General features: G+C 43.1%; 83 protein-coding genes, 1 tRNA gene, 1 other RNA gene and 1 pseudogene. 46 read left to right on the forward strand and 40 right to left on the reverse strand.

The annotated features are described in order from the left end of the window. The first annotated feature begins 381 nt into the window (after positions 1-381). A complete protein-coding gene (locus tag IP485_RS11420; protein ID WP_198327319.1) occupies positions 382-2,010 on the forward strand; it encodes an aminotransferase class I/II-fold pyridoxal phosphate-dependent enzyme in 1,629 nt (542 codons plus the stop codon). Positions 2,011-2,104: 94 nt separating this feature from the next. Here IP485_RS11420 and IP485_RS11425 read toward each other — a convergent pair whose 3' ends face one another. Together IP485_RS11425 and IP485_RS11430 are read right to left on the reverse strand one after the other, a co-directional pair. Continuing rightward, a complete protein-coding gene (locus tag IP485_RS11425; protein ID WP_194363911.1) occupies positions 2,105-3,712 on the reverse strand; it encodes an inorganic phosphate transporter in 1,608 nt (535 codons plus the stop codon). Between the two features lie 540 nt (positions 3,713-4,252). Then, on the reverse strand, positions 4,253-5,986 hold the full coding sequence (locus IP485_RS11430; RefSeq protein WP_198327320.1) for an ATPase: 1,734 nt from the start codon (positions 5,984-5,986) through the stop codon (positions 4,253-4,255). 277 nt (positions 5,987-6,263) lie between these two features. Here IP485_RS11430 and IP485_RS11435 point away from each other — a divergent pair, with 277 nt between their 5' ends. The 4 genes from IP485_RS11435 (at position 6,264) to IP485_RS11450 (ending at position 10,755) form a co-directional block, all read left to right on the forward strand. Beyond that, positions 6,264-6,977, forward strand: coding sequence for an FFLEELY motif protein (locus tag IP485_RS11435; protein ID WP_197177352.1), 714 nt, complete (start codon positions 6,264-6,266; stop codon positions 6,975-6,977). A 96-nt stretch (positions 6,978-7,073) separates the two neighbouring features. Then, positions 7,074-8,168: a bifunctional demethylmenaquinone methyltransferase/2-methoxy-6-polyprenyl-1,4-benzoquinol methylase UbiE gene (gene ubiE, locus IP485_RS11440; RefSeq protein ID WP_227686528.1), complete on the forward strand. Its 1,095-nt coding sequence runs from the start codon at positions 7,074-7,076 to the stop codon at positions 8,166-8,168. Positions 8,169-8,270: 102 nt separating this feature from the next. Then, positions 8,271-8,975: an SCP2 domain-containing protein gene (locus tag IP485_RS11445; RefSeq protein WP_198327321.1), complete on the forward strand. Its 705-nt coding sequence runs from the start codon at positions 8,271-8,273 to the stop codon at positions 8,973-8,975. A 118-nt stretch (positions 8,976-9,093) separates the two neighbouring features. Further along, complete coding sequence (locus IP485_RS11450; protein WP_198327322.1) at positions 9,094-10,755, forward strand: ABC1 kinase family protein; 1,662 nt, start codon at positions 9,094-9,096, stop codon at positions 10,753-10,755. A 207-nt stretch (positions 10,756-10,962) separates the two neighbouring features. Here the strand turns inward: IP485_RS11450 and ruvB are convergent, their stop codons facing one another. The 5 genes from ruvB to IP485_RS11475 form a co-directional block, all read right to left on the reverse strand. Further along, positions 10,963-11,943: a Holliday junction branch migration DNA helicase RuvB gene (gene ruvB / locus IP485_RS11455; RefSeq protein ID WP_194364158.1), complete on the reverse strand. Its 981-nt coding sequence runs from the start codon at positions 11,941-11,943 to the stop codon at positions 10,963-10,965. 175 nt (positions 11,944-12,118) lie between these two features. Next, positions 12,119-12,742 carry a Holliday junction branch migration protein RuvA gene (ruvA, locus tag IP485_RS11460; protein WP_198327323.1) on the reverse strand — a complete coding sequence of 208 codons (624 nt, stop codon included), beginning with the start codon at positions 12,740-12,742 and terminating at the stop codon, positions 12,119-12,121. 117 nt (positions 12,743-12,859) lie between these two features. Further along, positions 12,860-13,894: a class II fructose-bisphosphate aldolase gene (gene fba / locus IP485_RS11465; protein ID WP_194363904.1), complete on the reverse strand. Its 1,035-nt coding sequence runs from the start codon at positions 13,892-13,894 to the stop codon at positions 12,860-12,862. Positions 13,895-14,322: 428 nt separating this feature from the next. After that, positions 14,323-14,709, reverse strand: coding sequence for a hypothetical protein (locus IP485_RS11470; protein ID WP_198327324.1), 387 nt, complete (start codon positions 14,707-14,709; stop codon positions 14,323-14,325). Between the two features lie 253 nt (positions 14,710-14,962). Next, positions 14,963-16,177: a phosphoglycerate kinase gene (locus IP485_RS11475; protein ID WP_198327325.1), complete on the reverse strand. Its 1,215-nt coding sequence runs from the start codon at positions 16,175-16,177 to the stop codon at positions 14,963-14,965. A 421-nt stretch (positions 16,178-16,598) separates the two neighbouring features. Here IP485_RS11475 and IP485_RS11480 point away from each other — a divergent pair, with 421 nt between their 5' ends. Then, positions 16,599-16,928: a TraR/DksA family transcriptional regulator gene (locus tag IP485_RS11480; protein WP_198327326.1), complete on the forward strand. Its 330-nt coding sequence runs from the start codon at positions 16,599-16,601 to the stop codon at positions 16,926-16,928. 27 nt (positions 16,929-16,955) lie between these two features. Here IP485_RS11480 and IP485_RS11485 read toward each other — a convergent pair whose 3' ends face one another. The 3 genes and pseudogenes from IP485_RS11485 to IP485_RS11495 form a co-directional block, all read right to left on the reverse strand. Next, entirely contained in the window at positions 16,956-17,624 is a 669-nt protein-coding gene (locus IP485_RS11485) for a thiamine phosphate synthase (protein WP_198327327.1), read from the reverse strand. 24 nt (positions 17,625-17,648) lie between these two features. Then, positions 17,649-18,768 (reverse strand): annotated as a pseudogene (locus IP485_RS11490) (RNA-guided endonuclease InsQ/TnpB family protein). Between the two features lie 189 nt (positions 18,769-18,957). Then, positions 18,958-20,040, reverse strand: a complete 1,083-nt coding sequence (locus IP485_RS11495) for a serine hydrolase (protein WP_198327328.1) — start codon at positions 20,038-20,040, stop codon at positions 18,958-18,960. Between the two features lie 469 nt (positions 20,041-20,509). Between IP485_RS11495 and IP485_RS11500 the strand changes: the two genes are divergently transcribed. The 3 genes from IP485_RS11500 to IP485_RS11510 all read left to right on the forward strand — a co-directional run bounded on the left by IP485_RS11500 (position 20,510) and on the right by IP485_RS11510 (position 24,791). Beyond that, positions 20,510-21,145, forward strand: a complete 636-nt coding sequence (locus IP485_RS11500; RefSeq protein WP_194363898.1) for a response regulator — start codon at positions 20,510-20,512, stop codon at positions 21,143-21,145. Between the two features lie 37 nt (positions 21,146-21,182). Continuing rightward, positions 21,183-22,949 carry a sensor histidine kinase gene (locus IP485_RS11505; RefSeq protein ID WP_198327329.1) on the forward strand — a complete coding sequence of 589 codons (1,767 nt, stop codon included), beginning with the start codon at positions 21,183-21,185 and terminating at the stop codon, positions 22,947-22,949. Positions 22,950-23,081: 132 nt separating this feature from the next. Beyond that, positions 23,082-24,791, forward strand: a complete 1,710-nt coding sequence (locus IP485_RS11510; protein ID WP_198327330.1) for a sigma-54-dependent transcriptional regulator — start codon at positions 23,082-23,084, stop codon at positions 24,789-24,791. A gap of 103 nt (positions 24,792-24,894) precedes the next feature. Here IP485_RS11510 and IP485_RS11515 read toward each other — a convergent pair whose 3' ends face one another. Together IP485_RS11515 and gpmI are read right to left on the reverse strand one after the other, a co-directional pair. Further along, a complete protein-coding gene (locus IP485_RS11515; RefSeq protein WP_198327331.1) occupies positions 24,895-26,340 on the reverse strand; it encodes a S41 family peptidase in 1,446 nt (481 codons plus the stop codon). 474 nt (positions 26,341-26,814) lie between these two features. Then, on the reverse strand, positions 26,815-28,494 hold the full coding sequence (gene gpmI, locus IP485_RS11520; protein WP_198327332.1) for a 2,3-bisphosphoglycerate-independent phosphoglycerate mutase: 1,680 nt from the start codon (positions 28,492-28,494) through the stop codon (positions 26,815-26,817). 247 nt (positions 28,495-28,741) lie between these two features. Here gpmI and ssrS point away from each other — a divergent pair. After that, positions 28,742-28,937, forward strand: a non-coding RNA gene (gene ssrS, locus IP485_RS11525) — 6S RNA. 110 nt (positions 28,938-29,047) lie between these two features. Here the strand turns inward: ssrS and IP485_RS11530 are convergent. Beyond that, positions 29,048-29,668, reverse strand: coding sequence for an FxsA family protein (locus tag IP485_RS11530; RefSeq protein ID WP_198327333.1), 621 nt, complete (start codon positions 29,666-29,668; stop codon positions 29,048-29,050). A 153-nt stretch (positions 29,669-29,821) separates the two neighbouring features. Between IP485_RS11530 and ruvC the strand changes: the two genes are divergently transcribed. Continuing rightward, positions 29,822-30,406 (forward strand): crossover junction endodeoxyribonuclease RuvC, encoded by a 585-nt coding sequence (ruvC, locus tag IP485_RS11535; RefSeq protein ID WP_068034835.1) that lies wholly within the window; start codon positions 29,822-29,824, stop codon positions 30,404-30,406. 105 nt (positions 30,407-30,511) lie between these two features. Here the strand turns inward: ruvC and IP485_RS11540 are convergent, their stop codons facing one another. The 5 genes from IP485_RS11540 to IP485_RS11560 all read right to left on the reverse strand — a co-directional run bounded on the left by IP485_RS11540 (position 30,512) and on the right by IP485_RS11560 (position 36,211). Further along, on the reverse strand, positions 30,512-31,465 hold the full coding sequence (locus IP485_RS11540) for an META domain-containing protein (RefSeq protein WP_227686529.1): 954 nt from the start codon (positions 31,463-31,465) through the stop codon (positions 30,512-30,514). Positions 31,466-31,784: 319 nt separating this feature from the next. Then, on the reverse strand, positions 31,785-32,447 hold the full coding sequence (locus IP485_RS11545) for a glutathione S-transferase family protein (protein ID WP_198327334.1): 663 nt from the start codon (positions 32,445-32,447) through the stop codon (positions 31,785-31,787). Positions 32,448-32,677: 230 nt separating this feature from the next. Continuing rightward, positions 32,678-33,316, reverse strand: coding sequence for a peroxiredoxin (locus IP485_RS11550; protein ID WP_198327335.1), 639 nt, complete (start codon positions 33,314-33,316; stop codon positions 32,678-32,680). A gap of 243 nt (positions 33,317-33,559) precedes the next feature. Beyond that, the gene (locus tag IP485_RS11555) at positions 33,560-34,312 is read right to left on the reverse strand and encodes a phospholipase D family protein (protein WP_198327336.1); all 753 of its coding nucleotides are present in this window, start codon (positions 34,310-34,312) and stop codon (positions 33,560-33,562) included. Between the two features lie 159 nt (positions 34,313-34,471). Then, positions 34,472-36,211 carry a glutamine--tRNA ligase/YqeY domain fusion protein gene (locus tag IP485_RS11560; RefSeq protein ID WP_198327337.1) on the reverse strand — a complete coding sequence of 580 codons (1,740 nt, stop codon included), beginning with the start codon at positions 36,209-36,211 and terminating at the stop codon, positions 34,472-34,474. Between the two features lie 306 nt (positions 36,212-36,517). On the opposite strand from IP485_RS11560, the gene IP485_RS11565 reads away from it, so the two are divergent. Together IP485_RS11565 and IP485_RS11570 are read left to right on the forward strand one after the other, a co-directional pair. Continuing rightward, entirely contained in the window at positions 36,518-37,033 is a 516-nt protein-coding gene (locus IP485_RS11565) for a peptidylprolyl isomerase (protein ID WP_198327338.1), read from the forward strand. Between the two features lie 83 nt (positions 37,034-37,116). Continuing rightward, entirely contained in the window at positions 37,117-37,992 is an 876-nt protein-coding gene (locus IP485_RS11570; RefSeq protein ID WP_198327339.1) for a UDP-2,3-diacylglucosamine diphosphatase, read from the forward strand. A gap of 168 nt (positions 37,993-38,160) precedes the next feature. Here the strand turns inward: IP485_RS11570 and orn are convergent, their stop codons facing one another. After that, a complete protein-coding gene (orn, locus tag IP485_RS11575) occupies positions 38,161-38,748 on the reverse strand; it encodes an oligoribonuclease (protein WP_194363886.1) in 588 nt (195 codons plus the stop codon). A gap of 218 nt (positions 38,749-38,966) precedes the next feature. On the opposite strand from orn, the gene rsgA reads away from it, so the two are divergent. From rsgA to secB, 4 genes are all read left to right on the forward strand, one after another. Next, the gene (rsgA, locus tag IP485_RS11580) at positions 38,967-40,070 is read left to right on the forward strand and encodes a ribosome small subunit-dependent GTPase A (protein ID WP_198327340.1); all 1,104 of its coding nucleotides are present in this window, start codon (positions 38,967-38,969) and stop codon (positions 40,068-40,070) included. A gap of 208 nt (positions 40,071-40,278) precedes the next feature. After that, the gene (locus tag IP485_RS11585) at positions 40,279-40,734 is read left to right on the forward strand and encodes a rhodanese-like domain-containing protein (protein ID WP_194363884.1); all 456 of its coding nucleotides are present in this window, start codon (positions 40,279-40,281) and stop codon (positions 40,732-40,734) included. A 310-nt stretch (positions 40,735-41,044) separates the two neighbouring features. Continuing rightward, entirely contained in the window at positions 41,045-41,308 is a 264-nt protein-coding gene (gene grxC, locus IP485_RS11590) for a glutaredoxin 3 (protein ID WP_194363883.1), read from the forward strand. Between the two features lie 188 nt (positions 41,309-41,496). Next, complete coding sequence (secB, locus tag IP485_RS11595; RefSeq protein WP_194364156.1) at positions 41,497-41,952, forward strand: protein-export chaperone SecB; 456 nt, start codon at positions 41,497-41,499, stop codon at positions 41,950-41,952. Positions 41,953-42,190: 238 nt separating this feature from the next. On the opposite strand, the gene adk is transcribed toward secB, so the two are convergent. The 6 genes from adk to IP485_RS11625 form a co-directional block, all read right to left on the reverse strand. Next, a complete protein-coding gene (adk, locus tag IP485_RS11600; RefSeq protein ID WP_194363882.1) occupies positions 42,191-42,847 on the reverse strand; it encodes an adenylate kinase in 657 nt (218 codons plus the stop codon). A 391-nt stretch (positions 42,848-43,238) separates the two neighbouring features. After that, complete coding sequence (ccmI, locus tag IP485_RS11605; RefSeq protein ID WP_198327341.1) at positions 43,239-44,519, reverse strand: c-type cytochrome biogenesis protein CcmI; 1,281 nt, start codon at positions 44,517-44,519, stop codon at positions 43,239-43,241. Beyond that, a complete protein-coding gene (locus IP485_RS11610) occupies positions 44,516-45,049 on the reverse strand; it encodes a cytochrome c-type biogenesis protein (RefSeq protein ID WP_227686530.1) in 534 nt (177 codons plus the stop codon). The genes ccmI and IP485_RS11610 overlap by 4 nt, the downstream gene beginning before the upstream one ends. 23 nt (positions 45,050-45,072) lie before the next feature. Next, complete coding sequence (locus IP485_RS11615; RefSeq protein WP_198327343.1) at positions 45,073-45,720, reverse strand: DsbE family thiol:disulfide interchange protein; 648 nt, start codon at positions 45,718-45,720, stop codon at positions 45,073-45,075. A 1-nt stretch (position 45,721) separates the two neighbouring features. Then, positions 45,722-47,752 (reverse strand): heme lyase CcmF/NrfE family subunit, encoded by a 2,031-nt coding sequence (locus IP485_RS11620; protein WP_198327344.1) that lies wholly within the window; start codon positions 47,750-47,752, stop codon positions 45,722-45,724. Between the two features lie 345 nt (positions 47,753-48,097). Then, on the reverse strand, positions 48,098-49,432 hold the full coding sequence (locus IP485_RS11625) for a hypothetical protein (protein WP_197177377.1): 1,335 nt from the start codon (positions 49,430-49,432) through the stop codon (positions 48,098-48,100). 513 nt (positions 49,433-49,945) lie between these two features. Between IP485_RS11625 and mrdA the strand changes: the two genes are divergently transcribed. The 8 genes from mrdA (at position 49,946) to scpB (ending at position 58,080) form a co-directional block, all read left to right on the forward strand. Continuing rightward, positions 49,946-51,940: a penicillin-binding protein 2 gene (gene mrdA / locus IP485_RS11630; RefSeq protein ID WP_198327345.1), complete on the forward strand. Its 1,995-nt coding sequence runs from the start codon at positions 49,946-49,948 to the stop codon at positions 51,938-51,940. A 191-nt stretch (positions 51,941-52,131) separates the two neighbouring features. Further along, a complete protein-coding gene (rsmD, locus tag IP485_RS11635; protein WP_198327379.1) occupies positions 52,132-52,818 on the forward strand; it encodes a 16S rRNA (guanine(966)-N(2))-methyltransferase RsmD in 687 nt (228 codons plus the stop codon). A gap of 210 nt (positions 52,819-53,028) precedes the next feature. After that, positions 53,029-53,457 (forward strand): 50S ribosomal protein L13, encoded by a 429-nt coding sequence (rplM, locus tag IP485_RS11640; RefSeq protein ID WP_194363875.1) that lies wholly within the window; start codon positions 53,029-53,031, stop codon positions 53,455-53,457. Positions 53,458-53,467: 10 nt separating this feature from the next. Beyond that, complete coding sequence (rpsI, locus tag IP485_RS11645; protein ID WP_194363874.1) at positions 53,468-53,854, forward strand: 30S ribosomal protein S9; 387 nt, start codon at positions 53,468-53,470, stop codon at positions 53,852-53,854. Between the two features lie 334 nt (positions 53,855-54,188). Further along, positions 54,189-55,283 (forward strand): lipid A biosynthesis acyltransferase, encoded by a 1,095-nt coding sequence (locus IP485_RS11650; protein ID WP_198327346.1) that lies wholly within the window; start codon positions 54,189-54,191, stop codon positions 55,281-55,283. Positions 55,284-55,406: 123 nt separating this feature from the next. After that, positions 55,407-56,492 (forward strand): tryptophan--tRNA ligase, encoded by a 1,086-nt coding sequence (locus IP485_RS11655; protein WP_227686531.1) that lies wholly within the window; start codon positions 55,407-55,409, stop codon positions 56,490-56,492. A 28-nt stretch (positions 56,493-56,520) separates the two neighbouring features. Beyond that, positions 56,521-57,390, forward strand: coding sequence for a segregation and condensation protein A (locus IP485_RS11660; RefSeq protein ID WP_198327347.1), 870 nt, complete (start codon positions 56,521-56,523; stop codon positions 57,388-57,390). Between the two features lie 75 nt (positions 57,391-57,465). Next, entirely contained in the window at positions 57,466-58,080 is a 615-nt protein-coding gene (gene scpB, locus IP485_RS11665) for an SMC-Scp complex subunit ScpB (protein WP_198327348.1), read from the forward strand. A gap of 125 nt (positions 58,081-58,205) precedes the next feature. Here scpB and lolA read toward each other — a convergent pair whose 3' ends face one another. The 3 genes from lolA to rplU all read right to left on the reverse strand — a co-directional run bounded on the left by lolA (position 58,206) and on the right by rplU (position 59,973). Beyond that, positions 58,206-58,892, reverse strand: coding sequence for an outer membrane lipoprotein chaperone LolA (gene lolA, locus IP485_RS11670; protein ID WP_413786999.1), 687 nt, complete (start codon positions 58,890-58,892; stop codon positions 58,206-58,208). A gap of 421 nt (positions 58,893-59,313) precedes the next feature. After that, on the reverse strand, positions 59,314-59,571 hold the full coding sequence (rpmA, locus tag IP485_RS11675; RefSeq protein ID WP_021813611.1) for a 50S ribosomal protein L27: 258 nt from the start codon (positions 59,569-59,571) through the stop codon (positions 59,314-59,316). A 90-nt stretch (positions 59,572-59,661) separates the two neighbouring features. After that, positions 59,662-59,973: a 50S ribosomal protein L21 gene (gene rplU, locus IP485_RS11680; RefSeq protein WP_194363869.1), complete on the reverse strand. Its 312-nt coding sequence runs from the start codon at positions 59,971-59,973 to the stop codon at positions 59,662-59,664. Positions 59,974-60,519: 546 nt separating this feature from the next. On the opposite strand from rplU, the gene IP485_RS11685 reads away from it, so the two are divergent. The 5 genes from IP485_RS11685 (at position 60,520) to hemB (ending at position 70,202) form a co-directional block, all read left to right on the forward strand. Beyond that, positions 60,520-61,545 (forward strand): polyprenyl synthetase family protein, encoded by a 1,026-nt coding sequence (locus tag IP485_RS11685; protein WP_198327349.1) that lies wholly within the window; start codon positions 60,520-60,522, stop codon positions 61,543-61,545. Between the two features lie 810 nt (positions 61,546-62,355). Further along, positions 62,356-63,756, forward strand: coding sequence for an efflux RND transporter periplasmic adaptor subunit (locus tag IP485_RS11690; protein WP_198327350.1), 1,401 nt, complete (start codon positions 62,356-62,358; stop codon positions 63,754-63,756). A gap of 35 nt (positions 63,757-63,791) precedes the next feature. Next, on the forward strand, positions 63,792-67,016 hold the full coding sequence (locus IP485_RS11695) for an efflux RND transporter permease subunit (protein WP_198327351.1): 3,225 nt from the start codon (positions 63,792-63,794) through the stop codon (positions 67,014-67,016). Further along, positions 67,013-68,827 carry an efflux transporter outer membrane subunit gene (locus tag IP485_RS11700; RefSeq protein WP_198327352.1) on the forward strand — a complete coding sequence of 605 codons (1,815 nt, stop codon included), beginning with the start codon at positions 67,013-67,015 and terminating at the stop codon, positions 68,825-68,827. The genes IP485_RS11695 and IP485_RS11700 overlap by 4 nt, the downstream gene beginning before the upstream one ends. A 367-nt stretch (positions 68,828-69,194) precedes the next feature. Beyond that, a complete protein-coding gene (hemB, locus tag IP485_RS11705) occupies positions 69,195-70,202 on the forward strand; it encodes a porphobilinogen synthase (protein WP_198327353.1) in 1,008 nt (335 codons plus the stop codon). Between the two features lie 120 nt (positions 70,203-70,322). Here hemB and IP485_RS11710 read toward each other — a convergent pair whose 3' ends face one another. Then, positions 70,323-71,300 (reverse strand): glutathione S-transferase family protein, encoded by a 978-nt coding sequence (locus IP485_RS11710; RefSeq protein ID WP_198327354.1) that lies wholly within the window; start codon positions 71,298-71,300, stop codon positions 70,323-70,325. A gap of 311 nt (positions 71,301-71,611) precedes the next feature. Here IP485_RS11710 and IP485_RS11715 point away from each other — a divergent pair. After that, positions 71,612-71,688, forward strand: a tRNA-Val gene (locus tag IP485_RS11715). Between the two features lie 238 nt (positions 71,689-71,926). On the opposite strand, the gene IP485_RS11720 is transcribed toward IP485_RS11715, so the two are convergent. Continuing rightward, a complete protein-coding gene (locus tag IP485_RS11720) occupies positions 71,927-72,151 on the reverse strand; it encodes a helix-turn-helix domain-containing protein (protein WP_020443849.1) in 225 nt (74 codons plus the stop codon). Positions 72,152-72,301: 150 nt separating this feature from the next. Between IP485_RS11720 and IP485_RS11725 the strand changes: the two genes are divergently transcribed. The 4 genes from IP485_RS11725 to IP485_RS11740 are packed head-to-tail and all read left to right on the forward strand — an operon-like array spanning position 72,302 to position 74,349. Then, entirely contained in the window at positions 72,302-72,517 is a 216-nt protein-coding gene (locus tag IP485_RS11725; protein WP_045447035.1) for a hypothetical protein, read from the forward strand. A gap of 11 nt (positions 72,518-72,528) precedes the next feature. Continuing rightward, positions 72,529-73,731 (forward strand): site-specific integrase, encoded by a 1,203-nt coding sequence (locus IP485_RS11730; protein WP_194197174.1) that lies wholly within the window; start codon positions 72,529-72,531, stop codon positions 73,729-73,731. Then, a complete protein-coding gene (locus IP485_RS11735) occupies positions 73,728-74,018 on the forward strand; it encodes a hypothetical protein (protein ID WP_198327355.1) in 291 nt (96 codons plus the stop codon). Before IP485_RS11730 ends, IP485_RS11735 begins: the two co-directional genes overlap by 4 nt. A gap of 10 nt (positions 74,019-74,028) precedes the next feature. Then, on the forward strand, positions 74,029-74,349 hold the full coding sequence (locus IP485_RS11740) for a hypothetical protein (protein ID WP_198327356.1): 321 nt from the start codon (positions 74,029-74,031) through the stop codon (positions 74,347-74,349). 125 nt (positions 74,350-74,474) lie between these two features. On the opposite strand, the gene IP485_RS11745 is transcribed toward IP485_RS11740, so the two are convergent. Next, complete coding sequence (locus tag IP485_RS11745; protein WP_198327357.1) at positions 74,475-75,521, reverse strand: TRAP transporter substrate-binding protein; 1,047 nt, start codon at positions 75,519-75,521, stop codon at positions 74,475-74,477. A gap of 504 nt (positions 75,522-76,025) precedes the next feature. On the opposite strand from IP485_RS11745, the gene IP485_RS11750 reads away from it, so the two are divergent. Together IP485_RS11750 and IP485_RS11755 are read left to right on the forward strand one after the other, a co-directional pair. Further along, the gene (locus IP485_RS11750) at positions 76,026-77,189 is read left to right on the forward strand and encodes an iron-containing alcohol dehydrogenase (RefSeq protein ID WP_198327358.1); all 1,164 of its coding nucleotides are present in this window, start codon (positions 76,026-76,028) and stop codon (positions 77,187-77,189) included. A 49-nt stretch (positions 77,190-77,238) separates the two neighbouring features. Further along, positions 77,239-78,138, forward strand: coding sequence for an SMP-30/gluconolactonase/LRE family protein (locus tag IP485_RS11755; protein ID WP_198327359.1), 900 nt, complete (start codon positions 77,239-77,241; stop codon positions 78,136-78,138). 118 nt (positions 78,139-78,256) lie between these two features. On the opposite strand, the gene IP485_RS11760 is transcribed toward IP485_RS11755, so the two are convergent. The 8 genes from IP485_RS11760 to IP485_RS11795 all read right to left on the reverse strand — a co-directional run bounded on the left by IP485_RS11760 (position 78,257) and on the right by IP485_RS11795 (position 90,608). Then, positions 78,257-79,081 carry a M48 family metallopeptidase gene (locus IP485_RS11760; RefSeq protein ID WP_198327360.1) on the reverse strand — a complete coding sequence of 275 codons (825 nt, stop codon included), beginning with the start codon at positions 79,079-79,081 and terminating at the stop codon, positions 78,257-78,259. 28 nt (positions 79,082-79,109) lie between these two features. After that, entirely contained in the window at positions 79,110-82,445 is a 3,336-nt protein-coding gene (locus IP485_RS11765) for a type I restriction endonuclease subunit R (RefSeq protein WP_198327361.1), read from the reverse strand. Positions 82,446-82,613: 168 nt separating this feature from the next. Continuing rightward, positions 82,614-83,573, reverse strand: coding sequence for an SEL1-like repeat protein (locus tag IP485_RS11770; protein WP_198327362.1), 960 nt, complete (start codon positions 83,571-83,573; stop codon positions 82,614-82,616). A gap of 101 nt (positions 83,574-83,674) precedes the next feature. Further along, entirely contained in the window at positions 83,675-84,931 is a 1,257-nt protein-coding gene (locus IP485_RS11775) for a restriction endonuclease subunit S (protein WP_198327363.1), read from the reverse strand. Beyond that, positions 84,921-86,456: a type I restriction-modification system subunit M gene (locus IP485_RS11780; RefSeq protein ID WP_198327364.1), complete on the reverse strand. Its 1,536-nt coding sequence runs from the start codon at positions 86,454-86,456 to the stop codon at positions 84,921-84,923. Before IP485_RS11780 ends, IP485_RS11775 begins: the two co-directional genes overlap by 11 nt. A 444-nt stretch (positions 86,457-86,900) precedes the next feature. Continuing rightward, on the reverse strand, positions 86,901-87,866 hold the full coding sequence (locus IP485_RS11785) for a CobW family GTP-binding protein (protein WP_198327365.1): 966 nt from the start codon (positions 87,864-87,866) through the stop codon (positions 86,901-86,903). A gap of 372 nt (positions 87,867-88,238) precedes the next feature. Further along, the gene (locus IP485_RS11790; RefSeq protein WP_194197159.1) at positions 88,239-89,144 is read right to left on the reverse strand and encodes a polysaccharide deacetylase family protein; all 906 of its coding nucleotides are present in this window, start codon (positions 89,142-89,144) and stop codon (positions 88,239-88,241) included. Between the two features lie 90 nt (positions 89,145-89,234). Next, on the reverse strand, positions 89,235-90,608 hold the full coding sequence (locus tag IP485_RS11795) for an amidase family protein (protein ID WP_198327366.1): 1,374 nt from the start codon (positions 90,606-90,608) through the stop codon (positions 89,235-89,237). 511 nt (positions 90,609-91,119) lie between these two features. On the opposite strand from IP485_RS11795, the gene IP485_RS11800 reads away from it, so the two are divergent. The 8 genes from IP485_RS11800 (at position 91,120) to IP485_RS11835 (ending at position 99,996) form a co-directional block, all read left to right on the forward strand. After that, positions 91,120-91,788, forward strand: a complete 669-nt coding sequence (locus IP485_RS11800) for a hypothetical protein (protein WP_198327367.1) — start codon at positions 91,120-91,122, stop codon at positions 91,786-91,788. A 209-nt stretch (positions 91,789-91,997) separates the two neighbouring features. Then, entirely contained in the window at positions 91,998-92,507 is a 510-nt protein-coding gene (locus tag IP485_RS11805; protein WP_198327368.1) for a hypothetical protein, read from the forward strand. Further along, positions 92,504-95,011, forward strand: a complete 2,508-nt coding sequence (locus IP485_RS11810) for a hypothetical protein (protein ID WP_198327369.1) — start codon at positions 92,504-92,506, stop codon at positions 95,009-95,011. Before IP485_RS11805 ends, IP485_RS11810 begins: the two co-directional genes overlap by 4 nt. Then, positions 94,998-97,997: a tyrosine-type recombinase/integrase gene (locus tag IP485_RS11815; protein ID WP_198327370.1), complete on the forward strand. Its 3,000-nt coding sequence runs from the start codon at positions 94,998-95,000 to the stop codon at positions 97,995-97,997. The genes IP485_RS11810 and IP485_RS11815 overlap by 14 nt, the downstream gene beginning before the upstream one ends. 75 nt (positions 97,998-98,072) lie before the next feature. After that, on the forward strand, positions 98,073-98,342 hold the full coding sequence (locus tag IP485_RS11820) for a hypothetical protein (RefSeq protein WP_198327371.1): 270 nt from the start codon (positions 98,073-98,075) through the stop codon (positions 98,340-98,342). 73 nt (positions 98,343-98,415) lie between these two features. Beyond that, positions 98,416-98,637 carry a mobilization protein MobS gene (locus IP485_RS11825; RefSeq protein ID WP_198327372.1) on the forward strand — a complete coding sequence of 74 codons (222 nt, stop codon included), beginning with the start codon at positions 98,416-98,418 and terminating at the stop codon, positions 98,635-98,637. Next, complete coding sequence (locus IP485_RS11830) at positions 98,634-99,194, forward strand: hypothetical protein (protein WP_198327373.1); 561 nt, start codon at positions 98,634-98,636, stop codon at positions 99,192-99,194. Before IP485_RS11825 ends, IP485_RS11830 begins: the two co-directional genes overlap by 4 nt. 352 nt (positions 99,195-99,546) lie before the next feature. Continuing rightward, positions 99,547-99,996 carry a hypothetical protein gene (locus tag IP485_RS11835; RefSeq protein WP_198327374.1) on the forward strand — a complete coding sequence of 150 codons (450 nt, stop codon included), beginning with the start codon at positions 99,547-99,549 and terminating at the stop codon, positions 99,994-99,996. 91 nt (positions 99,997-100,087) lie between these two features. On the opposite strand, the gene IP485_RS11840 is transcribed toward IP485_RS11835, so the two are convergent. After that, positions 100,088-100,720, reverse strand: coding sequence for a recombinase family protein (locus IP485_RS11840; protein ID WP_198327375.1), 633 nt, complete (start codon positions 100,718-100,720; stop codon positions 100,088-100,090). A 458-nt stretch (positions 100,721-101,178) separates the two neighbouring features. On the opposite strand from IP485_RS11840, the gene IP485_RS11845 reads away from it, so the two are divergent. Beyond that, positions 101,179-101,574, forward strand: a complete 396-nt coding sequence (locus IP485_RS11845) for a hypothetical protein (RefSeq protein ID WP_198327376.1) — start codon at positions 101,179-101,181, stop codon at positions 101,572-101,574. Positions 101,575-102,567: the final 993 nt, after the last annotated feature.

The following is a 102,567-nucleotide window of genomic DNA, read 5'->3' on the forward strand; positions in this document are numbered from 1 at the left end:
ATAACCTCAAATATATCATCTTGCTTCGGCTATCACCCCTCCTTCAATTCCTCAGCATACTTTTTGATACACCACCAGAATTTTATCTCACTAAAATATATCAAATTATTCCAAAACTAGAATGAGTAAAGATGTAATTTTGGTAGGTAAACATGTATTTAGATAACAATTATCATCACGAAAACCAAATATAGAAAAAGCATTGGGTAAAACTAACAACAATTGCAAGTTATTCTTGCTTTTATAAGTATAAATAATTTTATACCCACTTGTAATCATACTAATAATGCAATAATATCTTGCATTACCATTTAGTAAAAACAGTATTAGTTTGTATTATCTCTTTCACAAATCCAATTTTTAACAAAGGCTTGAACAATCATGGCTGATGACAGCAGCACTCAAGCAGAACGGCTGGTACAGTTACGCCGTAAAAAAGGACTGACTGCTGAGCAGTTAGCACAAGCAATGACCGCAGCAGGTGCAAAGGTCAGCCGCGGTGCAATCTCGAACTGGGAGCGTGGTACCAATGGTATTGTCTCATCTAAATTACCAACGCTTGCTCGTATTTTGGGCTGTAGCGAAGGCTATTTGCTGCGGGGTGAGCTACAGAATGAAAACTCTGATGACACATTATCTAAGCATAACTTTTTATCTCAAGATAAAGAGCATCAAGGTGCTACATTCACAACCGTAGCCGAACAATCAGAAAGTCAGTCCAAAATACCATCAATAAGCCTCAACAATACCCAACATAATCCGATAAGTAGTGACACTATGAAGACCATAAAAAAATCTGACAAGTTGCAAAACGTCTGCTATGACATTCGTGGCCCCCTATTGCAGACTGCCAATAAGATGGAAGCAGAGGGCAAACGCATATTGAAGTTGAACGTAGGCAATCCAGCGCCTTTTGGTTTAGAAGCCCCGCATGAGATCTTGCGTGATGTGGCTATGAACCTATCTGAAGCGACTGGGTATTCGGACTCGCAGGGGATTTTTTCAGCGCGCAAAGCCATTTTGCAGTATTACCAATCAAAGGGGTTGCTGTCGGCTGTTGATGTGCGTGACGTATATTTGGGAAATGGTGTCTCTGAGCTGATTGTCATGACCATGCAGGCACTGATGAATGATGGCGATGAAGTGCTGATTCCGATGCCAGACTATCCGCTTTGGACAGCTGCGGCCAACCTCGCGGGCGGTACTGCTGTGCATTATCGCTGCAATGAAGAAGACAACTGGCACCCTGATATCGAAGACATCAAATCTAAAATTACGAGCAAAACAAAAGGCATCGTGGTTATCAATCCCAATAACCCGACAGGCTCGCTTTATAGTGATGAATTACTAAACCAAATCATTGAAGTCGCGAAAGAGCACGACTTAATCATTATGGCTGATGAAATTTACGATCGTATTCTCTATGATGATAATGTACATACACCGATGAGTACCTTGACTGATGAGGTGCTGGTACTCTCTTACAATGGCTTGTCAAAGTCACACCGTATCGCAGGGTTTCGCTCAGGTTGGATGATGGTATCGGGTCGCAAACAGCATGCCGCTGACTTTATTGAAGGCTTGGATATGCTCGCCTCTATGCGTCTTTGCTCTAACGTGCAAGGACAGTATGCTATCCAAACAGCGATGGGTGGGCATCAGAGTATGCAAGACTTAACCTCCGAAACAGGTCGTCTATATAAGCAGCGAGAAATGGCAGTCTCACGCCTTAATGCTATCAAAGGTATATCTTGTACCATGCCTCAAGGCGCGTTTTATTGCTTCCCAAAGATGGATCCAGCAGTTTATCCTATCACCGATGATATGGACTTTATGATGGATTTACTGATTGATGAAAACGTGTTGATGGTACAAGGTACAGGGTTTAACTGGGACAAACCCGATCATTTTCGTTTGGTATTTTTGCCCAATTTGCTTGACTTAGAAAATGCGATGGATAGATTGGATCGCTTTTTTGCGAAAAAACGTAAGCAGTTTGGTACCGAATAAATCGTCATACGTCATTAAAAAAACGCTTATCCGCATGATGCTGATAAGCGTTTTTTATGATGCTAAGATAAGCTTTATTAATGGACTCTATAGCTTAAAAAATATTTACCAATATCAGATAGCTAATTGCAGACATTGAGGCTGCCGCAGGAAGGGTAATAACCCATGCTAGACCAATAGGCTTCATAAGCTTCCAGTTAGTATCTCTATTGACGATACCAATGCCCAGTACTGCACCGACCAAAGTATGCGTGCTCGATACAGGCAGACCCATCGTTGACGCACCCATCACGACAGCCGCAGCAGCCAGCTCAGCCGAGAATCCAGAAGCTGGATGCATCTTCGCCAGATTGGTACCAACCGTCTGAATCACTTCTTTACCGATGAACCAAAGACCCACAATCAATGCGACGCCAAAGGTCAACATGACCGCAGGTGGTACTGCTGCTTCGGTCGAGATGCTATTGGTACGGATAACATCCATAATTGCGGCAAAAGGACCAACCGCATTGGCAATATCGTTCGAGCCATGACTAAAAGCAAATGCTGAGGCCGTAAAGACCTGCATCCAACTAAACATAATAAACGTGGCTTTGGTCAAGTCTTCTTTATGCTTACCACGGATGCTCTTAGTATAAATATAGGTTGCCAGCCATACTAGCGCTGCAATCATCCCCATGATTAAGAAGCCTTGCAGCGTCGTCATACCATTATTGACGTTTTTCAGACCTTTAAAGACAACCAGAGAGGCCATGACTGCACCGCCCATAGCCGCAATCATAGGCACCCATTGCTTCAGTGCTTTTAGAGTATCGAGATTGCTGCGTTCGTTCTCAATCTCATACAGCTCTTTGTAATAGTCAGTCTCTAAATCTTCAACAACACAATCATCATCTTTGTAGATTTCTTGGTCACGTAACATCGCTGATGTATAAGACAACTGCTCAGACTCAGTTAGAGCGTCTAAATACTCTTTATGCGAGTGTTTTAGCGTCTTTTTATTGTCTTTTAGCGTGGCAATGTGCGCCTCTGTTTTATCATTATACTCAATGATATTTTTCTTGATCTGTCCATATAGCAAATAGGACAAGACGCCGCCTAGTAGCGGTGATAGAACCCAAGAGATGGCGATAGTGCCAATTTTACCCCAATTCACAGTTGATAACGCCATTTCAGTACCACCTAAGGTGATGCCTAATACAATGGAGCTACCAACCACGCCACCGATAATCGCGTGTGTGGTCGAAACTGGCAGACCTTTTTTGGTGGCAAATAACAGCCAAAATGCAGCAGCAATGAGTGCTGAGAGCATGACATAAATAAACTGGTTGGGCTCGACTGAAAGGCCATCTAGATCGACAATGCCGCTTCTGATAGTGTCAGTTACTTCACCACCTGCCAGCACAGCACCTGACACTTCAAATATCGCGGCGATACCCAAGGCTTGCGGAATAGTCAACGTTCCTGCACCCACTGACGTACCAAAGGAGTTGGCGACATCGTTCCCACCGATATTGAATGCCATAAAGACACCAAAAGCGGTCGCTACAATAAACAGCGTCGTTTGCTGACGCATGGTGTAATCTAGACCCCACCACAAAAAGTAGCTGGTCATAGCAATCAATAAAATGGCAAAAAATAGATTTATTCTCATAGAGCCGACTGATTTGGTTGGCTCTGTAGAACTGCTGCTAATACCCATACGTTGATACGTCCTGCGTAAGCTGATTGAAATTATAGGCGATTGATGACATTGCGCAGTTATCAATGTAGATGTTGACATCTTACATTGAAATAACACTATATAAATGCGCAACATGCTTCTTAAACAATGGAGCTTTTAATGTTTGTTTGCTATCGTATCCACAGTCAAGCGTCACTATTTGACGTTTGATTTAAGCTGTCGATATATACTCTTTACTAAAATACGTCATTTCACATATCACAAAGCCGCAAGTCATATTGCCAAATCATCTGATTACAGCATCTTGCGGCTTCACGACTTTATGGTGTTACGATTATTTCAGGTTGCTAATATTACTCTATTGGTCTACGCAGCAATATTTTTATATACTTCTGCATCAAACAATACAACCGCTACCTGTTAAGATAATCGGTTGCGTCATAAAGACCACGATGGATGCGCCTATTATATTAAATATAAGCGCACAATGCATGATGATATTACAAAATTTGTAACCGCGCGTTTATGTTGCTTATCCTGTCCGTTTGATGAAGCAGATCAAATCGTTTTAGACAACAACGCTAGCTGCTCAATAGCATGATCCAAAACATCCAAACGTGCTTGATATTTTTCGTTGGTCGCGATTATACACCATGGTGCTGTCTTTGTGTCTGTACGTGCGAGCATGTCAGCGGCAGATTGCACATAGTCCGACCATTTGTCACGGTTACGCCAATCATCATCCGTCAGTTTAAATTGTTTGTGCGGTGTTGCTTGCCGAGATTTGAAGCGTTTGAGTTGTTCTTTTTTATCAATAGCCAGCCAGTATTTTATGACGACTGTCCCTGCATCAGCCAAGTCTGCTTCAAAACGATTGATCTCAGCATAAGCGCGTTGCCATTCATCATCAGTTGCAAACCCTTCAACACGCTCAACCAGCACTCGCCCATACCACGTACGATCAAAAATAGCGATACGGCTGATATGATTCGTTTGCTCATCAGGCAACTTTGTCCAAAAGCGCCATAGATAAGGATGCTGCGTCTCATATAACATGGGGGCACCAATATTGTAAATCTGATACTCGCGTGGATCGAGCGGCGCTACCAACCTTTTGATTGCACCACCTTTGCCAGCGGCATCCATGCCCTCAAAAGCAAAGACCACATGATGGCCGTCACGTGCACGTAACAGCTCAGCGAGGTGCGCTTGTTTCTCTGCTAGCGCTTTGCGATAGTCGGACTTACTTATTTTAGCGTCATCAATAGAGGTTAGTTGCTTAGGTATCGGTACAGGCTCAAACACGTCTTTTTGTGATTGTGATTCAGACTTTTCAGCTTTGAACTTATCCTTACGCTTGATCTTATTCTTAATCTTGTTTTTAGACTTAGCATGATTTTTTGTAGTGTCATGAGCTGCTATTTCACTGCTTGCCAATGCTGTTTGCATTGCATATAAAACCTCGTGACAAAAGTTATCCGCTGCCGTTGACTTATCGTCGCCATCAATGATAACCCAATCATCCTGCGTCTGTAGTAGTGTTGCAGCCACTTCGTTAAAGGTTTCAATCACTTGCTTGTTGTTCCAGTCAATTTGATACAAAAACTGTGGGTCTGCTTCAGTGTCTTTTAGACGGCGGCACAACATCTCTATATCGACATGGAACCAGCATTTTAGTAGTTTTGTTTGATTGGCTGCAAGGTCTTTCTCAAACGCTTTTAGCTCATTTAATTGCTGATGCAGATAGTCCTGCCATTTGACACTAGGCAATGCGGACGCATCAACCTGTTTGTTATTTTTTGGCTGATTCTTGGCTTTTTTATTATCCGACGTTGCTAGTCGCATGACGTTGTATAGCAAGTCTGCATACCAATTGCCAAAGTACACCATTACCTCACCGTGACGCGGCAACTCGCTGGTATGGGTTTGCCAAATAGGCTGATAACTTAGCGTTGAATGGCCAATGGTTGCCTCAACTTTAAGCAGTCTCGGATCGACCCATTCCCTCAGCTGCTTAACCGCCATACCCTTACCCGCCTGCTCCATACCATTGACGAGCACGAGCAGCCCTGTTGGCTTGTTTAATGTCTTTGGCGTGGCTGTTGGGGTTTGTTGGCGAGTGGCTCGAAGGGCATACTGTGCGGTGACCAGTGCCAGTCTTAGGGCGTTCTCATCCATCGAAAACTGACTGAGCGGATTGGGCACTAAACGCCGCTCAACGACTTGCTCACTAAATTGTGCACTCACCCCTTGTGGTACCTTTGGTTCAGTAGTATCATTTTTTTGAGACATAATTGCACTCACCATAGTAATTGTTGTTGAGTTAACAGCGGTTATGGAGCTGTTTGGCTATCGTTTAATCATAGCACTGAGCCAATCGAGTAAATAATAGTGCTATGTAACAGTTTGGCATTTGTATTCTTATTTATTTTCTTTTATGGTGAACACCATTTTGCACACTTATTAGGATAGATAATCAAAAATCTATTACACTGTCCAGTACATCAAGTGACTTTAGCCAATTAATCTTCAATTCAAAAAATTATCTACTTCTATAGGATTTACTGCCATGACTGCTTTAGCTGATTTACAACAGCATTTGACTCGTTTTTGGGCCTTGCCACATCATCAAGATGACGAGCTAAACACCAAGCTCAAAGACGTACAATCATGGCAACAAGCACGACTTAAAAAAACGCATCGTGCCTTATTTGAACAACCAAAAAATCAGCTGATGGCAGAATATTTTCTCACACAATTATATGGTGGTGAAGAGTTCAAACTGTTGGCCGAGCAATTGGCACGTATTCTCCCAAAAGCCAAAAAGCTAGAACGTCTTGCCAAAGAGTCTGCGTTAGAGGCGGGAAGCATGGGTATACAAGCAGCGATTTATGCGATTGAGTTGGATCTGCATTTGGCGCAGTGGCTACTTGACCAAAACTTGCCAGTAGATGAAGACAACATGCTAGCTGCCTACCGTGCGGTCAATGAAGAAAAAGAGCGCCGAGTACAAATTGCCAATCTAAAGGATGTCTGTTATCGCACGGACAAACACTTAAATTCGTTTATGCTCAAAAAAGCCTTTGCATTAGCGAAGAGCACGGCCTACCGTCATGGCTATCAGCCACTTTATGATTTTATGGATGCAGGCTTTAAGGCCATGAAGCCGCTCAAAAGTGTCAGCGATTTCATCGAACCGTTTTGTGAGCGTGAGCTGATGATTATTGACCAAGTTCATGATACGGATAATGGCAGTAAGCCAGTAGTGTTTGATGTATCATAGGGTCAATACCTTATACTATGGTTTGCTCGGCTGATAAAACAGCTTGCACACCACCTGATACAGACAATCATAAAAAACAAATTCTAGGACTATGCAATGACCGACACTTCAAGTAACAACACTGCTAACTCTGAACATTCAGTGATGACCAATGGCCATCTGCAAGACAAGTTAGTCAAAGACAGTATCGCCCACAATCAGCAAATCAGTGCGCAAATATTACGTGCCCAGACAGCGGCATCTCATACAGATGATAGTCAATCTACTAGCAACAACGACTTTACCAAAGTTCAAGACCTACCAACCGGAACGCCGCAAGGCCAACAGACCACTATGCCAAACAGCAGTGAAAACAATACTTCTACTAATAGTGCTGCGCAAAGCATCAAACAAGCGCTATTTAACCAGCGTGATGACATCAATAATCCGCATACGCTAGAAACTGACGGTGCCGAAGAAACGCATTTTGGCTATAAAACAGTTAATAAAGCCGAAAAACAAGCCCGCGTGGCCGATGTCTTTACCTCTGTTGCTAAGAAATACGACATCATGAACGACTTGATGTCATTTGGTATTCATCGTCTGTGGAAACGCTATGCCATTAGCCTGTCAGGCGTGCGTGCTGGACAGCATGTACTCGATATCGCTGGTGGTACAGGTGATTTGGCCAAAGTGTTTAGCCGCGAAGTCGGTAGAAATGGTCATGTAGTATTATCCGATATCAATGCAGCCATGCTAGAAGTGGGCCGTGAGCGCCTGATCAATGCAGGCTGCAACAACGTCGATTTTGTGTTGGCGAATGCTGAAACATTGGCACCATTTGATGATAACAGCTTTGATTTGGTCACCATTAGCTTTGGTCTGCGTAATGTCACGGACAAAGATGCGGCGCTCAAATCCATGTACCGCGTCCTAAAGCCAGGTGGTCGTCTATTGATTTTAGAATTCTCAAAGCCAATATTTGAGCCACTATCTAAAGCCTATGACTTGTATTCGTTTACCGCATTGCCAGTGATGGGTAAACTGATTGCCAATGATTCTGAAAGTTATCAATACTTGGCAGAGTCAATTCGTATGCATCCTGATCAACAGACGCTCAAACAAATGATGCAACAAGCAGGTTTTGAGAACTGTGATTATCATAATTTAACTGCTGGCATCGTCGCTGTACATCGTGGCTTTAAAGCATAATGCATCATTAGCAAGGCCATATTAGACCTAACCTTAATACCTCATAACCCATGCGCTGATGCTGCTAATGCAGAGGCGCTCATTTTACGATGCGAGAGCTTTATGCTGACTGTCTTACTATTGGCTAGTGCCGAAAAGCTGATTAACATTGCCATTGCTAGTGATGAGATTACCAAAGTGGGCCTCGCACCGCTGGCAGGTAAAGTGTTGCGTCTCAATATGGGATTGCCTGATATTCATTTAGATGTACTATTCACTCACGAGCGTTTACGCTTTGAACCCGTTACAACGGAGAGCGTGTTTGAGCCAAGTGGCCAGATGAATGAACGCCAAAAAGCCAGTATGGAGCGCGCCCGTTTGGGTCATAGCCGTCCGGACTGTACCATCACCGTAGACAATCCCGCTCAACTGCTCAACCTGATGCGCGGCGCGGAGGGTAATTTGCCTATCGAGGGTGATTACAAAGTACTGATGCAGCTAAAACAGCTGGTGGCAGGCTTTGACCCTGATGTGGCAGGTCAACTTGAGCCTTTTATTGGCAAACCAATGGCCAGCCAGTTGCACCTACTCATCTCTCATCTCAAAGGCAGTTGGCGTCATAGTGCTAAGCGCGCTTTTGATGATGTCAGTGACTGGGCCAATGATGTGGCAGGTAACAGCACACCTGATCCTACTGAAGTCGCTGAAGTAAATGACCTCAAACAGCAACTCCTAAAATTGCGTGCTGATGTCGAACGTGAAGAAGCCAAGCTTGCTGCTATCAAAGAAGAGCAAGCACGTTTTCTCAACAACGCGTTTCATCAGTAATCTGCTTTATTAGTAGCGTATTTGATTAATCGTAGGCAAACGCTATTACTGATAGTGTTGTCTATCGTTAAAAACAGCGTCTACCCTATTTTCGTTTTTGTCCAGAGTACCTAACCTCATGCTACTATCCCACCGTGCCCGTCTACTTGAACTTTGGCGTATTGCCGCGACGTATCGTATTGATACCCATTTTTCTGTCGAAGAAGCACCGCAGCTACAACCTTTAGCGCGCTTGATTCGGTCGCATCCTGCAGCATGGAGTAAGAAGCACCAACCAAATGCCATCAAGTACGCACTTGAGGATATGGGCACGCTGTTTCTAAAATTAGGCCAACTCCTCTCAACACGTCGCGACTTGGTACCGCCTGATATTATCGCTCAGTTGGTTCAATTACAAGACAAAGTTAAGCCTTTTGACGCTGATATCGCTGTTGCTCAAATCCAGCACCCTAAACATGGTCTCGGTCAGTCTATCGACACATTGTTCGCTCGATTCGATATCAAGCCGCTAGCAGCCGCGTCTATTGCACAGGTACATACCGCAGCCTTGCATGATGGACGTGAAGTGGTCGTAAAAGTGGTTCGTCCTGATATCCGTACTGTGATTGTTTCTGATTTTGAGCTGCTACGAGAATTGGCAAGCTGGGCATCCGCGCGTATTGAAGCGGCGCGTGCTGTGCATATTATCGATATTATCGAAGACTATCGCCAAGTCATGCTTAATGAGCTAGATTTGACGCTCGAAGCTGACAACACGACGCAGATGCGCAATAATTTCTTAGGTTCGGCATTGATGTATGTGCCTGAAGTCTATGATGCGGCCAAAAATGTGATGGTGATGGAGCGTATCCAAGGTGTGCCTATCTCGCAAGTTGAGATGTTCGATCAGTTAGGTTATGACCGTGCAGCACTCGCAAAAAAAGGCTTAACGATATTTTTTACCCAAGTCTTTCGTGATAATTTCTTTCATGCTGACATGCATCCGGGTAACGTGTTCGTAGAGACACCACCTGTGCAAACATTGCATGCAGGTATGGCAGCGGTTGATTTGGGTCATGAACCACGCTATATCGGACTTGATTGTGCCATCATGGGCACACTATCAAAAGACGATCAGCTCATCGTGGCGCGGATGCTGCTGGCAGTAATGAATAATAACTTTACTGCAGTGGTCGATATCGTGAGCCGTGCAGGCTGGATACCACCCAATGCCGATAAGCATGCTCTGATGCGTGATATGAAACGCACCGTTGGCCCTATGCTACAAAAATCAATTAATGACATTGATTTTGCAGGCGTGCTCATGCAAATTTTGGACATTGCTCGTAGGCATCATATGAGTATCCCGCCGCAGCTAATGCTTTTGCTCAAAACTTTGGTCCATGTTGAAGGACTCGGCCGCGATTTATATCCTGATCTGGATATCTGGTCACTGGCCAAACCGATTTTGAGTAGCTGGATCAAAGAGCAGCTTGATCCTATGCGTAACCTGCAGCAGCTACGCCAGCAATTGCCTGAAATGCTATTGTCTACCACTGATATCCCCAAGCTACTGGACCAAGGGCTACAAAGCCTTGCTTCACAAGGGTCACGTCAGGACAGTCAACTTCGCGAAATACAGCAAATACGCGCCGATATGCTAAATGACCGTCGTCGCGATTGGCTAGCATTAGCAGGATTTGCCATCTTCATCGCTATCGCGACGCAAGTCGTCGGTTGGCTATCACCTATCTTGTATATATTGGCTATCTTGGTAGTGGTTTGGCGAATTTTGGCTTAAAGGTGTTAGCTTAAACGCCTAGCAGTCGCCTGTATTAAAGGCTTATCAACATGCTTGAGCACATTTCCATTGTCGTTCACAATTGAAGCTTTAACGGCTTCCTTATCATACGATAGCAACCAGTGTCCGAAAATAAAATTAAAGCTATAGAGTCAAAAAGAAGCCCCTGCTTTTAATCAAAAGCAGGGGCTTTTTTTATACTGAACACTATAACATCTGATCAATCGCCATCTGTGTCAGTACGCGACCGCGAGCAGTACGCAGTACATAGCCTTGCTGAATCAGATACGGCTCGATCACATCTTCGAGCGTGCCTCGATCTTCGGCCATAGCTGCGGCTACAGCCTCAACGCCAGCAGGACCACCATCAAAGCGCTCTTGTAATATTTCGATATAACGTCTGTCTAAGTGATCAAGCCCTCGTCTATCGACTGCCAACATATCTAGCGCACTACCCGCAATCGCACCATTGATGCTGCCGTCGCCTCTGACTTCAGCATAGTCACGCACACGGCGTAACAAGCGGTTGGCAATCCTTGGTGTACCACGTGCACGGCGGGCAATCTCAATCGCACCATCTTCACTCATGGGCACGCGCATCAAGCGTGCTGCCCGACTGACAATCGTTGTTAGATCAGCAATATTATAAAACTCGAGGCGCTGCACGATACCGAATCTATCACGTAAGGGTGAGGTCAACAGCCCTGCTCTGGTCGTTGCTGCCACCAAAGTAAATGGCGGCAAATCAAGCTTGATCGAACGCGCAGAAGGACCTTCACCAATCATGATATCCAATTGGAAATCCTCCATCGCTGGATAAAGAATCTCTTCAATAACTGAGCTCAAACGATGAATTTCATCGATAAAAAGTACATCGCCCTCTTCTAAGTTCGTCAGCATGGCTGCCAGATCACCTGGACGCTCAAGCACAGGCCCGGAAGTCGAGCGCAGATTGCCGCCCATTTCACGAGCGATGATATTCGCCAGTGTGGTTTTCCCCAGTCCTGGTGGACCAAATATCAGCGTGTGATCCAGCGGTTCATTTCGGCCTCTAGCAGCCCCAATAAACACCTCCATCTGCTCACGTACGACCGGCTGACCAATATATTCAGCCAACAATGCTGGACGAATATTGGCATCAGGCGCATCACTTGCGCCTTCTAGCGGGTTAATTAAGCGATCTTGCATCATAGAATTTATCATTATATTAAAAGTTTAGGTAACAAATAGCATAACCAAACGCTGCGCATAAGTCATGCAAAACCTCATCAAGCAGGTGCTAAAACGAAAATAAGCGACACTTAATGTCGCTTATTTATTCGATATGTATTAATGCAATCGTTGATAGCAACAGTAGCCAAAACTACTTAAACGTTGATAACTGCTGTAACGTGGCTTTTAATAAGCCTTGAGTATCAGCGAAAGTATCGCCTTTACTCTTGGCCGCTTTAATCGCTAGCTGCGCTTCTTTTTCTTTGTAGCCCAGACTGATAAGCGCGCCCTCTACTTCAGCAATGATACTGCCTTCATGAGAAACCGTTACCATCTGAGGCATCAGCTCAAGCGAGCTATTATCAACCTCGATGTTTTTTAGCTTATCTTTTAGCTCAATCAGCAAACGCTGCGCTGTTTTTTTGCCGATACCTGGTATTCGCGTCAATGCCGCTTCTGAGTCTTGCTCGACGTGCATTTTCAGCTCAGCCGCTGACATTGCAGACAACATGGCCAATGCCATTTTTGCCCCAACACCATTGATCTTGATCAATTGGCGAAAGACATCGCGCTCTTTACGATCGATAAAGCCATAGAGCAATTGTGCATCTTCACGTACATGAAAGTGCGTCCAGATACTTGCCTGCTCGTTCAGCTGTAGTTGGCAAAATGACGGCAATGGTAGCTCGATATCATACCCTACGCCAGAGGTGGTCATGATACAGGCCGTCGGTGCCATCAAGTACTGCACCTGCCCAGTAATCAATCCAATCATCGCTTGCTACCTCTTATAGGGATTATTATAAAAATGACACTCGCTACCATTACACGACATATAACTGAACCATATCAGCATAGCTTCACTATCAATATCGCTTAAATTAGCGGCGAGCTAGTAAAAGTTCACCATGCCTTCTAGGCTAATTGGGCGAATTTTGTGCGCCTGACCTGCCGAACCGAATGCTTCAAAACGATTGGTACAAATATCTGACATCGCGACCATAGATGCTTTAAAGTATTTACGTGGGTCAAATTCGCTCGGATTTTCTGCAAGAAACTTACGAATAGCGCCTGTCGATGCTAGACGTAAATCTGTATCGATATTGACTTTACGAACACCGTGCTTGATTGCTTCTACAATCTGCTCAACTGGCACACCATAGGTCTCGCCGATATTGCCGCCATTTTCATTAATGACTTTTAGCCACTCTTGCGGTACTGATGACGAACCATGCATCACCAAATGGGTGTTAGGAATGCGTGCATGGATCTCTTTTACACGCTCAATAGACAAAATATCGCCTGTCGGTGGACGCGTAAACTTATAAGCACCATGACTGGTACCAATCGCAATCGCAAGTGCATCGACATTGGTGTCTTTTACAAACTGCTCAGCTTCATCAGCGCTGGTCAATAGTTGCTCGTGGTCTAGTACGCCTTCAGCGCCAGAGCCATCTTCTTCGCCTGCCATGCCTGTCTCAAGACTACCCAAACAGCCAATCTCACCTTCGACAGACACGCCGCACGCATGAGCCATCTTGACCACTTCGCGAGTGACATTTGCATTGTAATCATAATCCATTGGTGTTTTGCCATCTTCACCAAGTGAGCCATCCATCATCACTGATGAAAAACCGAGCTGGATTGAGCGTTGGCAAATAGCGGCTGACATACCATGATCTTGATGCATCACCACTGGGATATGTGGCCATTCTTCGATAGCAGCAATAATCAAATGACGCAAAAATGCTGACCCTGCATAACTACGCGCTCCTGCACTGGCTTGAACGATAACAGGTGAGTCACAAGCATCCGCCGCCATCATGATTGCACGCATTTGCTCTAAGTTATTGACGTTATAAGCAGGAACACCGTAGCTGTGTTCAGCGGCATGATCTAGAAGTTGACGTAATGATATTAAGGCCATAAAACGCTCTCTGATTGGATTTTGAATGGTATTTAAAAAATACTTAAAAGGCATACATGATAATAATCACGTCAACATCTACCCAGCCATACTGATGGTATATAGGTTCGTGATGGCTGAATTGATTTGGTTGTGATTATTATGCGCCAATTATAGCAAATATTATGTGCTCTTCGTAGCAGTTGCCTGACTATTTGTCAGTCTAGACAGTCTTATCGCTCAAATTCAGTCTATATATTAGTCTTTATCGAACAGACTATCTAATTGGTTTTACCAAACCATATAACGCAAAAAGCCTCGGCAATCACCAAGGCTTTTTTAGTATTTTGAGGCTTATAAAGCAATAACAATGACTACTCCTAAAGATACTCTATCGATCGATAGCGTCCCAATAGGTCAGCCATTATAGTGCTTAGTCATTGTACAGCTTAGTACTGTTGCTCTGCATCAACTGCAACATCATTTGCGCCATCAGCAACAGCAGTAGCGCCTTCAGCAACGGCTGAAGCAGTGCCTTCAACTGCAGTGTTAGTGCCTTCAGCAATAGCATCACCAGTGTTTGCTAGAGCGTCTGTTGCAGCAGCACCAGCAGTGTCAGCGCCTTCAGCGATTTCAGCACCAGCGTCTTGAGCAGCAGCTTCAGCTTCAGCAGCAGCGGCGTCTGTTTCAGCAGCAGCAGCATCAGCGTTAGCAGCGGCATCGTCGCCCGCAGACTCAACAGCAGCTTCAGTGTTTTCTTCTGTTTGTTGGCTACATGCAGTGATTGCAAAAGTACCAGCAAGTACACTAGCAAATAATAAATGACGTTTTAACATAATAAACCTCTCGTAAAGAATGCATGTCAAAATACATGGTCGCGCTATTTTATAGAGTGCGAATAGGACATGCAATAATAATTTTCAGTATATAAACAAATAATTAACGCTTAATAATCAATGACCACCACTTTTTGCTCACCAAATAAATTCAGCAAAATGACAGTCAAAACATTACTTCCACAGACTACCTGAGATACCAAAGGTTAGTTGTACGTCTAATGTTACCAAAATCTTGAATATTGTTAGATGTTTAGGCATTGGTTTGCAGAGCTGCCACTGCAGGAAGTACTTTACCTTCAACAAACTCTAAAAACGCACCGCCGCCTGTTGACATATAACTAACGCCATCCGCAACTTGATATTTATCAATAGCCGCCAACGTATCACCACCGCCCGCGATCGAAAACCCGTCGCTATTTTTGACCGCAGTTGCCAGTATTTGTGTGCCTTGACCAAAAGCATCGACCTCAAAAACACCCACTGGACCATTCCATAAGATGGTTTTTGCATTGATAATTGCATCAGCAAGCTGTGTTGCGCTTTCTGGTGCAATATCCAATATCATGTCATTGTCACCAATCGCATCAACAGACTTGATCGTAGCCACAGCCTTTTGCAAAGAACCCGTAAAATCAGCAAAATCGATATCATTCTTATCAGCAACGACGACATACTCAGGCAATAAAATTTCCGTCTTGGTCATGATATCACGCGCCGTATCAAGCAAATCTGCTTCATATAATGAGGCACCAACGCTATGCCCTTGCGCTGCTAAGAAAGTATTGGCAATACCGCCACCAACGATAATCTGCGTGCAGACTTCAGCCAAGCTATGTAACACTTCTAACTTGGTAGACACTTTCGATCCACCAACGATGGCAATCATTGGCTGTGCAGGTGTTTCAAGTGCAAGGCTCAAAGCATCAAGCTCAGCGGCCAATAATGGGCCTGCACAAACCGTCTTATCTGCTTGTCGCATTGCTTGGGTGACACCTTCTGTCGAAGCCTGCGCACGGTGAGCCGTTCCAAAAGCATCCATCACAAAGACATCGCACAAGTCAGCATATTTTTTCGCTAAAGTTGCATCGTTTTTCTTTTCACCGTCATTAAAGCGTACGTTTTCTAGCAGTACCACTTCGCCAGATTTTACAGCAGCCCCTTGCGTCAGATAGTCAGTATTAAGACGTACAGGTGTTGACAATTGCGAGCCTAATTTGTCCGTCAAATAATCAGCGACTGGTGCCAATGAGTATATGGCTTCAGGATTACCTTCTGTTGGACGTCCTAGATGTGAGCAAACAATGACAGCAGCACCTTTTTCCAGTGCCATTTTGATCGTAGGTAGACTGGCTTGCAAGCGAGCATCACTCGTAACCTTGCCGTTTTTGATAGGTACGTTTAAGTCTTCTCTGATTAATACCACTTTATCGGTTAAGCTCAGCTCACTCATACGCAAAAAATTCATTACCTGCTCCTATGCATCACTATATCTGTTAATTGACGATTGCTATTATGATTGATATGACCTAACGATCATCTACCATATATATTTTGACAATTGGGCTTATTACGCTTCACTTTTACTATTTTTATCACTGTGCTCTCATACTAATGATCCACGCATGTTATTAGATCAAATAAGTAAGTAGAAATCAGCGGCGGTGTATTCTATCAGCTTTCTATCACAGGCTCATAAGCAACCTGCCAAAATTTTAGCAAGAATGCTGCATTGAGCCGATATTTTTAGACCCTGATTTCAATGAAACGATTATAGTTAAAAGCGTTAGGATGATTCAATAAACAGTAACATTTCGTGGTGGTACTCAGCAGTCAGGCTCTTTATGATAGATGCGTTGACAATAAAAATAATCCTTTAGGAGAACACAATGAGTATCAATTTAGACACTGCTAAGCAAAACCTATTAACACTCAAAGATGAATATGAGTCACGCATTGACAAAATTGAAGATCATATCCAAAACCCACAAGATGATCTCAATGAGCACTGGGAAGATCAAGCCATATCTTATCGTCAAAATGACATGCGCAAAAACTTAATGGCCGAGGCACGCCAGAGTCTAATTTATGTCGAGAATGCTTTGAGTCGTCTTGAAAATGGTACCTACGGTGAATGTGAAGTATGCGGCAAGCAAATCGAAGAGCAACGCCTAGAAGCATTGCCCTATGCTACCTTATGTATGGAACATGCCGAATAAAGCGTCATCCTCTTTTAAAAGCATGTCTTAAGTAGGCGTATTCCATTTGGACAACGCCTGCTGCCATTCATCACAGCGCTGAGCTATTTTCTCAACTGGCAAATCCATAATATCTCCCACGACGGCTATCAGCGCAATTGGTAAGCCTGCCAGCTCTACGACGTTTTCTGCGCTCAAGCCTCCTATCACACATATTGGTATGCCTTGTTGACATCCTTCGATCAGCTGCTGGCGTGAGATCGTATCGGCATTTGGCTTGGTGGTAGAGGCAAATATAGCGCCCATCGCAGCATAGCTTGCACCATCGTTTTTTGCGGCTTTTATTAGCCCAACATCTTCATGACAAGTACGACCAATGATTTGATGCGGCGCAAGCACTTGCAACGCATCATTTATCTGTCCGTCCGTCTGACCTAAATGCACACCAACGCCAAGCTTAGCCGCAAGCTCAATATCATCATTGATGACCACTGGCACATTATACATTTTGGCCAATTTAGTAATTTCCTCTGCTTCCTCAAAAAGCGTCGATACACCATTTGGCAGACTCAGCGTTTTTTTACGCCGAATTTGCAAGAGCGCAATCAGTCCAGTTGCTAGCGCTGTATCCAGTTTTTGATACAAAACAGCAAAATCGTCATCGTTGGTTAGCAGATAGAGCTTCGGTGCAGTAAATGCGATTGGTGACTGAGTCATAATGTATGTCCTGATTTATTAAGTTCAACACATTGACTTCCTCCCCTCCCTAAAAGTGAAGGGGATTCCTACTAAAGACGGTCAAGCCCGACCGCGAGTATATTTTTGGCTCCATTAACGTCGCGTTGATGGGCAATTTGACAAGAACTGCAAAACCATACTCTGACACCAAGCGATGCTCTACCTTTCGGACTGTCTTGGCGAGAGCCGCAACACGAGCAGGTTTGGGTTGTGTACGCTTCATTTACTTCAATATAGTGGCAACCTGCGTCCGCGCATTTGTAATCCAGTTGCCGCTTAATTTCAAACCAGCGTCATAGACGGATTTGGCTAGATTTGTTGAAGTGAATGATTTTGATTTTATCTTTCCAACAACGATTAAGTTATTGGCTTTAACTAATGTATTGGTAAATTTATGAATCAGGTCTTGGCGGGTGTTTTTAATTTTGGCGTGGATCGCCTTTACTCGCTTTTTATGCTTAGCGCGTTGGGCGATTGCTAGTTTTTCAGCGTACTTATGAGTCAGCTTAGTGGTCAAAACATCACCATCACTGGTGACTGCTGAATCTTTACAGCCTAAATCAATACCAACTTGACCAGTACCACAAGCGGTTTTTGGAAACTCTTTAACAGTGATACAGGCGTACCAGTTGCCGCGAGAATCTTGCACCAGCTCACACGTATTGATGCTGTAGAGCGAGAGGTTATAGCTGTCCCACAAATCAATGATCAGCTTTTGACCTTTAGCTAAGCTGAATTGCAGGGTGGTTTTCAAGCTTTTCTTAACTGATTGACGGGTTGCTAAGTGTTTGATAGCCGTCTTTTTAAAAGGAATCCAACCAAGTGACTTGCGTTTGGCTTTTGGGTTATTGGTGCGCCAATTGAGTTTGGCTTTTTTAAACTGTTTACGAGACTTAGCGTGGGTTTCAGTTATAGCTTGCAAGGTTTGGCTGTGCAGGTTTAGGTATTCACCTGTGCCTTTGGTATAAGCGGCTAGATCATAAGCTGAAAAGAAATGAGATGTGCGCTTAAGGTGTTTGAAACTCAACTCATTGACGTAATTCCAGACAAAATTAACCGCACCAGCCAATATATTTAGCTGATTGGCGTGTTTGTCTTTGACGCGTAGTTTGAGTGTTTTCATGAGTCAAGTATGGTTGTGTGTTATATCAAAATCAATAGCCATTAACAGCTATGCGACAACTGCTGACGCCTGATATCCACGCCCTAGAAGTGACGTGGTTTTACGGCGCTATTTGATAATAAAAAAGCCGTTATATAATATAACGGCTTCTCATATATTCGAAATAGCAAGATATTTAAAGCATCAAACTTATACCGTACGGCGGGTTGCTAAGCTATTTAGAATGTTTTTGGCATCGCCCCATCGTGTCGCTGAGCTGTTTGCGCCTAAAATCACAATAATTGCTGGACGGTTATTCACACGGGTCTCCATCACCACGCAACGTCCTGCTTCATTGATAAAACCAGTCTTTGAGATACCAATTGGGTAACTGCCATCACGAACCAATGTGCTGGTATTGTTGGCTTTGTAAGTACGGTTACCACTTGAGTAGTTTGAGACAAAGAAGTCATAGCTCTTGGTCGTCGAGAAACGACGAATTACATCATAGTTACCAGCAGCACGTACCATTTTTACCAAGTCATTTGATGAGGCAACATTACGCTTATCTAAGCCTGTCGGATCACCAAAAAATGCCGTATTCATGCCCAAGTCTCGTGCTTTGCGGTTCATGGCACGCATAAAGGCATCATAACCACCTGGATAGTTACGCGCTAGGCTCTTTGCAGCTGGATTTTCAGACTTCATCAACGCCATCAATAAAATTTCAGCGCGGTTCATGCGATCGCCAGATTTTAGGTTAGAGCTGGCACGCTTAGGACCGACAAAATCTTCTGGATCCAAAGTAATCTCTTCGCGCATATCAAGACCGGCATCAAGCACGACCATGGCAGTCATTACTTTAGTAATACTGGCCATGGGACGCGCGATATCAGCGTCTTTTTCATAGATCGATTCACCAGTTTCCGCATCAATCACAGCGACACTACGAGAGTCTGTGCTGATAGGAATCATATCGCTGCTACCAAAAGCACCACGATAGGTCGTGTTGTAACGATTACTGTTGCTGTTGTTACTGCTACCAAAGCTGGTAGTATTTGTAATATTGGTCGTACCAAAGCCATTATCGACTTTCTTTATAGCAGAGCCGCTGGACGTATACATGATGTTGCGAGCTTCAGATAAGCTATCAGCACCGCCCCAACTCATACGGGCGCTAGAGCCTGTATCAGAGCTACCATTAATAGTAAGTGCCGCTTGTGCAACACTGCCCAAACTCAATGAAATCATAGCAGCGATTAATTGCTGTTTGGTTAATGGTAGTTGCTTCATAATGTCTCCTGCTGTCGCTATTACGCCAGTTACAGTGACTGACGCCAAGAACGTACGTAGCGTTTATAGGTGTGTTTGTAAGTACTCACATAGAGTTTTTGTATTTTTAGTGTATCATGGTTTACATTTAAGTTTAATCTATCAAACTGATTTAACGGTTTTTTTTAGTGTCGTTCAAATTTTGCTACAACCACTTGATGTTATAGAAACATTGATTTACATCGTAGCAATATAAATTAACGTTGAACAGTATGCTTGTTGGTATGTTATGAACACTGGTCGCACGTAATTGTAAGTGTATTACCGACTCTGTTTCGCACTGAATATGCATAGTTTGTAAGCAATGTATATAGATATACTGACCATTAATGCTTAGTATCTTAGTTTTGCGATGGCTTAAACATTTCTTATATTTCATTGAATATTTATAAAACATTCATTCTGACAAACAATAATAAAGAGTATGGTTATGATTAAAGTATTGGTGGTTGACGATCATGATTTGGTGCGAATGGGCATCAGCCGTATGCTGTCAGACAGTGCTGATATCGAAGTAGTTGGCGAGGCTGATAGTGGCGATATGGCGATCAAGATGGCCAAACAACTGCGTCCTGATGTGGTATTACTTGACGTCAACATGCCTAATATTGGCGGGCTTGAAGCCACTAAACGTTTGATTCAACTTGATATGGGTATTAAGATCTTGGCGGTCAGTAGCATGTCTGCACAACCTTACCCTTCAATGCTGATTAAGGCAGGGGTGAATGGTTATATCACTAAGGGCACGCCGCTCGATGAGATGATACGCGCGGTCAACAAGATTTATCAAGGAGGGCGTTATTTTAGTCAAGATGTCGCAGAACAACTGGCCGATGTCTTACTCTCTGATAATGCTAATTCTCCTTTTGACTTATTAAGCGATAGAGAAAAACAAGTGGCCATGATGGTTGTCAACTGTCAAAGCCCTCAACAAATCGCCGATCAGCTGTTCGTTAGTGTGAAAACCATCAATACTTATCGCTACCGTATCTACGAAAAAGTCGGGGTTGATAGTGATGTCAAACTAACACATCTGGCCATTCGTCATGGCTTGATTCAGCCATAAATCGGCTTGGTCATCACCCTATTATTATGGTCAATCTATGAAGCCTGCTAGCAGCCTTGTCTCTGCCATTATTCGTTATGCACATCATGATGACACTCTATCGCTGCCGCAATTACGCAAGCTAGGTATCATCTATAGCAGTTATCGATTCGTCGTTAGCCTGTTTTCGATGCTCATGCTATACATCGCAGCACGTGCTGATAATAGCGCATCTTTACCGAGTTTTTTGCAGCAGACGACGCTGAGCTTTTATGTACTCTTAAGCTTGATTTTGCTCGGTTTGTTTTATGTGGTTAGAACTCAGATGCGGCGTCAGCTAGCAGTTGGACTGGTCTTAGACGTCATCATATTAAGTTTGTTACTCTATACAGCAGGTGCGCCCGACTTACAGCTGACTATGCTATATATGGTGGTGGTTGCCGCAAGCTTTATGTTATTGCATAGCTCACAAGCGCTGGTCATTACTTTGCTGGCGATCATTTTTGTGATCTATCAGCAGTTTTTTTATGCCATTGCCAATAGCATGAGCTTAAACAACTTGGGTGATGCCTTATTAATGTCAGCCAGTTTTTTGGCTGTTGGTGGCTTGAGCTGGTCTATCTCACAACGCTTAGTACAGCTAGAAAAAGTCGCGGCCAACCATGCTAAAGAAGTTGAACGACTGAATGTCATTAATCAAGAAGTCATTACTCAGATGGTAAATGGGGTCATTGTCATTGATCGACATCATATCGTCTTAGCAAATCTGGCCGCTCACCAATTACTCAGTATTTCACTCAGTCCACTGCGAGCCACTCGCAGTACGTCTAATAATGAAGATGAGATTCTAGACAACGCACAAAGCACACTTTTATCTCACTTTGAACAGCAGCTTACCCAGCAACATTCGCAGCTGTTCAAAGCCTGTTTGTCTGTTGCGACAGGACAGTCGCGTACCTTCACCTACGATGTGCCTGCGATAGCCAACGCTTCTATATTTGGTAAATTACGCGTACAGATTATTCCGCTAAAGGACGATAGCAAGTTAATCCTATTAGAAGATTTGCGCCGTGAACAAGCCAGCGCTCAACAACTGAAACTGGCCTCTTTGGGACAGTTAACGGCCAGTATCGCTCATGAAATTAGAAACCCCCTAGCAGCCATCTCTCAAGCCAGTCAGCTGTTGATGGAAGATATCGTACAAGTCGATGTAGAAAGTACAACAGATGACGGTGTATTAGCAAGCAGCATGCCTGTTGACTTGGCTGGCAATCATGAGCTTTATGAGATGATATTCTCACAGACAAAACGGGTAAACCGCATTATTGAAGACATTTTGAAACTGTCGCGCCAGCAAACCGCCACTCAGCAGTCCATTGTTTTGGCGCAGTGGCTACCAGAGTTTTTGGACAATCATTTCCAAGGTCATGATATTTTTCTACGCGTCAAGACCCAGCCAACTATATCATTTGACACGCATCAACTAGAACAGATATTAATCAATCTCATCAATAATGGACTGCGTTACAGCAGCTATGCCCATCCTCATGCCTACGTAGAGATGGACATTTACTGTGCAGACAACGATGTTATAATCGATGTATTGGATAATGGTCATGGTGTGAGCGAGGCTGACCTGCCCTATTTATTTGACCCATTTTTTACCACAGACAAAGCGGGTACAGGGCTAGGACTGTATTTGTCACAGGCATTTTGTGAGGCCAATCAAGCACGCTTACTCTATATCCCTGAACATCCAAAATCCTGCTTTCGTTTAGTAGTACCTGCCGTCAACTCTAAAAACAACGCTCAAATATCAGAGTGAGTTTTTAATTAATATATAGCTATTTTTAAAAACTCAGGATGGGGTTTTATTATGTGCTGCTATAGTAAATGGATGACAGGCCCTACCCTGAGTACCAATATTTTGTAACCATCGAACATAATGAGATGATGTATGACAACACGTGCGCTAGTCGTCGACGATGAAGTAGATCTGTGCAGATTGATGCAAATCACGTTGACCAAAATGGGCATCAAGAGTGATGTGGCCTATACTTTGTCACAGGCAAGATCATACTGGCAGGATAATGAGTATGATTTCTGTCTGACCGATCTAAATCTGCCTGATGGCTCAGGTCTGGAATTGGTCAAAGAGGTTAGCAGCAGCTCTAACACACCAATCGCTGTCATTACGGCCCATGGTAGTATGGATCTGGCCATAGAAGCTCTAAAAATTGGGGCTTTTGACTTTGTCAATAAACCGCTTGAGCTACCACGCTTACGTCAGTTAGTCGAAAATGCTCTAAAGGTGATGCATCAAGACAACAATGAAGAAGCCACGCCCGAATGCTCTCCCGAGCAAAAAATGTTAGACACTAGGCTGATTGGCAACTCCGCTGTGATGCACCCACTCAAACACACTATCTTAAAACTGGCACGGTCACAGGCACCTGTTTTTTTATCGGGCGCCTCCGGTACGGGTAAGGAAGTTGTTGCCAGACTGATTCATGATCTGAGCCCGCGACGAGATGGTAGCTTTGTACCTGTTAATTGTGGCGCGATCCCCTCTGAGCTGGTAGAGTCTGAGTTTTTTGGTCACAAAAAAGGCAGTTTTACAGGCGCCGTTACTGACAAACAAGGGCTGTTTCAGCAAGCCAATGGTGGTACGTTATTTTTAGATGAGGTAGCAGACTTGCCATTGGCGATGCAAGTCAAACTATTGCGTGCTATCCAAGAAAAAACCGTTCGAGCCATTGGTGACACCAAAGAAATACCCGTCGACATTCGTATCTTGTCCGCCACTCACAAAGATTTGAATAAACTGGTACAAGATGCTGCATTTAGACAAGACTTGTACTATCGCATCAATGTCATTGAGCTAAAACTGCCTACTCTGAATGCACGCCGTGATGACATACCTGTTTTAGCAGAACATTTTTTGACAATGATTGCTGCTGAGTGGCAACTTGAAGCAACGCCTTCGTTGACGCATGAAGCATGTGAGCGTCTACAGCGTCATGACTTTGCTGGTAATGTGCGTGAGCTTCGAAACTTGCTTGAACGTGCAGTGACCCTTGCTGAGACTTCTCAGATTGATGTCAGTCAGTTAGGGCTTGCTGATATTGAGCAACCACTCGAAAACCCGCAACCTCAAAACGAAGTCACGCCTATTTATCAGACGCAATTGGCTGACCCTAGTATAGAAAACCTAAACCATCAGAGCAGCTCTCAATCAACACATCCTCTCAGTGGTCAATCTGCCAGCGATGCAATGAGCGCGCATACGAACCAAAGCACCAACAACTTACATCCTTATCGTACCAATACCAATCATTACCCTTCAATGATGCAGCGCTCATCCTCTACGCACGCTAATGTTTCAGAAGCATCAACCAATCCAATCGCGATTGATGAAAAAGAGCCAACCGTTGAAACTGCTCAATTCGCAGTCGATGATACCCTCAATCTACAAGAGCTGTCAGATGGTCAACTGCCACCCAAAGGGTTAGAACATTATCTACAAGAGCAAGAAAAACAACTGATCATCACTGCCCTTAAGCAGACTGGTTGGAACAAAACCCAAGCAGCTGAATTGCTAGGAACCACTTTTCGCTCTCTGCGCTACCGTATGAAAAAACTAGACATTGATGAAGATCAAAATTGATGGTCATCTTTTGATTGAAAATTTGAATAATAAAAAAGAGCCTGATTACTAGCGCCTGATTATCAGGGATAGTATTCAGGCTCTTTTGATAGAGAGACATGATCTATTTAACAGTCGGATCAATAGTCGTGGCCTTACGAATAAATCGAATACCTGAATCAAGGGCACGCGCTTTTAACAAGTCTAACGCCTGCTGCTCCCACGTGCTCTCACTACCTGATAAGGTCACATCAGGCGTGACACCGATACCATCAATCTGTTTGCCTGTCGCTGTCACATAGTTGGCAACCGTCAGTTTGACCGCTTGCTCATCATTTAGTGGTATCACTGACTGCACCGACCCTTTACCGTAACTGACTTCACCGACGATTATTGCGCGTTTTTGTGCCTGTAAACTACTAGATAATACCTCTGCTGCTGATGCTGAATAGCGGTTCTGTAACACCACCACGGGTAGCGGTTTGAGTATCGCAGTGCCTTGGGTGGATAGCACGCGCGCTTTACTCTGACGTGCTTGTACTTGCACCACATCCGTATCGCTCATAAACAAACTGGCGACACTCACCGCTGAAGTCAGTACGCCACCTGGGTTATCGCGCATGTCTAATAAGATACCTGACACAGGCGCATCAAGATTAATCAGACCCTCTAGCACCCTTTCACGACTATTGTTTTGAAAGGCGGGCAGTTTAATAATCGCAATGCCGTCTACAATTTTGGTCTCAACAAGCTGAGGATGACTGTTATTTCGCTGTAATGTGGTCGTATGCTTACGTCGGCCAGCTTTAGAGGTCACGATGTCGACTTGTGTCCCAGCAATACCTGTCAACAGCTGCTCGACATCGTTGACCTGTCGTTCCTCATCAAGCTTGAACTCATCAACTTGATGTAAGTAATCACCAACAGCGATGCCTTTTTTGTCCGCAGGTGAATCATCGATAACGTCTGTAATGATCCAATACCCATCCCTTGGCTGATAAGCAACCTTGATACCGATATCGCCTACGTCACCCTCTGTAAAAGCGCGCAAATTCTCATAAGCCTCTGCATCCAAAAACTCAGCATGGCTATCAAGCTTGGTCAACATACCGCTCATCGCATTGTTGAACAGCTCTTCATCATTGACCGCATCTACATACTGACGGCGTACCAAATCCACCACTGCCACAAAAGTTTTGAGCGTTTCAGGAGAAATCGCATTCAATGACACTTGTGCCACTTCTGCTGGAATACCGGTGTCAATCTCATTAGCATCATCGGTTAACGCGCTTTCATCGGCGATGCTGTCTATCGAATCATCAGGCTCATCAGCGACATCCAGCATATCTGCGATGTCTGATAAGCTGTCGTCATTCTCTTCTGCAGCGATCTCATCGGCATTCAAGCTAATAAGCTGTAAGCCATCTGTAAGGCTAGCGGCCTCTGTAGAAGTCGCTGCGTGGGCATGCATCGCAATCGCACTGATGCCAAGTATGCTGATGAATAAAGCAGGCTGACAGAGTGTCGTCACTATAGAGACCGTTGAGCGCTTGACGCAGATAAAAAACATAAAAAACTCATTTAAATAATAAGAAATATGAAGTAATGGTTATTGTATAGTCAAAGAAATCTAAAATGGGTACAAGGCAGCCGACTGCAGATTGTACAAATAGTACATCTAGGGAGAGTAACGCTGTAGCCGTTTAGTAGTTCTCTGACTATAGTTGATTCAGCTTAAAAGAGAGTCAAGGCAACTGAGCGCAGAGGTAACTGTGATACCTTAAGTGAGGCTAACGCTGTCACTATTTTATAGAGAATTAACTGTATTATAATTATATATTGCCGCTTCAATATACGTAACATGTAAAGCGACCGAGTGGCCATGCCTCATTGCCTCATTGCCTCATTATAATGCCCGTCGGCATATCTGATAAGCCCAATGAGGAAACAGCGATATAAAATGTACCACAAAAAAGGAAGCGATAATTCATATCGCTTCCTTTTTATTTTTCATTCCAACCTACTCTGACCATCAACAGCCAAATTATGACATTGGAAGCAATAGCGTCTTTCCAGTCATCTCAGCAGGCGCATCGATATTCATGAGCGCTAAAATGGTTGGCGCAATATCACTCAGCTTACCACCTTGACGCACGTGCAGTTTTTGCTCACCCACATAAATCAGCGGCACATGCTCGGTTGTATGCTGAGTATGTACTTGACCGCTTTCATAGTCTTGCATCTGCTCACAGTTGCCATGATCTGCGGTAATCAGCATATCGCCACCGGCGGCTCTCACCGCTGATTCTATGCGGCCCACACACACATCTAGCGCTTCTACTGCTTTTACCGCAGCATCAAAAATACCGGTATGTCCGACCATATCACCGTTTGCGTAATTCACCACGAGCACATCGTATTTACCAGACTCAATCGCTTCCACTAGTTTATCAGTCACTTCCGGCGCGCTCATTTCAGGCTGCAGATCATAAGTAGCAACATCAGGAGAAGCTACTAAGATGCGTGTCTCGCCTTTGTACTCTTCCTCACGGCCGCCGCTAAAGAAAAACGTCACATGTGCATATTTTTCAGTCTCGGCGATACGTAGCTGTGTTTTGCCTTGATCCTGTAGGTACTCTCCCAATGTATTGGTCAAAGACGTCGGATAATAAGCAATGCTGGTTTTTGCATTATCTGCCAAGACATCTGAATACTTAGTCAGCATCACAAATGCCGCAAGTTTCGGTTGTTTTTGGCGGGCAAACCCAGAAAACTCATGGTCTGGTAAAACAAAAGCTTGAGCCAGCTCACGAGCACGGTCAGCACGAAAGTTCATAAATATCAGCGCGTCATTGTCTTCAACAGTATATGGCACTTCATCACGACCAATCACGGTCGTTGGACTGATAAATTCATCCGTCTCACGGGCTTTATACGCGGCTTGAACCGCACCATCTGCTCGAGTTGACAAGCGATCAGCTTTGCCCTCAGTGATCAACTCATAGGCTTTTTGTACTCGATCCCAGCGGTTGTCTCGATCCATCGCATAATAGCGACCAATAATACTGGCAATCTGTACGCGGCCACCTTCATAGTGTGCATTGAGCTTGTTGATGTGCTCACGCAAACGATTGATATATTTATCAGCAGATTTAGGCGGTGTGTCACGACCATCTAAAAAGCAATGGATAAAAACGTTCTTGGCACCATGGACGAGCGCTGAATGGCACATCGCTTCGATATGATCTTGGTGCGAGTGCACACCGCCATCAGAGAGCAGACCCATAATATGCACATTACCACCCAACTTATTGGCGGCTTTTACGGCATTGACCAGTGCCTCATTTTTATAAAACTCACGATTGACAACCTCGCTTGAGATACGAGTAGAGTCTTGATAAAGGACACGACCAGCGCCCAAGTTCATGTGGCCGACTTCTGAATTACCAAACTGACCATCTGGTAGACCCACGTCTTCCCCTGAGGCAGAAATCAATCCATGAGGATACTGCTGATAAATCTTGTCTAAATTTGGCATGTTTGCCGCCGCAATGGCATTGTCTTTATCTTCTTCACGATGACCAAAGCCGTCCAAAATCATTAAGACGTGCGGTGTTTTCTTGTTCTGTGCGCTATTGTTATCGTTACTAGCACTGTTACTGCTAGTGCTGTGCTGCGCTTGAGTATCATTAATAGATTCTGATGCTTGCTTGGTACTGGTCATATATTACCGCTCCTCACGTGAATGAACGCCTATCGTGCTGTATTGGGATATCGAAAGCCCTCTATATTAACACAAATCTCAAAATAGCTGAAAAACTGACAATCTTTCACTTATACAAGAATAATTCAATAGAGCAGCAATACCATGATAGCTATAATCAGCGCATTACTAACACTGCTGATAAGTGACGGTACGTATTAATCTGTAAATCATACTTGCAATCACTCATTTCATTGGTTAAGATAATTATATTCTGAAGTGTTGGCTAGTAGATGTTTATTCCCTGAGCCGATAATGCTTTACCAGGATGTGGTACCTATTGTCTCATTGTGTATGCCTGCACCGCTTGCGGTGTATCAGGAAACCTGCAGAGGTAATGACGCATCCGCCCTGAACTTCACGGTTCATGGGTCACCATCTTACAGCGGCACTTCGGTTGTTTCATTCGGTTTGTAATTATATTGCCTATAATCAATATGTTCACTGCCACTAAAAAGCCCCTTCCGTCATTGACGGAAGGGGCTTTTTTTATGTCTACTATTTGAGTTATTGACTACTCATCATTGGCAGACTTCGTGATTTTCTTGACATCTTTAGGAATATTTTTGGCAGTGCCATCAACCGTGGTATGTTGTTTGATCACATCACCAAATGGGTTTTGCTGCTGTTGACCAAACGGATTTTGACTATTCATACCATTTGCGCCGCCAAATGGGTTTTGTCCACCCATGCCACCAAATGGATTTTGACCGCCCATTTTTCCGCCCATCTGCTTTGCCATCATTTCCATCATTTTTTGTTGATTGTTCATGACGTAATTATTAGCAAAATCTTTTAACTTCTTTTGTACTGGTGGCAATATCACCAATAGTGCGAGCAGATCACTGAGCACACCAGGGATCAGTAATAAAATACCAGCGGCAGCCATCGCGATGCTCTTAATCATGGTAGTCTCTGGCGGACGCATCGCAGGATTCATCATGCCACCCGCTTTCATCTGTTGGGCCATTGGATTGAGCGATGCCATGCCCTTACGTATGAGTGAGATACCAATGACGGCAGCGATAATAAACCACATGAACACCCACCAGCCACTCATAAATTGAGCAAGCAAATACCACAGTAGCATCTCGATAATAAACCAAACGATGGCTATACCAACTATCTGACCCATAAAGTGTCGTCCTATAAAATAAAAACCAATAAATTGAGCGCCATGCAAATTAAAATGGCTAACATATGATGTATATGGGGATTGGTTGCTATACTATCAAACTTAAGGCTAATTTTTAAGCCATAAAACAAAATGTAAGCAAGATGGAATACTATGGCAATTATTATCGGGATTGACCCAGGATCACGCATGACGGGTTATGGCATCGTGCAGCAGACGGGAGATAAGCTCACCTACATCGATGCTGGGACGATTCGCACAGATACCAAAGAAATGCCTGAACGTCTCAAGCGTATTTTCAATGGCTTAACGCGCATCACACAGCACCATTTAAAATATGCTGACGAACCCATTTATACGGCAATTGAGCAAGTATTTATGGCAGAAAATCCTGATTCTGCGCTTAAGCTTGGGCAAGCACGGGGTGCTGCCATTGCAGCCATGGTGGCATTGGATTTAGAAGTATCAGAATATACGGCTCGTCAGATTAAGCAAGCGGTATGCGGCTATGGTGCGGCGGCTAAAGAGCAAGTACAGGAGATGGTCTGCCGGATACTCTCACTAGACGTTGTACCCCAACAGGATGCGGCCGACGGTCTGGCCTGTGCCATTTGTCACGCACACTCAAGCCATTCCATGAATAAACTACTACTCAACAGTTCTATGCGAGGACGCGGTGGTTCTAAGAAAAAAGGACGCTGGCGTTTGACTGAGGAAGATTTGGGTAACCTACGCTAAAATTGGAATAGATAGGCAATAAAAAACACGCGCTATTGAACGCGTGTTTTTTTGTGAGAACAATCATGGTAGTTTTCAATCTTTAAAGTGCTAAATGATAGCAAATCACTCTGCGACTTCGCTTTCAATAACAGCGTCTAATACATAAGCATACTGTTTATCATCGGTATCATCTACTGATGACTCATCGATGGCTAATAAATTGCCATTATCTAGCTGATAGCGCTGCACGCGTAACACTTCTTCATGCCTATTATCATGCTGATAGCCGTCAATTTCACCAGCAAACAGTCGCCATTCTCCTTCATGAATTTTGATGCCTTGATCGTTATAGGTGACGGGTCTAATTTGCAAGCACTGCTGGTCGCCATGCTCTACACAAGCTAATTTTTTTGGGCTGACTGCTAAAAACACCGTCTCGCCCTTGCTATTGTATTTTGCTTGAGAGGTCAGTCTACCATTCCAAACCAAAGTGACATTGTCACTGGTAAGCTGCGTCAATACTGGATGCTCACCTTGCTCAACTTTTATTTCACTGCTGCCTACCATCAACGTATTCAGAGTGTTTTCGGCTTTATCAAGATCGCCACAAGACATTTTGGTACTCATGCCATCCTCAATAGTCAAAGTCTGACCTTGTAGCTGATAGGCTGCACTAATCAAGTTACAACCTACGCTAAAACTTAGCGTGTCTTGCCCTTGATATTGGTTAAATGCAAGCGTTACCTGACCGTTAATCTTTGCAAACTCAGCCATAGGGTTATGGCTTGCATCCATCGCACTCGTCAATGTCCAGCGATGTTGAGACAAAGTCGTTATCAATTTTCTTTCAGGCGTGATTTCGGTCGAATCAATTGAACTCGTTGTAGGACTCACATTAGATGCTAAGCTTTCGCTAGCCACCGCATCATTAGGTTCAGTGACACCTGATGCATCGTCTTCCCTAGATAATGATTCAGGTACCGTCTCTTTTTGACAAGCGCTTAGCATCAAACTTGCTGCCAATACGCTTGGCAATAAAAACAGGGGCATTGCTGATTGTTTGGCTCTACCTACCATATGATGTACCTCTTAGTAAGCGTGTATCACTTTTCTCTGTTGCTTTTCTCTCATACTTGCTTTGCTTTCGTCTCTCAAATGACTGTTTTGTATTATCATTAGTGTAATGGAGATAGACTAACCACTATAACCTTGACGCTATTACCTTATGTAATAAAATGTTGATTTTTATTATAGTTCAAAATGTATTTATCTATTGGTTAGCTATGTTATGTCATAAATAAAAAAGGAGAACCAACATAAAGTATTAGCTCTCCTTGATATCGTCTGCGACAAGTCATCCTCTAAAGAGTGTCCATCTTGCCAGCTGTTTGTCTATTTATTCATTGGCGACTGCAGGTTTGGCTTTGGCCATATTCTTAATACTGAAACGCTCATTCATCATTCGATAAAAACGGGCTAAATTTTCACCTTGCTCGTTCGGATTGACTTTCAATACTTTGCCAAAATCCAAGCCCAAATACAATACGATATCAGCAAAACTTAATTGCTCACCAACTAAGTACTCACGACCTTCTAATATGTTTTCAAAATACGCGAGTGTTTTGACTCCCCGTGCGATAGAGGGTGCGACAAACTCTGGCACTTGCTCAACACGTTGGGCTTTAGCCGGGTTGCTGTGTTGAAATGCCAACATGAAGTTATACAACACTTCAAACTCTGCAATGCGGCGCATAGAACAAACTTGTGCACGTTGTATGACATCATTACCCATCACCGAGCGCTCGCCATAAACGCGGTCGAGGTATTCGCAAACGGCCTGTGAATCATTGAGTACAGTACCATCAGACAATTTTAAAACGGGCACAGTACGCATTGGGTTCATTGCAGTGAACTCATCTGAATTTTGCTCATTAGCGGCGAAATCAATATCAATGACATCAATGTCGTCCATATCATCAACATCGATTCCTTTTGATGCTAATAAAATTAGTGCTTTGCGTGGGTTCGGTGCCGTACGAGTGACGTATAATTTTTTCATGGCAAACTCCTTGTAAGATGATTAAGCATTGACTCAGTGCAGTTGGTTTTTATAGCGGTTCGTTTTTATGGCTATTTTCTTATAATAAATAATGCTTATCGAAAATATATCATTCAAAAACGATATTACCTAAATATAATTGATGACTTTTTACCTTCATAGCAAAAAACCCCATAACGTCACGTTACAGGGCTTTTATTTTTAGCTAAAGGACAATAAGATCACTCAGCTTACTTGTTTGGTGCAGGTGTGGTACGTAGATAAGGCTTCACCTCGGTATAACCTTTAGGATACTTCGCGGCGATATCTTCGTTTTTCACGCTCGGTGGAATGATGACATCATCACCGTCCTTCCAATCTACTGGCGTCGCGATGTTGTACTCATCTGACAATTGCAAGGCATCAATAACGCGGATAATTTCATCAAAGTTACGGCCACAGCTAGCAGGGTACGTGAGCGTTAGGCGAACTTTCTTATTTGGATCAATGATAAAGACACTGCGTACGGTGTGCGTGCTATCAGCATTAGGATGCATCATGTCATATAATTCAGCGACTTCTTTATTCGGGTCAGCAATGATTGGAAAGTTCATGTCTGTCCCTTGGGTCTCACCGATATCACTCGCCCATGCTTTGTGGTCTTCTAAGCTATCGACAGAGATACAAATTGGCTTGACGTTGCGCTTTTGGAATTCGCCATTAAGGGCGGCTGCGCGACCAAGCTCAGTGGTACATACTGGGGTAAAGTCTGCTGGATGCGAAAAAAATACTACCCAGTGATCGCCTGCCCATTCATGGAAATTGATATCACCTTCTGTGGTTGCCGCGTCAAAATTCGGTGCGGTATCACCTAAACGTAAATGTGCCATGCTTTATTCCTTAGCTATGTTGATGAACGCTTGTATCGACCTGTGGCCTCGCGCTCTATTATTATCATCGACGTGCTCACCATAAAAAAGCAAAGCACATCCGTAAAAACTGACTTTATCTTATCAAACTGGTTATGAATGTCTTGTGACGGATTGTAATGCGGTTATTCCATTTACCTCTAAGTAGATGAACAGATACTTTGATAAAAGCTGCTTTGGGAAACCAGTAGTTTTAATCAATAACTATACCACCATCCCTGCATCCCATAGACAAAACTCACCGAACTTACCCTTTTTGCTAGTACCACCAGCGGTACGTCCAGCATCAGTTAATACTAGCTCACCATCTTGCGCTTCTAAATAACCTGCTGCAAGTAACTTATCATTTAACTCTTGAGTTTTAAAGCCCAACTCTTTAGCAAGCTTGGCTGTGGTTAGCTTAGAATAGTTAGGTGCGGCTTCTGTCGTAGGCGCAGTCGACGTCACTGTCGAATGAGCTGCAATGTTTGCTGCTTTAACATTATGTTCAGGCTTACTCTCAGTTTCGGTCACTTTCTCAAGGGACATCCTGACTTCATCACTGATACGAATAATGCGTTGCGCTTCTTCATAAGTGTCGGCATAAAGTTTGGCATCGTCATTACGATAAATGAGTACGCCCATCTCGTTGTTATTGACTTGGCTAAACTCGTAAAGGTTCAAACTGGTGATAATGCATTCATTTTCATTGAGGTAGCATTTTGCGTGCAGATTTTTACAAAAGCTGGTGCGAATAAAGGTTAGATTTTTGAGCCAATTTATCTCTTCAGGGTGTAGGTCATTTTTGCCATAGACAATTCTAATATCAATTTTCAGACGGTTACGGTCTTCTAGTAGCTCTTTAATACGTTCATTAAGCTTTAAATACGGACTAATAATGATTAGCCTATCAGAAGCATTTTTAATCAACTCTTCTAAATGATAGGTCGTGCCACTGCTGTTTAGAAATTTTGCCATTGTCATTTCCTCAAATATCACTACCAACCACTTTAGAGTTGCACAAAAAAGCCCATCCCTAGCGTACTAGAAATGGGCTTATTTGCAAACTACTATTGTTCAGTATTATGTCAAAACATCTGTTTGAACAATGATATTTCTATATTGAACCAATACAAATTAAGCTGGCTTATAGCTATCACGCAAGCTAACGATTTGGTTAAATACAGGTTTGTCAGTGCTATGATCTTCGCTGTCAGAGATGAAGTAGCCTTCACGCTCGAACTGAAAGCGCGTGCCCGCATCCGCATTGACTAGCGACGGCTCAACCACGGCATTTAGTTCAGTCAATGAGTTTGGATTTAACGCTTGATGGACGTCAGCGACGCTACTTGGGTCTTCAACACTGAATAGCTGCTCATACATGCGCACGGTCGCTGGAACGCCTTGACTGACCGATACCCAGTGAATCACACCTTTCACCTTGCGACCTTCGGGATTTTGACCCAAAGTAGTCGGGTCAATCGTTGCTTTTAGCTCAATGACATTACCAGCGTCGTCAGTAACATGCTCAGTCACTGCAAGCACATAAGTATTGCGCAGGCGGATTTCTGGCTTTTCTGGTGACAAGCGCTTATATCCTGCTGGCGGCTCAATCTCGTAATCGCCTTGGTCGATATAGATGGTCTCAGTGAATGGAATTTCACGCTCGCCCATATCGACGTTAGGATGATTCGGCTGAGTCAACCAAAGCGTCTGCGTCGCATCATCAAAGCGCGCAATGACGCTGTCCGCTTTTTCAGATTCCCAGCTGCTGACCGCTTCTACAAAGTTCGTAATGGTCACTTTTAGTGGCTTTAGAACTGCCATGCCGCGACCCGTTGTCGTCTCTAAAGACTGACGAACGCTAAATTCCAATAAGCGAAAATCAACCACGCTATCGGCTTTGGTCACACCCACACGCTCACAAAAATCACGCAAACCCTCTGGCGTATAACCACGGCGGCGCATACCAGCAACGGTCGGCATACGTGGATCATCCCAACCGCTCACGATATTTTCATCGACCAATTGCTTGAGCTTACGCTTACTGGTCAAGGTATGATCAACGTTCAAGCGGCTAAACTCGTACTGATGCGGCGGCACATCAAAGCCTATTTTTGCAATGACCCAGTCATAGAATGGACGATGATCTTCAAACTCAAGCGTACACAGCGAGTGGGTGATCCCTTCTAGCGCGTCAGAGAGCGGATGTGCAAAATCATACATCGGATAGATGCACCATTTGTCGCCCGTTTGATGATGCGATTGATGCATGACGCGGTAGATAACAGGATCACGCAGGTTCATGTTTGGACTTGCCATATCAATCTTGGCGCGCAAAATAGCCTTGCCTTCTGCGTACTTGCCCTCTTTCATATCATTGAAAAGTGCTAGGTTTTCTTCGACACTAGCATCACGCTGCGGAGACGGTATACCAGCTTCAGTAAATGAGCCACGGTTTTCTTTGATCTGCTCAGCTGACTGTAAATCCACATACGCATCGCCTTGCTCAATCAATTGGATTGCCCATGCATGCAACTGATCAAAGTAACCTGAGGCATGATGCGCATCTCCTGCCCACTCAAAACCAAGCCATTTGACATCGTTTTCGATATTATCGATGAAATCTTGCTTTTCAGCGGTCGGGTTGGTGTCATCAAAACGCAGGTTGCACACACCGCCGAACTCTTTGGCCACCCCAAAGTTTAGGCAGATAGACTTTACGTGACCTAAGTGCAAGTAGCCATTTGGCTCAGGTGGAAAGCGCGTGACAATTTGTGGATATTTTTGCGCACTGACATCATCACGAATGATATTACGGATAAAATCGTTTTTTGGTTCGTCTTTTTGTGCATTATTGCTTGAGTGTTCACTCATCGGGCATTGCTCCTAACGCAAATTGTCAGCTCATGCTACATGCCATCACGTAGCACGAGACATTCAAACTAAAGTATTAAAATAAAATGGAAATATAAAAACTCAGATCATGCGACCGCATCATCAAAATTCGTCAGAAATGGGTAAAGTTGCGTTATTCTATCAGGTTTCACAAACGCATTAACAGCCTGATACATGACACGGGATAAAAAAGCCGTTAGACTACCCGTAACTTTTTATCCACCAACTTTTTACCCACCACTTGACAGCGTCATTTAAGGCGCTGCAATCAAAGAGGAATATCCCATGGTAGACATGCCACCAGTAGTAGAACTTGAAACCAATATGGGTGCGATCGTTATCGAACTCAACGAAGAAAAAGCACCAAAAACCGTCGAAAACTTTTTGAACTATGTAAAATCTGGTCAGTATGACGGTACTATTTTTCATCGCATCATTGATGGTTTCATGATTCAAGGCGGTGGAATGGACGCTGAGATGAATGAAAAACCAACCAACGCACCTGTTGAAAACGAAGCGGACAACGGTCTAAAGAATGACAAAGGTACGATTGCTATGGCACGTACTCAAGATCCGCATTCAGCAACTAGTCAGTTTTTTATCAACGTAAAAGACAACGATTTCCTAAACCACTCTGGCAAAAATATGCAAGGTTGGGGTTACACTGTATTTGGTAAAGTCACTAGCGGTATGGACGTTATCGAAAAAATGCGCGGCGTACCAACAGGCCGTTTCGGTATGCATGCTGATGTGCCAAAAGAGCCAGTCGTGATTACTTCAGCGACCATCGTTTCTGAATAACGATTGTTTCTAAAAAAGTATTGCCACAGCTACCTAGGTACATAGCGTTACCAAGGTAGCAACCATGATAAGGACACCAATAAATGCAAAGTTTTAATCATTTAATCACGACCCGCCCGCATCAGGTGCGGCAAGTATTGATTAGCGATTTGCATTTATCACCTGAAGAGCCTGCCTTAGTGCAGGCTTTTTTGGCGCTGCTGGATGACTGTCTGGCCCTGCCAGCGCTGAAACGCTTATTCATCTTAGGTGATTGGTTTGAGGTATGGCTGGGCGATGATATGTATCTGTCCCTATTAAAAGAGAAAGGGTTAGAGGACGAGCAGCCAGAGGGTGAACAAAAAGCGCATTGGCTGACACCACTTATCGTGAAGCTCAAGCAGTTACGCATCAATGGGTGCGAGATACTGGTCATGCATGGTAATCGTGATTTTCTCTTAGGTCAGCCGTTTTGTAATCTGTTCGGTGGTGAGCTGATTTATGAACCATACACCTTGACTGTCGGAGCGCAAAACTATCGCTTGGAACACGGCGATGCGTTATGCACCGATGATAAAAAGTATCAGTTTTTCCGCAAAATCATGCGTAACCGTTTGACCCAGTGGTACCTGCTTAATAAATCGCTAGAAAAGCGTTTGGCTATCGCAGACAACATGCGTCAACGCAGTCAGCAGAACAATGCCAATAAAGCGGCGCATATCATGGATGTGAACGATAAAGCCGTACGTCAAGCCATCACGGCGAGCGATGCGCTATTACATGGACATACCCATCGTCCAGACATACATCAAGCGACCGCTGATAAAAAACGCTATGTGCTTGGCGACTGGCGCTTATTAGATAAAGATACTCGCCAGCCAAAGGTAAGCGCTGTGATTGGCGCTGTGACAGCAGATGACGGTTTAGACAATAACGACGCTCAGTTTGAGCTGTTTGAATTTAAAATGCTTACCAGATAAATAGCGTTTGGCTGTTTTTAACATAAGATATTTTAAATAATATTGTTTGAACGCAAAAAGGGTCTGTTGAATTGTCAACAGACCCTTTTTGCGTTTGTCATAGTAGAGACTCATACAGCTTTGCCATCTAAACCTTTTCTAACTCGACTCTAAATTTAAACAATTAATTTAAACAATCAATTTAAAAAAGTGCTGACGATAGTGCTTAAGCTCACGGATTGAATCGCGAATATCATCCAATGCTAAATGACTGCCACCTTTTTCAAAGTTTCTTAAGATATCAGGACGCCAGCGAAAACACAGCTCTTTGATTGATGACACATCCAGATTGCGATAATGGAAGAAGCGCTCAAGCTCTGGCATTTGGCGCGCCATAAACCGGCGATCTTGACAGATAGAGTTGCCACACATAGGCGACTTACCGCTATCGACCCATTTATTCAGGAATTTGATGGTTTCCGCTTCCGCTTCTGCCAAAGTCACCGTACTACGGCGCACACGGTCGACCAGTCCTGACTGGCCATGTTGCTTGGTATTCCAATCATCCATCTTATTTAGGACTTGATCCGATACTTTGATAGCAAAAACAGGCCCTTCGGCAAGCACATTCAAATCTTCGTCAGTGACAACAGTAGCAATCTCGATAATCTCATCGTTTAAGGTATCAAGTCCGGTCATTTCTAAATCAATCCACACCAGCCCTTTTTTGCCTTGATTTCTGATTTTAATCTTATTGGGATGGTCACCGGTGGTCATAAAATATCCTATGGTCAATAAATTGTGAGACAGTTTTAGAAAAACATATGGCGCAAAAGTATGGTGCTCAGACAGTATGATAAGCGTTAATGAGTGGCTAAAATCTCGCCGACATCTAAAACATTACAAAACCACTGCCTGTCACAGGCGCTTTAGGCTGTATGTTAGCAAATTTTCACGCTACACTTAGCAATATTTTTATAATAGGTCAAAAACCCATGGCATTAATCCGGCAGCGCAAACTGACTAAACAGCAGATTCGTCGCATCGATAAGCAGCAATTATTAAGTCAAGACAGTATCGACGACAGCTTGATGGATGGTGTGGTCATGGCGCATTACGGTAAGCAACTAGAGGTGCAAGTCACCAGTTTGCCTGCAGTGATACCTGAGCAGCCAGAGATTGGGCCTGATGATCCTGAGCCGTTTTGGCAAACGCTTGAGCTGGGTGATATTTGGCGTTGTCATGTGCGTACCAACCTGCCAATGCTAGCGGCAGGCGACCAAGTGCGCTGGAATGCTGATTCCAATACAGGCTTTGGCCGTATCGAGTCCGTCAAACCGCGCACCTCTCTCGTCTCTCGCCCTGACCGCTATCATAAGCTCAAACCAGTCGCCGCCAACGTCGATATTTTAGCCATTGTCTTTGCACCACTGCCTGCTGCTGCCCCCACACTGATTGATCGCTATCTAGTGGTTTGTCATCTTGCTGATGTGAAGCCATTATTGGTGCTGAATAAAGCCGATTTACTGGCGCAAGAAAACGGCGTCGATACCAATGAGCTATTGGCACAATATGCCGCACTGGGCTACGAGAGCGTCTTAACCTCTGTTGATTGTCCTGAAAATGTCGCGGATAGTGATGAGCAAGAAGGACTAGATGAGCTAAAACGCTACATAGATAAAAAGCTGGTTATCTTTGCAGGACAGTCTGGTGTTGGCAAGAGCAGTCTAATCAATGCGCTACTGCCAGAATCTGGTCAAGTGGTAAATATCATCTCTGAAAACTCGAAGCTCGGTCAGCATACCACCACCACCAGCCGTTTATTACCGTTTAACCCAGACGACTTGACCCAAGGTGGCATCGTCGACACCCCCGGTATCCGTGAGTACGGTATTTGGCACTTGAGTCCAGATGACATTATATCGGGCTTCGTCGAGCTAGCACCGCTAGCAGGTTACTGCCAGTTCCGCGACTGTCGCCATACTCACAACAGCAAAGGCTGTGCGCTATGGGAAGCGGTAGCCGCTGGCACGGTATTGCAGCGGCGCGTCGAAAATCTCGTTACATTGAGAGAAGAGGCTGATACTAAGCCCTATTAATATTTGCTCTATTCGTGTCCGCCTGAATGAATCGCGGCCTGTTAGCAGATGCTTTTTAGTCGATATTTTTATGAGACTCATAGGTAAAATTGCTGCTAAGTTATCGCCCGTTTACTATAGATGACCTTATCGGTATAATAGCGCCTTGTTCGATATCGTTAGGCTGTCTGTTCAGCTTAACAGAACACTTATTTTTTGGAGGTATGGTTTGGATCGTGCGCTGGAATTTGTGGGCAACCACCCGTTTTTATTTGGTATATTGGCCGTACTTGCGATACTGTTCTTTACGATTGAGAACAAACGTAGCGGCAGAAAAATATCGCCCAACACCCTTGGCATGATGGTCAACTCTCAAAACGCGCAGCTGATTGACATCCGTGCGAAAAAGAAGTTTGAATCAGGCTATATTCAAGGCAGCCGCAACATACCTTTTACTGACCTCAAAGACCGCTTAGAAGAAATTCGTGCGATTGAGCATCCAGTAATCATCATCTGCGACATGGGCGTGCAAGCAGGCGCTGCCATTCAGATGATTGGCAAAGCTGAAGTCTATCGCCTAGAGGGCGGTATTGGCGGCTGGCAAGGCGCTGGCATGCCATTGGTAGGTATCAAAGACGCCAAGTCAAAAACCAAAGGTAAGACAAAACCAAGTCTAAGTAAATAGCGAATCAGTATAAGTGCTTGAATAAAACGTCTTTTATAAAGTGTTTGATTTAAGTGCTTATACAAGATGCTCAGCTTATATTGCTACTGGCTCATTGACAACATAAAAAAAGACACCTTATAAAAAGGTGTCTTTTTTTATGGCATTTTTAATGCTATAAAACGTTTTAAGTTAAGACGTCTTGAATTTGTCATGGCCATCCCCACTTTAGTAATGAGCATCACCGAATACCGTTGCACTCTATTGATTGATAACAGACTATATCTATAATCTCGCTGTTATCGCACACATTTATAAATAAGGATTTATCATGACTGTTTCTGTTAAAGTTTATACCACGCCAATCTGCCCATACTGCTCAAACGCCAAACAACTATTAAAAACCAAAGGCGTTGATTATGAAGAGATCGGCATGCACGACATGAGCCGTGAAGAGCGTCAAGCACTGATGGCCAAAACCAATAACTATCGCACTGTGCCACAAATCTTCGTTGGCGATACCTTCGTTGGTGGTTTTGATGAACTCAATCAAATGAACCAGCAGGGCAAACTTGACGAGCTATTGGCAGGTTAATCTGCTACCTTGCTTTACTGTCTGTCTTTGTCTATGCAAAGACAGACCGGGGCGGGAATGAACGTCCTTCAAAGACATCAAGCTAAAAAATATCGAGACAATATCGAAAAATAGTCTCTATTTATATTACAATGACCTTTGATTAAAGTGACCTTTTCCCAATTATTTGATTCGATTTTAGAGGATTTATCATGGCTGAAGAACAAGCACAACCACAATTGGCACTAGAGCGTATCTATGTAAAAGATTTATCACTTGAAGTACCAGGCGCTAGCGTATTCACCAAAGAGTGGAACCCAGAGCTGGATATCAACTTGTCTAGCAATGCAGAAAAACTGGATGATGACCATTATCAAGTCATCTTGACCGTCAGCGTGACGGCAAAGAATGCTGATGAAGCGGCGTTTATCGCTGAAGTGCATCAAGCAGGTATTTTCTTGCTAAAAGACATTCCAGAAGACCAAATCGGTCAAATCTTAGGTGCATACTGCCCGAACGTGCTATTCCCATACGCTCGTGAAGTCATCAGTGACATCGTGACACGTGGTAGCTTCCCGCAATTGCTACTAGCCCCTGTCAACTTTGACCAAGCTTACGCACAGAGCCAACAGCAAGCGCAAATCGATGCTGAAGGTAATGCATAAGTTTTAAATCATAAGTATGCTAGCGTTATAAATAGCATATTTTGATAAAAAGCCGTTTACTTTTTATAAGTGAGCGGTTTTTTTGTGGCTGCTGTTTAAATAATTATTTAACTTTAGTCCAAGAGTTAATTTTATTCCAAGAACTGAAGAATAGCTTTTAAATTAAGCATAAAAAAACCCTGCTAATAAACAGGGTTTTTTTATGTCTAATAGACTATCGATTATTTACAATCAACCATTAGCCTTTTAGTGCAGACAAGATTTGCTGCTTAACATCATCAATGCCTTGCGTGCCATCAAACTTGTCATACTTAGGCGCATCAGCACCTTTGCTGGCTTTGTCTTGATAGAAACCAACGAGCGCTGATGTCTGCTCATGATACGTCGCTAAACGGTCACGAATAGTCGATTCTTTGTCATCTTCACGCTGAATTAACGCTTCACCAGTCACGTCATCAATACCGTCGACCTTTGGTGGATTGTGATGAACATGATACACACGGCCTGAACCTGGATGCTGGCGACGACCAGAGAGACGGTTGACAATTTCATCGTCAGGTACGCTGATTTCTACCACGTGGTTGATTGCAACGTCAGCATCTGCAAGCGCTTGCGCCTGTGGAATCGTACGCGGGAAACCGTCAAAAATACAACCATTGACACAATCAGGCTTAGCGATACGCTCTTTCACTAGGTTGATAATGAGATCATCAGAAACCAGACCACCAGCATTCATGATATCTTTGGCTTTTTTGCCAAGCTCGCTGCCTTCTTGGATTGCTGCACGCAGCATATCGCCAGTTGAGATCTGCGGAATATCATATTCTTTAGAAATAAACTGGGCTTGGGTACCTTTACCGGCGCCTGGTGGACCTAGCAAAATAATACGCATCATTATACGAGTCTCCTCAATAGATAGGATTTTAGGGATTAATAAAACTTAGGGATTGGTTGTTTGCAAGGCTACCTTACCTTGTGGCTTTGCAAACCTCAAGTATTTTAATTATTGCTGCAGTGTGTGTCTATGACTTACCTGTTCATATAACGCAGTTGCGCCTTGATGCTCTCAGCAACAAAATCACTGTTATCAATGTCTCACTTTGCAATTGATACCGTATTGCCCTCATACCAATGCTATATTGAAATGACTATAACAGCAACAAACCAATAAGCCTGTGCTGTGGTCGGTCACATTTAAAAGAATGAAGCGTCAACCGAATGCAGAGTTCATACTTCATTCAAGGGTAACGCCGTCACTCTTTTATAGCAAATTGGCTATAGCTATACTATGGGATTTGTTGATTAATCTCAACATTGGCCTGAGTTTGATCAGCACTAATCACGACAGGATTGCCTGACAGATCTCCTGACTCAGCGCTCGCTGTTCCACTATGACTGATACGGGCGATGACCGCTAACTGTACCTTATCTGAGCGAGCAGATCCCAGTGTCCGCTCTGGCATCATCGCATCCAGATCACTTAGGCTAATAACAACTTCACCTTGCTTAATAGCAGTAATCGGCAAGCGTTTGGCAGCGAACGGTGGACCACCGTTGACATCACGAATGGCCACAAACAGTACATCATCAGGTCTGACCAGAGGTAATAAACTTGCATCAATTTTAACCGTTACCTCGACGCCTTCAGAGGCTTGCTGCTTCTGAACCGTCACATTAGCACTGAGCTCATCTAGGCTTGACAAGGCCTGCGTGTGATCGCCGGGTTTGGCAGAGATACTATCACGTAAGCGCTTGATCCAGCCCTGTGCTTGGTCAAAGTTACTGGCACGTGCCTCACCCATTGCCATCAGCATTTGCGCGCCCTCATGAGCTGGGTTTTTAGCCAGTACGTCTTCTAACACTCGGCGTGTATTGGCATCTAGCTGACCTTTATTGGCAAAGAAGCTAATCTGTGCATACGTCGTGGCAATCTCTTCGTTATCAGGCGATAGACGATAAGCGCGTGACAGTGCCTCTAATGCCGAATCGGTGGCTTCTAACGATAAGAAAAGCTCTGAGAGGCGCATCCAGCGATTGTAATCACCTGCATGACGATAGACGTTGGTCTGCATGGCACTGATCAGCTGATTACCATCTTCGATGGCCCAAGCCGGTGGCTGATCAATTTTACCCGTTAATAAATCGTCAGCCACTTGACCGACTTTGTCCTCAGCCGCCCACAACTCAAATACAGGCGTACGATTACCAACCATGAGGTATGCCATTGCTGCCAGCACTGGTACCCAAACCATGATAATTAAACGGCTTTTGATACCTGGTGTGACCATTGGCGCAACTTCACGCTGAGCATCTAATAGCTGGCGTTCCAGCTCAAGCTTTTGGTTGTCATAATGATTGTCATCAATGATACCACTGTCTTTATCTGTTTTTAGCTCTGCTAGCCGCTCACGAAACACAGCGACATTGATGTCTAACAACTGATTGTCGACAGATTTGCTATGCGTGCGCGGGGCTCTTAGCCACGGTACGATCGCAATCATAGCGAGCACTAAAGCCATGAGTAAGCTTAACGCAATGAATAAGCCAATAGTAGAAAATATGGTCATTTTTTGCCCCCAAGGCTGGTAATATCGTGATCATCTGTATCGTTATCAGCACGTGATAATAGACGATCAAGTTCGGCTTTTTCGGCAACAGACAGTGCTTCTGACGGGCTATCTATCTTGCCCCCGCTTGCGCCACTAGCGACCAGCTGACGTCGTTTGCTTTGCCAAAACCACCCGACTAATAGAAAGATGAGTAACAATGGTGGGAAAAACCACAGGATCCATGTTGAGGGACGTACAGGCGGCTTATAACTGATAAAGTCACCGTAGCGTTCCTGCATGTAGGCTCGAATCTCGCCATCACTACGACCCTCTTTGATTAAGTCATAGGTTTTTTGTTTTAAGTCTTGGGCAATAGGGGCATCAGACCCTGCCAAATTTTGATTTTGGCATTTAGGACAGCGCAGCTCTTCGATAAGACCACGATACTGCGCCTCTTGTTGCACAGAGTCAAAATCGTAGACATCAATCGCTGCAAAACTGGCCATACTAAAGAGACAGGCGATGATGATGCTTGCGAACTTTACCATTACAGATTTCATTTGATACGCTATCATTGACAAGCCTCCGCAACCTGACTCGGATCTGGGCTGACATTATTACTATTAGCGTCATTGAGCACCATCAAGCAAGGCGCGATACGACTTTGCCAATTGCTCTCATTGATCTCACCAATGATATGCTGACGAATAATGCCTTCTCCATCGACAATGAATGTCTCAGGTGCACCCGTCAGACCCAAATCAAGCGCAAACTGACCAGACAAGTCTTGAATAGACATCGAGAACGGATCACCGCCTCGGTTCAAGTATCCAAAGGCATCGCCAATCTCATCTTTATAATTAACACCTACTAGATTGACACCGCGCTCCTCAAGCTTCATCAAAAAAGGATGCTCGATGATACAAGTGGGACACCAAGAGCCCCAAATATTCATCAAAAACGGCTTATCAGGTAAATTATCATTGGTCATGATACGACTGGTGTCTGACAATAGCGGCAGCTCAAACGCAGGGACAGGACGCTCAAGCGCAGTGTTGGTGACGATGTCAGTCGGCTTGCCCAAACGCATATATAGCATGGCAAGCAAACCAATAAAAATCACCAAAGGAATCAAAAATCCAATTTTCAGTGACTTTTTGCGTTTGACCTGAGTAGTACCACTCGCTTTATCATCAGGCGTGTTGTTTGAGGTAGTCATATTAACGCTCCCCTATCTTTGTAGCTGACGTATCCAAATCTGCAACCGTAGCAAAACCTGTTTTTTTGGCAGCGATTTTTGCCGGCGTTTTGGTTTTTTTGATACGGTAGCGATGGTCTAGCATGCTGAGCAATGCACCAAACGCCATAATAAGCGCACCTAGCCATATCCAGCGAATCAGTGGTTTGACGTAGATACGAAACGCCCACTGGTTGCTGTCTTCAGCAATTGGCTCACCAAGGGCCACATACACATCACGCATGAGACTGGCATCAATCGCCGCCTCGGTCATTGGCATCATGCTGATAATATAATTGCGTTTTTCAGGATACAAGGTAGTCACATCTTGACCGTTTTTGCTGACCGTCACTTCTGCTTGTGTGGCATCAAAGTTACTGCCTTTCACTTCACTAAAGCCTTTAATCGTAAAATCGTAGCCTTGGACATTGACACTGTCATTTGGTCCTAGCGCTACATCTCGCTCAATACTCAACGTGCTCGTAAAGGCGATACCAATGACTGCCACGATGACACCGATATGGGCAGTCTGTTGACCCCAATAGCTGAGATGCAATTGACGTAGGCCCCTCAGTCGGCTTGGTGCATTTTTGGTTTTGTCTCTGAAATCGACCACCATCCATAGCAACACCCAAAAACTAATCGCCAAGGTCACGCCAATATTGAGCATGGCTGATGGGCTAGTAAAGTAGGCAATGATTGCGGCCAATACCAGACTGCTCGCTGCGATGACCATGCCGACGCCTAGTAAGGGTCGACTGTCTTTTTTCCAGCGGATGTTGGAGCCCATACCCATTGCCACTAGCAGCAGCCATGTCAAAGGAACAAACAGCGCATTGAAATAAGGAGGGCCAACGGATACCTGACCCAAGTTAAAGGAATCAGCAATAATAGGATAGAGCGTACCGAGTAGTACCACTAAAGTTGCAATCAAGATAATGACGTTGTTAATCACTAAAAATGACTCACGTGAGATCAGTCGATACTGACTCTCAACTGTCAAACGCCAGCCGCGTACCGCGAACATCAATAGACCACCACCGATAATCACACCAAGTATGGCTAAAATGACTAGACCACGCGTTGGGTCAGCAGCAAATGAATGCACGGATGTAATAACGCCTGAGCGTACGAGGAATGTACCCAGCAAACTGAGTGCAAAAGCAAAGATTGCTAGCATAATCGTCCATGCCTTGAACACACCGCGCTTTTCGGTCACCGCCATCGAATGAAGCAATGCCGTACCTGCCAGCCATGGCATCAATGAGGCGTTCTCTACTGGATCCCAGAACCACCAACCGCCCCAGCCAAGCTCATAATAAGCCCACCATGAGCCTAGCGCGATACCAACTGTCAAGAAGCCCCAAGCAGCTAGTGCCCATGGGCGCGACCAGCGAGTCCATACCGCATCCAAACGCCCTTCCCACAGTGCCGCCATACAAAAAGCAAAGGGCACAACCAAGCCCACATAACCCATATAGAGCATCGGTGGGTGAATAATGAGACCAAAATCTTGTAGCACAGGATTGAGATCGGCCCCATCCACAGGCAAATTGGGCAATGTGCGATCAAAGGGCGATGAGGTAAAGATCAGCATAGCCAACATCATCATCTGCACGCCTGCCAATATCACCAGCACGCGCGCGCGCATAGACAGCGGTAGACCACGGCTAAAATAAGAGACCAGTGCACACCAAGTGGCCATGATGGTCATCCATAGCAGCAATGACCCTTCATGCCCGCCCCACGTCGCTGACAGCTTGTAATACCAAGGCAGTAGCGTGTTGGAATGCTGAGTGACATAGACGAGACTGAAATCATTGTAATAAAAACCTGCCATCAGTGCAGCAAATGAGGTAATCATTGCCGCAAACTGCGCCCATGCTAGGCTTGGTGCCAAACGCTGCCAAGCCACGTGGTCACGCATGACGCCAACGGTTGGTAGTACTACCTGCAAGATCGCCAATATAAAAGCGGCCAGCAAAGCAAAATAACCCAATTCTGTGATTAACATACGGTCTAACCTTGTTTACCTTGGATACAATTAAAGGCTCACCGATAGCATTGCTAGCCACTGGTAAACGCTAAATAGTCCTTTATGCGGTCATAAGTTTACGATTAAAAACTGAGGTTTCAATGGCTATAGAAGCACCCAAAACCCGCTACTATCATGGTGATATATCAATATGAATAACTGATACAAACTGCTTGTCTGTCAGGGGTACTGATAATACTGACAGGGAGGTGCTAATACTAATGTGTTCGACAGTGTTCAACAATGTTAAATAGTCATCGACTAACGGTATTAAACTAAAAAAAACAATGTAAAATTGAGCAACAATAAAGGGCGATTAATGCCTCATTGCATTGAAGGAAAAAACACCAATACCAAATGCAACCAACCTGCCAAAAACCCTGTCAAGCCGCCCAATACAATCAAGGTCATCTCATCCTCACGAAAGGCTGGACGCAACAGGTTCTGAAACTCATTGGGTGTCAACGCACGTATCCTATCGCGGAACAAACCAAATATCTTGCTGGCTCGGCTCTCATTTAGCTCAGGATCACGTAATGGCACCATCGTTGCGACAATCGATTTATCAATGATGGTGTTCTTCAGTTGACCATAGTCACGGCGGCCCAGTCCGACACGTAGCGTGGTACTGATCACTGGCGACTCTAGCACGTCGTACAAATGCGATTTCATGAGCTCACGGGTTTGCGCGGCTTTATCACCATACATCATCTCATTCATGATGTTCTCTAAAGTGACCAAATCTCTTACGACGATTTCAGCGAAAACCTCAGAGACTTCCTCTTGGCGCTTCATAAAGCCGCCCTGCAAACGATATCGTGCGATATGCGGCATCACTGGCTTGATAAAGGGGAAACGACTCTGTACCGCAAACAACTTTAAATAAGGGATAAAATGTGGCTCAACTGGATTAAAAACCATCCAAATCGCAATCCAGTTGGTGAGAAATCCCCAAATAGCCGCAAAAAACGGCACAGTCCAATGCTGCGGTACCACCAAAAATATAAACATTTGGATAATACCGAATATCAGACCAATCAGTGCACTGATATGCCAAATAAAATCAATTTCTTTTTGACCGACTTTTAGGAACATATTGACCATCAGACGACGGTCTTTTTCCATCGTATTGACGATCATTTTGCGCATATCGACCAAATCTTCGACATGGTGGGTCAAATCTATCACTAGCGACTGCATGATGCTAGGTAGCTCTTTATGCGCTTGGGCATAGACGCGGCGCTTTAACGCATAAGGCAAATTACCCCACAGTGCTGGTGAGTGATCGAGCATAATTTCATCAATCAGTGGCTCGAGATTTTTGTCCACGGTGTCGGTGACAAATATCGCCATTTGCTCAGGCTCCATCGCCTGAAAGAACTCATCGAGCGAGCCAAGCTTTGAGAGCGTCTGATCAACAATCACGCCAGATATCTTACCAGCCTTACGCGGGACGATACCCTGCCACCCAATACCCGGCAGTCCAAAAAATGGAAAATTGGGAATACGGATGCCCCAAAACTTAACAGGATAAAACAGCATTTTAAGCGCCATCCATACATGTATCCAAGTGACAAATGCCGTCACTGGAGGAATGGTTAGCATGGCGAAAAACTCTGGGTGTTCAGCTATCGTCTGCCACAATGAATTTACGTCCATGACTTAACTAGTCCCTGACAAGTTGATGGTCGTTGCTAATCAAATGTGCTTAGCAAAATTAGAACGTTTCAAATTGACGCTCTGCTCGTAATAACCGCGATAAAATAAATCGCCTGATTTTAGCACACTTTGCCATTTATTAGCACCCTGTAGTAGTGCCTAGACAGCTGTGATCATTTGTGACTCAGGTGCCTATTTTATCAGTGCTTTCTATATGGCCGCTTTATGGCGACGTTCCAATACGCCTACTCCTGCGACGATTTATACTGGCGTATAAAATAGCAACCTACTTACTGCGCCCTCGCATTTGTTCTGTTATAATTTGTAGTGAGACCACAAAGCGTTGATGTGTGTAAGCTGATGCTGTCCTTTTTGACTCAAATCATCCTATGTGATTGAAAACCTTTGATTTATCCTTTAAACTCGCCGCACTTTGGTTGACTCAACCATCCCTCTATATTTTTTACTGACTCATGTCTATTGACTCACTGACCGTTTGGGCGCTGACTTTCTATGAATAAACCGTTAACCCCCAACACCGAACAAGCCAATAGTGTTTTTACCAATCGTATTATTATTTTTGGCATCATCATATTGCTTGGTTTGGGCGGCTTGATAACGCGTTACGGTTATTTGCAAGTGTATGCTCATGATAAATACACCACGCAAGCAGATAACAATCGCATCAAACTGATATCTGCCCCACCTAGCCGTGGCTATATCTATGATCGTAATGGCGTGATACTGGCGGACAATCAGCCCGTGTTTACGGCCATGATGAGTCCTGACGAAATCGACAATCCTGAGCGCACACTGAATCTGCTTGCCCCTATCTTTGATTTGACAGAAGAAGACATCACCGATATTTTGGCGCGGCTGAGTAAGAACAAAAACGATCCCGTGACCATAAAAATCGATTTGACCGATGCACAATTGGCGCAGTTCAGTGAGCGTAAGCCTTTTTTTCGCGGTGTCTCTATTCAGAGTAAGTTGACACGTGACTACCCTTATGATGAGCTGTTTGCTCATGTCATCGGTTATGTCGGCCGTATTAACGATAAAGAGTCTAAGCGCATTGATAAAGACCGTTATGCTGGTACAGATCTGATCGGTAAAATCGGTATCGAAGACTACTATGAGGACATCTTGCTTGGGCAACCGGGCTATCAATCGGTTGAAACCGATGCTCATGGTAATATATTGCGTCAATTAGACACCAAGCCGCCAACCGCTGGCAATGACATCACATTGAGCCTAGATTACGGCTTACAGACGATCGCACAGCAGCAGCTGGATGGTCGCCGCGGCGCAATTGTAGCGATAGACCCCAAAAACGGCGATGTACTAGCGTTTGTCAGTAATCCAAGCTATGACCCCAACCCCTTTATATCTGGTATCTCATTCAAAGACTATGACGGTCTGCGAGAAGATCTTGATCAGCCTCTATACAACCGTGCCCTGCAAGGCACTTACCCACCAGGCTCTACCATCAAACCCTTTGAGGGTTTGGGCGGTATTCATTATGGTCTACGCAACTGGGATACCACCATTTATGATCCAGGCTATTTTAGCTTGCCTGGGGACTCGCATCGATTCCGCGACTGGAAACGCGGCGGTCACGGCACGGTAAATTTAAAGAAATCTATCGCGATGTCGGTTGATACTTATTATTATAAACTGGCTTATGAGATGGGCATCCAACGCTTGCACGACTGGATGGCGCAGTTTGGCTTTGGTGAAAAAACAGGTATCGATCTGCCTAACGAAAAATCAGGGATTATGCCATCGCCAAAGTGGAAAAAAGACACTTACGGTAAGGGTTGGCTACCAGGTGAAACCATCTCCGTCAGTATTGGGCAGGGTTACTTTTTGGCGACGCCGCTACAGATTGCTAATGCAACCGCCATGACAGCCAATAAAGGCCATCATATCACTCCGCATTTATTAAAAAGCAGCGATGGGGCCGCAGAGGTTAAAGTCATTACCAAACCAGATGGCAAAATTAACTATAACGGCAAACCCTCTGACTGGCTACGCATGCATGATGCCATGGAGAGCGTGGTAAAAGAGGGTACAGGGCGCGGTATCTATACGCCGCGCTATCGTATCGCTGGCAAAACAGGGACGGCACAGGTAAAGTCTATCGCTCAGGGCAAGCGCTATGACAAATCAGCGATCGATAAGCGCCACTGGGATCATGCGTGGTTCAATGGTTTTGCACCAGTAGAAGACCCCGAGATTGCACTTGCCGTCTTGGTCGAAAATGGCGGCGGTGGTAGTGCCGTTGCCGCCCCTATTGGTCGCGCCCTATTTGACTATTGGATGTTGCAGCGCAAAACCGACCCTATCCTGCCACCTTCTGCTGATGAGCTAAAAGTCATCAAACGTCAAAAAGCCTTTGACAAAGCCTTGCGGGATGCCATACGAGACAAAGAGGCCAAAGCATTAGAAGAGAAAGAAGCGGCAGAAGCGGCAGAAGCAACAAAGCAAGAAAACCTTGCTGAATAATAGTGCTGAATAATCACGATATCTAACTAACTCTATCTACCGATATTGAAAGAACCTAAAGATATTGAAATAGATTGAGAGGCGCTAGCCTGAAACTACATAAGCAGCGCTATCTCAATAGCCATAGTCAAGCAATATAAAAATAAGTAATAAAAAGTGAGCGAGACACGATCATGAGAAAAACTGCAGGCATGAAGAGTACTGCAAACGGGCGCACAACGAAACATGGCACTACTGCCAAAAAAGCAGCGGCAGGTGACGTACGTATCATCGGTGGGCAATTCAAACGTCGTGTCGTGAGTTTTATTGATGCCGATGGCTTGCGTCCCACACCAGATCGCCTACGTGAGACCTTATTTAACTGGCTACTGGCTGATATCCACGGCGCACATGTGCTCGATAGCTGTGCTGGCAGTGGCGTATTGGGGTTTGAAGCATTGTCTCGCGGCGCTGCACACACAACTTTTATTGAAGTAAATAACGCACAAGCTAAGATGTTACGTCAGAGTGCTGAGCAACTACGGCTCGATGAGACGGCTTATCAAATCGTCACTGGTACTGCTGAGCAAGTATTGAGTCAAGGGCATCTGACTGCACGCCCCTTTGACATCGTGTTCATCGATCCACCTTATGCTCAGGATCTGTGGCAGCCTATTTTAACTACCTTGATTGATCATGATTTAGTGGATGCCAATACGCTCATTTATCTAGAAGCGGACAAGGATTTGGCCACAAAGCTGCAGCAATTGGAAGAGACGCTTAATAAAAATCCAGATACCTCATCAGGTACTACTCAGCAAATAATCCGCTTTGAATGCTTGAAGCAAACCAAAGTCGGACAAGTTGTTGCTGGACTTTATCGCCTATCATCGTCATAATTGCCTAGTTAATGAAAGCCGTTAACGACTTTTATAAATGTTTAGAACCGCTAAAAACTGGCCAACGCTGCAGTTTAATGTATATAAGGCGAAAATAAACCCCAATGCAGCTTGCAAGCGTAGGCGCTACTGCTTATAATGTGCAGTCTGTTTTTTGAGAGCCCCGTTCCCAGCTAAACTCTCAACGAATTCTAATTTTAAGGTTTTATCATGAAAACACTTAGTGCAAAACCAGCTGAAGTGACCCATGACTGGTATGTCGTAGATGCTGACGGCAAAACCCTTGGTCGCTTAGCCACTCAAATCGCTAGTCGCTTACGTGGCAAGCATAAGCCTTCTTTTACGCCGCACGTTGACACTGGTGACTTCATTGTTGTCATCAACGCTGACAAAATCACGGTAACGGGTAAAAAAGCACAAGACAAAAAGTACTATCGTCACAGTGGTTACCCAGGTGGTATCAAAGAAACCAACTTCAGTAAGTTGCTTGCACATAAGCCTGAAGATGTTCTACACAAAGCAGTTAAGGGTATGCTTCCAAAGGGCCCTCTTGGCTATGCGATGATCAAGAAGCTAAAACTTTATGCGGGTACTGATCATCCACATGAAGCACAGCAACCTAAAGCACTAGACATCTAAGGATACATTTATGGAACGCAATTACGGAACTGGTCGTCGTAAGACTTCTACTGCTCGTGTCTTTTTATCAAAAGGTACTGGTAGCATCGTCGTTAACGGCAAGCCGCTTGACGAATACTTCAGCCGTGAAACTTCACGCATGGTTGTTCGTCAGCCATTAGAACTACTAAACTCTGGCAACGCATATGATTTATATGTAACTGTTGCAGGTGGTGGTATTAGTGGTCAAGCTGGCGCAATCCGCCACGGTATCACACGTGCATTGATCGAAGCTGACGAAACTTTGAAGCCTGCCCTAAAAGCAGCTGGTTTTGTTACTCGTGATTCACGTCAAGTTGAACGTAAGAAACTGGGTCTACGTAAAGCACGTAAACGTCCACAGTTTTCAAAACGTTAATCAAAACTTTTTCTTATTTCTTTGCTGCTGTGTGCTTTTTCTCGGAGCCAATGCAGCAATACTGAATAAGAGTACAGTTTTGCAAAACCTTATAAGCTGGTCACAGCTTGTAAGGTTTTTTTATGTCTCGGTTTTCTATGCTTAATAGTCTTTAGCAATGCGATGGTCGAATGTGCAACACATCCTATCTTCTTATGCTGAGTGCTATAGATCAGTACGGTATAGTCAATAGCCCATCACATTCTAACTTGCAAAGCGTTTGACGCTACCCCATCATATTGATAACTTTTTATCATTAGCCGCGATGTTATAGACAATGCTGTAGAAGGATATTATGAAAGCGCCTGAACAATACGACCCAAGTAAGCCATCTACCGATGGCGTGCCACCAAAGAAACAGCAGTCTGCCCAGTCTCATAGGTCGCCTGCCATACCGGCTGGCACTCCAACGATTACGCAGAATCAAAAACGTACTGCTCAGGCAGATCACAAGCCTTTTCAGTGGCAGTTTTTATCTCCTAAATACTGGGGCATTTGGTTACTGTTTTTGGTCATGCTACCGCTGATATATCTGCCGCTACGTTGGCAGTTCTGGTTAGGTCGCAAGCTTGGTATTTTGATTTATAGTGCTGCAGGCTCACGTAGACGCGACACGCTAATCAACCTAAAACTGGCTTTCCCAGAAAAACCCGAAGCCGAACGCGAATTGATGGCCAAACAAGTCTTCGTCAATCAGGGCATTGGTGTGTTTGAAACCTTGTGTGCTTGGTTTCGTCCCAATGTGTTTACTCGCACGGTTTCTATTTCGGGACTACAACATCTCGTCAATGCGCAAAATGAGCAGCGGCCGGTTATCCTGCTAGGTGCACACTATACGATGCTTGATTTGGGCGGATTATTATGTGCGCAGTTTTTCCCTGTAGACTGTATGTATCGCACGCAAAACAATCCTTTACTTGATTGGTTTATCTATAATGGTCGTACCAATATATTCGGTAAGCAAATCTCCAGTCGAGACATGCGAAACTTGGTGACCTCTATTAAGGCAGGACACGTTATTTGGTACTCGCCAGATCAGGACTATGGTCTAAAGCAAGGAGTGATGGCGCCATTCTTTGGCGTGCCTGCAGCAACGATTACTGCATCTCGTCGTATGGCAAAGCTGGGTAGCAAGACACATCCGCCTGCTGTCATGGCACTACATACCTACCGACAGACACCTGACAATCTGCCACGTGGTAAGCGTCCACATTATCATCTGACGATTACGCCAGAGTTAGATCAGTATCCTAGCAATGACGAAGTCGCTGATGCCACTCGAGTCAATGAAGTATTAGAAGGGCTGATTCGTATCGATCCTACCCAGTGGATGTGGTTCCATCGTCGCTTCAAACATGGGCCTACAGGTCGCAGCAATATCTATAAGTAGCGCTTTATTCCCAAAAATACTGGTAAATTTTGCTATACTTTGCAGCTAATATTTAGTGCCTTAAATAGCGTATAAATAGCAACGAACTTATAATAATTTGATAAACCAAATAACGGATTTTCCATGAGTACTAACAGCACCTCTGACAAGCAAGCTTCTGATATCTCAGCCCCAGTTAAACGCATTTTGACGGGCATCAAGCCAACAGGTACGCTACATTTGGGTAACTATGTTGGTGCAATACGTCCTGCCATCCAAGCTATTCAAAATAGTAATGATGAAGCGTTTTTCTTTTTGGCAGACTATCATGGCATTATTGGCTGCTATGATCCTGCGATTATTCATGAATCCACTAAAGCCATTGCCGCGACTTGGATCGCTTGCGGTCTCGACCCTGAGCGTGTGACTTTTTATCGTCAATCAGATGTGCCTGAGATTCCAGAGCTGGCTTGGGTGTTAAATTGCTCATGTGCCAAGGGACTGATGAACCGTGCCCATGCTTATAAGGCGGCTGTCGATATCAATATGGAAAAAGAAGATGTCGATGCTGACCAAGGTATCAACATGGGATTGTTTGGCTATCCAGTACTGATGGCGGCAGATATCTTAATGTTCAATGCCACGCACGTCCCTGTTGGTCGTGATCAAATTCAGCACATTGAAATGGCGCGTGATATCGCTGGTACCTTCAATCATCGTTACAAAACCCTCTTTACCTTACCTTCAGCGGTTGTTGATGATAATATCCCGCTATTAACGGGTCTCGATGGTCGTAAGATGAGTAAGAGCTATAGCAATACCATTCCCCTATTTGGTGATTCAAATCCGCAAGTGAGTGCTGAGAAACAAATGCACAAAGCCATTATGAAGATTGTGACCAACTCACAGCTGCCTGATGAGCCAAAAAATCCTGATGACTCCGCCATCTTTGAGATTTATAAAGCATTTGCCACCCAAGAAGAGATTGCTGATATGCGTGAGAATTTTGCAGCTGGTATCGGTTGGGGAGACGCTAAGCAAGCGCTATTTGATAAAATAAATGATGAGATTGCCCCATTCCGTGCACGTTATGAGGAACTCATGGCCAATCCAAAAGAGCTCGAAGAAATCTTGCAAATGGGGGCAGATAAAGCCCGTCGCCATAGTCGTAAGCAATTAGACAAGACTCGCCGCGCTATTGGTATTCGCCCGCTTGCCAAACTTAAATAATTCATTGGATACGAGTCATTTTTCAAGTATGAAACCGGTATCTGTCGACAGCGTTCATGATATGTCATTACGTATCTATCAGACACCGGTACAGCACCTGCCAGATGACCTATATGTGCCACCGCAGGCCTTTGCGATTTGGTTAGAGCAGTTTGCAGGGCCGTTGGATTTTCTGCTGTACTTGGTCAAAAAGAACAATGTTGATTTGACGCAAATGCCAATACTACCTATCACTGAGCAGTACTTAGCCTATATCAGCGAACTGGATACCGAGCATTTTGAATTGGCGGGTGATTATCTACTGATGGCATCAACACTCATTGCCATCAAGACAGAGCTGTTATTACCAGCCCCTGAAACACCGACCGACGAGCGAGATCCAAAAGCAGAGTTGATTGAGCGCTTAGAAGCCTATGCGCAAATCAAAGTAGTCAGTCAGCGCTTAGATGATCTAGTACGTTTAGAACGCGATGTGTTCTTAGCGATGGTCAGCATGCCCAGCCAAGACATCATGAATGCAGAATTACCAAATTATTCGGCCAATCTGCTGATTGATAGCTTGTTTAAAATGCAACTACAGCCTGACTATCACATGCATACCATTAAGATTGATGCGGTACCACTTGCTGATCGAATTGCCAGCATCAGTCGGCAACTGAGTACTCAGGGTACGCGCTCCTTTTATGAGTTGCTAGATAAAGCACAAGGTAAAATTGGTGTGGTCGTGAGTTTCGTGGCGGTGCTTGAGTTAATCAAGCGGCAATTGGTTGGTGTGGTTGGCACCAGAGACTACATTACTGATGCAGATGATATTGATAATACCGCTGATAGCGCCAGTCTTAGCTTATCGAATCCAGACAATGAATCCTCAAAGCTTACCTTACAATGGCTTGCTTAGTAATCAAGGTTGACCTCAAAGGTTCGACCAGTTATTCGCTTTTGAAGATATAGTCGATAGAAGAGCCTACTTACGATGACAGATATTGACGATACAAAACTGCTTAATGATACGCCACTATCCATATCGATAGCGGCTTCTACATCAATAGCCAAAAACCATGCTTTTTTCGAAGAGACAAGCAAGCATATTGAAGTGTTGCTGCACGCCTCAGAAGCCCCGCTCACTGCCCAGGCCTTAAAAAAGCACTTGTCACTGTCTACTAAAGAGTTACAGCAGGCATTAACGCTACTACAGCGACGCCTAGATGCAGGTGTACTCCATCTACATGAGACTGCCAGTGGCTATCGTTTGCAAATAGCAGATGACTATAGTCGATTGATTCAGCGTATATTCCCGCAGCGTCAAGAGCGTCTTAGCCAAGCCTTGCTTGAAACGTTGAGCGTCATTGCTTACAAACAGCCGGTGACACGAGGTGATATCGAACAAGTACGCGGTGTCACACTATCGAGTAATATATTGCGGCAACTGTTTGATAAAGGCTGGATCTTAGAGAAAGGGTACAAAGACACGTTAGGTCGCCCTGCACTGCTGCATACCACGCCGCAATTCTTAGATGCATTTGGGCTCAGTCATTTAGATGAGTTACCACCGCTTCCAAACATGGACGCTATCAGAGCATTGTCCTAGATACTGTTACAGCGTCTACTAACATAAATCTTATCTCACAAAAAAGGACAGACCGCATAGGATCTGTCCTTTTTATTAAACTACGTCATTAAATCAGCAATATGAAGATATGCTCTAGCATGTCTCTACTGATTAATAACATCAACCCCTTTAGGCGGCGTAAATTTAAACTGGCTGCTGCTGATACTTGGATTGAGCTTAATGCCACTAAACTTGATAGAAGTGGTCTGACCCAAGCTATCGTTTAGTACCATCATGACAGGCTTACCACCACTAAAGCTCATTGATAAGCTCTTAAAACTGGCACTGTCTGATTTTGGATACAGCACATAGTAATTCTTGTTGTCGTATGGCTGGGTAATCTTAAAGTTTTTGTCAAGTTTACTTGGGTCGCCTGACAATAATAGCGCTGGCGTATTACCTACTTGGCTGTCTACATTTTGCTTGGTGGCTTGCTCTAGATCTTTGTCATAGACCCACATAGAGTTGCCGTTGGCAATAATGAGCTGCTCTGATGGTGATTTGGTCTCCCAGCGGAAATTGTTTGGACGTTGAACACTCATAGAGCCGCTAAACGTACCACTGCTTGCGCCTTTGGTCGTTTGGCTAAAATTAGCGGTCATGCTTTTCGTGTTGGTCAGCAGTTTATTCAAACGTGTGGCTGCGGTGATATTGTCCGCTGGGGCTGCTGTAGCAGACTGGGTCAATGCCATCATAGGCGCTGCCACACCAAGCGATGTCATTAATACACCCGCTAGCGCACCACTCATCATTTTTTGTTTGGTTGATTTTTTCGTAGATAAGTTCATCATAAATCCTCTCTAAAAAAGCATAATCGCTTTAAAGTTGTCGCTAAAAATAAAATGTTCTATTGAAATTTTTGTTTTCTATAAATACTGACCTTACCAAGCTAAAACTGGTAACCATCAGCAATGGCAACAGTGTGCCAGTTTTTTTATTACGCGCCTAGTCACGATTTGCAATCTTTACTACGGCTGCCATACACGCTTGTAACCAATGCCGTTACACAATAGCAATTTGCATATATACCAACAGCTATCACAGATATCGGACGCTTTGACATATTAACTATTTGACAGTATTAATATTAACCATTATCTACAAAAACAATAATCTTATAAACGTAAAAAGCCCCTACTACCATAAGGCAGTAGGGGCTTTTTTAATTATCCAATCACTTTATTCAAAGAAGAAAATGATTTAAATAGATAATTATGCGTTTTCAACCGTCACATAACGACGATTAAATTTGCCTTTGGTCGCAAACTTTACAACACCATCATTCAGTGCAAATAAAGTATGGTCACGACCCATGCCAACGCCTTCGCCTGCATGGAATTCTGTACCACGTTGACGAACGATGATGTTACCAGCTGTGATAGCTTGGCCACCAAAGATTTTTACGCCTAGCATTTTTGGGTTTGAATCACGACCGTTACGGCTCGAACCGGCAGCTTTTTTATGTGCCATGAGAAAATCTCCTTGTTAATTTGACTTACCGCTGATGCGATAACTCTTAAGCATTTAGTGCACTGTTTAGCAAAAATTGCTAAATGGGAATTAGGCATTAATGGCTTTGATTTTTAACAAGGTATACCATTGGCGGTGACCTTGTTCTTTGTGATAATGCTTACGACGGTTGTGCTTGACGATACGGATTTTTTCGCCGCGACCATGCTCAACAACTTCAACTTCAACGCTAGCGCCATCAACAACAGGCTGACCGATTTTGACGTTATCGCCGTCAACAACCATCAATACGTCTTCAAATTTGATTGTTTCGCCTTTTTCTGCTTTTAGTAATTCAACTTTAAGCAATTCATCGACGACTACACGGTGCTGTTTACCACCAGTTTTGATTACTGCGTACATATATGACTCCGTTTAACCCGTGTGCCGTGGATGATATTATACCAACGCTTTTACGACGAACACGACAGGGAAAAATTAAAGGCAAGATTTTACGGCTTTTTGCTCAAAAAAGCAAGCCGCGCCTCTTGTTTTTGTAAGGTGGTTATCTAAATAACGACCATCCATACTGCTGCCTATATGATAAATGATAGAGACGCCATCAATGACGATCTACATCAGCACATATAAAACAGTCAATAAAAATAGTAGCCTGTGCCCAACAGGGGCTATTATAACTTATGCAATCAGTTACTTACAGCCTTTTATCACTCATTTATTAAGCAGTCTATTCCATCAGTCAATTGGTCATTCTATGTCATACCTGCGTTATGATTTATCAGCAATAACACCTATCAAAAGGAGACACTCATTTTATTTATGAGACATTTTAACGCACAATTTCGAGATATAGCTATGCTATCATAAGTAAAATAATGCTTTCCTTATGCATGCTCATAGTGAAGGCAATAAAAACTTTCCTTATCATTATTAATATGACTACTTATTATGACCAGTATCTCTTTAGATAACACCCCTTCCAAATCTCAATCAACGCCTAGCTATGCTGATATCCAAGGTATCGTAGCGAATGACTTTGAGGTCATGGACAAGCAAGTATTCGGCAGTCTCAACTCAAAAGTACAACTCGTGATGAGCGTCTCTCAGCATGTGATTAATGCTGGCGGCAAGCGCATGCGCCCGCTCATCACGTTGTTGTGTGCCCGCATGTTTGATGACAACCCATCAGAACAAGCCATGCATCTAGCTGCGATCACTGAGATGCTACATACCGCAACCTTAGTCCATGACGATGTGATTGATGAGTCAGGACAGCGCCGTGGTAAGCCAACCGCCAATGCCACTTGGGACAACGCCACTGCCGTACTGGTTGGTGATTATCTGATCGCCCGTGCGTTCAATCTGTTGGTTGGTTTTCAAAGCTTGCCGTTGTTGCAAGTGTTCTCAGACGGCACCTGTGACATTGCCGAAGGCGAAGTGTTACAGCTACAGCATCAGCACAACCCTGCCGCGACGGAAGAAGACTATTTACGCATTATCGATGGTAAAACCTCACGACTGTTTATGATGGCAACCCAAGGCGCTGCTATTTTGCAAGATAAAACAGAACACATGGCGGCATTGGGCGATTTTGGTCAGCATTTTGGCAATGCCTTTCAAATCATTGATGATGTGCTTGATTATAGTGGTGATAGCGATGTGATGGGCAAAAACCTAGGGGATGATCTGGCAGAAGGCAAGCCTACGTTACCTACCATCAAAGCGCTTGAGTTACTAAAAGACAGTGATACCGAAGGCTATGAGCAGCTCCGTATTGCGGTACAAACGGGTAAAACACCAAATGCAGCTCAGCTTATCGAGCTGGTCAGCAAGTCAGGTTCATTAGACTATTGCAAACAGCGCGCGCTCGACGAAACCAAGTTGGCACAGCAAGCACTTAGCAGCTTACCGGACAACCGCTATCGTCAAGGACTATATCAACTGACAGAGCTTGCCAGCGCACGCTTAGTATAATTAAATAGGAGTCGTCTTTATTATTGATCAGACGGCTCCTTTTCTAACAACATTTTTTTAGTAGCATTTTCTAGTGATTAGCATATGAGAAGCCAATAACCAAAAAACCAAACCTCTAAAGACTAATTTGTCAGCTAAATCGTTACCTTTCTTTAAGTTTCATAAATCCGTGCAGTACTATAATCGTGTAAGTGTTTTTTTGACGGTCGGATGATGCTTGATCACGTTTAATAGAGACTTGCGGACAGTTGCTTTTTATGGCTGTAATTAGGGGTTGCTAAAATTGTCATTTTGTTGACAAACCACTATTCTTACCACTTAAAGACCTTTATACACATAGGGTTTTATAAAAATAACAAAATTTTACACTAAGCGGTAACAGTATCTTGTAGAGCCCTCTATTAGCTGTTAGCTAACGCGACACTTACCATAGCGGTATTTTTTGTATCCGTAAAATGTAATATGGCTGCCTTTTCCCAAACCCCCTCTCTTAAATAGCTTGACTGTGGGGTTACCCCAATAGTTTATAATACGTCACCAAATTTACGAATATACTTTGGGTTTTAGCTACAACTTCGCTGCTAAAAAACACCGCATTGGTGTTTGATGCATGGGTGTTCGATATATCAGTATTAGATACCCTATTATCGTCTCTCTACCAAGTTCATTTATTCAAAAATACACTTGGCAGAGAGGTTACTGGCGCTTAGTCTAAGTAAAGCCTATATATAGAAATTTCATACTCAATACATCAAAATTTATTGATTCACTTTTTATACAGTCATTATTTATATATTGCCGAGGACCTTGATGAAGCATTCTTATCTTGCGCTTGTAATAGCATCTGTACTATCTACAGCGGTACTGGTTGGCTGTGACAAAAACGATGACGCGGCTGGTGAGCAGGCCGCGCAGCAGCAAATGCCCCCTGCTGTTGTCAACGTTCAGACTGTCACTTTTGAGACCGTCCCTCAAGTACAGACTTTTTCTGGACGTACAGCAGCCTATCAAACTGCTGATGTCCGCCCACAGGTCAATGGGGTGATTGACGAGGTGTTGTTCCGTGAAGGAAGCAACGTCAAAAAAGGACAGCCACTGTACCGTATTAATACGGACAACTATGCGTCTTCTGTCACAAGCGGACAGGCGTCAGTACAGCAGGCAGAGGCCAACTATCAAACAGCACTGGCCAACAATGCCAGTGCAAAAGCTGAAATGATCAGTCGTCAAGCGTCGCTAGCACAAGCACAAAACGATTTGCAGCGTTTGCAAGGCTTAGTCAGTATCGACGCCATCTCAAAGCAGCAATATGACCAAGCACAAACGACCGTTCGTACTGCACAAGCGGCTGTTCAAAGCGCTGCGGCAGCTGTTGGACAGACACAAGCCGGTATCGAAAGCGCCAAAGCGGGTATTCAAACGGCAAAGTCAGGCCTAGATGCCAGCACCTTGGATCTTAATCGTACTATCGTACGTGCGCCTCTTACTGGTAGAACGGATCGCTCTAGCGTGACCGCTGGTACGCTAGTTAGCGCCGGTCAAGCTGATCCCCTAGTGACCATCTCACGCCTAGATCCTATCTATGTCGATATCAGTCAGTCCTCATCTGAGCTGTTGAAACTGCGTCAGCAGATTGCTGATGGTAGCGCTCAGGCAGGTATGAACTCTGTGGAATTGGTACTAGAGGATGGCTCAGTCTATCCCGTACGCGGCAAGCTTGCTTTGTCTGAAGCCAAGGTTGATGCGTCAACTGGCGCTGTCACCTTGCGTGCTATTTTTCCAAACAGCAACAATATCTTGCTGCCCGGTATGTATGTCACTGCACGCCTGACACAGAGCGTGATTACCAATGCAGCCCTAGTGCCACAGAGCGCAGTCACACGTACACCTAAGAGTGAGACACAAGTTTATATCGTTGATGAAAACAACAAAATCCAAGTTCGTCCAGTCACCATTAATGGTACGTATGACGGACAATGGGTGGTCACTGATGGCTTAAAAGCTGGTGACAAGGTGGTTATCATCGGCGGATCTAAGGTCAAACCTGAGCAAGAAGTGGTCGCAAAGCCATTAGAAAGCGCAAATCCAGCACCATCTGCAAAAGCTGCGCCTAATGCTAAAACACCGCAACAAGCGGCAAAGACCGTGGATAAAAAGCCAGCTGGTAATGAGACTTCTAACGCAAAATCAACAGAAGCCGCTGCTAACTAATTCCATTCAAAGACAGGAAGACTTAGGGATATACTATGTCACGTTTTTTTATTAATCGCCCTATTTTTGCATGGGTGCTGGCTATATTAGTCATGCTCATCGGGGTGTTATCGGTTCTTAATCTGCCGATTGAACAGTATCCACGTATTGCGCCACCGACGATTTCGGTCAGTGCAAGCTATCCTGGTGCTAATGCAAAAACCGTTGAAAACTCAGTCATTCAGGTTATCGAACAACGTATGAAGGGGCTTGATGGCCTGATGTACATGTCGTCATCGAGCTCATCAAACGGTAGTGCGTCAGTGACGCTGACCTTTGAAAACGGTACAGACTCCGATACCGCTCAGGTACAAGTACAGAACAAATTACAAGCGGCAATGAGTGCCTTACCTGAATCGGTACAGCGTCAAGGTGTCAACGTCAATAAATCATCTAGTAGCTTTATGATGGTTCAGGCATTCATCTCTGAAGATGGCAGTATGGATCGATCAGATATTGCCGATTACATTAACTCCAATATCCTTGACTCAATCAGTCGTGTAGAAGGTGTGGGTGACGTTCAGGTCTTTGGTTCTACTTACGCGATGCGTGTTTGGCTTGACCCTTCGCGCTTGCGTAGCTACAACATGGTGCCGTCGGATGTGGTTGGTGCGATACAAGCGCAGAACGCTCAAGTATCTGCGGGTCAGTTAGGACAAGCCCCTGCTGATACCGATCAACAGGTCATTAACGCGACCGTTACCGTTCAAAGCTATCTACAAACCCCTGAAGAGTTCAAAAATATTCTGTTAAAAACAGACACCTCTGGTGCACAAGTGCGCTTAGGCGATGTGGCTAGAGTCGAGATCGGTAGTGAAAACTACAGTATTTTGTCTTTGTATAATGGACAAGAAGCAGCTGGTTTGGGTATCTCACTTGCTGGCGGTGCCAATGCGTTAGAGACTCGCGAGGCCGTTGGCGCGCGTATGGCAGAGCTTGAAAAGAACTTCCCAACAGGTCTTGCCTCAGTCGTTCCTTATGACACCACGCCTTTCGTACGCTTATCTATCGAGCAGGTGGTACATACGCTGATCGAAGCCATTGTCTTAGTATTCATCGTCATGTTCATTTTCTTACAGAACTGGCGTGCGACGATTATTCCAACGCTTGCGGTACCTGTCGTGCTACTAGGTACGTTTGCCGTGCTGTATATTGCAGGCTTTAGTATCAACGTACTGACCATGTTTGCTATGGTATTGTCCATCGGTCTACTGGTCGATGATGCGATCGTTGTGGTGGAAAACGTCGAGCGAATATTGGAAGAAGATCCTGATATTTCTATCAAAGACGCGACCACCAAATCCATGGGTGAGATCAGTAAAATCGTTATTGGTATTGCGCTGATTCTATCTGCAGTATTTGTACCGATGGCGTTCTTTGGTGGCTCAACTGGTGTGATTTATCGCCAGTTCTCGATCACTTTGATTACCAGTATGGTGCTATCAGCCATGGTCGCATTGGTGTTCACCCCTGCTCTATGTGTGACACTGCTCAAACGTGGCAAGAGCCATGAAAAAAGCAGTACTGAAAAGCAAAAAGGCTTCTTTGGTTGGTTCAACCGCGGTTTCTTTAAACTTAGCCGCTCTTACGAAAACTTCGTTGGTAAAAGTATTCGTTTTAAATGGTTATATATGATTGGTTATGCAGCCATCATCGGTATCATGGCGGTTGTGTTCTTACGCATTCCTGGTTCATTCTTGCCAGAAGAAGATCAAGGTATTATGTTTACCTTGGTTCAGTTGCCTGCTGGTTCTACGTTAGATGAAACCCAAGACGTACTGGATAAAGTCAGAAACTATTACGACACCCAAGAAACAGACAACATCGCTTCTGTCTTTACCATTGCAGGCTTTAGTTTTGCCGGACAAGGACAAAACATGGGGCTGGCGTTTGTTCGTTTATCAGATTGGGAGGAACGCTCCGGTGATGAAAATACCGCCCAAGCCGTGGCTGGGCGAGCGATGGGTTATTTCTTTACCCAGTTAAACGAAGCACAAGTATTTGCGATTGTACCGCCAGCCATTACCGAGCTTGGTAATGCCAGTGGTTTCGATTTGATGCTCCAAGATAGCGGTAACCTCGGACACGATGGACTGCTTGAAGCTCGTAATATGCTGCTGGGTATGGCCGGACAGAACGACCAAGTCGCTGGTGTCCGTCCTAATGGTCAAGAAGACTCGCCACAATTAAAAATCAATATCAATCAAGAGCAAGCCGCCGCTTATGGCTTGTCGCTAAGTAGCATCAACAGTGTCATCTCTACTGCGTGGGGCTCAAGCTACGTTAATGATTTCATCGATCGTGGCCGTATTAAGCGCGTCTATGTACAAGGTGAAGCGAGCAGCCGTACCAATCCTGATGACATCGGCAAATGGTATGTACGAAATGACATGAATAGCATGATTCCGTTCGATGCGTTTTCTAGCAGTGAATGGCAATCAGGTTCGCCGCGTCTCACGCGCTACAATAGCTTGCCATCCATGAATATCCAAGGTAGCGCAGCGCCAGGCCTGAGTACTGGTGATGCAATGAGCTCGATGGAGGCGATGATAGACAAACTCCCTGAAGGTATCAGTTACGAGTGGACAGGCATGTCGCTAGAAGAGCAAAAGTCAGGTGCTCAGGCGCCGATGCTTTATGCGCTTTCAATCCTAGTCGTATTCTTGTGTCTAGCAGCTCTTTACGAGAGTTGGTCTATCCCAGTCTCTGTCCTATTGGTCATTCCACTTGGGGTATTGGGTGCGGTGATATTTACATGGCTACGCGGTTTTGCCAACGATGTTTACCTGCAAGTTGGTCTATTGACTGTCGTCGGTCTGTCCGCCAAAAATGCCATCTTGATTATTGAGTTTGCAAAAGAGCATCAAGAGGAAGGCTACAGTCTAAGAGAAGCGGTCATGACTGCGGCACGCCAGCGCTTACGTCCAATTATTATGACCTCACTTGCCTTTGGGTTAGGTGTTGTGCCATTATTCTTGGCAAATGGTCCAGGTTCAGGCAGTCAAAACGCTATCGGTACCAGTGTGGTTGGTGGTGTGGTAACCGCAACGCTATTGGGTATCTTTTTTATCCCAATGTTCTACGTCTGGGTACGTAGTGCGTTCCCGCACAAATACGACAATAACAAGCCAAATGACAGAGACGGTGGCAATACGCCTGACTCACACCCAACGACTTCTGAGAGTTATCAGCCTGCAAGCCTTGGAGACAACACACAATGAGTGCTCAAAAAACAATTACCTCTAACGCATCACCGGTCGCTATGACAGCGACCCGTGCTCAACCCGCATTATCTCGGATTCGCAGAAACAGCGGTCGTTTAATAGGGCTAACTGCTCTTGCGATGAGTATGGCCGCTTGTAACACGATCCCAAAAGCGGATATGCGCCCTGTCCTAGCTGAGCCTAACATTGCGATGCAACAGAGCTATGGCGCATTTGACAAGGAAACGGTCAGCTCAGTCGAACAGCCAAGTATTGCCAGTCAACGCTGGCAGAGCTTTTATAATGATGAGCGTTTAAAAGGCTTGATTGCCTTGGGTCTAGAGAACAACAAAGACTTTGAAAGTGCTCGATTGGCCATTGAAAGAGCTCGCGCACAATATCAAATCACTGATATCAGCGACATGCCGACTATCAATGGCAGTGCAGGCTACAGCCGTCAAGCACAGAACAGTGTTAGTACCAGCCCAAACAGTAACTACAATGTACAGCTCGGTCTGGCCAGCTACGAGTTAGATTTTTGGGGCAGAATATCTAGCTTAAAAGATCAAGCGCTACAAAGCTTTTTGGCAACCACTGCTGCCAAAGATGCCACCCAAATCAGCTTAATCAGTAACATCTCTCAAAGCTATGCCAATTTAAGCTACAGCTTGGCTCAGCTAAAACTGGCTGAAGCGACGGTTGAGAGTCGTGAGCGTTCGCTGTTTATCGCAGACAAGCGTTTTGAAGCAGGTATCGATCCTAAGCTGCCATCTCTACAAGCCAGCGCCTCACTTGAAAATGCTAGACTGGCTGTACTACGTGCGCAGAGTAGTATTCTGCAGTCGCGTAATGCGTTGCAGTACCTAGTCGGCGGGGCTATTCCAAATGAGCTTATCCCGACGCCTGCTGTCAGCAATATCACCAATCAGCAGATCTTTAACGCAGGTCTACCAAGTGAGCTATTGCGCTATCGTCCCGATGTACTACAGGCGGAATACAACCTAAAAGCAGCTGGTGCCAATATTGAAGTGGCACGAGCTTCTTACTACCCTTCTATTAGCCTTGCTAGTAGTGTTGGCGTGAGTAGCAGTAGCTTGAGCGATTTGTTCAAAAACAGTGGCATTGGTTGGTCATTTGGTCCTAATATCAGCGTGCCTATTTTTGATGCTGGTCGCTTGGATGCTAATTATGATATCGCTCAAATCGAACGTAAGCAGACACTTGCTAGTTATGAGAACTCTATCCAGACAGCATTCCGTGAAGTGTCAGATGTACTAGCGACGCGCGCCACGCTTGGCGAGCAGTTAGAAGCCCAGTACCGCTTGCAAGATAATTTTGAGCAGACCTATCAGATAGCTGATGCACGCTTTAAAGCGGGTCTTGATAATTACTTGGATGTGCTTGATGCGCAGCGGTCATTGTTTTCTACGCAACAAGGCATCTTGGATTTAGAGCTACAAAAAATCGTCAGCCAAATCGAGCTATACCAAGCGTTAGGTGGCGGTGCCAATCTGGATGTACCAACGGCTATTCCTGTGCCGCAGCATACCAATTTGGCTCAAATTGTCACAGGCTCTGTGACGAGTGCCAAAACCAAGGCCACAAATGCGATCAAGGCAGCGGGTTCAGCACGTGTGACCTCTACGCAAGAGGCTGTCGCCATTAAACAGTCGCAAGGGGTCGAAACCACGACTTTCAAACCGACTGCTATCGTTGATGTTAACGATGATGGTAGAAAAGATGCAGCAGTGGGTGTGATGACTGAAGAGACTCGCTATGATGGCAATACGGTCGAAGCGGTTCCTGTTACACAGATTGTTGAGCCATAAGAGTTTATGGTTTTTGGTTCATTGAGTCGTCATTCATGAAGTTATGAAACCATCACTTATGAAACTACTACTTTGTGATATCACGGTGTCATTATATTGACAGTCGATAAGTACAACTTGCCCTACCAGCTGAACGTGGTAGGGCTTTTTGCTTTTTATAACCGCTTTTGAGTATAGTGTAGCCCTCATCTGTTTACATAGAAGCCGTTTATACATCAGTGTTTTTTAACTACATTGTCTATAAATATATGACAGTCAATACACAGTAGTCAGTGCCCTGTAGAATCAACTTATCAATAATGACATATCAATAGCGACATCTCTACCAAGCAACACCATAACTATTAAAAAACAGTAAGGAATTCATATGAGCTATACCTTTAATCGCCAATACCCTGCCACTCGCCTGCGCCGTCTGCGTTATAACGACAATGTACGTGCCATGATTCGTGAAGTGGAGCTACATCCTAAGCACTTTATCGCACCCGTTTTTGTACTAGAAGGCCAAAATCAGCGCGAAACTATCGCTAGTATGCCAGGCGTTGAGCGTCTATCTATTGACCTATTGATTAACTATGCCAAAGAGCTATTAGCAGAGGGAGTCACGACCATCGACATTTTTCCTGTCATTGATAACTCACTAAAGACACCGGACGGCAGAGCTGCTTATGACGAAAACGCCCTGACTGCACGTACGATAAAAGCGGTCAAAGACGCCGTACCAGAAATGGTGGTAATGACTGATGTGGCGCTAGACCCTTATACCTCACACGGTCAAGATGGTCTACTCGATGACAGCGGTTACGTCATCAATGATGCGACTATCGAAGTATTGGTCAAGCAGGCACTTGTACATGCTCGTGCTGGCGCTGATATCATCTCCCCTAGTGACATGATGGATGGACGTATTAAAGCCATGCGTGATGCGTTTGAAGCCGAAGGTTTTGTCAATACGGCTATCATGGCCTACTCTGCCAAATATGCGTCTGCTTACTACGGCCCGTTCCGTGATGCTGTCGGTAGTGCTGGCAACTTAAAGGGTGGACACAAAAAGCAATATCAAATGGACTTTGGCAATCGTGCTGAAGCCTTGCATGAAGTGGCCATGGACATCAATGAAGGCGCTGATATGGTCATGATTAAACCCGGTCAGCCGTATCTTGATTTGATTCGTGAAGTTAAAGATACCTTTGGCGTGCCAACCTTTGCCTATCAAGTATCTGGTGAATACGCCATGCATATGGCAGCTATTCAAAACGGCTGGCTCAGTGATGCAGTCATTTTAGAGTCTTTGATTGGTTTCCGCCGTGCAGGTGCTGATGGTATCTTGACCTACTTTGCACTAGAAGCTGCCCGTCAGCTAAACAACGCTTAGTATTTAACCTACAGTTTATATTATCAAAAAGCCCCAACTGCTTATAAGTAGCTGGGGCTTCATTTATACTGACACTCTATTAAAAGAAAAAGATTTATTGCGTGTACTAACTATTAGTATCTACAGCTGCTCACGATCATGCGCTGTCGTAAAATCAATCACAGGGCCGACAGGGACGATACGCGTAGGATTTATACTGGCGTGACTGGTGTAATAATGCTGCTTGATGTGCACCATATTCACCGTCTCAGCGATGCCAGGCACTTGGTATAAATCACGTAGATAGCCCCAAAGATTTGGATAATCAACAATACGACGCAGATTACATTTAAAATGCCCGACATAAACCGCGTCGAAACGTACCAAAGTCGTAAACAGTCGCCAATCCGCCTCAGTGATCGTACTACCTACCAAATAACGCTGAGTTGCTAAGCGACCTTCAAGTGTATCTAGCGCGGCAAACAATTCAACCACTGCCTCTTCGTAGGCCTCTTGTGTGGTCGAAAATCCAGTTTTATACACGCCATTATTTATCGTAGAATAGACAAAGGTATTGATATCGTCGATTTCTGTTAATAACTCGGCTGGCACAAAGTTACCTGCTACTGAGCCCACACCATCAAAAGCTGAATTAAACATACGGATGATTTCTGACGACTCATTACTAACGATCGTATTGGTCTTCTTGTCCCATAAAATAGGTACCGTGACGCGCCCTGTATAATCTGGCTTGGCCTTGATATAGAGCTCATACGCATAGTTTGCATGGATATTCGGATCGGCAATCACCCCTTCTCCCGCTACAAATGTCCAGCCATACTCTCCCATAAAGGGATGCACTACAGATATCGGGATGATATCCTCTAAGCCTTTGAGCTTACTATAAATCAAAGCACGATGCGCCCAAGGACAGGCGAGCGACACATATAGATGGTAACGGTCAGGTTCGGCTTTAAAGCCCTCAATACCTGTTGGTCCTGCATTGCCATCCACGGTCACCCAGTTCCTAAAACCGGCATCCTCACGTTGAAAGCGGCCACCATTGGCTTCTGTGTCATACCATTTGTCCTGCCACTGTCCATCGACCAATAAGCCCATATTATTCTCCGACTATGTCTCGTTTCTATTCAACGCTGTTAGGCATGACTGACTCTAAGTCATTATTATTATGACTCTCACTTCAGTTAGAGAGATATCATACCAGTTATAGGCTCTTATCCATTAAGGTTCGCTCTCTTATTAACAAGAAAAACTACACCAATTAAATTAAATGTTTAGAAAAAATACACGGAAAGCCTTTTAACACCCTTAATATAAGTCTCAATACCAAATATTATGATAATAAATCGGAATTACGATAAAAAAGACTTGCAAAGTCTGAGAAACTTGCTAAAATGCTCAACCTAAATAGGCGTATAGCTCAGTTGGTTAGAGCGCTACCTTGACATGGTAGAGGTCAGCAGTTCGAGTCTGCTTATGCCTACCAAATATTTAGAAAGCCCCAATCTCACGATTGGGGCTTTTTTTGTCTGTAATATATGGGCTATAGAGGAAAAGGAAACTATATGTCGATGCAAATTTCCTCTTTTCTCACTTTCAGTAAACGTCATCAAAAAACGTGTGTGCCCAAATTGTGCCTAAGTTGCGCCTGCTCTCTAATTCACCTTTCTTTCAGAGTAGCACTTTCGACCTCTACCCTAAATTATCTAAAACACTTTCAAGATTTATTTCTCTTTATCTAGCGGCTCGTTAGGTACATAAGTAAATAAATCACCTACTTCAATATCTAGCGCCTCACAAATTTTATCCATAGTGTCAAAATCTATTCTTGAAGTCTGTTCGTTATATATCTTGTGCACTGTCGACTTGCTAATTCCTGTCATTCTTATTAGATCTGCAACCTTCATACGTCGTTCAGCTAGTAGCACTGGTAAATTACATAAAATCATTAATAATTCCTTAATAGACTAAAAAAGTACTTGTATCGACTAACGATAGCTAGTAAAGTACTTGTATCGAACAACAAATTACTTTTATAGAATTATTTGTTATTTTGATAAAACAACCTAGTTATTTAATTGGCTTACAAGGAATTTATTATGTCACATACCTACCTAACTACCCAAGAGCTTTCTGAGCTCATCAAATATAACCCTCGTACTATCCGTAATGAGCTCAAGGATAGTGTGCTTATCGAGGGCATTCATTATATACGCCCGTTCGGTGGTCGTAAGATTTTGTACATTTGGGAGGAGATTGAAAAAGATATGCGCACTGGCATCGCCGGTAGCATCAACGCCATGGCACTACAATAAGGAGAAATAGGATGGCTAGTATTAGAACCCGCAGAGGTAGCAATATGCTATTTGTCGATTTTTATTATATGGGTATACGCTGTCGGGAGACGACAAACCTGACGGACACTCCAGCGAATCGCAAAAAGCTTGAAAAAGTGATTGAGAAAATGGAAGCAGAAATCATCCTAGGTTTGTTTAACTATGCTAAGTACTTTCCAAAAAGTGATAAAGCGGCAGAAATGGTAGCGTTAAACGATCGCAAGGAATGCATTAATACCGATACCCCCTCTTTTGAACAGTTTGCAAAATTATGGTTTTCTGAAAAAGAAATTGAATGGCGTGATACTTACAAGCGCAAAATAAAGGAGATTATTGATATGTACTTGATTGTTAAGTTTGGGACTAAGCCCATTCATCTCATAAAAAAGACAGATGTATTAGCCTTCCGTTCATCGCTCGCCAAAGTAACGTACGGAAAAGCTAACAAACATCTGTCAGCGGCACGCATCAATTCGATCATGGTACCTTTAGGTATGATACTAAAAGAAGCAGCTAAACGCTATCAGTTTGATAATCCTTACTACGATATCAATGCACTCAAACAGCCTAAAACGGATATTCAACCATTCACACTGAATGAGGTTTGGACGTTTATTAACGGTGTGAGAGCAGACTATCGCAATTATTATCTGGTACGTTTTTTTACAGGGATGCGTACGAGTGAGATTGATGGGTTGACTTGGGAAAACATTGACTTTAATCGACGTGAGATTGTGATCAAACAAGCTTATGTCAAAGGCAAAATTGTTCCTCCTAAAACTCAGGAGTCTTACCGTGCGATTCAAATGTCACCTTGGGTCTATGACGCTCTAAAAGAGCAGCAGACAATTACTTATGGACGCTCTGATTATGTGTTTTGCGCGCATACAGGTGAACCACTTGATTATAACAATGTGAATAAGCGTGTTTGGCACCCTACTCTTAAGATCTTGGGTCTCAAGAAGCGTAATGCCTATCAGAGCCGTCATACTGCAGCGACGTTATGGTTAGCTGCTGGCGAAAGTCCTGAGTGGATAGCCAGCCAAATGGGACACTCTACGACCAAGATGTTGTTTAACACGTATAGCCGTTACGTACCGAACATGACTAGGCAGGATGGTAGTGCATTTGAAGCATTGGTCAATCGCAGTCAGATTGCTCAGGTATCTACTGACAAGGAGACGTCACAATGAAAATCATTGATTACGATAAACTGCATGCGACGTTCAAACCTAGTGGCTATGTCAGTAATGACGCAAACAATATAGGTAACTACCTCATTTGTGAGCTCTGTATTCAGTCAGGTAGTGGTTTGGCTCGTTTCTTAAACGTGGATAGTTGCTTTGATAATCATATGGCGCTGCGCATATGGGTTCAGAAACGCTTAGATGCCAATCCTGACTATGTACTTGATGAGATGCGTGGTCAGCTACGGAGTACGCTTTACGAGCTACTACCACACACTGGCTATGGGTACTAAGGAGAATATTATGAGTATGAACTTCGTCTTTGATTTAGCTCTAGAAGGTACAGACAAGCGTTTGTGCCATGAATATTGGTCCTATATGTCGCCCGGTAATTATATAGCGCATTTAGAATTGCTTTGTTACGATCACAACATGAAACTTGATAAGTTGTTTGCTACGCTTACGAAATGTCAGGTTTATTTAGATGACGTACACTGTGAGTACTGTGGTCGTCCCTATCAATTAGATGTTCCAGCAGATATACATTATGCAAGGAGATTGAACTCTTGGTTCTGTGATGGATGTATCAGCTTTTCTGGTGGGCAGCTTGTCTTAGGTAGGTAGAGCTTTAGATAGTGAGGATTATCTGCTAGATTTGAATCAGAAAAATAAAAAAAGCCTCAGCTCATAAGTTGAGGCTTTTTCATTTTAGTCAGTTCAGCTATATTTTAACTAAAACTTTTATAAGATTACACCTTACAGACTACGCTAGCTTCTTTAGCCTTATCATAGACCCCGTAAGCATCTAGCCCTAAAGACTCTACATCATCAAGATATTTCTTTGTACCTTTTTCAAGTGGACCTTTCCAGTCTGGGTCATTGAGTGGGTCTAGAATATCGACAACTTCGTCTCCTTGATCGATGGCTGCTTGTAGCTGTGTCGAATAAGCCTTATCCCACATAGCCCCTACTTTTTTGCTAAGCGCCATACCTGAATTATCATCAATAACTTGTTTTAAATCTTCTGGCAGACCTTTATACTTATCACTATTCATAGTGACCATCAAAGCAGAACTATAAAATGGCATATTAGTATGATACTTCGTCAACTCATTTAGTTTGAAAGTCTCCATAGCTTCCCATGGAAAGCTCAAGCCATCAACGACACCACGCTGTAAAGAAGTATATATGTCATTGGCAGGTAGCCCAACCGGAGATGCTCCCATGCTCTCGATGATATCACCTGCAACTGCTGAGGGCCTACGAATACGCATACCTCTCATATCCTCAGGAGTTCTTATCAATTTGTCAGTACTATGCAAGGTTCCAGGACCTGTGGCAAACATAAAGAGCAAGTGTGAATCCTCATACTCATCAGCAATCGTACCGTTATCATAAAGGGTTTGCAGCATACAGCCTGTTTGTGTTGATGAGTTAGATAATCCTGGAAGCTCTGCAATCTGAGATAGTGGGAATCGACCACTCGTATAACCTTGTACTTGAGAGCCAATATCAATGGTTCCTTTTACGGCAGACTCATAAGCTGTATCTGCTTTGCTAATAGTGGCTGAAGGGTATACTTCAACTTTGAGACGCCCACCCGAATCAGCTTCGATTTTTTTTGCCCAAGGTTCAAAAATCTCCTCATTAATATCAGATGTTGCAGGATAGAAATGCGAGAAACGTAAAACAGTTGGCTCTTCTGAGGAAGTCGTACCATTACTAGATTGATTTGAACAACCTAAAAGGCTGATCGCGGCTAGCACACTTATCGAAAAAATGGGTGCTAATTTCATTATCAATTCCTTTTGATAGTAGTCATAAGTTCATTAATTCAACTTACGTTTTTATAGTGTTTCACGAGTAAGTTAAATACACCATTAGTAATGGTTGTACATAGGTAGGTCAATATATACTTAACGTGTACTTAAATACTCACCTGAAATTATCAACTAAAGTGATAGCTGTCAAATCATTTAATGACTATTATCTGATGTTTATGCTAATGTAATATCTTACAAACATCGGCTAGTTAGGTGATCTAAGAAATTCAGACGTTGCATGATTTTTCTGATATCCAGATTCTTTCAACGCGTTATTTTAGTCATCCACTACAAGCGATTTTCTTATAAAAAATGCAGTGGAGATAAAGAAGTTTAATAAGATAAATAGGTACCTAGTACCATTAAAATGCATCGATGCCTTATAAGAGTCTAATGGATATAAAAACATTCTTAATGTGGCATTGATTGAATTTAAGAAAACAATATCTAAGTGCGCCTATATCAAGGAAGAATAAAATGACAGGGATTGAATTTTATACTAATGGTCATATTGTCAGCGAAGCTGACAGCATGCGCCAAAAGCTAGGTGTTTTAGCAAAACAATATTCTGCCACCTCAGCCATCATTATTACAGATGCTGGTATCTCCGAATTAGGCTATGTCGATATCGCCCAGCAATCCTTACAGGAAGCAGGTGTTAATGTCGTTGTGTTCGATAATGTCGTTGCTGACCCACCTATTGAAATTGTTGAAAGCGCTATTGAGCTTGCAAGAGACAATCAATGTGACTTGATCATTGGCTTAGGGGGCGGAAGCTCTATTGATACAGCAAAGATTGTCGCCTTATATCCAAACGACTTTCAGTCCGTTAACGATATTTTAGATAAAGATATTAGTGGTTTCAAAAAACTGCCACTATTTGCCATACCGACCACTGCTGGTACGGGCGCAGAGTCTACCTTTGTCTCCGTGATTACCGCAAAAAATGGCAGTAAAAAAGCCATTTATACTCCTAAAATCCTACCTGACGTCGCCATTTTAGATGCAACACTGACACTAAAATTACCACGTCATATCACTGCAGCAACCGCGCTTGATGCCATGGTGCATTGTATTGAGGCCTATACAAGTCGTACTAAAAAGAATCCTATTTCAGATGCACTAGCCCTAAAAGGCTTACAGATGCTTTGGAATAATTTTGAAAAAGTGTTAAACCAAGGTGACGATATTGATGCTCGTGCCGATATGCTGTTAGGTTCTACACTGGCAGGCATTGCCTTCGTCAATGCCTCTGTAGCCGCTGTTCACGGGCTCTCCTATCCCCTTAGTATTAACTTCCACATTCCACATGGACATGCTAATGCACTCGTCATGTGCGGTGTTTTTACATTTAACTTATCAGAAGCTGCTCCTCTATACGCAGAGCTTGCTCGTGCTGTCATGCCTACTCAAACAGCTGGAATGACAGATTTAGAAGCAGCGACTTCATTTATTAGTCAACTAAAAATGTTTTTGGAAAACAGTGGTCTTAAATACCGTTTGAGTGAATTGGATATTACAAAGAACGATATTCCTGCCCTAGTCGACATAGTTATCAATACCTATGCACGGCTAATCGCAACCAATCCCAAAGATATGACTTTAGAGGAAGTCACTGCAATATATGAAGAAATAGCCTGATAAGAAATATTGTTTAAATAATTTTGTCTATCAATCAAGGAAGATGATTATGTCGAAATATGAAATAGAAGTTGCTGTTGATGACTTTCACTATTTAGAAGGGCCTCGCTGGTATCAAAATGCGCTGTGGTTTGTCGATTTCTATACTCAAGGCGTTTATCGAGTTAACGATGAAGGAGTAGCAGAGAAAATCATCCATGTTGAACAGCAACCTTCCGGTTTAGGATGGTTGCCTGATGGGCGTTTGCTGGTCGTATCGATGAAAGACCGCAAAGTCTTACGACTAGAAAATGATGGTAACTTGGTCATTCACGCTGATATTTGGGAGCACTGCGGTGGTCATGCAAATGACATGGTAGTTTCAGCTAATGGCAATGCCTATGTCGGCAACTTTGGTTTTGATTTGATGGGTGGCGCTGACCATGAAAACACAGGGCTTGTATTGGTTAAGCCTGATGGAAGCTCACAGGTTGTCGCTGAAGGATTGGCATTTCCAAATGGCATGGTTATCTCTGCAGATCAAAAAACATTGATCGTTAACGAGCTATTTGGCAATAAAGTTACGCAATTTGATATCAAAGAAGATGGTAGCCTCGGAGAAAAGCGTGACTTTGCTAATTTTGGAGAATTAGGTGATGAGCCAAATCTGGGTCTACGTATAGAAAATGCCAGCATATTACCTGATGGTCTGGCCTTGGATGCCGAGGGTGCTGTGTGGATCGCAGATACCATAAATCAGCGAGCGGTACGCATAGCAGAGGGTGGTGAGGTTTTAGAAACTATCGATACTGCACCTGATGGTATCTTTGCGGTTACTCTTGGTGGACATGATGGTAAGACATTATTTATGTGCGCGGCGCCAGACTGGGATGAAGCCTCTCGTAAGGCAGAAACTAAAGGACGTATGCTAGCTGTACAGGTTGAAGTAGGGCATGCAGGTACGCCATAATTAAAAAGCTTCTTAGAACTGAACTTAAAATAACCCGCCTGATACGGGTTATTTTAGTTGATAGCTAGCTACTTTTTGAAGGTGGCTTTTATGCTAATTACGATAAAGGTGTTATGACTCACTCATTCAAATAAAGCTCAGCCATCTCATCAAGCCTCGCTTTTACCTCTTTCCAGTTCGGCATTACTTGCATTAGTAACCGCCAGAAATGCTCGCTATGGTTGTGCTCAGCGATATGACAGAGCTCATGGAGTATCACGTAATCGATGCATTCCTTTGGTGCTTTAACCAAATGAGGATTAAGTATTAGATTGCCTTTCACTGAACAGCTACCCCATTGCTTCTTCATAACTAACAGTCTGAAAGCTGGCGTATCAGTTACCCACGCTGCTTTAGGTAATACCACCTCTAGGCGTTCTATAAAGATAAGCTTGGCTTTATTCTTATACCATTCATCAATAAGGCTTTTGACGATAGCAATTCGTTCTTCACTATTTAATGTAGAATCGCTTTGAGACAATTCTACATTTAACTTACCGCGACTAAGCTTCACAGTGCGATGTATTACATTGGCAGTTTCTATATTGGTTATCACTTTTAACACGTAACGACGGCCTAGATAAAACTGGGTTTCGCCGCTGACATAACGCTTGGGCAATACATAATCTTGTTGCTTGGCAAAGTCCTGTAGGCTTTGCCATATCCAGCGCGCACGCTTCATCATGGCATCATAAATCATCTCATCGGTAGCATCGACAGGAGCGGTAGCAACCACACGCTGATCAGGATGTACTTTAATGATCACTTTTCGAGGCTTGGTCTTTTTAGCAATCAGCTTGTCGCTTTCAGACTTGTTTATCTTTTCTTTATAAGTTACTTCTTTACGCACAACTTCATAGTCAATTTTATCTTGACCATAATAAAATGCACCATTCTCAGTCATTGCCTACTACCCTCTTGCTACTCTTAGGCTACTTGTCTCTCGAAAGTCCAAGACGGGTAATCTTTAGTACTTCCTCGATGAGCTGTTGCGCTTTATCGATACCCAAATCCATAAATAACATCGGCAGCAATTTGACACTAATAGCATTGTCGATCTCTGCTGGATTAATAGAATACTCAGCCACGGCTGTCTTAACGATATTATCAATCTCAAAGGCGTAAGCGACTAGCTTGTCGTTATCCAACTCTTTATCTACCAAGAAATCAGTATTGAATAAGTGCTTAAACAAACCAAAGTACGCCTGAGCATGTTTGTTTAATTTACCACTATCATCGATAAACGCATTTGGCACATCAGCGACATCACGATCTTTGACGGCTTGTTCAAAGTCAGCAAACATCATGTATTGCTTCACTGGCGCATCGAACATGGCTTTGGCATCCGCAATCGCTTGCTTGAGCAGTTTAGAAAAATACTCTTGGGCATAAGGATCATCAGCCAGATCCTGTTCAATCATCTTGGTCACCCGACCAGTGATTTTATCCGTTTGGTTACGAGCTTCATCCTCACTCATCGCTTCAGGCTTAACATTCTTACCTAAATTATCGACAAGGTAAACGCCCTTTGCTTCTTTCACCTCAAGCCCTGCAATATGCTTATCGAGTAAGCTGCGAATATCTGCTTCATACTCATCGTAATCGATGGTTTCATCAGCATCCTCGCGCACTTGCTTGCGTAGATTAACAAAGGCTTTTAGATCAGCTTTATAACGATCACGTTTGCTATCAAATGATTTGTCTTCAAAGAAAGACGCTGATTGCAACGCAATTTTCATGGCGTTAGAAAACGTGGTCAAAGCCGCATAAAAGTCATCACGCTCTTTGAGCTTGGTATCAATTACTCTGCCCTCTATTTCCTGCATTTTTGGCGCAAGTACTTGTCTTAACGCTTGCCCATCTTGCTTGTTTTTCACGGATGAGAAAATAGCCCACAGCTCACTATGTAGTCTTGGTAACTGCTTATACTCGGTATCCATCGCGTTATACAAACCCTTAAGGTCTTCGATATCAAAGCCACCTTGTGTACGCTCGGCTAAGTCTTGATATTTCTCAATGGTGATATCCAGCTCTTTTAAGATGCCACGATAGTCAATCAGATAACCAAAGCGTTTCTTCTCATGCAAGCGGTTTACTCGTGCAATCGCCTGAATGAGGTTATGCTGCTTTAGCGGTTTGTCGATGTACAGCACGGTGTTCTTTGGTTCATCAAAGCCCGTTAGTAGCTTATCAACGACAATCATAATGTCAGGACCATCATCTTGACTAAAGGCTTCTATGATGGCTTTGGTATATGCTTTTTCATCACCGCCATACTCATTAGCAACATTGGCTTGCCACCAATTCTGGACGATGTCTTTTGATTCGCCATCGATGGTGTCATGCCCCTCACGAGTATCAGGTGGCGACATAGCGACCACTGAGGTCACTTTACCAATCTTGTCTAACGCCATTTTATAGCGGATAGCTGAGGCTTTGGAGTCACAAGCCAACTGACCTTTAAGGTGCTGCTGTTTAAAGTTTTGGAAGTGATCAGAGATGTCATGAGCGATCAGCTCAATACGACCTTCAACTTGATAGATTTGACCTTTTTGTGAGAACTTACGTTTGAGATCGGTTTTTTGATCATCAGTAAGCTTCTGGGTGATACGGTCAAACCATGCATCGATAGCTTGGTCATTGGTATTAAGCTCAGGGATACGCTCTTCGTATAACAGTGGCGTGACGGTTTTGTCTTTGACTGCTTGCTGCATGGTATAAGAGTGAATGATGCTACCGAATTTGTTTTCGGTCTTATCATCTTTCAGTAATGGCGTACCTGTAAATGCAATAAAAGCGGCGTTTGGCAGGGCTTGTGCCATGCGGATGTTATTCTCACCGTTTTGGCTACGGTGACCTTCATCGACCATGACGATGATGTTTGGGCTATCGTTATAGCATTCATCATACTTAACCGCTGAGCCAAACTTATTAATAATGGAGAAGATAACACGCTCGTTACCGTGACCGATTTGCTGCGCCAGACGGCGACCAGAGGTAGCCATGGCATCGGACTTATCGCGATCGGATAATACACCACCAGAAGCAAAGGTTCTACTAAGCTGAGTTTCTAGATCGACACGATCGGTGACGACAATGACACGGCACTTGGCGAGTTCTTCTAACCAAATCAAAGCTTTGGAGAAGAACACCATCGTGAAAGATTTACCACTACCTGTAGTATGCCAAATCACTCCACCTTGCCGACTACCCGACTTACCATCAGAGCCGTCAAAAGTGCTGATACGTTCGATCAAAGCTTTGATGCCAAAGACTTGCTGATAACGGGCGACAATTTTGCCAGCTTTTTTATCAAACAAGGTAAACATGCGCGTCATCTCAAGCAGACGCTGGGGCTGCAAAAGGCTGATAATTAAGCGGTCTTGGTCGGTGACGACTAAATCACCACCATCAACTAGTGACTGATACTCCTCTTTAATAGAGGTAGGACGATCACCAAACAAACTCTCAATTTGCTTAGGACTGAGTGCTTGGTTTTTTAAACGGGCAAACTCAGGCTCAGAGATTTCTTCTTCGACCCATTTTGCCCAAAACTTCTCAGGCGTACCGCAGGTGGCATACAGACCGTCATTACCATTGACCGCTAGCAATAACTGGCTATAGGCAAATAGATGCGGGATTTCTTTTTGATGTTGATTGCGGATATGCTGGGATACCGCTTGGGCATTGGTCGATTGCCACTCTCTACTGGAGTCAGGGCGTTTGGCTTCGATGACTGCCAGAGGTAGACCATTCACAAAGCAAACGATATCAGGTCTACGACTACTCGTACCTTCACTATTGAGTACTACCAGCTCTTCGGTAACGTGAAAGCTGTTATTACTGATATTATTCCAATCTATCAGAGCGATGGTCTGCGAAGTCTTCTTACCATCGATGAATTCAGTCACGGTCACGCCATACAGCATAGCGTTATATAGCGCCTCGTTTGCTGCCTGCAAGCCTAAGTTTATAGCAGGGTTTAGCTCATGCATGATCTTATCAATGGCGCTGTCTGATAGATGATGCGCCTGACCCTCAAACGTAAAAGTTTGCTTGGTTAAAAAAGCACGCATGATAGGCAGTAAGACGACTTGGTTAGTCGCTTTATTGAAAGCCACTTTTGAGCGCATGGCATTGCATTGACTTGGCGGAATAAACTCATAGCCCAGTGTAGTGAGCAAGGTTAAGGCAGGAATTTTTGAGCTGAATTCTTCGGCGAAGTTGATGCTCGCACTGGCGCTAATATTAAAGATTGGTTTGGTCATATCTGCCACTTTAGACATATGTTTGTTTGATTGCGTATTTGGTTTTATCGATTGTAGCCCAAAACGCTACTAAAGACGCCATAAAAAAGGCAACAAAAAACCGCCAATACTGCGCGTGAGCCAAAGGGCGTAGCGTGGCGGTTAGCGTTAATACGATAACTCGTGTCGTTAATACCCTAATTTTTTCAAAATTTTATAATGTTTACACGCATCCTGATTGCCATTTTCACATGATTTGCTATACCAACTAACCGCTTCAGTATAGTTTTGTTGGACGCCTATGCCATTTGCGTACATTAAGCCAAGATTCTTTTGAGCATGGGCATGTCCTTGATTAGCCGCTTTTAAGTACCAATTATTTGCTTCAATATAATTTTTTTGAAAGCCTAAACCTTGGGAATAAACTATTCCTAAGCCGTTTTGTGCATCAGCATAGCCTTGGTTGGCTGACTTCAAATACCATTTGATTGTTTCGCTGTAGCTTTGCTCAACACCCAAACCATCTTTGTACATCAAACCTAAATTTCTTTGGCCAGCAGCATCACCTTTATTCGCTGATTTTAGATACCATCTGACCGCCTCACTGTAATCTTGCTCAACACCCAAACCATCCTTATACATGAGTCCCAAGCTATTTTGTGCATTAGAATCATCTTGATTGGCAGCGCTAGTAATCCACATTAACGCTTTGGCATAATCTTGTTGAACACCCAGACCATCCTTGTACATGAGTCCCAAGCTATTCTGTGCATTGGCATCATTTTGGTTCGCCGCTTTCTTTATCCACATCAACGCTTTGGCATAGTCTTGCCCAACACCCAGACCATCCTTGTACATGAGTCCTAAGCCAGACTGTGCTCTAAAGTTGCCTTGATCAGCTGCCTTCAGATACCATTTGAAGGCTTCGGTATAATCTTGTTGAACTCCTAGACCGTCACGGTACATCATTCCCACATTGGCTTGAGCGCTGGCATTACCCTGATTGGCTGCCTTTAAATACCACTTGATAGATTCGTCATAGTCTTGCTGAACACCCAAGCCTCTCTCATATATAAACCCGAGTTTATTTTGAGCACTGGCATCACCTTGATTGGCTAATATGGTTTGCTCTTTACTATCTAATGCCATAGCAGACAAGCCTATTCCAAAAGATACTATTGCTACGATGACTTGAGTCATGAAATGTGTACTTAATAACTGCATGCTCTATCTTCCACGTGAATAAACCATTACCCATCAACCACCACCCGCTTCTTACCCGTCAACAAAACCTGCATCAACGCCTTTTTCTCTTGCTGAAAATCAGCCAATTGCTGCTCAAGCAACTCTATTTCTTTATCGGCATTGGTTAACACGGTGGCGACTTTTTGTTGTTCTTTGATAGGTGGAATCGATACTTTTATTCGCTCAATATCTTTGTTACTAATATTTGGCTGTGCCCCGCCAACTGCATCAATAAGTATCTCATGTTGAACTTTAGGGAGTTTTAATAGTTGGAAAAGATAACTGTTTATTGTTAACCCTTTTCTTACATCAAAGCGACCAACTCGTTGATTTAAATAAGCCATTTCATCAGATGTATATCTTCCAATTTTCCCTGTTGTCGCGCCAGACATAGCAATTAACACATCACCATTTTTTATTTGGAACTTGTCATATTTTTGATCTAATGAAATAAACACTGAGGACTCAATACTGACTGAGTAATCTGGTTTGATGTTAGAGATTTTAATTAATGGGATTCCTGAATCTTTGAAATCTGTGCTTTTAAAAGCATTTCCCCCTATTACTTTGACTATTGCACTTAGTTTCACATCTTCCCACTCACCCTCAAACCTTTTCCCCGACTCATCAAGCAAACGCTTTTTACCCGTCAGCAATTGCTGCATCAAGGCTTTTTTCTGCTGGGTGCTATTCTCAATCAAACGCTCAGTCGTGCTAATCGCTTTATCGCAAGTGGATAGAATTTTGGCGATTTTTTGTTGTTCTGGGAGTGGTGGTAAGTTTATAGATAGTTCCTTTTGAGCAGTTATCCCTAAATAACTTCTTGTAGATTGAAATGCCAAATTTTTAAAACGACTTTGATATTCATGACTTAATAAGAATTGATATAGGTATGAACTCATTAAACTTGAATCTTGTGGAATTCGATAATATGTAACTTGTGGCGTTAGCATCATATATTCATCACATAGAGGAACGATAGCGACCAAGCCTACTGTTCCTTTATGAGAAAGAAGAATATCACCAGTCTTTGCAAAACCAATTCTTAATGAATCAGCTTGTTCTTTCGTAATGTAAGCGCAATTTTCAAGATCAACTGTACCTTTTTTGAGATCTCTTGCCATTACAAAAGGAATGCCCGACTTTACAAAATCACTAGATTTAGGATGAGAATCACCATGATTACCATCTTGGATTTTTTCCATATCACCAGATATTAATAGTTTAGCAAAGCTTTTAACCTCCCAACCATTAGGCACCATAACCCAACTCCTTTAAATACCCTGCCATCTCAGTTTCTAACGTATCTAATTTAGCCTTTAACTCAAGACGCTCAGAGCGTACCGCATCCAAATCAATCTCCGCCTCTTCCTCAAACGTATCGACATAACGCGGAATGTTTAGGTTAAAGTCATTTTCTTTAATCTCATCAAAGCTCGCTAGATACGCGTATTTATCGACGCTTTCTCGCGCCTTATACGTCTCAATGATTTTAGCAATATTGTCTTCAGTCAGCTGGTTTTGATTTTTACCTGATTTAAACTCATTACTGGCATCGATAAACAAAACTTTATCATCAGTTTTGTTCTTTTTAAACAGCAAAATAGCCGCTGGAATACCCGTCCCAAAGAACAGCTTTTCAGGTAAGCCAATCACCGTATCGAGCAGATTTTCTTCTATCAGTTGCTGACGGATCTTGCCTTCACTAGACGCACGGAATAGCACGCCATGCGGTACGACCACACCCATGCGACCAGTGTTTGGTTTAAGCGTTTCGATCATATGACTGATAAACGCATAGTCGCCCTTGGTCTTAGGCGGTACACCGCGATGGAAGCGACCATAGGGATCGCTGCTGGCATCTTCATGACCCCATTTATCCAATGAAAACGGCGGATTGGCGGTCACCACATCAAACTGTAGTAAGTGCTTGCCGTCCTTATCGAGTAGCAGCGGATTACGGATGGTATCGCCCCACTCGATACGGTGGTTGTCCTCACCGTGTAGGAACATATTCATCTTGGCCAGTGCCCATGTCGAGCCAATGGCTTCTTGACCGTATAGCGCATACTTTTTGGAATTTGAGTTTTTGCGTACCATTGCCCCGCATTTAATGAGTAGCGACCCTGAACCGCAAGCAGGATCACAGATTTCATCGCCCTCGACAGGATCAAGGATAGTCGCTAGCAAGTTCGACACTTCAGGCGGTGTATAAAACTCACCAGCCGTCGCCCCACTACTCGCCGCAAAGTGCTTGATCAAATACTCGTAAGCATTACCAATTACATCGAGGCTACCGACACGCTCGGCACTTAGATTGAGGATGTCTTTGCCAAAATCTTCTAATAGGTGGCGGAGTAGCTCGTTCTTTTGCTTTTCTTGACCCAATTTGTCCGTATTAAAGCTAATATCTTGGAAGACGTTTTTGAGCTTGGTGCCGTTGGCTTCTTCAATCGCATGTAGCGCTTCGTCAATACGTTGACCGTTACCCGGCTGATGACGCTGCTCATATAGATCCCAAAAGCTAGCACCTTCAGGCAATACAAAACGCTGCTTGGACATCATGGCGTGGATCAGCTCAGGGTTGTCGCCATACTGCTCGACCAGTTTGTTGTACTCATCGCGATAGACATCAGACAGATACTTAAGAAAGAGCATGGTTAAGATAAAGTCTTTATACGTATCGGCGCTGATGACCCCGCGAAAAGTATCGCAGGCGTTCCAGACGGCTTTATTGATGTCGTCTTGATTGATTTTGCTAATATTATTAGTGGTACTGGCAGGCATTGGTTATTCCTTAACGCGCTGGAAAATTGCTGGTTGTTATAGTGAGGTAATGATAGCAGGGTCTAAGATAGTTGGCAGATGTCATTGCTGAAAAATTCGATTATAGTAGATATTTAGCAGAACTAGGAAGTCAGACAAAAAAAACCTAGTTGCTAAGCTGATGATGTTTTGTTTGCTAAGTTATGTTGCCTTTAAAGATAGCATCCATTCAAATTGTAGTGTGCTCTTGCTATCTCTTAATTATGAAGATAACTAAGGTAGTGGCGACAAGTATGCTTTGGTGTGTTACTCAAATGAACGGACAGTTCTAAGATAACTTGCTATACCTACAATACTAAAAGTGAGACCATACATATTGAGGCCAATAGTCCTAAAGATTGGCTTGAAAATCAACTTGCTTTAATACCAGTGCAGACGATGTTTGAATCTCGATAAATGAGTAATTCAGCTTTGTCCTAAAAAAGAAGATAGAGAAGCTAGTAAAGCTTCTTGATTCATCCCCTCTCCGATAAATACAATATCTCCAGGTCTAGAGACGCTTTTCTCAGGCGGTAAAACTTCAGGTTGCTGCATGATCTTACGTACAGACTGCAGTAATAGCGCGCCTTCATCCGTATGCAAAACACCCTTAACCCGCAGGATCGTATCACCTCGAGCGTGCAGCAAAGCTGAGAGCCATATAGTAAACCCAACCCAATCTACTTCTTTAGGAATCGTCAACGAAACCACAGTCGTTGATGCGCACGCATTAGTGAGAATCGATTCGTAGATTTCGGTCGGCACTGGTAGTAGAGGTACAGGGCTTTCGACACCGAATGTGGATAAGGAAATTGGTGCAGCTGGATTGATTTTGCTGATGGCTGAAAATAGGTTCGATAAGGACTGCTCGGACGCTTCCTCTGATTTTGCAATGACAATACGATCGGCTGATAAAACTTGCTGACGACACAATGTGTCAGTCTTTAGCGCCACATGAAAATGTAGGGCGTCAGCCATGATAATAGTTTCTTTGAGGACGAAATGATAGACCAGAATGGGATGCTCTTTGATAGCAGCTATGATTTCTTCGGGATCAGCTAAGCCACTTGTTTCTATGATCAGAGTATCAGGCTGATCAATAGTTAAACCAATTGACCTTCCGCTTGTTCGAGATTCAGCTACTTCAAGTAATGCTGATATCAGCTCTTCTTTACCCTTAGGAGTACCAGCAGTTCCGGTCAAAACAGTGACACTCATCGCCTCACCTAACAGTAAATCATCCACTGGTTGCTGGGCCGCTTCTTGAGTGAAAACTTGAGCATTGCCAAATACTTTGGTAAAAAGCGCATGACGCAGCCATGTCGTCTTACCTGAACCCAAGTAGCCGCTCAATAGAACGACATTAAGACGATTTTCCTGAAATATTTGCATTAAGGTCAAGCCATTGATTGAGTTTCTAAGGGGTCGATTGGAAAACCTTGAAGGCGTTCTACTTCAGCCCACAGCTCGGTTAAATTATTGACCATTACTCTAGCCCCACCTGGACATATCAGCTGAATTTGCGGGATCACCCCATCGGCATAAACTGAGAACCCATAAGGTTTCAGCACTCGCTTTAAAATGGTTACTCGATTAAACATCGCCCTGAGACGGATACCACCCTTCTGTGCACCTGCTTCTGTCCAATGTCCTAGAGCAGCTGGGTTTCCACATGCACTACACATGGCTGTTCTCCCTATATATGATCTTAGCAGTACTTTTAACAATGCCACCAAGATCCATGAATTCATCAATATAGTGTTCTTAAATAACTTCCGGACGCTTACCGCCTTCAAATGGGAAACGTGTGCGGAAATCAGCAGCAATATCTTCGAATGGCATCCAAACAACACCTTCATGACCATTGATATAGTCAATTAGACGCTCAAGCATCATGAGTACATGTGGACGTCCAGAGACATCGGGGTGAATTGTAAAAGGAAACACAGCGTAATCCATATTACGGTATACCCAATCGAATTGATCACGCCACATTTGTTCAATATCACGTGGATTGACAAAGCCATGGCTGTTAGGGACGTTTTTCATGAACAACATTGGTGGTAAATCATCCACACACCAGTTGGCAGCAATTTCAACCAAATCAATCTCGTCGCCATGGGTCATAGGTTGCATCCACTCTTCTGCAGTTTTCGAGTAGTCAATGACAGTCCAATCATCGCCAACTCTAGCATAGAAAGGCTGGAAATCACGGTAGCCTTGGCTATGGTCATATTTAAAATTATATTTAGCAAGAATTTCAGGGGTAGATTTAGACATCTCCCACCAAGGAGCAACGTAACCACGTGGACTTTGCCCAGTCAGCTTAGTAATCAACTCAACGGATTTTTCCATCACGGCTTCTTCTTGAGCGCGAGTCATAGCAATAGGGTTTTCATGTAGGTAACCATGCGCACCTACTTCATGACCATGATCAACAATCATTTTGGCAATATCAGGAAAAGTCTCAAGACTATGGCCGGGGACGAAAAATGAGGTGCGTAGATCATACTTCTTAAAAAGCCTTAACAGGCGCGGAACGCCAACTTCAGACGCCCAAACCCCGCGCTGGATGTCTGACGGGCTTTCACCGCCACCATATGATCCAATCCACCCTGCTACTGAATCTACATCTGTACCGAAGCCGCATATAATAGTTTTTTTACTCATGTCTCTCTCCTTTGACACTTTTAGTTTAGTTTTATTTCTTTAAAGATCTTATATTTTCTTTACTTATTTATCAGGTAGTTATTAGAAGTTTTACTGTAGTAGCCTTTCAACAGTAAGTGCTGCCGCTAGCAAGTCATTTTCTCGGCCACCGGGCATTGACATTAAAATACTGGTCGGCATTTGGTTTTGGTCTATTCCATTTGGTAAGGCAACACCACACCAATCGAGGAAATTACCAAGCGCTGTATTACGTAGCATGAGTTTGTTAGTACGTACATACAAATTACTATCTTTTTCAAGCGGTTTAAGTTCAGGTGCAGTAATAGGAGTAGTGGGGAATAGCACAATTTGATCACCTAGAATTTGGCTATTTTTTTGAATTAATCTTGCGCGCTCTCGTTGGACAACAATTAAGTCACGTGCGGATATGTTCTCCGCACTAATTATACGTTCAAGTACCCGTGGATCCATCTGGGTCGCGTGCTCAGAATGGACAAGATCCCAGTGCAATTCCAACGCTTCTGTGCCAACCAAGGAACCGTGGTTAGCAGCAAGGGTCTCTATTTCTTCAAACTCGCTGCTCACTCCCCGAGTGATTTGTGCCCCTTCGCTTTCTAAAGCGCGAACACTGGCTTCAAAATTCTCTATCACAGCATCTTGTGCATCTTCAAAAACAATATTACTAGGAATAAAGAATTTGAGTTGACTGATAGATGTTGGCTTGGGCATTGCGACGGCTCGCCCGTTGAGAATTTCTGCCGCACCGATACAGCTTTTTAGGTCAGCAGCAAGTGGACCAAAGGTATCCAATGTCGGTGAGAGTGGAAACGTACCACCTTTTGGAAACGCTCTACTAGAACCTTTATAGCCAACTATACCATTTAACCCAGCAGGAATACGTATCGACCCCCCAGTATCACTGCCGACAGAAAGTGGTACTAGTCCGCGGGCGATGGCGACGCCGCAACCTGATGACGAGCCACCAGGAATACGAGCAAGGCCTGTACCATGTGGGTTTTGAGGAGTACCAAAATGCGGGTTAAGACCTAGACCAGAATAGGCAAATTCAGTCATATTAAGACAGCCTATCGATATGAGGCCAGCTCGAGTGGCATTTACAACCATATCAGCATCATGAGTAGCAGGTGCGTGAGATCTTAATACAATAGATCCTGCAGTAGTGACTCGACCTTCTATATCAAAAAGGTCTTTCCATGCGATAGGGAGACCATCCCATAGACTAAGTAGATTACCTTCACGGTGGCGTTTTCTAGAAGCATAGGCTTCTTTCAGCGCCCGTTCTTCGAGCAACTCTGTAAAAATAGCGGGATCAGAAGCTCTTATGTTTGCAAATGTCTCTTCAACAAGCGATACCGGACAAAGACTACCTTCTTTTAGGCGAGCTGCTATATCCATAGCTGAAACAGAGTCTTTGGTAATGTTGCTCGCAGTCCGTGTAATCACAATACACTCCATTTTGTTAGATCTATTAATTAGATGTTATATTAAAAAATATAGTCTAATAATAAATAGAATTTCACTCACTAAGTAATTATATTTTTTATAAAATCTAAAACATAGAATTTTACAATATGAAAAAATTTAGGGTGAAAAATTTATTAAATGCAGAATCAAAAATTAATGTCAACTTAATTCATTATTTATTACTCATAATTGAAAATAATACTATCCGTATTAGAATTACACTTCAATAATAATTTTTATGATCGTATCATTAGATGATTCCTATGATGTAATTACCTTCGGTTGTAATAATATATAATTTGAAATCGGTTACCTTGTATTGATATCGTTGTTACTTCACTATACAACTGTACACATTTTTTTTGCAAAACCTATTTCACCAAATATCAAATTTAGTTATAAAAAACACTCAATATAAATATCTAGGGGGCTGTAATAGATAGGAATTAAAGATCACACCATTTTCTTAGGGTTCTAAGCTGATTAGAGAGTGAATCAACTTTCTATCGAGATTACCTTACTCAATATTTATACGAGGGAAAGCTGTAGAACCTTATCGGCTATTGTATATGGTCATAAAGAGTCAATTGAGATCAAAGTAATACCAAAAGGAAGCCTGACATTTGAAAACCAACCTGTTCAAGGTGCCGAGCAACGCTTCACTTATAGGTATGATGATGAGGTGATCGAAGAGTTAGTCGATATCAAATACTTTACCCTTAACTCTTTAAGTTTTTATGGATTAATTAAGCCTTTAGGAGAGTATTCAGTAGCGACGCAAACAGAGGTCATTCCCAAAATAGCAAGCATTGATTATTCGAGGCAGTTTATCAATGAACGCATCTGCACAGACAGTAGCAAAAAAATACCAGTAAATTTTCATAGCCTAACTTGGTCGTTATTACGTGCCAGCGCAAGTACTGCATGGCTCTGTATAGACATTGAAATCTATGAAAATTCGTCAGAATGCTATCAGATCGATACTTATGGAGATATATCACAGAGCAAAAAAACTTTGCAATATCTAGTAGAAAATATCAATCTGCATCAGATATCTGAGCTTTACCCTTCTGCTAATACGATACTTTCACTTCATCTTTTACTCCTAAACCATCTCTATATTCACACCCCTCACCTACAAACTCTAGCTAATTCCTGAGTCACTATAGATAGAATTGTCATCAGTTTTGTCTACAAAAGCTTAGAAGAGTAGCAAGGCGTCATCAGCTGTCGCTTAATTTAAGTTTTTGCCTCAAAACCTCACAAATTGACTTTCAATTGTTTGCTAATACTCGTAAGTTATTAGTGGAGGTCAATACACAGGATGTAACGACCAAGTCATCAACTCGATATCTTAGTGGGAAAGATATGAAATCACTATCGATCGCTAAGCTACAAACACTCAATGTGCTTGTATATCCAGAAATCATTAGTCTGTTTGATATTTATACCTGCCATATCAGACCACTTCTGAATAGCCAGGCTATCGAACTTGAGCAAAATAATGCTTGCTCAAAACTTACCTACTTTATAAAAGAGGAGGAAAAGTGGTTCTTGCTCAATAACTTTGAGCTATTTCATATAGCAAAAAGCCCTTATATTGATTTTGATGTATTAAGAAAAGAAGTAGACGTGAAATATATACCAAAGAATCAGTTTAATTTTGACATCAGTTTTTACGAGCTTATTGGTCTTATCGCAAAATACAATAAAAAAATAGATATCAAGCTCATTTACACGCAGCTAAACGAGGTCTTGGATCAAGAAATAAACCAAAAATTATTTGGCAAAAATATTTTTGCTATTACTACATTTTGTCGGCTTATAAAGATAAATGAACAAACTTATTACAAGCGACCTTCTGAGGGTGTTTTATGACTGAGAATACTGAGAATACTGAGAATACTGAGAATACTGAGAATGCTGAGAATGCTGAGAATGCGCCAGCATTAACAGAAATCATCAAAAAAATTGATAATGACCAAAATTTTATATATCCAGAAGCAGTATCGACTGCCATATCTGAGATCACTTTAGCAGTACACAATAGCTATAGCCAACCAGATGATAATCCTCAAAATCTACTAAGATTAATATTACAGGTATTACAAAGAAGGCCAGTTCCTCAGCTTTCTATGACTATTAGTAGATCAGAATTAGCAAAAAAACCACTCATCATGCAATTGCTTATTCTCATGCAACATTCTATCAATGAACATCAGCATGACTACCTACAGAAACGGTTAATTTGGCTAGCCATAGCAATGCACACCAGTGTGATGCTGACGCAGCACTGGCCAAAACAGCAAACCAAAAATATACTGATGCAATTCAAACAGGCTCAGTTTTCAGGATCTCCTAGACGAATATGGATTTGGCATGAACTACCTGATTTAACTCAAATGACCATGAATGTGGAAAGCATATGCACCATTTTCACTGTTCTATTAGAGCAGCAAAAAAGTGCATATGAATTGTTAAATGATAAGCAAGCTACTCATGCCGAAGAAAAGAAAGTGGCAAAAGATAAACTGAGCCAAATAGAAAAAATAACGACCGCCTATCAAAATGCGCATACGTCACGCAAGCCTAGACCCAAGTATAAGAAGCCGCCTAAACATATTAAAATTATAGCTATCAACTTAGCAGACAACACATCGAAATTACCCTTAGACTCTACTGCAACGAGTCACAACTGGAATACTATGCCTAGTAATGATGCATGGGGTAACACACATGATGATATAGAACACAGCGCTATCGCCATAGATCTTGCATTTTTAGACGCTAACACTGAAAGCTATGAAGGGTTAACCACCAGCTTTGAAGAGCGTATTGATCACTATGAGGCACCCTATGTCAGCTATGGTGAATATCCAAACTCGTTAATCAAACACTCTATACCGCTCCAAACTATAGATTTATCGCTACAGCAGAACTACATGTCTCAGCGCAATCTCGCGCTTAACTCTAACACGCGCTTACTCTCCCTTGCCGGCTACCAAGCGTTATTTGCTGCACTCAACCAAGACGCCAGCACCTTGCCAGAATCAGAGACCGATAAAACCTGTGCGGGTATTTTACTGTTATCGATGCTTACTGGCCTTCCAGTTAAGTCCTTACTAATACCCGGCTATATCGGTCATCCTAGGATTTTCAATCTTAAAGGTAAAAAGTATTACATTAAACACAGCTTAGGTATTACTGAAAGCTCCACAAGCCAAACACTGCTCGAAAATGATTATGAAAATACTTCTGATACCATCAAAGTTCCACTGCCGGTGTGGCTGATAGATGATTTACTTGCTTGCGAGTTACCATCAAAAGAAGATTTTACGGCTTATCTTGCCGCCTTACGTAGCAGCCTTGGATTGCCGTACCTGTCCGTCAATCGTATAGAGACTGCACTACATGTCGTGCTCTCTCGTTATACACCTGATTGTCATGCACATATCGCCGATATCATCTGTCGCACGCCTGCGTCCCATGCTCCTGCGATGTACTATAGTAGCCACACCAGCGAAGCACTTATGGCTCACTATAAATCAGCACTGGGTATATTTAATAGCAACAGTGATTTTGACCTAACTTATATCATCGCTTGGCGCAAATATACAGTGGGGTCAGGGTTTGCGCTAAAGATTGAAACAGTTTGCGACATCGTAAATGAGATAAAATACTGGACTGATCAAAGTTCAAACGATGAGGAGCACTTTAATAGAACCAGTATTTTTGTATGGTTTGTCTTTTGCCTTTTAACGGGCGTGCGACCAAATAACGGTCTTGGCAAGATGTACGATATCGATCTTGATATGGGTTGGCTGCTCATCAATGACAAGCCTGTTAAGAAAGTTAAAAGTGATCGTCTCATTCCACTATGCCCTACACTTATACGCCATCTAACAGACTATAGAGCGTATTTGATTAATTATCAGGCAAAACACCAAGGTCATCATGACATCAGCGCTATCATTGATAATATCCGTTTGGGTAATGATGAAGCACTATTAAAGCTGTTGTATGAGCGAGCTCCTACTGCTAAGTCCCCTACTCTTAAAGACATTAAGCGTGGCGATGCTTATCATATGACCAAGCACATCATTGACGCTAATCCCTACTGGACACGCCACTTTGTTCGTACGCAGCTTGAAAATCTCGGCGTTTCCTTATCGCTGATTAACACGGTTATTGGTCATGAAAAAGCTCGTCAAGAAGTATTGGGGCGCTTCTCATCAAGTAGTAAAGCAGATATTAAGCGTGTGGCGTCCGTGTTTGAAAAGATCGCAGCACAGCTTGGGTTATCAGATATCACAATCAACCATTACCCTAATTCAAATCATGTTGGCACAAGCACTGTAGAGGTTGACCATGCTAATAAATGAAATACAGCTGCCAAAAATTATTAATGACTTAGCAAGGTTTGATGGTAGAAAAAAGCGCTACGTGCCTTACCCATCTATACTCAAAGACAGTGACACGGCAAGGACACGTGAGATACAGCTACTCGCAGACTTACAAACCGAATGGGAGTCGTTGAAAAGGATTCATCCTGGAAGTATCGGATTCATAAAGTCTTTCAATAAATACTACCAACAAGCGCTTTGGCCCAATGAACGCATCTTTTCATTTTCGCCAAGCTCTAGCGATTATTTTGATTTGTCATGGCTATCTTGGAGTCAATCTTTAAGCCAGTTTCAGAGAGAGCTTTATAGACAATTGGAACCATTGTCTCAAGAGGGTTTTGATGAGTTTCAGTCAATCATTGAAAACAAAATTGCAAAAGCTTACGAGTCATCTAGAACACTCAAACATGTCTGGCAAGTCGTCGTTAAGTTCGTTGACTATCAAAATAAGCACTATATGCTTGCTGAGCATCACTATCCTAAGATAATCGCGCCACAGCCTACTAAAATCAATCCATTAATTACAAATACAGCTTGGTTAAAAGACGGTAAAGCGCTGGTCAAAATTATTCGCGCAGTAGAGCATAATTGGGAGCAAACAGCCGATTACAGCCAAGAGAAAATCATAGGCTGGCTGATATTCTCAGGGATTGTATATGGTGGCATTAACGAGGTACAAATGCTTCAAGGGTGGCTTATCTCATTGCTCGCCAAAGAGTATCAGCCATTCATCAAAGAAAGGATAATGGTCTCACCGCGTTTTGTGCAAAAGCGCTTTGGTAACGAGCGAGAAGAAGAAAGTGACCAGCTTTATAACACCAAGCAAATCGTTGTAGATGTGGTCAGTCAGTGTTGGCTGCTGCGTTACCATAAAAGCAGCAGTCCAGCAGAGACCACACATATCATTGCCAAGCTGTCAGAAGATAAGATAAAACAATATTTGACCGTGGCTTTATCTGACGTGATCAAGCCTTTGGGTATCAAGCCACTTCCCTTTTCAAGATTTTTATATTACGCCAGTTATTACTGGGAGGAGCTAGAGGGCGCTGATATTGATCATGCTTCAGTTGGGGTGCTGCGAGGTATGCATAACACGGCTGGACTGAGCACGCAGGACTTTGGTCGGTTTTTGAACCAAAAATATCAGTATAAAGAGGAGCCGTATGATCTAGAACATATTTTGACGCTGTCTATCAGCAAAAACTCTGTTAATCAAAACGAGACATCTAGCACTTCTACCAAAAAGATAGAGGTTAGAAAGTCTGATTTAATTATGAATCTGACTAAAGACTTCAAAATGGATAAAAAACAGAAAAAGAAAAAAACCAGCAAAAAGCCGATTACTCTTATCGAAAGAGTACAAAAACGCTATGAACAATACGATGACTTAAGTGAAAAAATTTTATTAGATTGGGTGCTAAGTTTACTCAATCGAAAAGAGTCAAAATCACTTAGTAATGAGTCTATTTTGAAATATATTAGAACCATAGGCTATGAATGGTTGTATTTCACAACAGCGCAGCCGCTTGATATTTGGTTAGAGGAAGAGTTTGAGGAACTTTATGAAGATATTTTAGAGTACAAAGCTGTCGTACGTAACAATACTGACATTGGATATTCTGCCAATTTATTGAAGAGTATGCACAACTTTGCCAAGAGCAAATACAACCTTCCCTCCGTGAACTTCCAACAGTCGAAAAATGGTCGACGTGTACGTGCGGAGCTGATATCACCGCAAGCCTATCACGCCATTATTACGCAGATACTGGATTCTGTGGATATATTGGAGCGAGAGATGTTCGCGCTTCTATTTATCTTAGTCTATCGTACTGGCATGCGCAAAAAAGAGCTGTTGGGACTTAAGTATAATGACATCGAAGGCTTAAAGACAGCCACACCCTCAGTGGTGATCAGGCCCAATAGCTACCGTCCAACTAAGACTCAAAGTAGTATTCGCCGCGTTCCCTTATTTGCTCTCCTCAAACCTAATGAGTTGAATTTTTTTATTAACTTTGTGCAGAGTAATATTGGCGACAGTTCAAACAAATTTATCTTTACCTTATCATCGGATCAGCGCCCTATTGATGACCATGTTCCGTTGCAGTTACTCAAACGAGTCTTAAAAGACATATCGGTAGATGATAACGTGGTAGAGCATACCTTTCATGGGTTTAGGCATACGGCAGTGAGCAACCTATCTTTAGCGCTAGTAGGCCATTCAGATCTCGTAGAAGCGCTCACCGATTATGACGAAAGCGACGTACTGCGTATAGAAGAAGGCCTACTTGGAGAGCATACCAAGGCACAAGATCGCTGGTACGCTCTATCAGGTATTATGGGGCACTTATCGCCTGAGCGTAGCTTTGAGTATTACAATCACTTTGCTACTCTAATGGCTACTTATGCGTTAAGCGTCTCTAATATAAAACTGCCTAAACAAACACTGCTTAACCTTACCAAATCTACTAAAATTAGCCCAAGAAAGATCAATGATAATGCTGACATTGATGATAACGGTATGATCAATATGTCTAGTATACGTAAGCTGTTATTTAAAAATATCATAGAGGGCAAACGCAAGTCACCGAAATTTACGATCGAAAGCCATGATAAGCAATTTCTCTTGAGTACCAATACGCCAGCTAATAATGAGCTGTTTGGTCGTTATGGTTTAAACCGAGTACAGCTGCTACTACAAACCTATGATAAAGAGATACCTCTAAGTAAAGCAGCCCAGTTAGCAAATATTTCTATTCACGATGCAAAGGTTCTAATAGAACGTGCAAGCGAGGTTGCTAACATCACTACCAAACGCGGCAAACCTCGCTTTGTTAAGCTATCAGATCCAAATACCCCTATACTGAGTCCACTAAACATTCAATACCAAAGTGATTTAAGACTACTATCGCTTTTATTAAGTAAGGCCTATCGTCTACGAGAAAATTCAGGGGCTGACTGGACTTGATTTATTGAGATATGTCGTCAAAAACTGTCTATTAGCAGAGCATACCTACCATTTAGAAAAGAAGATAAGAAAGAGTTGAAGCGTTTCATTGATATTGCTAAGAAACTGCTGCCTTTGAAGCGTTGGCTGGTGAGTAGCAACGAAGATTTGTTGATGGAAACTATGTCATCTACTGACTATCAAGACATTAAGCAGCAATCTAATGATTCGAAAAATGCTCTCCATATCGGTATTGCTAGTCAAGACCATAGAGAGCAAACGAATAAATGGCAGTACTCACCGCTACTACGGTTTTTTGTACATATGATGCTGATTACAGATGAAAAGCTATCTATTTTGAGTTAAGTTTCTTACATTAAAATCTTTTAAAATGAGCCTTGTTATCGGAATAAATAGATTTGCTAGTTTAAGGGAAAATATGAGCTTGCTGGATAGTGGTGATTTAGAAGAAAAACAGAAGTTAGATAAGAAGCTGACACGACAAAAAATACTACTGGATGCTTTTCTTGTAGATGCTTTAGAGAAGGATTCAGTAGACGGTTTAAGGGAATATACAGCCGATAATCTGTTGGATTTTTTGAGCAGACAAACGGATAAGGATTTAATGGCCGATTTAGTAAAAGGGCTTGATATTAAGTGAAACACTTAACAAAACGACTGAAGCAATTCAAAGTATTAACATTAACTAGAAAAGTTCAAATAGTCATTCTGCTATTAACTTGGATATCGCTAGTAGTTTGGGCAATACTGAGTTGGCAAGGTAGAGACTTCCCTTTAGAGTCTGAGCTTAATTATAGTGAAGGTATTGTAGGCAGTTTGGACGTAGGTGAGGGAAATCACATTTTTATGTTATTAGATCTCAATGACCTTAACCATAAAGAAATATACGGGTGCAGCTATTCAGCTTTTGATACTGACTCCTCTTGTTTTGGCAAAGAGTATTTAGAACCGATTGAAGGTAAAAAAGCCGCGATAGGGTGGTATATACAGAAATATTTTCTAGGGTTTCATAATGGAATTAGACAGATGGTAAGTCTTAATGTGGAAGATGTCGAAGCTGGAATTAAGGAGGTAATCACTTATCAGGGGACTTTAGACACTATAAAGGGTATGAATACGTATATGAATACGGGTTTTATTATATTTATAGCATTCTTTTATTACTGGTTTTGGCGTTTTATGGATTTTATAGAGTGAAAAGGATACGGTTCCCTAGTGAGGACTTGAATCTTTGACTGTAGGCTAATGATATCGAGGTTTTGAATTACTGAGATAGCCACAGTGTACTTTATGGTGTACTTTATGGTGTACTTACCATACATACTCTATCTATGATCGGTGCGCTATACAGGCTTCGAACTATAGGCTATATGCTCGTGTTTACCATTTCAATAAAAGAAGCGAGGAAAAACAAATAACAACTCAAATCACAGAACATAGTATACCAAGCCATTTAAAAGGTTTGCTCAGAAGCTTGATAGGAAGAAAGCTTATCAACATCATTAAGTTTAATAACATACCTGAAAAACAGCTTATTGAAGACTACTATATGACCCCTGATGAATTTCTCTCTGAAGCTTTAGGGCCTACATTGTTTTACTTTGAAGGTGGATTGGTTGTTGGTGGTGGTAGTGATCCAAGCCGAAACACAGTACTAATGTGGGTGGAGAGGAATGAGATTGGAGAACACTGTAAATGGCTACAAGAAGAAGATAAGAGAGCCATTCCTTTTTATGCTAAAGATTTTGATGAATGGAAAATATATTTAAATCAAGTGGTAAAGTCAGTGACCATAATTAAAGAGATACCCGATAGTGATAGTAGGAAATTAGACTTGCCAAATGAAAGAGGTGTGCTTATTAAGTTTGAGAATGGGTCGGATTTTATCATGGCACATGGGTTACATGACTGTTCTGATAGTGAGTCATTGATCAAAATTACAGAGATAAATCCTTACTTCAGGGATCGATTAGAATTCATTCCCGTTAAGAAAATTTGATTAGAAACATCTATATCCCAGCGGAACCATCTAAAAAGGCTCATTAATCAATTAATAGACTACTCATAGCAGACTACTATATTGGAACCACTTAATGAGCAGTGATTAGTTTAGGTCTTTCCTTGGCCACATCAGCGATCAGATGCCGTGAGCACTTAGCCATTTTTTGAATATCAGAATAGCTATGACCTGATTCGAGTAGACTGGCGATGATCTTACGTTTTTCAGTATCTTTCTTACGTCCTGAATACTTACCTTCTGCCTTAGCACGAGCAATACCTTGCATCTGACGGTTTCGGCGATCCTCATAATCCTTTCTAGCAATAGCAGCGAGCATATCTAGCATCATCGAATTAATAGCCTGCAATATACTGCTCATAAATTCAGTGCTATTTTCAGGTTGAAGCGCCATATATGAGGTCGGCAGCTCTTTTGATACGATAGAGAGCTTTTTTTCTGATAGCATTCTTTTGAGCGTATCCCAATCAGCTTGGTTCAGACGCGCTAAGCGATCAATCTGCTCAACTAAGATAATATCGCCTTTATGAGCATCTTCAATCAGCTGCATAAGCTTTGGTCGCACCAAAATAGCCCCTGATTCATTTTCGACATAGAAGGCGGCAATCTTGTGGCTATGATCGTTGGCAAATGCTATGAGTTCGCTTTTGGCACGCTTAGCGTCTTGTTCTTTGGTAGACGCTCGTAGATACGCTCTAATAAACATAAACACCTAAAATAGTCTGTTATAAGTGGTTCCATTATAGCAGTCTGTTTTAAGTAGTCTGTTAATAGGTTTTTGGGGTGAAATAGCTGGTTCCGCTGGGGTATACCCCAAGGGAACCAATGAAACCGAACCCTTCTATCCAAGTTATTTGTCATAACGTCTGTTATGCGAACAATGGGGATTTTGGAATAGGGAAACAGTGATTTTTGGTTCAAGTAAACCAATGGGAATAACCAGTGCTTGTACTTTAAATGAAATACCAAATAGTACAAAAAATATTCTCTACTCTACTTTTACTCAACACATAATACACATGAAATATCTGTTACTATTCCATCAGTGCCATGAGGTTATTAAACATGATAAATAGATATTTATTCCTAATTCCTATTGTAGGTCTATTTCAGTTTGGTTGCTCTAATCAAACAGTAAGTAACACTTCTAACCCAGTGATAAGAATGGAAAATTCACTCGATCCATTCTCTTATTATGATAAAAGCAACAATGTTCAACTAGCTGCATTATTATCAGGTAAATTTACAATGAAGAATGGATGTCTTCTATTTGGCGATGAAGATGGTTATATAACCCCAGTGTTTAATACGAAAGCTAGTAATATCAAGGTTGACTTAGATTCAGAGACTGTAATCTTAAATGCAACAGCAGTTCCATTTGATACAGAAGTTTACGCAGGAGGCGGTTTTATTGATAAGAAAAATCTTCCTCCACTTCAAACTACTGGCAAGGAAAGATGCTTAACGGATAGAGTAGCAACTATACATTCTATTGAAATCCTAACCCCTGAATTACGTAGAAAATTCTTACTTGATTGGGACGATAAGCCTAAGCCGTAATGAAATTCAATATTAATAATTAATGTTAATAAAGAGTTAGTTTTCGGGGTTGGATGGATAGGTAGCCCCTATTAGAACCTCTAAATAAAACTTCTGTTTTTAGGTAGAAAGTTATTGGTAGCTAATTTGGAAGATCACCCATGGCTAGGCTATGGTCAGTATTCTACAGCAGCTATGTGGTTGAAAATAGTATATTGGCATAACGATAAAAATTTAACACCAGAGCAGACGCTTCTAAAGTGTTATAACAATATGCCCAACGTAAAAAAACCAAATTTTGAAGAAGACATCAAAAAACGGACATTTCTTAGATTCTTCAGGGTCTAATTTACGTGACTTCATTAGACTATACCCTAATACCCTAGCGAACCAGTCAGGTGCTTTCACTGGTTCGGTTCCCTAGTGAGGACTGGAACCTGCAGAATAAGTTGCTGATATTATTAATGTTAACAATAGTTAGCAGGTAGCAGGTAGCAGTGTACTTGTGAATGTACACAAGATACATAACTCGAGGTTCTGATAGTGAGAAAGGAGTAAGGTGTATATATAATAAAATAAATATTAAGGATTAATTATCAATAATATAAAATTTATTTTAAAATCATTAGGAACAGTTGCTCTAATTTGCATACTAACAATAATATTTGCCACTAATTTTATTAATCCGTTTGAGTGTGACTCCTACAGTAGGAACCAAACTAGCGTCCGTATTCTTTGCTTATAGTGACGCTCTGTAATTGGCTTTTGAAATATACCACATCTTATACCGCACTTTGACAAGGTGACTCGCTGTGATTTGTCTTGTTTGACTCCTATGCTAGAACACTAACTGTCATCTGTACGTTCAGTTTTTACGGTATTTCTGATTATTTATTGGTCTCTATGCCGACCACAAGCACAATAATCGTTTTTTATCTCCTCTATCTTAATTGGTACAGCATATAACCATTGCATACCGCCATCACTATGAAAATAGCCATTTTCAAATGCTAC

The organism is Psychrobacter sp. NG27 (genome assembly GCF_016106655.1).
Taxonomy (GTDB): Bacteria; Pseudomonadota; Gammaproteobacteria; order Pseudomonadales; family Moraxellaceae; genus Psychrobacter.

Bases quoted from the DNA above. Each gene is read 5' to 3' on its own strand.
- IP485_RS11420 (WP_198327319.1), top strand. From the start codon at position 382: ATGGCTGATGACAGCAGCACTCAAGCAGAACGGCTGGTACAGTTACGC.
- IP485_RS11425 (WP_194363911.1), bottom strand. From the start codon at position 3,712: ATGGGTATTAGCAGCAGTTCTACAGAGCCAACCAAATCAGTCGGCTCT.
- IP485_RS11430 (WP_198327320.1), bottom strand. From the start codon at position 5,986: ATGTCTCAAAAAAATGATACTACTGAACCAAAGGTACCACAAGGGGTG.
- IP485_RS11435 (WP_197177352.1), top strand. From the start codon at position 6,264: ATGACTGCTTTAGCTGATTTACAACAGCATTTGACTCGTTTTTGGGCC.
- ubiE (WP_227686528.1), top strand. From the start codon at position 7,074: ATGACCGACACTTCAAGTAACAACACTGCTAACTCTGAACATTCAGTG.
- IP485_RS11445 (WP_198327321.1), top strand. From the start codon at position 8,271: ATGCTGACTGTCTTACTATTGGCTAGTGCCGAAAAGCTGATTAACATT.
- IP485_RS11450 (WP_198327322.1), top strand. From the start codon at position 9,094: ATGCTACTATCCCACCGTGCCCGTCTACTTGAACTTTGGCGTATTGCC.
- ruvB (WP_194364158.1), bottom strand. From the start codon at position 11,943: ATGCAAGATCGCTTAATTAACCCGCTAGAAGGCGCAAGTGATGCGCCT.
- ruvA (WP_198327323.1), bottom strand. From the start codon at position 12,742: ATGATTGGATTGATTACTGGGCAGGTGCAGTACTTGATGGCACCGACG.
- fba (WP_194363904.1), bottom strand. From the start codon at position 13,894: ATGGCCTTAATATCATTACGTCAACTTCTAGATCATGCCGCTGAACAC.
- IP485_RS11470 (WP_198327324.1), bottom strand. From the start codon at position 14,709: ATGTTAAAACGTCATTTATTATTTGCTAGTGTACTTGCTGGTACTTTT.
- IP485_RS11475 (WP_198327325.1), bottom strand. From the start codon at position 16,177: ATGAATTTTTTGCGTATGAGTGAGCTGAGCTTAACCGATAAAGTGGTA.
- IP485_RS11480 (WP_198327326.1), top strand. From the start codon at position 16,599: ATGAGTATCAATTTAGACACTGCTAAGCAAAACCTATTAACACTCAAA.
- IP485_RS11485 (WP_198327327.1), bottom strand. From the start codon at position 17,624: ATGACTCAGTCACCAATCGCATTTACTGCACCGAAGCTCTATCTGCTA.
- IP485_RS11495 (WP_198327328.1), bottom strand. From the start codon at position 20,040: ATGAAGCAACTACCATTAACCAAACAGCAATTAATCGCTGCTATGATT.
- IP485_RS11500 (WP_194363898.1), top strand. From the start codon at position 20,510: ATGATTAAAGTATTGGTGGTTGACGATCATGATTTGGTGCGAATGGGC.
- IP485_RS11505 (WP_198327329.1), top strand. From the start codon at position 21,183: ATGAAGCCTGCTAGCAGCCTTGTCTCTGCCATTATTCGTTATGCACAT.
- IP485_RS11510 (WP_198327330.1), top strand. From the start codon at position 23,082: ATGACAACACGTGCGCTAGTCGTCGACGATGAAGTAGATCTGTGCAGA.
- IP485_RS11515 (WP_198327331.1), bottom strand. From the start codon at position 26,340: ATGTTTTTTATCTGCGTCAAGCGCTCAACGGTCTCTATAGTGACGACA.
- gpmI (WP_198327332.1), bottom strand. From the start codon at position 28,494: ATGACCAGTACCAAGCAAGCATCAGAATCTATTAATGATACTCAAGCG.
- IP485_RS11530 (WP_198327333.1), bottom strand. From the start codon at position 29,668: ATGGGTCAGATAGTTGGTATAGCCATCGTTTGGTTTATTATCGAGATG.
- ruvC (WP_068034835.1), top strand. From the start codon at position 29,822: ATGGCAATTATTATCGGGATTGACCCAGGATCACGCATGACGGGTTAT.
- IP485_RS11540 (WP_227686529.1), bottom strand. From the start codon at position 31,465: ATGGTAGGTAGAGCCAAACAATCAGCAATGCCCCTGTTTTTATTGCCA.
- IP485_RS11545 (WP_198327334.1), bottom strand. From the start codon at position 32,447: ATGAAAAAATTATACGTCACTCGTACGGCACCGAACCCACGCAAAGCA.
- IP485_RS11550 (WP_198327335.1), bottom strand. From the start codon at position 33,316: ATGGCACATTTACGTTTAGGTGATACCGCACCGAATTTTGACGCGGCA.
- IP485_RS11555 (WP_198327336.1), bottom strand. From the start codon at position 34,312: ATGGCAAAATTTCTAAACAGCAGTGGCACGACCTATCATTTAGAAGAG.
- IP485_RS11560 (WP_198327337.1), bottom strand. From the start codon at position 36,211: ATGAGTGAACACTCAAGCAATAATGCACAAAAAGACGAACCAAAAAAC.
- IP485_RS11565 (WP_198327338.1), top strand. From the start codon at position 36,518: ATGGTAGACATGCCACCAGTAGTAGAACTTGAAACCAATATGGGTGCG.
- IP485_RS11570 (WP_198327339.1), top strand. From the start codon at position 37,117: ATGCAAAGTTTTAATCATTTAATCACGACCCGCCCGCATCAGGTGCGG.
- orn (WP_194363886.1), bottom strand. From the start codon at position 38,748: ATGACCACCGGTGACCATCCCAATAAGATTAAAATCAGAAATCAAGGC.
- rsgA (WP_198327340.1), top strand. From the start codon at position 38,967: ATGGCATTAATCCGGCAGCGCAAACTGACTAAACAGCAGATTCGTCGC.
- grxC (WP_194363883.1), top strand. From the start codon at position 41,045: ATGACTGTTTCTGTTAAAGTTTATACCACGCCAATCTGCCCATACTGC.
- adk (WP_194363882.1), bottom strand. From the start codon at position 42,847: ATGATGCGTATTATTTTGCTAGGTCCACCAGGCGCCGGTAAAGGTACC.
- ccmI (WP_198327341.1), bottom strand. From the start codon at position 44,519: ATGACCATATTTTCTACTATTGGCTTATTCATTGCGTTAAGCTTACTC.
- IP485_RS11610 (WP_227686530.1), bottom strand. From the start codon at position 45,049: ATGGTAAAGTTCGCAAGCATCATCATCGCCTGTCTCTTTAGTATGGCC.
- IP485_RS11615 (WP_198327343.1), bottom strand. From the start codon at position 45,720: ATGACTACCTCAAACAACACGCCTGATGATAAAGCGAGTGGTACTACT.
- IP485_RS11620 (WP_198327344.1), bottom strand. From the start codon at position 47,752: ATGTTAATCACAGAATTGGGTTATTTTGCTTTGCTGGCCGCTTTTATA.
- IP485_RS11625 (WP_197177377.1), bottom strand. From the start codon at position 49,432: ATGGACGTAAATTCATTGTGGCAGACGATAGCTGAACACCCAGAGTTT.
- mrdA (WP_198327345.1), top strand. From the start codon at position 49,946: ATGAATAAACCGTTAACCCCCAACACCGAACAAGCCAATAGTGTTTTT.
- rsmD (WP_198327379.1), top strand. From the start codon at position 52,132: ATGAAGAGTACTGCAAACGGGCGCACAACGAAACATGGCACTACTGCC.
- rplM (WP_194363875.1), top strand. From the start codon at position 53,029: ATGAAAACACTTAGTGCAAAACCAGCTGAAGTGACCCATGACTGGTAT.
- rpsI (WP_194363874.1), top strand. From the start codon at position 53,468: ATGGAACGCAATTACGGAACTGGTCGTCGTAAGACTTCTACTGCTCGT.
- IP485_RS11650 (WP_198327346.1), top strand. From the start codon at position 54,189: ATGAAAGCGCCTGAACAATACGACCCAAGTAAGCCATCTACCGATGGC.
- IP485_RS11655 (WP_227686531.1), top strand. From the start codon at position 55,407: ATGAGTACTAACAGCACCTCTGACAAGCAAGCTTCTGATATCTCAGCC.
- IP485_RS11660 (WP_198327347.1), top strand. From the start codon at position 56,521: ATGAAACCGGTATCTGTCGACAGCGTTCATGATATGTCATTACGTATC.
- scpB (WP_198327348.1), top strand. From the start codon at position 57,466: ATGACAGATATTGACGATACAAAACTGCTTAATGATACGCCACTATCC.
- lolA (WP_413786999.1), bottom strand. From the start codon at position 58,892: ATGATGAACTTATCTACGAAAAAATCAACCAAACAAAAAATGATGAGT.
- rpmA (WP_021813611.1), bottom strand. From the start codon at position 59,571: ATGGCACATAAAAAAGCTGCCGGTTCGAGCCGTAACGGTCGTGATTCA.
- rplU (WP_194363869.1), bottom strand. From the start codon at position 59,973: ATGTACGCAGTAATCAAAACTGGTGGTAAACAGCACCGTGTAGTCGTC.
- IP485_RS11685 (WP_198327349.1), top strand. From the start codon at position 60,520: ATGACCAGTATCTCTTTAGATAACACCCCTTCCAAATCTCAATCAACG.
- IP485_RS11690 (WP_198327350.1), top strand. From the start codon at position 62,356: ATGAAGCATTCTTATCTTGCGCTTGTAATAGCATCTGTACTATCTACA.
- IP485_RS11695 (WP_198327351.1), top strand. From the start codon at position 63,792: ATGTCACGTTTTTTTATTAATCGCCCTATTTTTGCATGGGTGCTGGCT.
- IP485_RS11700 (WP_198327352.1), top strand. From the start codon at position 67,013: ATGAGTGCTCAAAAAACAATTACCTCTAACGCATCACCGGTCGCTATG.
- hemB (WP_198327353.1), top strand. From the start codon at position 69,195: ATGAGCTATACCTTTAATCGCCAATACCCTGCCACTCGCCTGCGCCGT.
- IP485_RS11710 (WP_198327354.1), bottom strand. From the start codon at position 71,300: ATGGGCTTATTGGTCGATGGACAGTGGCAGGACAAATGGTATGACACA.
- IP485_RS11720 (WP_020443849.1), bottom strand. From the start codon at position 72,151: ATGATTTTATGTAATTTACCAGTGCTACTAGCTGAACGACGTATGAAG.
- IP485_RS11725 (WP_045447035.1), top strand. From the start codon at position 72,302: ATGTCACATACCTACCTAACTACCCAAGAGCTTTCTGAGCTCATCAAA.
- IP485_RS11730 (WP_194197174.1), top strand. From the start codon at position 72,529: ATGGCTAGTATTAGAACCCGCAGAGGTAGCAATATGCTATTTGTCGAT.
- IP485_RS11735 (WP_198327355.1), top strand. From the start codon at position 73,728: ATGAAAATCATTGATTACGATAAACTGCATGCGACGTTCAAACCTAGT.
- IP485_RS11740 (WP_198327356.1), top strand. From the start codon at position 74,029: ATGAGTATGAACTTCGTCTTTGATTTAGCTCTAGAAGGTACAGACAAG.
- IP485_RS11745 (WP_198327357.1), bottom strand. From the start codon at position 75,521: ATGAAATTAGCACCCATTTTTTCGATAAGTGTGCTAGCCGCGATCAGC.
- IP485_RS11750 (WP_198327358.1), top strand. From the start codon at position 76,026: ATGACAGGGATTGAATTTTATACTAATGGTCATATTGTCAGCGAAGCT.
- IP485_RS11755 (WP_198327359.1), top strand. From the start codon at position 77,239: ATGTCGAAATATGAAATAGAAGTTGCTGTTGATGACTTTCACTATTTA.
- IP485_RS11760 (WP_198327360.1), bottom strand. From the start codon at position 79,081: ATGACTGAGAATGGTGCATTTTATTATGGTCAAGATAAAATTGACTAT.
- IP485_RS11765 (WP_198327361.1), bottom strand. From the start codon at position 82,445: ATGACCAAACCAATCTTTAATATTAGCGCCAGTGCGAGCATCAACTTC.
- IP485_RS11770 (WP_198327362.1), bottom strand. From the start codon at position 83,573: ATGGCATTAGATAGTAAAGAGCAAACCATATTAGCCAATCAAGGTGAT.
- IP485_RS11775 (WP_198327363.1), bottom strand. From the start codon at position 84,931: ATGGTGCCTAATGGTTGGGAGGTTAAAAGCTTTGCTAAACTATTAATA.
- IP485_RS11780 (WP_198327364.1), bottom strand. From the start codon at position 86,456: ATGCCTGCCAGTACCACTAATAATATTAGCAAAATCAATCAAGACGAC.
- IP485_RS11785 (WP_198327365.1), bottom strand. From the start codon at position 87,866: ATGCAAATATTTCAGGAAAATCGTCTTAATGTCGTTCTATTGAGCGGC.
- IP485_RS11790 (WP_194197159.1), bottom strand. From the start codon at position 89,144: ATGAGTAAAAAAACTATTATATGCGGCTTCGGTACAGATGTAGATTCA.
- IP485_RS11805 (WP_198327368.1), top strand. From the start codon at position 91,998: ATGAAATCACTATCGATCGCTAAGCTACAAACACTCAATGTGCTTGTA.
- IP485_RS11810 (WP_198327369.1), top strand. From the start codon at position 92,504: ATGACTGAGAATACTGAGAATACTGAGAATACTGAGAATACTGAGAAT.
- IP485_RS11815 (WP_198327370.1), top strand. From the start codon at position 94,998: ATGCTAATAAATGAAATACAGCTGCCAAAAATTATTAATGACTTAGCA.
- IP485_RS11825 (WP_198327372.1), top strand. From the start codon at position 98,416: ATGAGCTTGCTGGATAGTGGTGATTTAGAAGAAAAACAGAAGTTAGAT.
- IP485_RS11835 (WP_198327374.1), top strand. From the start codon at position 99,547: ATGACCCCTGATGAATTTCTCTCTGAAGCTTTAGGGCCTACATTGTTT.
- IP485_RS11840 (WP_198327375.1), bottom strand. From the start codon at position 100,720: ATGTTTATTAGAGCGTATCTACGAGCGTCTACCAAAGAACAAGACGCT.
- IP485_RS11845 (WP_198327376.1), top strand. From the start codon at position 101,179: ATGGAAAATTCACTCGATCCATTCTCTTATTATGATAAAAGCAACAAT.